This is a genomic window from Hydrogenophaga flava NBRC 102514 (genome assembly GCF_001571145.1).
Lineage (GTDB): Bacteria > Pseudomonadota > Gammaproteobacteria > Burkholderiales > Burkholderiaceae_C > Hydrogenophaga > Hydrogenophaga flava.
Window position 1 is genome coordinate 1 of sequence record NZ_BCTF01000015.1, and the last position, 110,699, is coordinate 110,699.

Consider the following 110,699-nt stretch of genomic DNA (forward strand, 5'->3'; position numbering starts at 1 on the left):
GGCGCCCGCGGCGGGCGGCCTGCTGCAGGCCGGGGTGTCGCTCACCGGCGGCATACGCAAGTCGGTGAGCTGGTGGGACCCCGACACGCTGCGCAGCTTCGATGGCCTGATGTGGGAGCTGGAGGCCGTCGAGGTGGTGGCGCGTCTGAAGCCTCCGATGCGCCAGGCCCCTCCGCTGGCCGCGCCCGAGCGGCAGATCTTCACCGAGGAAGCGGTGGACGAGGCGCAGCTGCGCAACTGGCTCAGGGCCAACGACCTGGCGCTGATCATCACCCGCAACCAGACCTCCCGGGACCGTGCCGATCAGCAGCAGCCCTACAACCTGCGCGTGCCCGGCGGCGTGAGCACCGTCGCCCCCGGTGGTGGACGGGTGTACGACATTGCGCACTTCCAGCTGTTCCAGGGCGACCTGGTGCGCGGATACCGCTTCGCCGGACGCCGCGTGCTGCCTGTGCCCATGCACGAGCCACGGGCCAGCATGCCGGCCAACGCGGGCGGGCCTGTCAGCAGCGTTCGCATCGCGCCCGACGGCTCGACGGCGGCCTTCGTGCCGGCGCGCCGGGCCCTGACCTGGCAAACCACGGACGGGGCGGGCAACCCGGTGGTGCGCGAGCGGGTCTGGGTCACCTTCCAGCCGGGCGAGGTGCGCCTGTGTGCTTCATGCCATGGCGTCAACACGCAGAGCCAGGCCGCCACCCTGGGCCCGACCAACCCCCCGGAGGCGCTGCGCACCCTGCTGCGCCACTGGAAGACCCTGCCTTGAGCCGCAGTGCAGGGCCTAGTTCAGGGCCATGCTGAGCTTGCGCCGGTACTGCGAGACCATCTGCGCCTGCGGGTCTTCCTGCACCGCCGCCTTGCCGGCCAGCTCGATGCCCCCGGCGCTCTTGCCTGCGGCGGCCGGGTCGGCCTTGGGCTTGGGCGGGGTCATGAGTTCGAGCAGGCCGACGTAGGTCTTGCGCGGAGCCTCGTCGTCCCACTTCTTGTCGCGCATGATGATCTCCAGCAGCTCGTCCAGCGCGGCGGGCCATTCGCCCATGGCGATCAGTACACGGCTCTTGGCGAAGCGGGTCTCGAAGTCGCGCCTGTTCTGGCCGATCCGCTCGTCGAACTTCTCCAGCGGCCACTGCCCGCGCGGGTCGGTACCGACGAACTCCAGTGCGTTGAGCCACTGGCTCAGCGCGTCGAAGCGCAGCGGCACCGGGATGCGGGCCATGGCCGGGGCCAGTGCCCCTGCGGCCTGCTCGAACAGTCCGTGGCCGATGCACTGGCGCACGAACTCGAAGCGCAGGTCGTCGTTGTCGGGTGCCTGTTCCAGGGCGTGGGCCAGCTTTTCCAGCGCCGACACCGGGTCGGCCTCTTCGCCTTCACCCCCCTGGGCCAGCATCTGCTGCGCTTCGTCGGCCTCTGCCAGCGCGGCCAGCTCGTCCTCGCTGGGCAGGTGCTTGTCCAGAAAGGCCTTGATCTGGCCCTCGGGCAGCGCGCCCATGAAGCCGTCCACCGGCTGGCCGCCGATCAGCAGCACGCAGGTCGGGATGCTGCGGATGCCGAAGGCCGCGGCCAGCTGCTGCTCCTGGTCGGAATCGATCTTGACCAGCTTGAAGCGGCCGCCGTACTCGGCCTCGACCTTCTCCAGGATGGGACCGATCACCTTGCAGGGGCCGCACCAGGTGGCCCAGAAATCGACCAGCACCGGGGTGTGCATGGAGGCCTCGATGACCTCGGCTTCGAAGTTGGCGACGGTGACGTTGATCATGGCGTGCAGCGGTGGTGTGGGGGCGGGACGTGGCGGCCGGCGTGGCGCGAAACGTAAAATCCGCACTTTACCGGAGCCGCCCGCCCGCGCGCTGCGGCCTCACCCGAGTCTCCTTCCAACAGCGCCCGCCCGGCGCGCACGAGAGCCCTCCCCATGAGCACACCCCTGGTAGGCGTCGTCATGGGTTCCAGCAGCGACTGGGACACCATGCAGCACGCCGTGCAGATCCTCAAAGACTTCGGTGTCGCACACGAGGCGCGCGTGGTCTCGGCCCACCGCATGCCCGACGACATGTTCGCCTACGCCGAAGCCGCCGCCGGCCGGGGGCTGAAGGCCATCATCGCCGGCGCCGGGGGCGCGGCCCACCTGCCGGGCATGATCGCCGCCAAGACGGTGGTGCCGGTGCTGGGCGTGCCCGTGATGTCCAAGGCGCTGTCGGGCGTGGATTCGCTGCATTCCATCGTGCAGATGCCCAAGGGCGTGCCGGTCGCGACCTTCGCCATCGGCCCGGCCGGGGCCGCCAACGCGGCGCTGTTCGCAGTGGCCCTGCTGGCCAACGAAGACCCGGCCCTGCGCCAGTGGCTGCTGGCTTTCCGTGCCGAGCAGACCGAGGCGGCGCGCAACATGACTTTGCCCGTCTGACCCCATGAGCCTCAAACCCTTGCTTCCCGGCGCCCTGTCCGACCGGGGCCAGCAGATGACCCTGGGCGTGATGGGCGGTGGCCAGCTCGGGCGCATGTTCGTGCAGGCCGCGCAGGCCATGGGCTACTTCACCGCGGTGCTCGATCCCGATCCGGCCAGCCCGGCCGGCCTGGTGGCGCACTGGCACATCGAGACCGCCTACGACGACGAGCAGGGCCTGGCCCAGCTCATGCAGCGCTGCGACGCCATCACCACCGAGTTCGAGAACGTGCCCGCGCCCGCGCTGATCACCCTGGGCGCGCACCGGCCGGTGGCGCCCTCGGCCAGCTGCGTGGCCGTGGCGCAGGACCGCATCCAGGAGAAGGCGCACTTCGTCACCACCGCGTCGGAAGGTGGCCCCCTCAGCGTCTACCCCGCGCCCTACGCCGCCATCGAGACGCCCGAGCTGCTGGCGGCGGTGCCGGCCGATCTGCTGCCCGGCATCCTCAAGACCGCGCGCCTGGGCTACGACGGCAAGGGCCAGATCCGTGTGAAGAACCGCGAAGAGCTGGCGGCGGCCTGGGACCAGCTGGGCCGGGTGCCCTGCGTGCTGGAAAAGCTGATGCCGCTGCAGAGCGAGTGCTCGGTCATCGTGGCGCGCGGCGCGAATGGCCAGGTGGTCGCCTTCCCGGTGCAGAAGAACACCCACCACGACGGCATCCTGGCCATCACCGAAGTGTTTGAAGGCGCGGTGCCGGCCGAGCTGGCGGCGCGCGCGCAGGCCAGCACGGTGGCGATTGCGAACCACCTGAACTACGTCGGCGTGCTCTGCGTCGAGTACTTCGTGGTCGACAACGGCCAGGGTGGTTCGGACCTGATCGTCAACGAGATGGCGCCGCGCCCGCACAACAGCGGCCACTACACGCAGAACGCCTGCGACATGTCGCAGTTCGAGGCGCAGGTCCGCGCGCTGGCCGGTCTGCCGCTGCCCACGCCGCGCCAGCACAGCCCGGCGCTCATGGTCAACCTGCTGGGCGACCTCTGGTTCAAGCCCAACGGCGTGCGCGCCCAGGCCAGCGAACAGCCGGTGGCGCCGCCCTGGGCGCAGGTGCTGGCGCTGCCGGGCACCCACCTGCACCTGTACGGCAAGCTCAGCGCCCGCCCGGGCCGCAAGATGGGCCACCTGAACATCACCGGCGACTCGGTGGCGCAGGTGCGCGAGACGGCTTCCAAAGTCCTCGCCTTGCTCGGCCTGCCCGCGCTGGACTGAGCCCGTGCCCCTGACCCTGAACGCCCGCGACCCTGCGGCCATCGAGCAGGCCGCCGCGCGCCTGGCCGCGGGCAGCCTGGTGGGCATGCCGACCGAGACGGTTTACGGCCTGGCCGCCGATGCCGGCAACGCCAGCGCGGTGAGTCGCATCTTCACGGCCAAGGGCCGACCCAGCGACCACCCGCTGATCGTGCACATCCCCCCGGCCGACGCCGGAGACTGGCGCGCGGCGGTGGCGCCGCTGGCGCACAGCGTGCCGGATTTCGCCTTGGCGCTGATGGCCGCCTTCTGGCCCGGCCCGCTGACGCTGATCCTGCCGCGCCGGCCCGAGGTGGCGGCGGTGGCCGCCGGCGGACAGGACTCGGTGGGCGTGCGCTGCCCGTCGCACCCGGTGGCGCAGGCGCTGCTGGTGGCCGCGCGGGCGCAGGGCGTGCTGGGCGTGGCCGCACCCAGCGCCAACCGCTTCGGTCGCGTCAGCCCCACCACGGCGGCGCACGTGGCCGAAGAATTCGCCGACCTGCCGGAAGACGAACTGCTGATCCTCGATGGCGGCGCCTGCCCGGTGGGCATCGAATCGACCATCGTCGACTGCTCGCGCGGGCACCCGGTGCTGCTGCGCCCGGGCATGCTCACGCCGGCGCAGATCGAGGCCGCTTGCAGCCAGCCGCTGCGCGAGCGCGACGAGGCCGCGCCACGCGCCTCGGGCACGCTGGAATCGCACTATGCGCCGCGCGCCAAGGTGCGGCTGATGTCGGGCGAGCAGATCCAGGCCGCGCTCGATGTGCTGGGCCCGGACGCGAAACACATCGCCGTGTACACCCGCACCACGCAGCGGGCCGCCCGCGCCGTGGTGCAGCGCCGCATGCCGGCCGACGCCGCCGCCTGCGCGCAGGAACTGTTTGCGGTGCTGCGCGCGCTGGACGCCACCGGCGTGAAGCTGATCTGGGTCGAGGCGCCGCCCGAGGGCAGCGAGTGGGACGGTGTGCGCGACCGGCTGCAGCGCGCTGCGGCCTGACGCGGGCGAATCTTTCCCTCAAGTTCGGCGGTGGCTGGCCGATACCCCATGCAGGATGTCCCTAAGGGCGTCTGTACCACCGTCCGCCGAACCACCTGCGAGCCTGCCGTGAACCGCAACCACTTCGCTTTCCAGAGCGTCAGCGACGACCGCCTGGCCATCAACGACGCCACGAGACACCAGTACTACAGCACCATGCAGGCCGAGACCTGCGACGACGACATGGTGCTGGCCGCGCTGAACCGCCGCAAGGCGCGCGCGCTGATCGCCCGCCGCGACCACCGCCGGCTGCTGGGCGCGGGGCTGGGGTTGCTGAGCGTGTGTGCGCTGGCCGCGCTGGCCTGGTCCCTGGGCTGAGCCGCCTGGCGCGGCTTCGCTGTCAGTCGGGCAGCGCCGCGGTCCACTCGACCAGGGTGTCGAGCGCCGGGCGCGCCGCCATGGCGTTCGGGTGGTTGATGAAGCCGACCACCACGTAGCGGCTGCCGTTGCCCGCGTTCACATAGCCGGCGATGCCGGTCACGTCGCGCAGCGTGCCGGTCTTGAGCCAGGCGTTGCCATAGGCCAGGCTGCCGGGTTCGCGGCCGACGCGGGCCGCCGTGCCCTTGACCCCTGCCACCGACAGCGACTGCACGAAGGTCGCGCCCCGCGGGTGGCGGGCCGCGTGCTGCAGCAGATCGCCCAGGGCCTCGGGCGTGATGCGCTCGATGCGCGAGAGGCCGGAGCCGTTTTCCATCACCGGCACGGTGTGGCGGATGCCGAAGGTGGTCCTCCACCAGCGCGCGACGATCTCGCGCGAGCGCTCCAGCCGGCCCTGGCGCTCGGGCGTGAGCCGACCGCGCGGCACGGTCATCGAATCCACCCGCGCGGGCGCCAGCTGCCCCAGCGTGAGGAACAGCTGCTGCGCCATCACGTTGTTGCTCCACTGGTTTACGTCGGCAATGATGTCCGACAGCGGCAGCGACTTCGCCTCGTGCAGCAGGCGGGCGCGGGCCGGGGTGGCGCCCATGACCACCTTGCCGGTGAGCGCGCCGCCGCTGTTGCGCCACAGCCCTTCAAGCGCGCGCGCCGCGTAGCTGGCCGGGTCCTGGTAGGCCACGGGCCACTCCTTGTCGCCACAGCCCGCCGGGTAGCGGCCGGTGAAGCGGATGGCGTTGACGTCGTCGAAGCGTGCACCGATGGCGCCGCGCCAGTCGCCGCAGCCGCCACCGCGCGCAAGCGGCAGCGTGGCGTCCACCGCCAGCCCCGCCATGGGCGGTTCGCTGAACACCCGCGCCACGCCGGCGGCCGGGTCGGGGAAGAACTTGAGCACCACCGACTTGAAGTTCACCAGCAGCGCATCCGGGCCTGCGTTGTAGGGCCGCAGCGCCTCGCCGTCGAAGGCGCCGGGGTCGCGCGGCGGCAGGTCGAAGGCGCTGTTGTCCAGCACCATGTCGCCCAGCACGACCACCACCCCCAGGTTCTGCAGCGCCTGGAAGGCGCCCTGGATGCGTTCGAGCACCAGCTTGGGGTCGCCGCCGCCCTTGATGTAGAGGTTGCCGCGCAGTGTGCCCCGGTCCACCACGCCGTCGGTGTAGAAGCGGGTCGACCAGGTGAAATCGGGGCCGAGCAGGTCCATCGCGGCGTAGGTGGTCACCAGCTTCATCACCGAGGCCGGGTTGACCGGCTGTTCGGTGTTGAACCGCACCCGGGCGGCGCCGGGGCCACCGACGGGCAGCACCAGGGCCGACATCGCCGTGGCCGGCACCTGGGCGCGCTGCAGCACCGCCAGCACCGAGGGCGGCAGGCCGGTCTGCACCGGGGGCAAGGGGGCTGTGGCGCGCGGCGGTGTGGAAGTTGCGGTGGCAGACGGTACGCCAGGCGCGTGCAGACCCGTTTCGGGGGTGAGGCGCAGCTCGCCGGCCGACAGCTCCTGTTCCTGCGCCTGTGCGAGCGCACCGCTGCTGACCAGGGTCAGCAGCAGGCCGGACAGCAGGGCTGCGTGCAGGGGGTGTCGCATGGAGACGCGATTATGGGTCCGCGCCCCTCACGGATAATCCCCCGAATGCCCGTTTCCGACCTGCGTTTTCTGGCGATCGACTCCAGCACCGACACCCTGTCGGTGGCCCTGGGCTCGGGTGCGCCCGGCGAGGCGCCGCTGGCATACACCGGCCCGGGCGCGGCCCAGGCCTCTGCCACGCTGCTGCCGGCCGTGCAGTCGCTGCTGGCGCAGGAGGGCTGGTCGCTCGCCTCGCTGGACGCGATCGTGTTCGGGCGCGGCCCGGGCTCGTTCACCGGCCTGCGCACCGCCTGTTCGGTGGCGCAGGGCCTGGCCTACGGCGCGGGTGGGCGGCCGGTGCTGCCGGTGGACACCCTGCTGGCGCTGGCCGAATCGGCCCGGCTGCAGCTGGTCGCCGACGGCCTGGCGGTGCCGGCCACCATCGCCGCGCTGCTGGATGCGCGCATGGACGAGATATACGTAGCCCTGTACGCCTGCGGCCCCGAAGGTCTGCGGACCGAGCCGCTGCAGGCACCGCGCCTGTGCGCCCCGCAGGACCTGGGCGGCTGGCTGCGTGGTGTGGCGCCAGACGAAGGGCGCGACGTGCTGCTGGCCGGGAACGTGTTCGAGGTGTACCGCGACCGGCTGGACCTGCCGGCGGCACCGCAGCAGCCGGCGCTGCCCACGGCCCAGGCCCTGCTGTCGCTGGCGCCGGCGCTGCTGGCGGCGGGCCACGCGGTGGACGCGCGCGACGCGCTGCCGCTGTACGTGCGCGACAAGGTCGCGCGCACCACGCTGGAACGGGAGGGACGGGCATGACGGCGCTCGCTTCGCCCTGGCCCGCGGCGGCCACCGACCCCCAGCGCGGACGCCGTGTGGCCTTCGAGCCCATGTCGGAGGCCGACCTGGATGCCGTCTGCGAGGTCGAGAAGACGGCCTATGCCCACCCTTGGTCGCGGCGCCATTTCGCCGATTCGCTGGCCAGCGGCTACCCCTCCGTGATGCTGCTGGCCGAGCCGCTGCCGGGCGAGGTGCCGCACCCGAAGCGCGGCGATGGCCGGGTGCTGATCGGTTACCTGGTGGCCATGCCCGGCGTGGACGAGGTGCACCTGCTCAACATCACGGTCGCGCCCGCGCAGCAGCGCCAGGGCTGGGCGCGCTTCCTGCTCGACGCCCTGGTGCTGTGGTCGCGCGGCCAGGGCGCGCAGTGGCTGTGGCTGGAGGTGCGCGCGGGCAACGAACCGGCCCGCACGCTCTACACCCGCTACGGCTTCCAGCAGGTCGGCCTGCGCCGCGGTTATTACCCGGCCGGAGGCCTGCAGCGCGAGGACGCGGTGGTGATGAGCCTGGACCTGGCGGTCCGCGGCCCGGGAGACGGTGCATGAGCGACCCCCACGACGACCCCACCTCCTTCGTGCCGCACCTGGATGCGCGCCAGCGCGCGATGCTGGCCGAGATGGGCGTGCGCGTCTGGGCGCCGCGCGCCGATGCGGCCGCGGTGGAGCCTGCGCCGGCTGAGGTGCCAGCGGTGTCCGCTCCGGTGGCGCCCCCGCCGGCCGAGACCCGCCCCTCGGCCCCTCCTGCACCCGCCGCCGCACCGGGGCCTGCGCCAGCCGCACCGGCCGTTGCACCCGTGGCCCAGTCCACCCCACCCGCGACCGCCGAACGCCTGCGCCCGGCCGGCGTGGCGCAGATGGACTGGCCGGCGCTGCAGGCGGCGGTGGCCGGCTGCGAGGCCTGCGGCCTGTGCAAGACGCGGCGCAACACGGTGTTTGGCGTTGGCGACACCGGGGCCGACTGGATGATCGTCGGTGAGGCGCCGGGCGAGAACGAGGACCTGCAGGGCGAGCCCTTCGTGGGCGCGGCCGGCCAGCTGCTGGACAACATGCTGCGCGCGGTCGGTCGCAGCCGCAGTGGCGAGGGCACGAAAGGCGCCTACATCGCCAACGTGCTCAAGTGCCGCCCGCCCGCCAACCGCAACCCCCAGCCGCAGGAGGTCGCGCAGTGCGAGCCCTTCCTGGCGCGGCAGGTGGCGCTGGTGAAGCCCAAGATCATCGTCGCGATGGGGCGTTTCGCGGTGCAGTCGCTGCTGCGCACCGAAGAGCCCATCGGGCGCCTGCGCGGCCGCGTGCACCGCTACGAGGGCGTGCCGGTGATCGTGACCTACCACCCGGCCTACCTGCTGCGCACACCGGCCGACAAGGCCAAGGCCTGGGAAGACCTGTGCCTTGCGATGGAGACGGCCGAGGGCCTCTGACGGTCCGGGGGCAGGGGTTCCCCCGGTAGGCGGCCCGCGCCCGCCGCGCGATCCTGCGGTCATCACCACCGACAGGAGACCTCCATGACCCAGCTCTTCGACGCTCCCCTCATCGGCACCGGCCCGCGCAAGGTGCTGTGCCTGCACGGCTGGTTCGGCCACGCGCGCGGCTGGGGCCCGCTGGTCCAGCACCTGGACAAGGACGCCTTCACCTACGCATTCCTAGACCAGCGCGGCTACGGCCACCGCAAGGACAGCGGTGGCCCCTACACCATGGCACAGATCGCGCAGGACGCACTGGCGCTGGCCGATTCGCTGGGCTGGGACCGGTTCGCGCTGGTCGGGCATTCGATGGGCGGGCTGGCGATCCAGCAGGTGCTGGCGGATGCGCCGCAGCGGGTGCAGGCCCTGGTGGGCGTGACGCCGGTGCCCGCCGGGGGTGTGCCCTTCGACGACGCCGGCTGGACCTTTTTCTCGGCCGCCGCGAAAGACGTGGACACGCGCCGCGCCATCATCGACCTCACCACCGGCAACCGGCTCTCGGGCGTGTGGCTCGACGGCATGGCCCGGCGCTCGCTGCAGCATTCCGACGAGACCGCGGTGGCCGACTACCTGGTGGCCTGGGCGAAAACCTCGGTGCTGGACCGGGTGCAGGGCCAGACCCTGCCGGTGCTGGTGATCGCGGGCGAACACGACCCCGCGCTCGGCGCCGAGACCTGCAAGGCCACCTGGCTGCAGCACTACCCGAACGCCACGCTGGAGGTGATGGTCAACGCCGGCCACTACCCGATGGACGAGACCCCCATCGCGCTGGCCACGGCCATCGAGCGCTTTCTGATGAAGGCGATGTGACTCAGGTGGCCGCGGTGGAGCGGGCGGGCCACAGCACCGTGGCGATCGAGAGCATCACCAGCGCCACGGCGGTCCAGTCCTGCCAGTGCAGCACCTCGCCCAGCCACCAGGCGCCGCTGAACACGCCCAGCACCGGGATGAACATCACCGACAGCGTGGAGGCGATGGGCGGCAGCTCGCGTGCCAGCACCAGCCAGGCCACCTGCGCGAAGGCGAACACGCCGACCGCGTTGTAGGCGATGGCCGCCCACTGCGCGGGGTTGGGGGCCAGCCACTGGCCGCGCTCGAACAGCAGCGCCAGCGTCGACATCCACAGCGTGGTCGCCACCGTCATCCAGAAGCTGATCGCCAGTGTGGGCGCGGCGATGCGGGTGCGGCGCATCTGCTGCGTGCCGATGGCCCAGGTGGCGGCCGCCACCAGCATCATCAACACCCCCAGCGGTTTGCCCGACAGGTTCGTGATCTCGTGCCACAGCAGCAGCACCACGCCCAGCGCGGCGGCGGCCACGCCGGCCCAGGCGCGCGTCGCCAGCCGCTGGCCGAACCACAGCGCCCCCATCACGGCCGAGAACACCGGCATGGTGTAGCCCAGGATGGCGGCGCGCCCGCTGGAGAGCGACTGGATCGCCAGGATCGCCAGCGTGTGCCAGAAGAACATGTTGAACACGGTGAGCACGGCCAGCTCGCGCCAGTGTTCGCGGGCGATGGTGAAGGGCACGCGGCGCAGCCACAGGAAGCCGCCCAGCAGCGGCAGCCCCAGCCACATGCACAGGGCGCGGAAGGTCAGCGGCGGAAAGCCGGTGACGCCGAACTTCATGATCGGCCAGTTGATGCCCCAGACCAGCGTGAGCAGGACGAGCAGGGTGAGTTGCTGGCGGGAAAGGCGCATCTCGCCGATGGTATCGGCTGGTGTGCGGGCGCGTCAGTCGGTGATGGCGATGTCCACGTCGTCGCTGTCGCCGGTGTTGCCGTCGGTGTCGACGGCGCGGGCGAAATAGGAGACGGAGTCCGTGGCCGTCGACGGGATGGTGGTGGTGAACTGGTATGGCGTGGCATTGAGCGTGCCCAGGAGCGTGCTGGCGCCGGAGTCGACGCGGTAGAAGCGCACGGCGCTGATGCCCAGGTCGGAGCTGGCCACGGCGATCAGGGTGACCGATTCGCCGGCGGAGGCGCTGGTGGCGGTGGTGGCCAGCGTGACGGTGGGTTCGTCGCCGGTGGTGCCGCCGCCGCAACCGGTCAGTGCAAGGGACAGCAGCGAGGCGGCCAGGCCCAGACGGAACAGGTGCCGTCGTGGGGCGGTGCGCGAAGGGTTCAGGGTGGCTTGGGAGGAGGCTGGCGTGGTGTTCATGGCCGGATGGTAGGAAGCCTGGTCCGGGCCTGGGTGCTGTCTTTGTTTCCGGCCTGTAAACCTTCCGATGCATGAGGGCCGCCCAGCGGCGCTTGCTGATTCTTAAAAAACTTTAATAAACTCGCCGGCTTTGCCCACCTCCGACGCCCCCGGTCGGTCGGGATCGTTGTCGCTCACCCCTCTCCCGCTGACCGGCCCATGGAAATCGTCTGGTATCTGGAATTCATCGCACGCTTCTCGCTCAACCTGGGCGCGGCCAGCGTGCTGATGTTCGGCCTCTACTACAGAAGGCACCACAACCGCGACACCGCGGTGTCCGCCCTGCTGCTCAACGTGTTCGTGTTCGCCGTGCTCACGGTGCTGGCCGATGTGCAGTTCTCGCTGGCGGCGGGTTTTGGCCTGTTCGCCATCCTGGCCCTGTTCACGCTGCGCTCCGAGCAGCTGTCCCGGGTGGACATTGCCTACTTCTTCGGCAGCGCCTCCATGGCGGTGCTGTTCGCCATCAACGCAATCGACCGCGGCCTGATGGTCATCATCATCCTGGCGATGCTGGCCTCGGTCTATGTGCTGGACCACCCCAGGCTCAGCCGCCCGCTGCGCAGCACGCGCATCAAGCTGGACATGGACCGCAGCTTCGACGTGGGCGACGAGGCCGCGGTGGTCGAGGCCGTGGGACGCCAGACCGGCCTGAAGGCGCAGCGCGTGCAGCTGGTCCGGGTGTGCGGCATCACCGAGACCGTGGAGCTGCAGGTTGAGTACTGATCGTCCGGGCGCTGTCCCCGCGTCCCGCCTGGCCGGCTTCGCCGCCATCGGCCTGGCCGAACTGAACGGGCAGGCCGCCCTGCTCAAGCGGCTCGAACGCAAGTACGTGCTGGACCCGGCGGCGCTGGACGGCCTGTTCGACGTGCTGCGCTTCAGCCACTCGGTGCTGGAAATCGACGGCCTGCGTTCGCACGGTTACCAGAGCCGCTACTACGACACGCCCGACCTGCTGTGTTTCCGGGCCCACAACCAGGGCCGGGCCAACCGCTTCAAGCTGCGCATCCGGCGCTACGAGGACAGCGGCCTGGCCTTCTGCGAGCTCAAGGAAAAGACCCGGGTGGCGGCGACCGCCAAGTCGCGTGTGCCGCTGAGCGACCCGTCGGCGCTCGGCGACGATTTCGGCGGCCTGCTCGACCGCATCCGGCAGATCGCCGGCGCCGCGGCCGACCGCCGCTTCCTGCCCACGCTGGACGTGCGCTACCGGCGCATTACCCTGTTCGACGCGCGCGACCAGACCCGGGTCACCATCGACACCGGCCTGTCGTTCGAGCACCCCACCGACCTGCGGGCGCACCAGGCCACGTCGAGTGTGATCGTCGAGGTCAAGTCGGCGCGGCCGATGTCGCTGACCGACCGCCTGCTGCGCGACGCCGGGCTGCGGCCGCAGGCGCAGATGTCCAAGTACTGCATCGGCCTGCTGGCCTGCGGGCTCTGGACCGGCGCCAGCCGATTCGGCGCCAACCACCGGCGGCTGGGCTGCCAGCCGGTGGCGGCTGCTGCCCTGGCAGCGGCCCCGGCGGGGGTGCCGGCATGAGGTTCCTGACCGGTCTGGGCCAGGCCCTGCGTGGCCTGGCGCTGCTGCTGGCCTGCGCGTGCTTGCCGGCGCAGGCGGCGGACATCATCAGCCCGCCGCAGTTCTCGCACGAGGCGGGGTTCCACCCCTACACCTTCAAGCTCAAGCTCTACCACCCCGACGCCGGGGTCTCGATCTTCTACACGCTGGACGGCTCGACGCCCTACGTGCAGTTCCCCTACGAGCGCAGCTTTGTCTACAAGACCGCCTACCGGCGCTCGCCGCGCAGCAAGGACGGCGTGCTGGAAAAAGGGCGGCTGGTGACGCTGCCCTACCGAGGACCGATCAAGCTCTCCCGTGTGATGAGCGGCGCTGGCCGCTACGCCCGCATCCCCACCAGCTACGGCGACCAGCCGGTGGCGCATCTGCCACCGGCGCCCCCCGGCGCGGACCCCTATGGGCTGCAACGGGTGTGGGACGAGTTCCTGGAGTACTCGCGCGACGGCATCGGCGCCTGGGCGGGCGCAGACCCGGCGCAGGCGCTGGTGCACCCCCGCGCCGGCGACGGCCAGGTGGACCGGGCCGTGGTCGTGCGGGCGGTGGCGGTCGGTCCGCGCGGCGAGCGCAGCCACGTCGTGACCCGCAGCTTCTTCTTCGGCAACCCAGCGCGTTTCAACCTGCCGGTGGTGGCGCTCACAGCCGACCCCGAGGACCTGTTCGGCTACGAGCAGGGCGTGCTGGTGGCCGGGCGGCGTTTCGACGCCTGGCGCGAGCGGCACCCGCACCACACCGCCACCGCGGGCACGGCCGACGCCAACTGGCGCGACGAGGGCGACAGCTCCGAGCGCGCCGTGCACGTCGAGTACCTGGGCACGGAGAACGGCCGGCTGCAGCAGCGACCCCAGGCGCAGTCGGCGGGCCTGCGGGTGCACGGCGCCTTCAGCCGGGCGGCGACCAACAAGTCGATGCGCCTGCACGCGCGCAAGCGCTATGGCCAGGACGACATGGACGTGTTCGGCCCCATGGACCGGCCCTTTCCGGCCAAGCAGGTCATCCTGCGCAACGCGGGCAACGACCGCACGGGGGCGCTGTTCCGGGACGCCGTGCTGCACCGGGTGTTGGACGGCCTGCACCTGGAGGTCTCGCGCAGCCGTCCGGTGTCGGTGTTCGTCAACGGCGAGTACTGGGGGCTGTTCAACCTGCGCGAGCGCCTGGGCGACGACCACTTCGCAGGCCTGGCGGGTGTCAAGGACTCGGACATCGAACTCAGCCGGAACTACGGGGTCTCGGAAGACCAGCCGGGCATGGCGCAAGACTGGCTGGACCTGATCGGGCGCATCGAAGCCGCCACGGCGGCGGGCCGTCCGGCGGGGCCGGTGGCCGAGGCCGAGATGGACCTGGCCAGCTACATCGACCTGCACATCGCGCAGATCTATGTCGGCAACATCGACTGGCCTTTCAACAACATGCAGGCCTGGCGGGTGCGTCCGTCGGTCTCGGTACCCCCGCGAGCCCAGGCGTACCGCAAATGGCACTGGCCGGCCAACGACATGGACGCCTCCTTCCACGTGCCGGGCACCCTCAAGCTGAGCGACACGCTGTCGGAGCAGGGGCCGCGCGGCCGGCCGGACCTGGCCTGGAGCACCCGCCTGTTCCGTGCGCTCATGAAGGACCCGGCGGTCCGGGCGCGGTTCCTGCAGCGTTATGTGGACCTGCTGAACACCCGTTTCGCACCGGAGCGCGTGCACCGCTTCGTCGACCAGTACCGCGGTGAGATTGCCGCCGAAGTGCCGCACCACATCAACCGCTGGCGCGTGCCGGCCGACGTGGCGGCCTGGGAGCGCTCGGTCCGCCACGTCAAGGGGTTTGCCAGCCAGCGGGTGGATGCCCAGCTGGCGGAGTTCCAGTCGCTGTTCGGGCTGGAGGCACCAGTGGCGATCCAGCTGGGGCCGCTGGTGCCGGGCGCTGTGCTGCAGGTCAACGGTCTGCGCCACGAGGGCGATCCGTCGCAGCCGGTGACCCTGCGGTACTTCAACGGCATGGCGCTGAAGATCGAGGTGCTCGAAGGCCCGTGCCGGCGCGTGCAGGGCTGGCAGGGGCAGGGCGTCCGTGCGGCGTCGCTGGACCTGGTCGTGGACCAGCCGCTGGTGCTGCGGCCCGTGCTGGGTCCGTCCTGCGAGCCTGCGAGCGCCACCGCCCGGCAGCAGGGTTCGTAAAATTCGGGGATGACCTTCCTCGACATGCTGGGCGCGGCAGAGCGCCAGAACCAGTCCCTGCTCTGCGTCGGCCTCGATCCCGACCCCGCGAAATTCCCGGCCGGCCTGAAAGGCGACGCCTCGAAGATCTACGACTTCTGCGCCGCCATCGTCGAGGCCACGGCCGATGCCGTGATCGCCTTCAAGCCGCAGATCGCCTATTTCGCCGCGCACCGCGCCGAAGACCAGCTCGAAAAACTCATGCGGCACATGAAGGCGGTGGCGCCGCAGGTGCCGGTGATCCTGGACGCCAAGCGCGGCGACATCGGCAGCACCGCCGAGCAGTACGCCATCGAGGCCTTCGAACGCTATGGCGCCGACGCCGTGACGCTCTCGCCCTTCATGGGCTTCGACTCGGTCCAGCCCTACCTGAAGTACCACGGCAAGGGCGCTTTCCTGCTCTGCCGCACCTCCAACCCCGGCGGCGACGACCTGCAGAACCAGCGCCTGGCCTCGGTGGAGGGCCAGCCCCTGCTGTACGAACACGTGGCCCGCCTCGCGCAAGGACCGTGGAACCTCAACGGCCAGCTCGGCCTGGTGGTCGGTGCCACCTACCCGGCCGAGATCGAGCGGGTGCGCGCGCTGGCGCCCACCCTCCCTCTGCTGATTCCCGGCGTGGGCGCGCAGGGCGGCGACGCGGTGGCCACGATCCGCGCCGGTTACCGCACGCTGGGCGGTGCGACCACCGGCCCGGTCATCGTCAACAGCTCGCGCGCCGTGCTCTACGCCTCGGGCGGTGCCGACTTCGCCGCCGCCGCGCGCGCCGAGGCCCTGCGCACGCGCGAGGTCCTGAACGCCGCCAAGGCTTGAGCGGAGGTCCGCCATGAAACTCTATGTGTCGCCGCGCGCCCCCAACCCGCGCAGGGTGCAGATGTTCCTGGCCGAGAAGGGCATCGACCTGACTGCGGCCGGCATCGAACTGGTGAACGTCGACCTCAACGCCCAGGAACACAAGAGCGCCGCCTTCCGTGCCAAGAGCCCACTGGCGCGCATCCCCGCGCTGGAGTTCGACGACGGCCGCGTGCTGACCGAAACCCGGGCCATCTGCACCTGGGTCGAAGGCCAGCACCCCGAGCCCAACCTGATGGGCGTGGACGCCACCGAGCGGGCCTTCATCGAGATGGCCGACCGGCGCGTGGAGTGGTATTTCCTGCTGCCCATCGCCAACTGCGTGCGCCACACCCACCCGGGCCTGGCGCCGCTGGAGCAGCCGCAGTTTCCCGACTTCGGCCGCTCGCAGGGCGAGAAGCTGCGCGAGACCGCGGCCTGGCTCGACGCCGAGCTGCAGCGCCAGCCCTGGATTGCGGGCGAGCGCTTCACCATTGCCGACATCACCGCGTTCTGCGCCATCGAATTCGCGAAGCTGATGCGCTTCAACGCCGGCGAGCAAGGGTTTTCCGCCTTGCAGAACTGGCGCGACCGGGTCGCGCAGCGCCCCGCCGCGCGGGCCTGATACCAATGCCGGACGCCCCGCTGGGGCATCCGCAGCAGCTTCATGTTGGGTGGCTATGATCTGCGCCCATGCTGTCCATCTGTCATCGCTGCGGCCTGGGTCTGGTTCTGGGTGCTTCCACCGTTGCCGCTTCCGCTGCCGACGGTGACTGGCTCACCATCGAAGGCGACTACCTGATCGGCGCCTCGGTCGTGTCCGGCAACGGCCACATCGGCGACGCGCCGGTGAGCTACGACTTCAAGCCCATGTGGGCCTTCCGATTGGGGCCGTTCCGGGTGTCGCGCTCGCGGGCCTCCAGTCTGTTGAAGGCGGGGCGGAATGAAGAACTGGAAACCGGCGTGAGCGCCGACTTCGGCATCTTCAACGACTGGCGCCTGGGCGCGTCCCTGCGCATGGACAACGGGCGCGACTTCGGTGGCGATCCCCGCTTCCGCGGGCTGCCCGACATCCCGTCCACCCTGCGCGCCCGCATTTCCACTGGGTCGTCACTGGGCGAGCGCTGGAGCTGGAGCACCAGCATCGACAAGGACCTGCTGGGACGTCGGGGCGGCTCGCGGCTGTCGGCCGGGCTCGGCTACCGCCATCCGCTGACGGAACACAGCTACTGGGACTTCGGGCTGGGCGCGACCTACGGCGACAAGACCTACCTGCAGACCCACTACGGCATCACGCCCGAAACGGCCCAGAGCGTCGGGCGCTCGCCCTACACGCTCAGCAGTGGCTGGGAGAACATGCGCGCCAGCCTGCAGTACACCCATGTGCTGAGCGAGCACTGGGTGCTGTTCGGTGGCCTGGACCTCTCGCGCATGCTGTCGTCGCCCTCGCGCAGCCCGCTGGTGGGCCGCAAGACGACGCACTCAATCAGCGCGGGTATCGCGTTCCGCGGCAAGCGGTAGCCGGCGCACTCTGGAGCGGCGGACATAATCCCCGCAGACCCTGGCCTGTGGCGTCGGGGCGCGCAGGGAATCCATGAGCCAGCTCCTCATCCACGAATACCTCGGTCAGCTCGACCTCATCAAGAAGGTCAGTGGCCACCAGCGCGAAACCATCGTCCGCGGAGCCTTCAAAGACCTGCTCAAGGCCTGGGGCTGCCAGCGCAAAGAAAAGAAACGCAAGGCCCCGCCCATCCGCGAAGAGTTCGACACCTATCGCCTCGCCGGCCACAAGGGAAAGGTGGTGGACCTGCTGCAGGATGTGACCACGGTGAGCATGCAGACGATGCAGGTCACCGAGGCGATGAAGGGGGTGGCGCGATGATCGATGTGACCGCTGCCGCGCGTCTGTTGGATGGGTTCAGGGCCTTGCCCGCGGAAACGGAGTTGCTGGACTTCAAGGAGGCCAAGAATTCTTTCGATATCGACGAGCTCGGCAAGTACGTGTCAGCGCTGGCGAACGAAGCCAATCTCCTGGAGCGGGACAGTGCGTGGCTGGTGCTGGGAGTCAAGGACAAGCGAGATGCTCAAACAGGGTTGCGGCCCGTGGTGGGCAGTACGTTCAGGAACGGAGCGGCTGCGCTGAATGACCTCAAACAGCTGGTGGCCTTGGGTACGTCGCCGTCACATGGGTTTGTACAGATCTTCGAGGTGCCGCATGCCGACTGCGCACCAAGTGCCCGCGTTCTGATGTTTCAGATCTCCCCCGCGCCTCGCGGGCAGCCGGTGGCGTGGAAGGGGCATTTCTATGGCCGTGCTGGCGAGTCGCTGGGAGCCCTGGGTTCCAAGTTTGAAGCCATCCGGATGCAGTCGGCCGCGCTGGACTGGACGGCCCATTGCGTATCGGACGACTTTGGGCTCCTGTCGCCCGACGCGTTAGAGCGAGGTCGAGCCCTGTATGCGAAGAAGCACCCACGACGGCTTGACGAAATGCAGCAATGGTCGGCGGAGCGATTCCTGGCAGAGCTTCGACTGTCGCGCCAGGGCGTTCTGACACGAGCGGCCTTGTTGTTGTTTGGTCGTCAGGACGCAGTGCCCACCTTGGGTGATGTGTCACCGCGCCTGACATGGCAGTTGTTGACTGATCAGGATGAGCCACTGGATTTCCAACATTTCTCACTGCCGTTCGTGGCGGCGGTGGACGATCTCGTGTCCAAGATCCGCATTCACACCGTTCGGATACTTCCGCCTGGTCAGCTGGCGCCGCTGGAGGTGCCGAACTATGACGACTGGGTCATCCGCGAGGCCTTGTTGAACTGCGTGGCCCACCAGGACTACGCACTCGGTGGTCGCGTGCAGGTCAAGGAATCGCCCGCGTCACTCTTGTTTTCAAACGCGGGCGGCTTTATACCGGGGACCATCGACAAGGTTCTGGATGCATCGCATGCCACGCATCTGTATCGCAACCCTTGCCTAGCAGACGCGATGGTGGAACTGGGGCTGATCGACACTATCGGCAGTGGCATCAAGCGGATGTACCGGACGCAACGTGACCGGCATTTCCCCTTGCCAGACTTCGATATCAGACAGGCGCCCCCTGCGGTGTCTGTCCGCATCTACGGTCGGGAGATTGATCCAGCCTTTACTCGCGCCTTGTTGCTCGCATCTCATCTTTCCCTGGCGGATGTCATCGCGCTGGACCACGTTCAGAAACGGCGACCGATTGATGCCAAGGTGTTGGCTGATCTGAGACGGCGCAAACTGCTGGAAGGGCGATCCCCCACAGTTCACATCGCGGCAGCAGTTGCCGACGCCACCAACCAGCGTGGACAGTACTCACGTCTGGCAGGGCTGCAGAAACCGGCACTCAAGCAATTGGTGCTTGGCTTGATCGATCGGTTTGGCAAGGCAACGCGTGAGGACATCGAGCAAGCTTTGCTGGAGGCGATGCCTGCGGGGCTGACGGCGCTTCAGAAAGCCAACCGGGTGAAGAACCTGCTGAGCGAAATGTCCAACAAGGACAAGGCCATTGTTGCCAATCGAAGGGGGGTCGGCGCAGTGTGGACTCGGTCTCCGCCATTGTCTAAAGACTGAAGTTTTCGAATCGAATTCAGACAATCTTTAGACAATCTTAGGAAAAAGTCTTTGTAAAACAAAGACTTGAATTGGATATCTGGTATCGGCGAACCGATATCGGATATCCAATCTGGGCTGTATCCGGACTCAGCGCCGCAGCAGCCGCGCCAGATACCGCCCGGTGTGGCTGGCCTCGCAGGCGGCCACGGTTTCCGGCGTGCCCTGCACCACCACCGTCCCGCCGCCCGAGCCGCCTTCGGGGCCCATGTCGATCAGCCAGTCGGCGGTCTTGATCACGTCCAGGTTGTGCTCGATCACGACGATGGTGTTGCCCGCGTCGCGCAGCTGGTGCAGCACCTTGAGCAGCAGCTCGATGTCGGCGAAGTGCAGGCCGGTGGTGGGTTCGTCGAGGATGTAAAGCGTGCGGCCGGTGTCGCGTTTGCTCAGCTCCTGCGCCAGCTTGACGCGCTGCGCCTCCCCGCCCGACAGCGTGGTCGCGCTCTGACCCAGTCGCACATAGCTCAGGCCCACGTCCAGCAGGGTCTGCAGCTTGCGGTGCAGCGTGGGCACGGCGCTGAAGAACTCGGCCGCTTTCTCCACCGTCATGTCCAGGATCTGCGCGATGTTGCGGCCCTTGTACTGGACCTCCAGCGTTTCGCGGTTGTAGCGCTGGCCGTGGCAGACCTCGCAGGGCACATACACGTCGGGCAGGAAGTGCATCTCGACCTTGACCACACCGTCGCCCTGGCAGGCCTCGCAGCGGCCACCGGCCACGTTGAAGGAAAAACGCCCCGGGCCGTAGCCGCGCTCGCGCGCCATCGGTACCTCGGCCATCAGTTCGCGGATGCCGGTGAACAGCCCCGTGTAGGTGGCGGGGTTGCTGCGTGGGGTGCGGCCAATCGGTGATTGGTCGACGTTGATGACCTTGTCGAAATGCTCGATGCCTTCGATCGCCTCGTGCTCGGCCGGTTCGTCGTGCGAGCGGTAGAGCGTGCGCGCCACCGCGGCGTACAGCGTGTCGTTGACCAGGGTCGATTTGCCCGAACCGGAGACGCCGGTCACACAGGTCAGCAGCCCGACCGGGAAGGCCACGCTCACATCTTTGAGGTTGTGCCCCTTGGCGCCGCGCACGCGGATTTCCTGCAGCTCGCCCAGCGTCGCCTCGTGCGCGGCCTGGCGTTCGGCACGGCGCTCGGCGGCGGGGCTCATGGGGAACTTCGACTTGACCGGGGCGGCTTTCACCTCGGGCTTGATGACCGGCAGCCAGGGCGTGCGCCGCGCGGGCACGGCGATTTCTTTCACGCCGCTGAGGTACTGGCCGGTCAGCGAATTCGGGTCGGCCATCACGACCGCTGGTGTGCCCTGCGACATCACCCGCCCGCCGTGCACACCGGCGCCGGGGCCGATGTCGATCACGTGGTCGGCGGTGCGGATCATGTCCTCGTCGTGCTCCACGACAAGGACGGTGTTGCCCAGGTCGCGCAGGTGCTGCAGCGTGCCGATCAGGCGGTCGTTGTCTCGCTGGTGCAGGCCGATGCTGGGCTCGTCGAGCACGTACATCACGCCCGACAGCCCGGAGCCGATCTGGCTGGCCAGGCGGATGCGCTGGGCCTCGCCGCCGCTCAGGGTGTCAGCGCTGCGATCCAGGCTGAGGTAGTTCAGGCCCACGTCGTTGAGGAACTTCAGGCGCTGTCGGATTTCGTTCACCACGCGCGCGGCGATGTCGGCCTTGGCTCCTTGCAGTTCGAGGCGGCGGAAGTAGTCCAGCGCCTCGCCCAGGGTGATGTGGCTGACCTTGTAGATCGGCTGGCGCTGCTCGCCGTCGCCCACGAACACGTGGCGCGCTTCCTTGCGAAGGCGCGTACCGCCACATTCGGGGCAGGGCTGGGTGCTGCGGTAACGCGCCAGTTCCTCGCGCACCGCGACCGAATCGGTCTCGCGGTAGCGGCGTTCGAAGTTGCGGATGATGCCTTCGAAGGGGTGCTTCTTCGTGATCTTCTTGCCCGCGCGTTCGCCCGATTCCAGCGCGTAGCTGAACTTGATCTCTTCCTCGCCCGAGCCGTAGAGCAGCACCTGCTGCACGTTCGCCGGCAGGCTTTCCCACGCCGCTTCGGCGTCGAAGCCGTAGTGCGCGGCGATGCTCTCGATCATCGCGAAGTAGTAGCCGTTGCGCCGGTCCCAGCCCTTGATGGCGCCGCTGGCCAGACTGAGTGTGGGGAAGGCCACCACGCGCTCGGGGTCGAACACCTCGGTGTGGCCGATGCCGTCGCAGGCCGGGCAGGCCCCCAGCGGCGAGTTGAAGGAGAACAGGCGCGGCTCCAGCTCGCCCACGGTGTGGGTGCAGGCCGGGCAGGCGAATTTGGCCGAAAACGCCAGCTCGGCGCCCGTGTCCATGTCCACCGTCAGTGCGCGGCCCTCGGCCAGCCGCAGCGCCGCTTCAAAGCTCTCGGCCAGGCGCTGCCGCTGCGGGTTGGTGCCTTCTTCTTCGGCCGAGCGCACCTTGATGCGGTCGATCACCACGTCGATGTTGTGCTTCTCGGTCTTCTTGAGCGCCGGCAGGGCCTCGGCCTCCACCACCTCGCCGTTGAGGCGAAAGCGCACATAACCCTGGGCCTGCATCTCGGCGAACAGGTCGGTGAACTCGCCCTTCTTCTCGCGCGCCACCGGCGCCAGGATCATCAGCTTCGTGCCCTCGGGCAGGGCCAGCACCGTGTCCACCATCTGCGCCACGCTTTGCGAGGCCAGCGGCAGGTCGTGGTCCGGGCAATACGGCGTGCCGGCGCGTGCGTAGAGCAGGCGCAGGTAGTCGTGGATCTCGGTCACCGTGCCCACGGTCGAGCGCGGGTTGTGGCTGGTGGCCTTCTGTTCGATGGCGATGGCCGGCGACAGGCCTTCGATCAGGTCCACGTCGGGCTTGTCCATCAGCTGCAGGAACTGGCGCGCGTAGGCGGAGAGGCTTTCCACATAGCGGCGCTGGCCCTCGGCGTACAGGGTGTCGAAGGCCAGGCTGGACTTGCCCGAACCCGACAGGCCGGTGATCACCACCAGCGACTGCTTGGGGATGTCCAGGTCGATGTTCTTGAGGTTGTGCGTGCGCGCGCCGCGCACCGACAAGGTGGTGGCGGTGGGGTGGGCGGCGGGGGCGGTGAGCTTGGAATCCACAGGGCGGGCGTGAGAAAAGCAACCTTGCATGATAAGCGGCGGCACCAGGCCGCGCCCGGTCCGGCCATGGCCGCGCGGCCTTTCGGACACAATACGCAGCTTCCGTCCCGTCCCGCCCGTGCCCTCTCTGAACACCGCCACACCGATGACCGCAGCCCCGGCGGCCGACGCCACCCGCATGACCTCCGGCGAGCGCCGGGCCAGCCTGTCGCTGGCCGCCATCTATGCGCTGCGCATGTTGGGGCTGTTCCTGGTGCTGCCGGTGTTCGCCATCGAGGCGCGGGACTACCCGGGCGGCGACGACCCCGGGCTGGTCGGCCTGGCCATGGGCGCCTACGGTCTGACCCAGGCCATGCTGCAGGTGCCGCTGGGCCTGGCCTCCGACCGCCTGGGCCGCAAGCCGGTGATCCTGTTCGGGCTGGCGCTGTTCGTGCTGGGCAGCCTGGTGGCGGCCTGGGCGCCGAGCCTGCCCTGGCTGGTGGCCGGGCGCGCGATCCAGGGCGCCGGCGCCATCTCGGCGGCCGTCACCGCCCTGCTGGCTGACCTCACGCGCGACCAGGTGCGCACCAAGTCGATGGCGCTGGTGGGCATCAGCATCGCGCTCATGTTTGCGCTGTCGCTGGTGCTGGCGCCGGTGCTGGTGCCCCACATCGGCCTGTCCGGCCTGTTCATGCTGACCGCCGGTCTGGCGCTGACCGGCATGGCGGTCGTGGCCTGGGTGGTGCCGCCCGAGCCGGTCGAGCACGTCGACGCCGGCCGCGGCGGGCTGCGACAGGTGCTGGCCCATGCCGAGCTGCTGCGGGTGGACGTGGGCGTGTTCGTGCTGCACGCGGTGCAGATCGCGATGTGGCTGTCGGTGCCCGCGCTGCTGCGCGAGGCCGGCGTGGACGGCCCGGCGCAGTGGAAGGTCTACCTGCCGGCGGTGCTGGGCTCGCTGCTGATCCTGGGCGGCTTCCTGTTCCGGCTGGAGCGCAAGGGCCACTTCAAGGCGGTGTACCTGGGCACCATCGCCCTGATCGCGCTGGTGCAGCTGGGCTTCCTGTGGGCTCTGCAGGGACCGTCGGTGTGGGCGGTGTCGGTGCTGCTGTGCCTGTACTTCGTGGGCTTCAACGCCCAGGAAGCCAGCCAGCCCAGCCTGGCCTCGCGCCTGGCCGAGCCGCGCCAGCGCGGTGCCGCGCTCGGCGTCTACAACACCCTGATGTCGCTGGGCATCTTTGCCGGCGGCAGCCTGGGCGGCCTGGTCGCCAAGACCTGGGGCAGCGCCGGCATCTTCCTGTTCAGCGCCGCCCTGATGCTGGGCTGGCTGGTGGTGGCCTGGCCGATGCGGCCACCGGCGCAGCCCGGCACCTGAGCCTCAGTTTGGCCGGCCGTCTGCGGCCGGTGCGGGCTCGCGCCAGGAGCGCATCATCAGTTCGGCCAGCGTGCCGTACAGCGGCCGGCTGATCATGCGCGAGATGCCGCTGGCCAGCAGCGCGCAGGTGATCAGGCTGAGCACCATGCTGTGGCCGTCGGTCATCTCCATCACGATGATCATGGCGGTGATGGGCGTCTGTGTGACGGCGGCCAGGAAGCCGCACATGCCCAGCGCGATCAGGGCCGCGGTGTGCGGCGAGTCGAACAGCCAGGCCACATCGGCGCCCAGCCCGGCGCCGATGGAGAGCGAGGGGCCGAACATGCCCGCCGGCACGCCGGCCCAGGACGAGATCCACGACGCCACGAACTTCAGGCCGGTGAACACGAAGGGCGTCTGCCCCTCGGTGCCGGCGGCCAGCAGGGCGTGGGTGTGCTGGTGACCGATGCCGGCTGTTTCGCCATTGGTGACCACCGCGATCACCGCCACCACGAAGCCGCAGGCCGCGGCGAAGGCCACCGGCCGCTTGCGCCGGTAGGCACAGAAGCGGTCGGGCAGGCCGGTGAAGGAGGCCAGCAGCAGGCGCGACATCAGCCCCCCCAGCAGGCCGGCCAGCAGGGACACCACCAGGGCGGGCCCGAGCAGCGTCCACCAGCTGAGGTTTTCAGCTTTCACCCGCCCGAAGTAGGAGAGGCTGCCGAAGGCAGAGACCGACACCAGGCCGCCGACCACGATGGCCGCCAGCATCAGTCCGCTGCTGCGCTCCTGCAGCTTGCGCGAGAGCTCCTCGATGGCGAACACGATGCCGCCCAGGGGGGTGTTGAACGCGGCGGCCAGACCGACCGCGCCGCCGGCCACCAGCAGCTCGCGGGCGCTGATGCCGCTGTTCGGGGACAGCCAGCGCCGCGCGGCCAGCATCACGCCGGCGCCGATCTGCACCGACGGCCCCTGGCGCCCCACCGACAGACCGGCCAGCAGGCTGGCCGACACGCCGGCGATCTTGAGCATGGACAGGCGCCAGGAGGCGTAGGCACCGCGCGAGGCCAGCGGTGTTTCCGGCGCCAGCGCCACCAGCACCTGGGGCACGCCCGATCCGGCAATGCCCGGCGCCCAGCGGCGCACGGCCCAGACGATCAGCGCCGTCATGGCCGGCGTCCACAGCAGCGGTGCCCACCACGCGGCCTCGCGGCCGGCCTTGTAGAGGCCGTAGGTCGCGTCCGCCAGCAAGGTGAAGCCCACGATGGACAGACCGGCCAGCACGGCGAACGCGATCACCACCACCCGGTCCCGCCATTGCCGGCCGTCGGCGACCTCGGTGCGCAGGTTCTGCAGGAAGTCCGGCTCTCGTCTCATCGCGACCGAGTGTAGAGGCCGTCCGCTGGTTCCCGCCAGCGCCGGGTGGCGGATTGGTCGGCCGATCCGATTGCGGCACAATGGTCGACCGACCAGCGGCCGGCCCTCCCGCGCCGCCCCCATTTCTCAGGGCATACCTCATGGCATCCGTCAACAAAGTCATCCTCGTCGGCAACTGCGGCCGCGACCCCGAAATCCGTTACCTGCCCTCGGGCCAGGCCGTGGCCAACGTGAGCGTGGCCACCTCCAGCCGCCGCAAGGACCGCAACAGCGGTGAAACCATCGAAGACACCCAGTGGCACCGCGTCACCTTCTACGACCGCCTGGCCGAGATCGCCGGCGAGTACGTCAAGAAGGGCCGCCCGATCTACGTCGAAGGCCGCCTGAAGTACGGCACCTATGTGGACAAGGCCACCGGCGTCGAGAAAAACACCGTGGACATCATCGCCACCGAACTGCAGCTGCTGGGCGGCCGCGAAGGCATGGGCGGTGGTGACGAAGGCGGTGGTGGCGGCGGCTACAGCCGTCCGGCCGCCGCGCCGCGCCAGGCGCCGGCCCCCCGTCCGGCGCCGGCACCCGCACCGGCCGCCGCCCGCCCGGCCAGCGGCTTCGACGATATGGACGACGACATCCCGTTCTGATCCGCCAGGGAAAGCGTCCATCGCTGGCCAGGCCCGCGCCCTCCCCGGGGCGTGGGCTTTTTTGTCGGTTCGGCGGGGTGTCCGGGGTCAAGTCCGGGTGCGAACTGCCGATGCAACAGGCTTCACTTGGGTCACCGCATGCATCAGGAACAGCACGTGCTTCGTCAGGGCCTGCTCGAGCTGGCCGGTGACACCTCGGTCGGCCTGCGCTGCTGCGAGAACATGGTGTCCCGGCTCGGGCGGCTGCTGGGCGTCCGGTATGTGTTCGTGGGCGTGATCGGCCCCGGGGAGGACCAGACGGTCCACGCCCTGGCCACCGCCATCGGCGGCGCGCTCTCGCCCAATTTCAGCTACGACCTGTCGGGCTCTCCCTGCGAGAGCATCGTCGGCAAGGGCATGTGCGTCTATTCCGGCGACGTCTGCGCCGAGTTCCCGGACGACGCGCTGCTCAGGGAAATGGGCGTCAGCAGCTACCTGGGGGCGCCCATCTTCGACACCCAGGGCCAGGGCATCGGGCTGCTGGTGCTGCTGGACGACCAGCTGCTGCCGGACTCCGCGGAGCTGCGGGCGCTGGTCCAGATGCACGCGGCGCGGGCCGGGGTCGAGATCGATCGCATGCGCTACGAGGAGAGGCTCGAATCCCTGTCGGCCTCGCTGACCCAGGAGGTCGCCCGGCAGACGGCCCACCTGGAAGAGGCCAACCGGCAACTGGCCTCGTTTGCGTACTCCATTTCCCACGACCTGCGCACACCTCTGCGGCACATGATGGGCTACTGCGAGCTGATGCTCGGACTGGACAGCGTGGGCCAGGACCCCGAAGCCCGGCGCTGCGCCGAGGCCGTGCTGCAGGCGGGGTCGAAGATGGCGGTCATGATGGAGGCGCTGCTCGACCATTCGAGCAACCGCCAGGCCGAGCCCCGTTGCGAGTGGGTCGATTTGCCACCGCTGCTCGCGGACATCGCCGCCCAGCTGGTGGTCGGTGCCGACCGGCCGCCGCGGCTGGACTGGCCCGAAGCGGCGCGGGTGTGGGCCGATCCGGCGCTCATCCGCATCGTGCTCCAGAACCTGCTGGGCAACGCGATCAAGTACAGCAGCAAGCACCCCAGCCCGCAGGTGTCGGTCACCTGCAGCGCGGGCATCGACATGGACGAGATTGCGGTCGAAGACAACGGCATCGGGTTCGACATGCAGCATGCCGACCGGCTGTTCGGCGTGTTCCAGCGGCTGCATGCCGAGAGCGACTACCCCGGACACGGCATCGGCCTGGCGAACGCCCTGGGCATCGTCCGGCGGCATGGCGGACAGATCGGCTTCCACTCCCGCCCCAACGAGGGCGCGCGGTTCGTGGTGTCGCTGCCCAGACCGTCACAGCCCCTGGGCTGAGCGGCCTGTACCGGGCCCGGTGACAGAGGGGTTTCGGCACAATCGCGCCATGGACACCGCCCACCCCCTGCTGCCGACCAACGACCCCCTGCGCGAGATGCTGCACAACGAGGTGCACGCCCGCCCGCCGGCGCGCATCCGGCTGCCGGCGCTGGTGGTGTTCATCGCCGTGACCAACGACGGCGTGGGCCGCGAGCAGGAGCTGGAGCACCTGCGCCGCCTGCCGGGCCAGCAGGACCTGCAGGCCGAGCAGCTCAGTGGCAGCTTCCTGCGCCTGCGGCTGCCGGGCTACACCCTCAAGTGGGAACGCCACACCGAGTTCACCCGCTATTCGCTGGTGCAGCCGCTGCCCGACGGCGCACGGCTGGGCGCCCGCGACCCCGAACTGCTCTCGCACATCGTGCTGCCGTCCGACTGGCTGGCCGGCATCCCCGGGCGCACGATCGCCGCCATCAAGCTGGTGATGCTGCACGGCGACCTGGCGGACCCGCACGAGGCCCTGGCGCAGGGCCGCACCTGGCTGGGCGAGCACACCGTGGTGGCCTCGCTCATGGGCAACCAGTCCCACTCCATGGTGATCACCGACCTGATGCTGCGCGAGTCCGGCTACGAACGCATCCTGGTGGTGGCGCCGCCCGACACCACCGAAACCCGGGCCGGCCGCATCTCGCAGCGCCTGCTGGAGATCGAGACCTACCGCCTGCTCGCCCTGCGGGGCCTGCCGGTGGCCAAGCAGCTCGGCCCATTCCTCTCGCAATGCGAGGCGCAACTGGCCGACATCACCGCCCACCTGGAGAGCAAGACCGCCACCGACCAGAGCCTGCTCGACACCCTGGTGTCGCTGGCCGCGGGGGTGGAGCGCGCCATCGCCGAACACGCCTACCGCTTCTCGGCCACGCGAGCTTACGACGGCCTGGTGGCGCAGCGCATCGCCGAACTGCGCGAGCAACCGGTGCCGGGCACCCAGACGATCGGCGAGTTCATGCAGCGCCGGCTGTCACCGGCCATGGCCACGGTGGAGTCCACCGGTCAGCGACTGACCTCGCTGTCCGAGCGCATCACCCGCACCAGCGCCCTGCTGCGCACGCGGGTGGACATCGCCACCGAGGTGCAGAACCAGCAGCTGCTGGCCAAGCTGACCCGGGGCCAGGAACTGCAGCTGCGCCTGCAGAGCACGGTGGAAGGCCTGTCGATCGCGGCCATCTCGTACTACGTGATCAGCCTGATCCTCTACCTGGGCAAGGCCGGCAAGGAGCTCGGCCTGCCCGTCAAGCCGGAGCTGCTGGCCGGCGCGGCGATTCCGCTGGTGCTGTGGGCGGTCTGGTGGACGACGAAGAAGATTCACGAGAAGCTGCACGCCGAGCACTGAGCCCCCCACGCTCCGCCGCTGGCGCGGGTCGCTGCCCCCCGAGGGGGCTGATTCGCCTTGGGGCGGCCCGGCGGCGAATCGTTCTCTCTCCGTCAACCTTTCACCTTGTCGGGCGCTCCGCTCTTGGTCTTCACGCCCGCCCCGCGCACCTCGATGCGCACGCGGTCCAGCACCTCACCACGGGTGTTGAGCAGTTCGATCTGGTGCCGGCCCGGCCAGGGCATCCACTGCAGCTCCTGGCCTCGGCCCAGCGACCGGCCGTCGATGCGCCAGCGCACGTTGCCGGCCTCGGCCCTGAGCGTCAGGCGCTGGTTGGCTGGCGGGATGTCCGGGTCGATGGCGAGGATGGTGCCGGTGACCGGGCTGAGGATGCGCGGGCGCAGTGCCGGCGCGCCGCTGTCGCTGTCCGTGCCCAGGGCGAACAGCGGCTGTTCGGTGCCGGCGATGAACCACTCGCGCCGCGCCGGTTCGAGCTGCTGGCCGAAGCGAACGGTCTGTGCCACCACGCCGGCCGGTGGCAACGGCGCGCGGCTGGGCAGGCGCTCGTGCAGCCAGCGCATCAGGCCGGCCCAGACCGGCGCCGCACCGGTGGTGCCGCTGACCTCGCCCATGGGCGCGCCGCTGGCGTTGCCGACCCAGACGCCCACCGTGTAGCGCTGCGACCAGCCCACGGCCCAGTTGTCGCGCATGTCCTTGCTGGTGCCGGTCTTCACCGCGGTCCAGACGCGGGTGGCCAGCAGGCTATCGGTGCCGAAGGTGGCGGCGCGGGCATTGGCGTCCGACAGGATGTCGCCCACGATGAAGGCCGATCCGGGGTCGAGCACTGCCTCGCTGCGCACCGCCTGGCGCGGGCCGGCCAGCAGCGGCGCGACCGGCGCGTGGCGGCCCTGGTTGGCCAGCGTGCGGTAGGCGTTGGCCAGCGAGAGCAGGCTGACCTCGGGGCTGCCCAGCGCCAGGCCGAGGCCGTAGTAGTCGCCGCCCTCGCGCAGCGGCAGGCCCAGGCGCAGCAGCTGTGCCGCGAAGTCTTCGGGCGAGACCATGGCCAGCGTGCGCACGGCCGGGATGTTGAGCGAGGAGGCCAGCGCGGTGCGCACCGAGACCCAGCCGCGGAAATCACGGTCGTAGTTCTGCGGGATGTACAGGCCGCCCGCGGTCGGGATGTGGGTCGGCGCGTCCTCGATCAGCGAGGCCGCGCTCAGGCGCTTCTCGGCGATGGCCTGCGCGTAGAGGAAGGGCTTGAGCGTGGAGCCGGGCTGGCGCAGCGCGGTCACGCCGTCGACCTCGGCCGCCTGGCTCAGCAGGCCCGACGAACCCACCCAGGCCAGCACCTCGCCGCTGGCGTTGTCGAGCACCACCACCGCGCCGTCCTCCACACGCCGCCCCAGCAGCGAGCGCAGCTGGCGCTGCAGCAGGGTCTGCGCCTCGCGCTGCAGTGGCGCCCAGAGCGTGGTGCGGACCTGCGCCGGCACCGCGCGCGTGCCGGCCTGCTGGCGCCACTCGTCCAGCGCACGCCGCGCCGCGTGCGGGGCGTCGCCCTCGCTGGCGGCCCAGCGGCGGTCGCGCAGCACGCTGCCGGCCAGCAGCCGCACCGACAGGCAGTCGGCCTTCGCGCCCTGGGCCCGCGCCATGGCCTGCTGCACCTCGCAGGCGCGCGCGGCCACTCGCTCGGGCGCGGCGTTGGGAGCGCGCACCAGGGCGGCGGTGATCGCGGCCTCGTCCGCGTTCAGCCCGTGCGGCGCCTTGGCGAACAGGCTGCGCGCGAGCGCGTCGACGCCCACGATCTCGCCGCGGAAGGGCACGCGGTTGAGGTAGGCCTCCAGGATCTGGTCCTTGCGCCATCGCGTCTCCAGCCACTGCGCCCAGACCGCCTGGCCGGCCTTCTGCGTCCAGCGGCGGCCGTTGGCGCCGGCCTGGAGGTCGCTGTCCAGCAGGCCGGCCAGCTGCATGGTGAGGGTGGAGGCGCCGCGCGTGCGCGTGTTCCACAGGTTGCCCCAGGCGGCGGCCGCGACGGCCTGCCAGTCGACCCCGCTGTGTTCGTAGAAGCGCCGGTCCTCGCTGTAGACCAGGGCGCCGCGCAGCGCGGGCGAGACCTCGGGCAGCGCGACCCAGGCGCCCTGGCGCACCGTGGGGTCGGTGCGCTGGCGTTGCAGCAGCTCGCCGTGGCGGTCGAGGAACCGGGTCTCGGAGGTTGGGTGCGCCGCCTTCACCTCGGCGAAGCTGGGCAGGGCCCAGGCGGGTAGTGCGCCGCCGCCGGCCAGCGCCGCCACCAGCACCCAGCCCGGCAGCGCCCGGTGTCTCACTTCGCCTCCACCTGCATCGGGGCGTTGGGCAGCTCGCCGAACACCTCGGGCGCGTACATCGCCTCGATGCGCGTCGGTGGCAGCGCGAACGTGCCCACGTTGTTGAGCCGCACCGTGTACTCGGTCTTGAAGCGCCCGGCCGGCAGGTGGTCGTAGTAGCTGCGGAAGGCCTCGAAGCTGCGCTCCTCGAACACCGGCCAGCCGCTGCCCGAGCGCTTCTCGCCCGCGGTCGCGATGGCTGAGTCGCGGCCCAGGCCGCTGCCCAGCAGGGTGGCGCCGCCCGGGATCGGGTCGCTGAGCACGACCCAGGTCATGTCGGTGCTGGCGTTGACTTCGATCGTGACGCGCAGCACGTCGCCCCGGCTGTAGCGGCCGGCCACGGCCTGCTCGACCGGGGTGATGGTCTTGGTCACCGTGTAGCCGGCCGAGACCGGCGCCTTCAGCGGCGTGGCCGCCAGCGCCTGCAGCGTGACCCAGGGCTTGCCGCTGCCCTGGTGCTGCACCACCAGCGACGCGGCGCCGTCCTTGGGCCAGGCGAGGGTGGCGGCGTTGTTGCGCCACGGGCCGGTGGGCGCGTTGGGGTCGGCCTTGGTGGTGCCGACGGTGGCGAAGCCCGCGGCCACCGGCGCCTTGGGATCGGCGCGCGAGACCTTGCTCCAGTCGACCGCGGCGCTGGCGGCGCCCAGCGTGGCGCGGGTGCTGCCGGTCACCGGCACGGACTCGAAACGGGCCAAGAACTTCTGCAGCGCCAGCCCGCCCCAGAGGTTGGCGGTGGTGGTCTGCCAGGCGCCGCGCTGCTGGCGGCCGATGAAGCCGCTGGCGATGCGGCCCATGTCGTCCTTCCAGGCCGGGTCGTCCATCACCGCCAGCAGCAGGCGCGCGGTATTGGTGTCGCCGTTGTGCATCAGCCACCACCACTGGTCGTCGGCCTCGGTGCTGAAGACCAGCTTGGTGCCCTGGTACGACAGCCGCGCGCGCAGGATGTTGTTCGCCTCGGCCAGCTTTTCGTCGCGTTTGGGGATGTCGCTCACGCGGCGCAGCACGTTGATCCAGTCGATCACCGCGTGCGTGGGCCACTGGTTGGGCGCGATCTCCACGCTCTGCAGCAGACGCGTGCTGGCCCGGCCGTGGCGCGAGAGCGCTTCCACCGCGGCGAGCTTGCGCAGGTTCAGGTCCTGGCGCGGGCTCCAGAAGCCGCGTTCGATCTTGCCGGTGACGAAGTTCTCCAGCCCGCGCAGCATGGCCGCGCGCGCTGTGTCGGGCAGGGTCCAGGCCGGGTCGAGCGACGCCGCCTCGTGCGTGGCCGACAGCAGGTAGGCGGTCAGGGTGTCGCTGCCGGAGGGACGGTCGCCATCGCGCGGCGGGAAGTAGTTCGCCAGGCCATCGCTGTCCAGGTAGGTCGGCAGCTGCGCCAGCACGGTCTGCCAGAGCTTGGCGTCGCGCAGGCCGATGGATTTGGAGGTCTTCTGTTCCAGGCAGGCAAACGGGTAGTTCACGAACCACTCGCGCACCGCCGGCAGGCCCTCGGCCAGCGTCGGCTGCAGGCTCATGCGGATGCCACCGCGCAGCGCGCCCTGGGCGTCGGTCAGTGCGTCCGCCGGGGTGGCCACAGGCACCGACAGCGGGCCGTCGAGCTGTGCCAGCGTGGCCTGCCGCACCGTCAGCGGCACGGCGGGCAGCACGCGCTGGCTGAACTTGGCGGCGTCGCGCGCCTTGCCGTTCTGGTCCTGAGCCGAGACTTCCCACAGCAGCGCCTCGAAGCGGCCTAGTCCCAGCGGCACCGGGGCCGTCACGTCCCAGGCCACCTCGCGGGTTTCACCGGCCGGGATCTCGACCGTCTGCGCGGGCGTCTCGACCAGCGTGGCGCGCGCCGAGACATTGACCTTCATCGGCTGCGCCGTGGTGTTGCGCAGGCTGAACTGCGCCATGAAACGGTCGCCCTCGCGCACCAGCGGCGGCAGGCCGCTGATGATCTGCAGGTCCTGGGTGGCGCGGAACTTGGCCTGGCCGGTGCCGAACAGGCCCGGGCCCGAATCGGCGATGGCCACCACCTGGAAGCTGCTGATCGAGTCGTTCAGCGGCACCTTCACCGTGGCGCGGCCCTGGGCATCGAGCACCACCGAGGGCTGCCACAGCAACAGGGTGTCGAACAGCTCGCGCGTGGGGCTGTGGCCGCCGCCGCCGCCGGCCGAGATCGCCTTGCGGCCGTAGTGGCGCCGGCCGATGATTTCCATCTGCGCGGTCGATGTCTCGACGGCCCAGTTCCGCCGCTGCCACAGGCCGGCCAGCAGGTCCCAGCTGTCGTTCGGTCCCAGCTCCAGCAGGGCCTGGTCGACCACCGCCAGCGCCACCTCGGCGTTGGCCGCGGGCTGGCCGTTGGGCAGCTTGGCCTGGATGGTGACCTGTGCGGTGCCGCGCACCGGGTAGGCCTCGCGGTCGGTGGAGACGCTGACCTGGATCTCGTGCGCCGCAATGCCCACCTTCAGTTCGGCCACGCCCAGCCGGTAGGCCGGCTTGCTCAGGTCGACCAGCGCGGTCGGCGCGACGTATTCCTTGCCCTCGTACCAGAAGGCGGTCCACCACTCGCGCGGCGCCTGGTAGCCCCAGGTGAAGAAGCTGTACCAGGGCACCTCGCGCAGCCGGCCGCGCAGCGCCATCACGCTCACGTAGACGTTCGGTCCCCAGCCGGGCTCGACCTTGAGGTCGATGGTCGGGTCTTCGCCGTTGAGCTGCACCACCTTCGTGTCGATGATGCCCTCGCGCTCGATGCTGACCAGGGCGGTCGCGAAGCGGAACGGCATGCGCACCTGCAGCCGCGCGGTCTCGCCCGGCTCGTAGCGCTTCTTCTCGGGCACCACGTCCATGCGGTCGTGGTCCTCGCCGCCGAACCACAGCTCGCCTTGGCGCGTGACGTAGACCGAGGCTGCGCTCTGGTGCGCGTGGCCCTCGCGGTCCTTGGCCACCACGGTCAGCTCGACCTCGCCCGCGTCGTCGAGTTCGGCCTCGCACAGCAGCAGGCCGCGCGCGTCGCTCTTGCCCGAGCAGACGCTGCCCAGGTCCTTGGAGGTGGTCTTGTTGTCGTAGGTGTAGAAGCCGCCGACCATGCGCTTGCGCGTGGTGGTCGTCGTCCGGACCGAGGCGCGCACCTCCAGCGGCACATCGGCCGCGGGCTTGCCGTCCAGCGTGAGCGCCAGCGCCTGGAAGCGCGCCTGCTGCCGGGTCGAGACCCAGCCTTCTGTCTTGATGCCCGCGACCACCGCGGCGGGCCACAGCGTGGTGACATGGCGCAGGGTCTGGGTCTCGCCGTTGGGGTCGGCGTAGCTGGCCTCGATCAACAGCTGCTGCGGCGAGGTGACGGCCGGCAGATCCTGGATCTCGGTGCGGCCGCGGCCGTTCTTGTCCAGCGTCAGCGGCAGCTTGTCGGCGACCAGCTTCTGCGCGGCATCGGCGCCGTCCTCGCCGTCGTCGCGGCCTTCCTGCGCGCGGCTGCCGGTGCGCGGCGGTTCGAAGCTGAAACCTTCGTAGCCGGGGAAGGACAAGGACTTGCGGCGCATCAGCGCCGAGACCTGGGTGGCGAGGTTGGACGCACCGCCGCCCGAGAGGTAGCTCACCTGCAGGTCGACCGGCGTGGCCGTTGCCGCCACCAGCGGCTTCTTGTCGTTGGCGCTGAGCTGGCCTTGCAGCACCGGCAGCCGGAACTCCTCGACCCGGAACTGCGCGCTGTCCAGGATCTCGGTGCCCTGGCGGCCAAGCGACTGCGAGAGCTGCACGGTGTAGACACCCAGCCGCGCCGAGGGCGGGATGGCGAACTCGCTGGTCGCGCTCAGGCCGCCCGTGGGCGTCTTGCGCCAGGCCACGGGCTGGCGGAACTCCTGGCCGCTGCCCTGGTGGGTGATGACCAGTTCACCGCTCTTGAGCTCGGGCACGTGCAGGCCCTTCATGTCCTCGGTGCGCAGGAAGTGCTTCATCGACAGCGTCTCGCCCGCGCGCAGCAGGGCGCGGTCCAGCACCGTGTGGGCGCGCTGCGTGGCGCTGGCGAGGTCGCCCGTGGGCAGGTCGAAGCGCCAGGTTTCGATGCCGCGGTTCCAGTCGCTCCAGGTGAAGGCCAGGTCGTACACGCCGTCGGTCGATTTCGCGCGCGCGCTGACGAACCAGGCGCCACCGTACTCGCCGTCTTCGGCCTCGCCGTCCTGGCACACCGGCGCGCGGCCGGGGAGGCCGTCGAGCTTCACCACACCCTGCGCGTCGGTCTGGCCCTTGGCCACCAGCTTGCCGCGGCAGTCGGACACCTGCACCGCGGCGCCCGCGACCGGCTTGCCCTTGTCCAGCGTGGTGACCCAGGCCAGCGCGTTCTCGCGCCCGAGCTTGAAGTGCACGCCCAGGTTGGTCACCAGCGCCGAACTGCGCACGTACATCGTGCGCCCCTCGCCGTGGCGCTCGTCCAGCAGCGAGCGGCCCAGCCGCGGCGAAGCAATCTCGACCACATGAAAGCCCGGCTGCAGCGGAATGCCCACCACCTCCATCGGGCGCGGGTCGCCCGCCGCCTGGGGCAGGTCCAGCGGCTTCACGCCCGGCAGGCCCTGCAGCAGGCCGAGCATGCGCGACTCGACCCAGTCCTGGTTGTCCTTGTCGATCACCTTGGGCAGCGGCGTCTTCGCCCACTGCGCGGCCAGCTTGCGTTCGACCGTGCCCCCGTGGAACGTGGCGACGCGCTGGTACCAGGCAATGATGTCGGCGTCGCTGGAGAGCTTGAGGTCGCTGACCTTGCTGCCAGGCACCGCCAGGCCCAGGGCCTTGAGCTCGGGCTCGACGTTGCGCACGGTGATGGGCAGCAGGGCGGTGCCGCCGGGTTCGGCCAGCCGCTCGACCACGCCGAAGGGCGCGGCCGCGAACTTCACCAGCGGCGGCATCAGGCCGGTCGCCACCTTCAGCGGGAACTGCCCGGCGTTGGCCGGCGCGCGGCCCGAGGCGTCCACCAGGCCCTTGGGCAGCTCCACGGTGTAGCTGGCTTTTTCGGTCAGCGTGGGCGCGAAGTCCACGCCGTCGACCGCGTCCTCACCCTGCGCGCCGTCTTCAAGTTTGGGCGTCAGTGCCTCGCCGCCGGCGGCGGGCCTGAGCCGGATTTCCATCGCCTGCTGGGCGGTGACCGGGGCGTTGAAGCGCAGCGACATGCCGCGCAGCGGCAGGCAGGGCGACTGCGCGTTCTCGCGCTCGCAGCTGAAGGTCACCTTGAAGGGTTCGCGCACTGTGAAGTTCAGGCGCTGGTCCTGCCGGGTGACCACGCCGTTCGGTGTCGCCACGCCCTTGCCCAGCACCAGTTTCACCTTGGCGGCGGGCGTGAGCTGGCGCTGGCAGGCCAGGGCCACCACCTGGTCGGCGGGCACGTCCTGGCGGTTCCAGCCGCGCGCCTGCACCAGCTGATCGCGCTCGGCGCCGGTGATCAGCTTGACCGCGATGCGCTCGCCCAGCCCGTCCATGCCGCACCAGGCGTTGGCCTGCACGCTCTCGGGCGCGACCGCGCCGTTGAAGCGCAGCAGGAAGTACTGGCCTTCTTCGATGGCCTGGCCGTCGGACGGGACGCTCTGGCGCAGCGCCGGTCCACCGGTCTCGAAAGCGAAGCGCTGCGGGCCGGTCAGGGGCTTGCCATCCAGCGCCACGAAGCCTGGCGCCACCTGCAGGCTGCACTTCACGCCCGGCGGCAGCATCTGCTGGAAGTCGTAGACCCAGCGGCGGTCGTTGAGCCAGCGGCCGCTGCCGGCCGAGGCCTGGGGCTCGTTGCAGCTCAGCTGCAGCGGCGGCGCCGCGTTCGGGCTGCCGAAGGCCACCGCGGGCGCGTCGAAATTCGCCACCACCTGCCGCACCTTGGCCACCTCGCCCTGCGGGCTCAGGCCGGTGATCTGCACCGCCCACGCACCGCCGGCCACCGCCAGCCCCAGACCCACCAGCGCACCGCGCAACCCGAACACCATGCCGCCACCCCACCCCTTGTTTGGATGGGTTGGAGACTAACGCAGATGCCCCTGCGTGGGCAGTCCCGGCGGACCGCCTCCGGTGCTCATTCGAGGGACTTGAGCTTGCGGTAGAGCGAGCGTTCGCTGATGCCCAGCTTGGCCGCCAGCGCGGCGCGGTTGCCCCGGTGCTCGGCGACGATGGCGCGCAGCGTCTCGCGGCCGGCGGCCCGCACCGTGTCGCCGGCCGTGGCCGGTGCCGATGGCCCGGTCGTAGCACGGCCCGGCCGCCGGCCGGTGGCGATGGCCTCCTCGACATGCGCCGCCTCGATCAGCTCGCCGTCGCACAGCAGGGCGGTGCGCTCCAGCAGGTTGCGCAGCTCGCGCACGTTGCCGGGGAAGGGTTGGGCCTCCAGCAGGTGCATGGCGGCGGGCGCGAGGCGCAGGCGGCGCGGGGCCGCCACCCGCTCCAGCAGCGCCTCGGCCAGCAGGGCCAGGTCGCCCGCGCGCTCGCGCAGCGGCGGCAGAGGAATCGGGAAGGTCGAGAGCCGGTAGTACAGGTCTTCTCGGAAGCGCCCCTCGGCCATCATTCGATCGAGGTCGCGGTGGGTGGCCGAGATCACGCGGATGTCGGCGTGCCGCGGCTCGGTGCTGCCCACGCGCCGGTACATGCCGGTCTCCAGCAGGCGCAGCAGCTTGACCTGCATGGCCAGCGGGATGTCGCCCACCTCGTCGAGGAACAGCGTGCCGCCGCTGGCCGCCTCGACCAGGCCGCCCTTGGCGGTGGCCGCGCCGGTGAAGGCGCCGCGCTCGTGACCGAACAGCTCGGATTCGAACAGCGTCTCGGGCAGGCTGGAGCAGTCCACCGGCACCAGCGGCTTGCTGGCGCGCGGGCTGGCCTCGTGGATGGCGCGCGCCACCAGTTCCTTGCCGGTGCCCGACTCGCCCAGCAGCAGCACGGTGGCCGGTGCCGGCGCCACCCGCGCCACCAGGCCGAGCATGCGCTGAAAGGCGGGCGAGCGGCCGATCAGGCCCTGCGCCGCCGGCTGGCCCTGGGCCACCCGCAGCGGCTCCATCTTCTCCACGTAGAAGGCCGGCTGCCCGTCCGCGCCCGGCAGGGGCGAGAGCTCGATGTTCACATACTCCTCGCCGCGGCGCGTGTGGTGCAGGTGCAGCACGCGTTCGCGCTGGCCCGAGATCCGGGATTGCGCCAGCGGGCAGGACTCGCCGGCCTGGTCGCAGGGCACGGCGAAATGGTGCGAGACCTCGTAGCAGTGCCGGCCGACCACGCTGCGCTCGGGGCTGAATTGGCGCCGGTAGGCGGCGTTGGCCGCCAGGATGCGGTACTGCGCGTCGAACAGGATGTGCGGCTCGGGCAGGCCTTCGAGGAAGGCGGTGAGTTCGGGCAGGGGTTTCATGGGGGTACCCGCTGGGGGCGGTCGTGTCCGACATTGTCTGCCAGATCTGGCAGTCAAAGCGGTGCCGGCGGCCCTCGCGGTGTCGTGCAAGTGCTTGTGGCCACAGGTTTTTGCCGGCCGGGCCAGGCTGGCATGGAACTTGGAAAGGTCCGTGCTCCGGACGACCCGACCCCCGATGACCTTGCGCATCCTCTACGACGAACACAGCGGCGCACTGAGCTACCTGCTGGCCGACGAAGCGGCGCACGAAGCCGCCCTGGTCGACCCGCGCAGCGGCGACTGGCCGGTGCTGATGGCCCTGCTGGACGAGGCCGGCCTGCGCCTGCGCTGGGTGTTGCGCACCCACGAGCACGACGGCCACGACGACCAGCCGCCCGGCGAATTCGGGCGCCTGCTGTGCCTGGGGGCACCTTTGGTGCAGGGTGCCCGGCGCGAGGGCGTGCGCAGCGTGGCCGACGGCGGGCGGTTGCCGCTGGGTGCGGGTTTCGTGCAGGTGCTGCACACGCCGGGACACACCGCCCACTGCCAGAGCTACCTCTGGCAGGACCGCGTGTTCTGCGGCGACCTGCTGACCGCCGACGCCTGCCCGTGGCAGCCCCGGCCGGCCCTGCCGGCGGCGCTGTGGGACAGCGTGCAGCAGCGCATCTTCACCCTGCCCGACGAGACCCTGCTGTTCGCAGGCCACGAGCGCCGGGCGCGGGCGGTGACCACGGTGCTGGAGCAGCGGCGCTGGAGCCCCCACTTCGCCGGTCTCACCCGCGACGGGTTTCTGGCGCACCTGGGTGCGCTCGCGTGGCCGCGCTGACGCCGGCCGGGGCGCCTGGGCTCAGATCTGCGCCGCGGGGTCCTGCGCCGGCTCGTCCAGCGCGCTGATGGCCTGGTGGTGGGTGAGGAACACCTGCCCCGAGAGCCGCTCCAGGAAGTCGCTGCGGTGCAGGCGGTCCATCACCGGCCCCTTCACCTCGCTCAGGTGCAGCTGCACGCCGGCGTCCTGCAGGTTGCGGTGGATGCTGCGCAGGCTCTCCAGCGCGCTGGCGTCGATGTCGTTCACCGCGGTGCACTGCAGCACCACGTGGCGCACGCCGGGGTGGGCGGCCAGCTCGGCGGTGATGCGGTCTTCCAGGTGGCGCGCGTTGGCAAAGAACAGGCTCTCGTCCACCCGCAGGCCCAGGATGTGCGGGCGCGTCACCACCTGGTGGCGCAGCACATTGCGGTAGTGCTCGGTGCCGGGCACGTTGCCCACCACGGCGATGTGCGGGCGGCTGCTGCGCCAGATGTGCAGCGCCAGCGAGGCGATCACGCCGACGGTCAGGCCGGTGACCAGGTCGACCAGCAGCGTGACGGAGAAGGTCAGGGCCTGGGCCGCGAAGTCGGCGCGCGCGTAGCGCCAGTTCAGCGGGAAGCTGCGGAAGTCGATCAGCGAGCCCAGCGAGATCAGGATGGTCGCGGCCAGTACGGCCATGGGCAGGTCGTGCAGCCAGGGCGTGAGGAACAGGGCCGTGAAGGCCAGCAGCACCGCGGTGATGATGCCGGCCGCGGGGGTGCGGCCACCGCTCTCGGCCACCACCGAGGTGCGCGAGAAGCTCGCACCGACCGCGAAGGCACCGGTCAGGCCGGCCGCCAGGTTGGCGCCACCCATGGCCCGCATCTCGGCGTTCACGTCGATGCGCTCGCGCCGTCTGGCGGCCATGCCCTGGGCGATGGAGATCTGTTCGATGAAGGTCATCACCGCGATCAGCAGGGCCGGCACCATCAGCGCCCGCACGGTGGCGGACGGCAGCTCCAGCAGTGGCGCCAGCACCAGGCTGGGCAGGCCCTGCGGAATGTCGCCCACCACCGCCAGCCCCTGCTGCGGCCAGCCCAGGGCGGTGGTCAGCGCGATGGACAGCAGGATCACCAGCAGCGGCGAGGCCTTGCCCGCCAGGTCCGCCGCCACCGCCGGCACGCCGACGCCGCGCAGCAGCGGCTTGAGCCAGCGCCGGGCCGCCCACAGCGCCGCCAGCGCGCCCAGGCCCACGGCCAGGGTGAGGCCATGGACCTCGCCGAAATGGGCGGCCAGGCTGCGGGCAAAGCTGGGCACATCGTCGCCGCTCAGGGGCATGCCCAGCACGTGCTTGATCTGACTCATGCCGATCAGCAGGCCCGAGGCGGTGATGAAGCCCGAGAGCACCGGCTGGCTCAGGAAGCTGGCCATGAAGCCCATGCGCAGCGCGCCCATCACCAGCAGCGCCACGCCCACCATCACCGCCAGCACCGCGCTCGCGGCGATGAAGTCGGCCCCGCCGGCGCTCACCACCGTGCCCACCGTCGCGAACGACATGATCGAGCGCAGCGCCGAGGGGCCGGGGCCGAGCACCGTGCTGCTGCCCATGAGCGCGTAGACGACCATGGGCACGATGCTGGCGTACAGCCCGGTGACCGGCGGCATGCCGGCCAGCATGGCGTAGGCCAGGCTCTGCGGGATCAGCAGCAGCGTGACGACGGCTGAGGCCGTCAGGTCGGCGGCCAGCAGCGGGCGGTCGTAGGTCCGGCCCCAGCGGAGGATGGGGAACCAGTCGGTCAGGGGCAGGCGCATGCGGGTGGGCGGGACGGGTGGTGGAGACGCCATTTTCAGGGACGACCGATAAACTGGCGGCCACCCCGAACCCCGCGCCGCCCCGGCGGGCGGACCACCACCACAGGCCACCCCATGGAACTGCGTCAGCTGCGCTACTTCGTGCGCATCGTCGAGCTGGGCTCGATGAGCCGCGCCGCGATCGAACTGGACGTGGTGCAGTCGGCCCTGAGCCAGCAGATCACGCGGCTGGAGAGCGAGCTTTCCACCCGTCTGCTCAACCGCACGCCGCGCGGTGTGGCGCCCACCGAGGCGGGCGTGGCTTTCTTCCGCGAGGCGCAGCTGACCCTGCGCCACGCCGAGCAGGCCACGCGGGCCGCGCAGCAGGCACGGCTCTCGGGCTCGGTCTCGGTGGGGCTGGCGCCCACCACCTCGGCGGTGCTGGGCCTGCCGCTCGTGCAGGCCATGCGCGAGCGCTACCCCGACGTGCGCCTGCACATGGTGGAGAGCATGTCGGGCCACCTCACGGCCATGCTGAATGCGCGCCAGCTCGATCTGGCCGTGCTGTTCGATACCCGGCTGCACCAGACGCGGCAGGACGGGGGCGGGCGCGGCTGGAGCGTGATGCCGCTGCTGGAGGAAGACCTGTTCCTGGTGCAGCGCGCGGGCACGCCGCACCTGCCGGCCGAGATCGCCATCGCCGACCTGGCCGAGGTGCCGCTGATCCTGCCCACCGGGCCGCACGGTCTGCGCAGCACACTGGACACGGCCTTTGCGGGCGCGGGCATTTCGCCGCGCGTGGTGCTGGAGGTGGATTCGCTGGCCATGGTGATGGCCGCGGTGGACGCCGGCCTGGGTGCCACGCTGCAGCCCTGGGCGGCACTGGGCCGCTACCCGGACGCGGCGCAGCGCTTCCAGTGCGCGCGCATCACCGACGCCCCGGCGCGCCGTGTGAACCTGCTGTGCAGCCTGTCGGACGACGAGCTGTCACCGGCCGCGCTGGCCGCGCGCGTGGTGCTCAAGGACTGCGTGCGCACGCTGCTGGGAGAAGGCCGCTGGTCCGGCGCCACGGCCTTGGCGGCATTGCCAGACACCCATCACATCCCGTGATACCCCCATGACGCGGGCCCGCTGCACAGCGGGCGGCTGTCTTCCTACATTCCCTCCTGCGCCGGATGCATTCCGGCGCCCCACGAGCGAACACGAAGGAGACCCATGTCAACGGACCCCGATGTCCTGGTGATCGGTGGCGGCAACGCCGCCCTGTGCGCCGCCCTGATGGCGCGCGAAGCCGGCGCCAGCGTGCTGCTGCTCGAAGCCGCGCCGCGCGAATGGCGCGGCGGCAATTCCGCCCACACCCGCAACCTGCGCTGCATGCACGACGCGCCGCAGGACGTGCTGGTCGACGCCTACCCCGAAGAGGAGTTCTGGCAGGACCTGCTCAAGGTCACCGGCGGCAAGACCAGCGAGGCCCTGGCCCGGCTGGTGATCCGCGCCTCGGCCACCTGCAGGCCCTGGATGGTGCGCCACGGCGTGCGCTTCCAGCCCTCGCTCTCGGGCGCGCTGCACACCGCGCGCACCAACGCCTTCTTCATGGGGGGTGGCAAGGCCCTGGTCAACGCCTACTTCCGCAGCGCCGAGCGCCTGGGCGTGCAGGTGCGCTACGAGGCACCGGTGGACCGCATCGAGATGGACGGCGACCGCTTCGTGGCCGCCTGGGTCAAGGGCGAGCGCATCACCGCGCGCAGCTGCGTGCTGGCGGCCGGCGGCTTCGAGTCGAACCGCGACTGGCTGCGCGAGGCCTGGGGCCAGAACGCCCGCGGCGAGTGGCCGTCGGACAACTTCCTGATCCGCGGCACGCGCTTCAACCAGGGTGTGTTGCTGCGCCACCTGCTCGACGACCACGGCGCCGACGGCATCGGCGACCCGACGCAGGCGCACATGGTCGCCATCGACGCGCGGGCGCCGCTGTACGACGGCGGCATCTGCACCCGCATCGACTGCGTGTCGCTGGGCGTGGTGGTGAACCGCGAGGCGCGCCGCTTCTACGACGAGGGCGAGGACTTCTGGCCCAAGCGCTACGCCATCTGGGGCCGCCTGGTGGCGCAGCAGCCCGGCCAGGTGGGTTTTTCCATCATCGACGCCAAGGCCATCGGCCGCTTCATGCCGCCGGTGTTCGACGGCGTGCAGGCCGACACCCTGCCCGAGCTGGCGCGCAAGCTCGGCCTCGACGAAACCACCTTCATGCAGACCCTGAACGACTACAACGCCGCCTGCCGCGTCGGCAGTTTCGACCACACCGCGCTGGACGACTGCCACACCGAGGGCGTGGCGCCCGCCAAGACGCACTGGGCCCGGCCCATCGACACCGCGCCCTTCTACGGCTACATGCTCAAGCCCGGCGTCACCTTCACCTACCTGGGCCTCAAGACCGACGCCACCGCGGCGGTGCACTTCGGCGGCCGTGCCAGCCCCAACCTGTTCGTGGCTGGCGAAATGATGGCCGGCAACGTGCTGGGGCAGGGCTACACCGCGGGCGTGGGCATGAGCATCGGCACCGCCTTCGGCCGCATCGCCGGCACCCAGGCCGCGCAGGCTGTGTTGAAGGGAGCGCGCCATGCACACGCTTGAAGCCCTGGCCCGCGACGCGAGCGCCCTGGCCCGGGGCGAGGTCGTGCTGTCCGCGCCCGAAACCGAGGTCGCGCGCCAGCTGCAGATCTGCAACGCCTGCCGCTACTGCGAAGGCTTCTGCGCCGTGTTCCCGGCCATGACGCGCCGGCTCGAATTCGGCAAGGCCGACATCCACTTCCTGGCCAACCTCTGTCACAACTGCGGCGCCTGCCTGCACGCCTGCCAGTACGCGCCGCCGCACGAGTTCGCGGTGAACGTGCCGCAGGCCATGGCGCAGGTGCGCGGCCAGACCTATGTGGACTACGCCTGGCCACCGGCGCTGGGCCGGCTCTACCAGCGCCAGGGCCTCACGCTGTCACTGGCGCTGGCCGCCGGGCTGGCGCTGTTCCTGGTGCTGGCCGTGGTGCTGCAGGGGCAGGGCCTGGGTGCGCTGTGGAGCGCGCCGGGCAGCGACTTCTATGGCCTGTTCCCGCACAACCTGCTGGTGGGCCTGTTCGCGCCGGTGTTTCTGTTCGCCACGCTGGCGCTGGGCCTGGGCGTGCGCCGCTTCTGGCGCGAGGTCACGCCCGCCACCAGCGGTGCGCCGCTGTCGGCCCCCGCCACGGCCGAGGCGACCGGTGCCGTGCTGCGCCTGAAGTACCTGGACGGCGGCCACGGCGACGGCTGCCACAACGAGGACGACGCCCACACGCTGGCGCGCCGCCGCTACCACCACCTCACCTTCTACGGCTTCCTGCTGTGCTTCGCCGCCACCAGCGTGGGCACGCTCTACCACTACCTGCTGGACCTGCCCGCGCCCTACGACCTGCCCAGCCTGCCCAAGCTGCTGGGCGCCGTGGGCGGCCTGAGCCTGGCCATCGGCACGGCGGGCCTGTGGCGGCTGAACCTGCGCCGCCACCCACTGCACGGCGATGCTGCGCAGAAGCCCATGGACCGCGGCTTCATCGCCCTGCTGTTCCTCACCGCCACCAGCGGCCTGGCCCTGTGGGCCGCGCGCGGCACCCCCGCCCTGGCGCTGACGCTGTGCCTGCACCTGGGCGCGGTGATGGCCCTGTTCGCCACCATGCCCTACGGCAAGTTCGGCCACGGCATCTTCCGCACCGCCGCGCTGCTGCGCCACGCGGTGGAAAAGCGCCTGCCCAGCCCCATCGGTCTCGGCGCTGACTGAACCGGCGCCGCGTTCCCTCGCTGCGGCGGGTCCGCAGCGGCCACCCCATCCCTTCCACCCACGAACCTCACCGAGGAGACCTTGCCATGCACAAACGAGCCTTCCTGCGCACCACCGCGCTCACCCTGTCCGGCCTGCTGCTGGGCGGCCTGGCCCAGGCCCAGGACTTCCCGCCGTCCAAGCCCGTCACCCTGGTGGTCGGCTTCGCGGCCGGCGGCGCCGCCGACTCGGCAGCGCGCCTGATCGCCAAGAAGTTGGGCGAGAACATCGGCCAGTCGGTGATCGTGGAGAACAAGGGCGGTGCGGGCGGCAACATCGCGCACCAGTACGTCGCCAAGGCCGCACCCGACGGCTCGGTGCTGCTGTTCGGCTCGGTCGGGCCGCTGACCATCGCTCCGCACCTGATGAAGCTGGCCTACGACCCCTTCACCGATCTGGCGCCCATCTCGGGCGGCGTCAACTTCCCCAACGTGCTCGTGGTGCACAAGGGCGTGGGCGTGAAGACGCTGGCCGAGTTCGTGCAGCTGGAAAAGAAGAAACCCGGCAGCGTGGACTACGCCTCCACCGGCCCCGGTTCGGCCTCGCACCTGGCGGGTGAGCTGTTCAACCAGCGCGCCGCCATCGACATGGTCCACGTGCCCTACAAGGGCGGCGCGCCCGCGCTGCAGGACCTGCTGGGTGGCCGCATCGCCGCCTACTTCTCGGCGCCGCCCACGGCCATGCCGCACATCGAGAGCGGCAAGCTGGTGCCGCTGGCCACCACCGGCCCCACGCGACCGGCCTACCTGCCCAACATCCCCACCGTGGCCGAGGCCGGCTACCCGGGTTTCGAGGCGCTGAACTGGTACGCCTTCGTGGCCCCGGGCAAAACCCCGGTGCCGCTGCTGGACCGCTGGAACCAGGAGATCGTGAAGGTGCTGAACGACCCGGGCGTGAAAGAGGCCCTGATGCACCACGGGCTGACGCCCCAGCCCACCACGCGCGCCGACTTCGCGGCCTTCATGAAGAAGGAATCCGCCCAGTGGGCCGCGACCATCCAGGCCCGCAAGATCACGGCGGACTGACGACGCCGCGGGCCGCCGCGCTCAGGGGGCGTTCGCGGCCTCAGTGTGGATCACGCCACCGCCCAGGCAGACCTCGCCGTCGTACAGCACGGCGCTCTGGCCCGGCGTCACCGCCCACTGCGGGTCGGCAAAGCGCAGCGTGAAGCCGGTGTCGTCCACGGCCAGCGAGCAGGGCGCGTCGCTCTGGCGGTAGCGCGTCTTGGCGGCGATCTGCGTGGTGATGGGCGCCTCGCCCGCCACCCAGCTCACATCCTCGGCGCGCAGGCTGGGCGCCAGCAGCCAGGGGTGGTCGTGGCCCTGCACCACCCAGAGGATGTTCTTTGCCACGTCCTTGCGCGCGACAAACCAGGGCTCGTGCTCGTTGCCGCCTTTCTGCGCACCCTTCTCGCGGATGCCGCCGATGCCCAGGCCCTGGCGCTGGCCCAGCGTGTAGAAACTCAGGCCCACATGCTGGCCGATGGTGCGGCCGCTCGGGTCCTTGATGGGGCCTGGCTCCTTGGCGATGTAGCGGTTGAGGAAGTCGCGGAACGGCCGCTCTCCGATGAAGCAGATGCCGGTGCTGTCCTTCTTCTTCGCATTGGGCAGGCCGATCTCGGCCGCGATGCGGCGCACCTCGGTCTTGGGCAGCTCGCCCACCGGGAACAGGGTCTTGGAGAGTTGCGCCTGGTTCAACCGGTGCAGGAAATAGCTCTGGTCCTTCAGCGGGTCCAGGCCCTTGAGCAGTTCGTGCTTTCCCGTCGATTCGTTGAGGCGCACGCTGGCGTAGTGGCCGGTGGCGATCTTCTCGGCGCCCAGGCGCATGGCGTGGTCCAGGAAGGCCTTGAACTTGATCTCGGCATTGCAGAGGATGTCGGGGTTGGGTGTGCGCCCGGCCTGGTACTCGCGCAGGAACTCGGCGAACACGCGGTCCTTGTACTCGGCCGCGAAGTTGACGTGTTCGATCTCGATGCCCAGCACGTCGGCCACCGAGGCCGCGTCCACGAAGTCGATGTTGGACGAACAGTATTCGCTGTTGTCGTCGTCCTCCCAGTTCTTCATGAAGATGCCGATGACTTCGTAACCCTGCTCCTTGAGCAGGTGCGCGCTCACCGCGGAGTCCACGCCCCCGCTCAACCCGACCACCACACGTTGCTTGTTCGCCATGGGGTGGATTATCCCAGCCGGTGTTGGCGCGGACCCCGGCTTCAAAAAATTGAAACGTGACCGGCGAGGGCATCGAACGATGGCGGCCATTCGCAGACCTACAGTGATCCCATGCCGGCGCACCGGCGCCGCCCACCAGGAATCCACCATGTCCACCCGCCTGCCCACGCTCTTCATCTCCCACGGTTCGCCCACCTTCGCCATCGAACCGGGCCAGGCCGGTCCGGCGCTGACCGCGCTGGGCCAGACCCTGCCGCGGCCCAGGGCCATCCTCATCGTCTCGCCGCACTGGATGACGCGCGAGCCGCGCGTGGCCACCACGCCGCGGCCGCAGACCATCCACGACTTCGGCGGCTTCCCGCCCGCGCTCTACCAGCTGAACTACCCCGCGCCCGGCGCACCCGACGTGGCGCAGCGCGCCATCGAGCTGCTGCGCGCCGCCGGTTATGCGGCCGAGGCCGACACGCAATGGGGCCTGGACCACGGCGCCTGGGTGCCGCTGATGCACCTGCTGCCCGATGCCGACGTGCCGGTGTTCCAGGCCTCGCTGCCCGCGCGGCTGGACGGCGAGCGCGCCTACGCCTACGGCCAGGCGCTGGCGCCGCTGGCCGAGGAAGGCGTGCTGGTGATCGGCTCCGGCAGCCTGACGCACAACCTCTACGAGGTGCGCTTCGACGCGCCCGATGCAAACGCCGAGACCTACGCGCTCGAGTTCGCGCACTGGATCAATGGCGTGGTGACCGGCCGCGACCACGCGCGCCTGCAGCAGACCATGGCCATCGCGCCGCACGCCCAGCGCGCCCACCCGACGGCCGAACACCTGTGGCCGCTGATGGTGGCCGCCGGTGCGGCGGGCGCCGAGGTGCCGGCCACGCGCATCGAAGGCGGCATCACGCACGGTGTGCTGTCGATGGACGCCTTCCAGTTTGGCGACATCCCAGTCGACACACCCGACGCGGTGGCGGCGTGAGCAGGGAGACCCACATGAACACCCGCACCGAAGCGCCCACGGGCGACCTTGTCCTGCACCGCCCCACGGCGCCCGCGCGCCAGCTGGTGCTGCTGTTCCACGGCGTGGGTGCGAGCCCCGAGGGCTTCGAGCCCCTGGGCCCCGCGCTGGCGCGCGACGACCGCTGGGTGGTCGCGGTGCGCTCGCCGTTCGAGTCCGGCTTCGGCGCCGGCTGGCAGTGGTTTTCGGTGCAGGTCGTGACGGAGGCCAACCGCGCCGAGCGCATCTCGGCGGTCATGCCGCGCTTTGCCGAGACCGTGCGGCGCTGGCAGGCGCACACCGGGCTGGGCGCCGCGCAGACCGTGCTCGCCGGCTTCTCGCAGGGCGCGATCATGTCGCTCGAATCGACGCAGGCGGGCGAGCCGCTGGCCGCGCGGGTGGTGGCGATGTCGGGGCGCTTCGCAGTGCCGCCGCAGACCGCACCGGCGGGCGTGGCTTTCCGTTTCATCCACGGCACACAGGACCCGGTGATCCCGGCGGCGTTCAGTTCGCAGGGCGCGCAGCAGCTGCAGGCTCTGGGCGCCGATGCCCGGGCCGACCTGCTGCCCGGGCTCGCACACGGCATCGACCCGCGCGCCCTGGCGCTGCTGGCCCGTGCGCTGGACGAGGCCGCGCCGTGAACACTGCCGACACCAGTCCGCGGCTCGCGCTGGACATCGGGGCGCACGAGACCATGATCACCGCCGCCGCCGGCACCACCTGGACCCTGCCCGTGGGCACGGCCTCGCTGTGGCCGTTGTCGGGGAACGGGCCCTCGGCGCTGGCGGTGGAGAACGCCATCCAGACCGTGGAGGACGCGATCGAGCGCATCGCGGCCCAGGTGCCGCGCGGCGCGCACATGGTGCTGAGCGGGCGCAGTTTGGCGCCGCTGCAACGCGGCGGTGCCATTGCCGCGCTGGCGCAGGGGTCCATTGGGCTGGACGGCATCGAGCGCGAGTACCAGTGGCTGGCCGCGCGCGCGGTGGGGGCGCCCTCGGCGCGTGGCACGGGTTTCGACGATGCCGCAGGGGACGCGGTGCTGCTGATCCTACGCGAACTGATGCACCACCTGGGGGTGCGGTCGCTGCACGGGCCGGACTGAATCCACGCACGCCGTGGCGCGCTGTCACGGGACTTTCACGTGCTTGACATACGCTGGGCTTTGCCGGATTCTGCGTTGCGCTGTTTCCGCCACGTCGGCCGCAATCCCGCGGCCGCGGTTCATGTTTTCGTCATCCACACTGAAAGCACACCCATGAAGAACAAGATCTCCCGCGTGGCCCTGGCCGCGCTGCTGCTGACCGTTGGCGCCGCCCATGCCCAGGACAAGACCCTCCGCCTGATCACCTGGGCCGACTACGTGCCCAAGGACGTGATGGAACAGTTCACCAAGGAGACCGGCATCAAGGTCGAGGTGACGCTCTCGAACAACGAGGAAATGATTTCCAAGCTGCGCGCCACCGCCGGTGCCGGCTTCGACCTGGCCCAGCCCAGCCAGGACCGCATCGCCGGCCCGCAGGCCGAGTTCGGCATCTACAAGCCGATGGACCTGTCCAAGATCAAGTCCGAGCAGTTCATTCCCTCGATGCTCGAAGCCACCCGCCTGAACACCACCGTGGGCGGCAAGGTCTACGCCGTGCCGCACATCTGGGGCACCGACGGTCTGGTGGTGAACACCAAGACCTCCAAGGCAGCCGACTACACCGACCTGTGTGCGGCCGAGAACGCCGGCAAGGTCAGCATGCGCCTGAAGCGCCCGACCCTGATCGCCTTTGCCTTCTCCATGGGCAAGAACCCGTTCGCGCTGTACAGCGACGCCAAGGCCTACGGCGCGCTGATGGACGACGTGGGCAAGGCACTGACCGAGTGCAAGAAGAACGTGAAGTTCTACTGGGACGGCAAGGACCAGCTGCTGGCCGGCATGCGCTCGGGCGAGCTGACCACGGCCATGATGTGGGACACCGGCGGCTGGGGCCTGAACAAGACCAACCCGGACATCAAGTTCGTCGCGCCCAAGTCCGGCGCGCTGGGCTGGGTCGACACCTTCGCCCTGCCGGCCAAGGGCAAGAACGACGAGGCCGCCTACGCCTGGATCAACTTCAACATGCGCCCCGAAATCGCCGCCAAGGTCGCCACGTCGGCCGGCAACTTCACCGCCGCCAAGGGTGGTGATGCCGGCATGGACCCGGTGCTCAAGAAGCAGTTCGCCGACAGCTTCCCCGAGGCCGCGCTGAAGAACATCAAGTGGTACCCGGCCGTGCCCGCCGGCATCGAGGACATCGAAGGCCGCGTGCTCGACCGCATCAAGGCCGCCAAGTAAGCCGATGACCATCGCCCCCGCCGTGACCGCTGCCAGCGCAGCGGACCGCGCGGGCGCCTACGACCTGCAGATCCAGACCGTCCGCAAGCGCTATGGCGCGTTTGCGGCGGTCGACGATCTGAGCTTCGGCGTCCGTTCTGGTTCCTTCTTCTCCATCCTCGGGCCTTCGGGCTGTGGCAAGACCACACTGCTGCGCATGATCGCGGGCTTCATCGCGCCCGATGCCGGCGACATCGTGATCAAGGGCCAGTCCATGAATGGTGTGCCGCCCAACCGGCGGCCGGTGAACATGGTGTTCCAGCATCTGGCGCTGTTCCCGATGATGACCGTGGGCGAGAACATCGCCTACGGACTGGAGCGGCGGGGTGTGAAGGGTTCGACGGCGAAGGCCAAGGTCACCGACATGCTGCGGCGCGTCGGCCTGCCGGGCAGCGAGGGCAAGCGCATCGACCAGCTCTCGGGCGGGCAGAAGCAGCGCGTGGCGATCGCGCGCTCGCTGGTGCTGGAGCCGGCGCTGCTGCTGCTGGACGAGCCGCTGGGCGCACTCGACCTGAAGCTGCGCGAGCACATGAAAGTCGAGTTGAAACAGCTGCAGGCCGAGGTGGGCACCACCTTCGTCTACATCACGCACGACCAGAGCGAAGCGCTGGTCATGTCCGACCAGGTCGCGGTGATGAACCACGGGCGCTTCGAGCAGCTCGGTTCGCCGCAAGACCTGTATTACCAGCCGCAGACCGCGTTCGTCGCCGGTTTTGTCGGCCACAACAACCGCATCGAAGGCCAGATCGAGACCCGCAACGGCGACCAGGTGCTGCTGCGCACCGGCGCGGGCCTGGGCCTGTGGGCGCAGCGCGTCGGCGCGGTGGACCAGGGCCAGACGGCCAGCCTGTTCATCCGGCCCGAGGCTATCGAGATCGGGCGCAACCCGCGCGAGCTGCCGGCGGGCGAACCCGCCTGGGGCGCGACCGTGCAGGCGGTGCTGTTCGACGGTGGCAACTCCACCGTGCAGGTGCAGGAAGCGCGCACCGGCGCGCCGCTGCAGATCGCGCTGCCGCTGACCGGCCGCCTGGCCGACCTGCGGGCCGGCGAGACGGTTCATTTCTCGTACCAGCCAGCGCAGGCCTGGTGCTTCGCGGCCTGAGCGGCATGGACGTCGCGACCCACCGCCGCTGGATGCTGCTTTTCCTGCTCGCGCCAGCGCTGCTGTGGCTGGGCGGGCTGGTGGTGCTGCCGCACGTCGAGCCGGCCCTGCTGTCGCTGCAGGCCCGCGTGGGGCCGGGCCAGTACGCGGCCAGCCTGGACCAGTACCGCACCTTCGTCGACGAGCCGCTGTACTGGAACACCTTCGTGCGCACGGCCGTGATGTCGGTGCTGGCGACGCTGTTCACGCTATTGCTCGCCTTTCCCGCCGCCTGGTACATCGCCAAGGTCGCCAAGGGGCGGCTGAAGATGGTGATGCTGGTGTTGTGCCTGCTGCCCTTCTGGGTCAGCGAGATGGTGCGCACCCTGGGCTGGCTGATCCTGCTGCGCGAGACCGGCGTGGTCTCGGGCCTGCTGCAGGCGACCGGCCTTGCGAACCAGCCGGTCGAGCTGCTGTACCACGACGCCACCATCCTGGTGGGCCTGGTCTACGCCTCGCTGCTGTTCATGGTGATCCCGCTGGTCAACAGTCTGGAGAGCCTGGACGACAGCCTGATCGAGGCGGCCTACGACCTCGGCGGCAGCATCGCCAACATCGTGCGCCGCATCGTCATCCCGCACGCCGCCCCGGGCATCGCCGCCGGCTCCATCGTGGTCTTCATGCTCTGCCTGGGCAACTACCTCACGCCCACGCTGCTGGGCGGCAAGGACTCGCTCTGGTTCACCGAGCAGATCTACACCCAGTTCATCACCCGCTTCAACTGGAACCAGGGCGCGGCCTTCGGCTTCCTGTTGCTGTTCCTCTCCAGCCTGCTGGTGTGGGCAGGACTCAAACTGACGGGGCAGCGTTTCGGCGCGGTCATGAAGGCGAGCTGACATGATTCCCAGCCTTCCAAGACCTGCTTCACAGCGCTACGGCCTCGCCGCTTTCGTCGGCGTGTTTTTTGTCTTCCTGTTCGTGCCGCTGGTGGTGGTGGCGGTGTTCGCGTTCAACAACGCCGACTACCCGACGCCGCCCTGGATGGGTTTCACGCTCGACTGGTTCTTCGCCGACAGCGACAGCCGCACCGGCCTGCTGCACGACGCCGAGCTGCTCAAGGCCATCGGCGTGAGCGCCTGGGTGGCGCTCTGGGTGACGGTCCTGTCGGTGGTGGTCGGCACCTGCAACGCCTTCCTGCTGGAACGCTTCGAGTTCCCGGGCAAGAGCGCGGTGGCGCTGCTGTCCATGGTGCCGCTGGTGATTCCGGGCGTGATCCTGGGCATCTCCATCCTCGCTTTCGCCAGCCGCATCGCCAACTTTGCCGACGCCACCTGGGGGCTCGAACTCGACTTCCTGCGTCCCGGCCTGCCGCTGGTGATCCTGGGCCAGTTCAGCTACATCGTCACTATCGCCACGCTGACCATCTCGGCCAGCCTGCGCCGCTTCGACCGCACGCTCGAAGAGGCTGCGCTCAACCTCGGCGCCAGCCGCGCGGCGGTGCTCTGGACCATCACGCTGCCCTACCTGCGGCCCAGCATGATCGGCGCCGCGGCCATGGCCTTCCTGATGTCGTTCGAGAACTTCAACACCACGCTGATGCTGGTGGGCTCGGACGCGCCGCTGACGGTGCTGATGTACGGCCGCATGCGCGAGGGCGCGACGCCGGTGCTCAACGCCGTCAGCCTGTTCCTGATGGTGGCCTCGGCGCTGCTGGCGGTGCTGCTGATGTGGCGCAGCGCCCGCGCTCCGCGCCCCGAATCCGCCTGAGGCGCGGCGGAGGCCGCACCCGAGAGCCGTCACACAGACGGTCACACAATCACACAGCCCATTTAAGGTCGAGCTAATCCGGCGCCGTTTCAATGCCCTCACCAGCACGTGCTGGGATGCTATTGAAAAGGATGTTTCCGATGAAATCGATTGCTGTCGCCGCCCTCATGGTCGCCGTCTCCGGTGTTGCTCTGGCCGGCCCCAAGTGCGAACAACCCAAGGAAAAGTGGATGCCCGAAGCCCAGTTCAAGAAGGGCCTGGAAGACAAGGGCTACCAGATCAAGACCTTCAAGGTCTCCAAGGGCGAGTGCTACGAGATCTATGGCTTTGACAAGGCCGGCAAGAAGGTCGAGATCTACTTCGACCCCGTGACCGCCGCCGTGCTCGAAACCAAGTAATTCCATTGACGCGATGAAGACCCCTGCGCTCTCCGAGCCCAGCCGCCCGGTCTGGGACCTGTTTGTCCGTGTCTTTCACTGGACCCTGGTCAGCACCGTGCTGCTCAATCAGTTCGTGCTCGAGGAGGGCGAAACGCCCCACGAGTGGGCCGGCTATCTGGCCGCTGCACTCGTGGTCGCGCGGATCGTCTGGGGCTTCATCGGTTCGCGCCATGCGCGTTTCTCCGACTTTTTCCCGACGCCGTCCCGGCTGCTGCGGCATGTCCAGGCGATGCGTGCGGGCCACCCCGAACACCACTGGGGCCACAACCCGCTGGGTGCCCTGATGATGTTCCTGCTCATGGGCCTCGTGATCGCGCTTGGCATCACGGGTTGGATGCAGGGCACCGACGCTTACTTCGGTGAAGAGTGGCTGCAGGAGCTGCACGAGGTGCTGGCCCACGCGCTGCTGATCTCGGCCGGCCTGCACGCCGCCTCCGCCATCGTGATGGGGCGCATCGAGCGCACCCGCCTGGTCAAGGCGATGGTCACGGGCGTCAAAGAGCGCTACTGAGCGTGGCACACTGCGCCGCACCATGCTGCGCATCGCTCCTTCCGAAGTGGAATTCACCGCCATCCGTGCCCAGGGTGCGGGCGGGCAGAACGTCAACAAGGTCTCCAACGCCGTGCACCTGCGCTTCGATGTGGCCGCGTCTTCGCTGCCCGAGGCGGTGAAAGCGCGGCTGCTCGCGCACGGCGACCAGCGCATCACCGAACAGGGCGTGATCGTCATCAAGGCCCAGACCAGCCGCAGCCTGGAACAGAACAAGGCCGACGCGCTGGCGCGGCTGCAGGCGCTGGTGAACGCCGCCGCCCACGTGCCCAAGGCGCGCAAGGCCACTCGGCCCACGCTGGCGTCGAAGCAGCGCCGCCTGGCCGGCAAGGCCAGCCGGGCGCAGATCAAGCAGGGGCGCGGTCGGGTGAGCGGTTCTGAGTGAATCGGCGCGCTTAAGGTCTTTTTAGGATGTTCTTAAGCGCTATTTAGCAGCGCGTCCGGGCACGGATTTTTAGACTTTCTTCCCATGGCAGGCAACGCATGGGGCGCTGTCGCCAGGCAGCAAAAGCGGACCCGGTCCGCACAAGGAAGTCATCATGAAATTCACCCAACAGGAAATGAAACAGCTGGCCGAAGCCAGCCAGGCCGCCGGTCGCGAGGACCTGTACGCCGGCATCCACAAGGCGCTGCGCGCCGTCATGGCCGAGTGCCTGCTGGCGGTCGGTCGCGCCGACCCGACCGACCCGCAGGACGTGACCGACGCCGGGGCCCGCGTCTGCGCGCTGATGGACCTGTGCGTGTCCCACGTGCACCACGAGAACAACTTCGTGCACCCCGCCATCGAGGCGCGCACGGCGGGCCTCAGCGCCGACGTGGCGCAGGAGCACCTGGACCACCTGCAGCACATCGCCCACCTGCGGGCAGCGGCGCAGCGCCTGGACACGCTGGACGCCGCGCAACGGTCAGGTGCCCTGCACACGCTGTACCTCGACCTCTCGCTGTTCGTGGCCGAGAACCTGCGGCACATGCATGTGGAAGAAACCGAACACAACGCAGCCCTGTGGTGCGCCTACACCGACGACGAGCTGCGCGCGATCCACGGCGCGCTGGTGGCGACCATCCCGCCGGGCGAGATGATGCAGGTGATGCGCTGGATGCTGCCGCAGATGAACGCGCCCGAGCGGCTGTCGGTGCTGGGCGGCATGCGCCAGGAAGCGCCGGAGCCGGTGTTCCGCGCGGTGCTCGATGTCGTGCAGCCGCACCTGTCGCCGCGCGACTGGGCCAAGCTGAGCGCCGGGCTGGGCCTGCCGGCGGTGCCGGGGCTGGTGGAAGCGGTGTGAGAGAGCGGTCGACCTTCAGGCCTGCACGGTCTGGAGGTGGACCGCGGCCCCCACCTGCAGGCGGAAGCGCCCGCGGCCGGTCTTCTCGATGCGCAGCGCCGGGCACTGCTCCTGCAGGCGGCGCGCGAGCAGCAGCAGCCGCGCTTCCAGGTTGTCCGCCACGTCGGGCAGGCCCAGCTCGGGGTCGAGCCGCAGTTCGCGGTTGCAGAACTCCTGGCGGCCGTCGCGGCGGTGCACCTGCAGCAGCTTCCAGAGGATGGCGCCGGCCACGCCCTTGATGAGGTACGCGTTGTTGATGAAGACGCTGTGGTTGGCCGGGTAGTAGCGCACCTGCAGGTCCGGTCCCCGCGGCGGCGCCACGGCCGGCTCGGGGGCGACACCCTCGGTGTGTTCGCCCGCCTCCGGCATTTCCTGCAGCCGGTCGATGGCCGCGGCCAGCTGGCCCGCCAGCGTGACCAGCAGGTCCTCGTCCTCGAAGTTGAAGCGCAGGTCCTGCGGGCTTTCGACGAACAACACACCCAGCACCCGGTCGCCCGAGCGCAGCGGCACCGCCAGCTGGCTGTGCGGCTCGGGCAGCCCGGGGTAGGGGATCTCGGTCATGTCCTCCGGCGCCAGGCCCCGGTCTTGGAGGCCGCTGCGCACCGCCTGGCTGTAGAGGTAGGCGCTGGTCATGTGCGTGATGCGCACCGGCGTGCCTTCACGGGCGGCCACGCCGATGACGCCATCGCCCAGCGCGATCTCCGATCCCACGCCCGAGGTGGCGTAGCCGCGGCTGGCCACGGTGTAGAGGCGCAGCGTGGCGGGGTCGGCGATCAGCACCATCGCGTGGGCGATGTCCATGTCGTGTTCGAGCGTCCGCAGCGTGGCCTCCAGCGCATCGTCTAGCGTGGTGGCGCGGGCCAGCCGCTCGCTGCCGCGGCGCAGCGCGCCCAGCAGGCTGCAGCGCGGCGCGTCGCCAGGCAGCGGCTCGCCGGCCACCCGCTCGATGTCGAGCACCTCGTAGATGTCGGAGCCGCGCAGCACGAAGACGCTGGCCATGCCGCTGTGCGAGGCGATGCCCGCCAGCTGCGCCTTCATGCTCTCGAACACCGGGCCACCGGTTTCGGTGCGCAGGTAGCGCAGGTGCAGCCGGTAGAACTGCGCCGTCACCGGGTGCAGCAGCAGCACGGTGGCGCGCGGGTGCTCCAGGATGTTGCGGCGCGTCTTGTTGAAGAACTGGAACGACAGCGCCACATGCCGCTCGTCCACATGGAACACCTGCGAGATGTAGGCCACGTTGGGCGTGCCGTCGGCCGCCGTGGTGGCCATGATGGCCGGGATGGCCCCTTCGAAACAGGGCCGCACCTCGCCCAGCGTGACCGTACCGTTCATGCCGGCCCTCCCAGCGGCTGGCCCGCCCGGGGACCGGGGGTCTGGTCGAAGGCCTGCTCGTGCGCGAAGGTGACGGCGCTCAGGTCGTCCAGCCGGTAAGCCAGCATGGCGGCGGCGAAGTCGGGGGCGAAGCCGATGCGGCCCAGCTCGCCCTGCATGGCCAGCAGATAGCGCTGCAGCGCGGGCACATCGTCGGGCGTGACCTCGCGCAGGCGCGCACTGTTCGATTTGAGCTGCACCGTGCGGTGGCTGTGGGGCTCGCTGAACACCACCGCGACGCGGCCGGTGCGCGCCACATCGCGCAGCAGCTGCGCCGACTGCGCGCGGTTGAGGAACACCGTGACCTGTTCGCCCTGCGGCCCCACCTGGCTGCCCACCGCGCGCATCAGGCTGGGTGTCAGGTCCGGACCGCAGGAACTCACGATGACCGACACGCCGCGCGCCATCATGGCCAGCAGTTCCAGTGGCAGCAGCGGGGGAGTGCCTGGGGTTTCCAAGTGGGCAGCGCCTGTGTCGGGAAAACCGTGGGTAGGAGCCGCTGATGATAGTGAGCCGCCCGTGCGCGGCCAAGTCCGGGCCGTGTTCAGCGCGCCTGGAACACGGACAGGTCGGTGTGCACCGTCTCCAGGGCGAAGCGCTGCCCCGCCAGGTGGTCCTCGATGCAGCGCAGCACCAGCGGGCTGCGGTGGCGGTCCGTGCTGGCGCGCACCTCGTCGGGCGTCATCCACAGGGTGCGCACGATGCCGGTGTCGAGCGTGCGGTGGGCATCGAAGTCGCCCAGCTCGCCGCAGTAGGCGAAGCGCAGGTAGGTGATGTCCTCACCCGTGCGCTCGCGCTGGAAGCGCGAGAGATAGATGCCCACCAGCGCGGTCGGCCGGAAGGCGAAGGCCGTCTCTTCCAATGCCTCGCGCGCCACGCCCTGTTCGGGGCTCTCGCCCGGGTCCAGGTGCCCGGCCGGGTTGTTCAGGCGCAGACCCTCGGGCGTCTCTTCCTCCACCAGCAGGTAGCGGCCCTCGCGCTCGATGATCGCGGCCACGGTGACACTGGGTTTCCATCGGGTATTCATGGCGCCATTATCCCGACCGACCGTTCGGGTGTTCCTTTGAACGGGACCTTCTGCCGCATCATGAAATTCCGCCGGAATGCGATGGGCCTCGGCACACCCGATGCTTGGTACAAACCCTTGTGCGACAAGGGCTTGCAGGTGGTGAAGGCCCGAAGGGCGTCGGTTAAGCTGGCGCGCTGCCAGGAGTGCCCGTGGACGGGTGCTGGCGCCGACCAGGGACGGCGCCGGCTGGCGACACGAACAACACCGGGCGGAGGGCCCGGCACGCACGATGGGAACCAACAAGATGTCCAGAGGAATGTGGAAGGCCGCGGTCTGCGGATGGATGCTGTGGGGGGCGGTGACCGGCCACGCGGCCGAGTTCTCGGTCGGGCGGGTGGACATCCGGTTTGCCGACGAGGGCTGGAAGGAAGTGCCGTTGCCGGATGCGACGCAGGCCTACGGGGGAGAAAAATCGGGCGCGCTGGAGGTGCAGGCCAAGTTGTTTGTCCGCGCCGAGTCCGTCCGCGAAGCGCCCGTGCTGGTCCTGGTGAGCACCAACTCGGCTGGGATGGGCGGTGGACGGGGCGGCTACATGTCCTACTCGCCCAATTGCAAGTCCGATGACCGCAACTACCGCGAAGGCAACGAGGGTTTCAAGGCCAGCTTCGCGCAGTGCCTCACCGTGATGCCGCGGTACAACGGCGCCAGTGTGATCAAGGCGCTGGCGCCCCAGCTGGAAGGCGAGCTGTTGGCCGAAGGCGCCAAGCTGCCACCGTTCTACACCGTGTGGAGCCGGCATGCGATCTCCACGGGGTCGTTCGTGGATGTGCGCGTCTTCACGTTGTTTCCGATCAGTGCCGACGGCACGGCCGCCGCGGACGCACTGCCCAAGGACGTGCCGCCTGCCCATGTGGCCTGGGGGCGCCAGCTCAAGGATGCAGTCAAGAGCAGCGTCTATTCGCTCTCTGGCCGCTTGGACATGCCACCCCTTCAGGTGGTCGCGCCACCGTCGCCGCAGCAGCCCGCCGTGGCAGACGGCGGCTGACCGGCCCTATTCTGTTTCTTGAACTTCCTGCATTGAGGACCTGCCCATGACTTCTGGCGCCCCGACCGACACCGCCGCTGCCACCCCGCAGCGCATCGGCATCCCCCGTGAAATCTTCCCTGGAGAAAAGCGCGTGGCCACCGTGCCCGACGTGGTCACCAAGCTCGCCAAGCTGGGCTTCGGCGTGGTGGTGGAGACCGGTGCCGGCGAACTGGCCGACCTGTCCGACGACGCCTACCGCGAAGCGGGCGCGTCCATCGCCGGCTCGACCGCCGAGCTGTGGAACAGCGCCGACATCGTCTTCAAGGTGCGCCCGCCGACTGCCGACGAAGTGGCGCTGATGCACGCGGGTCAGACCCTGATCGGTTTCGTCTGGCCGGCCCAGAACCCCGACCTGATGCAGCAGCTGGCGGCGAAGAAGGTCACGGTGCTGGCCATCGACTGCCTGCCGCGCACGCTCAGCCGCGCGCAGAAGATGGACGCGCTGACCTCGATGGCCGGCGTCAGCGGCTACCGCGCCGTGGTCGAGGCGGCCAACGCCTTCGGCCGCTTCTTCAACGGCCAGATCACGGCCGCGGGCAAGGTGCCACCGGCCAAGGTGTTCATCGCCGGTGCAGGGGTGGCGGGTCTCGCCGCCATCGGTGCGGCCGCCAGCCTGGGCGCTATCGTGCGCGCCAACGACACGCGCGCCGAGGTGGCCGACCAGGTGGTCTCCCTCGGTGGCGAGTTCGTGAAGGTCGACTACGAAGAAGAAGGCTCGGGCGGCGGCGGCTACGCCAAGGTCATGAGCGAAGGCTTCCAGGCGGCGCAGCGCGAGATGTACGCCAAGCAGGCGCGCGAGGTGGACATCATCATCACCACCGCGCTGATCCCGGGCAAGCCGGCGCCCAAGCTGATCACCGCCGAGATGGTGCGCAGCATGAAGCCCGGCAGCGTGATCGTCGACATGGCGGCCGAGCAGGGCGGCAACTGCGAACTCACCGAGCCCGGCAAGGCCGTGGTGAAGCACGGTGTGACCATCGTCGGCTACACCGACCTGGCCTCGCGCATGGCGCGCCAGTCGTCCACGCTCTACGGCACCAACCTGTTCCGCCTGACCGAAGAGCTGTGCAAGACCAAGGACGGCGTGATCAACGTCAACATGGCCGACGACGCGATCCGCGGCCTGACCGTGATCAAGGACGGCGAGGTCACCTGGCCCGCACCGCCCATCGCGGCTGCACCCAAGCCGCCGGCCAAACCCGCCGCGGCCATGCCCAAAGCACCCGCCCATGGACATGGCCCTGGCGAGCCGATGTCGGCCAAGTCCCTGGCCATCGTGTTCGGTGTCGGCGCGCTGCTGTTCGCGCTGGTGGGCATGTACGCGCCGGCCTCCTTCCTGTCGCACTTCACGGTGTTCGTGCTGGCCTGCTTCGTGGGCTACATGGTGGTGTGGAACGTCACGCCCAGCCTGCACACGCCGCTGATGAGCGTGACCAACGCTATCAGCTCGATCATCGCCATCGGCGCGCTGATTCAGGTCGCGCCGCCGCTGGATGCGGCCGGTGCCGCCGACCGGCCCAACACCCTGATCCTGGGCTGCGCGGTGGTGGCGCTGGTGCTCACGGCAATCAATATGTTCGGCGGCTTTGCCGTCACGCGCCGCATGCTGGCGATGTTCCGCAAATAACAAGAAAGAGGACGAATCCCATGACCTCCAGTCTGGCCACCATGGCCTACATCGGCGCCACCATCCTGTTCATCCTCAGCCTGGGCGGCCTCTCCAACCCCGAAACCGCCCGCCGCGGCAACCTGTTCGGCATGGTCGGCATGACCATCGCCGTGCTGGCCACCGTGCTCGGTCCGCGAGTCACTGCGGCCGGCATTCCGTACATCGTCGGCGCGCTGGTCGTCGGTGGCGCCATCGGCCTGATCGCTGCCAAGAAGGTGCAGATGACGCAGATGCCCGAGCTGGTGGCGCTCATGCACAGCCTGGTGGGCCTGGCGGCCTGCCTGGTGGGCTTCGCCAGCTACGTGGACACCTCCACCGTCTTCGCCACGCCGGCCGAAAAAGCCATCCACGAGATGGAGATCTACATCGGCATCCTGATCGGCGCGGTCACCTTCTCGGGCTCGCTCATCGCGTTCGGCAAGTTGTCCGGCCGCATCGGCGGCAAGCCGCTGCTGCTGCCCGGCCGCCATTTCCTGAACCTGGCTGGCCTGCTGGTCGTCATCTGGTTCGGCCGCGCCTTTTTGAACGCGCACGACATCCAGGCCGGCATGACGCCGCTGATCGTGATGACGGTGATCGCGCTGCTGTTCGGCATCCACATGGTGATGGCCATCGGCGGCGCCGACATGCCCGTCGTGGTCTCGATGCTCAACAGCTACTCCGGCTGGGCGGCTGCGGCCACCGGCTTCATGCTCAGCAACGACCTGCTGATCGTGGTCGGTGCGCTGGTGGGCTCCTCGGGCGCCATCCTCAGCTACATCATGTGCCGCGCGATGAACCGCAACTTCATCAGCGTGATCGCCGGCGGTTTCGGCGGCGGTGCGCCCGCACCCAAGGCGGCCGCGGGTGCTGCGGCCGAGCCGCAGGGCGAGGTGACGCCGGTCAGCGCCACGGAAACCGCCGAGATGCTGCGCGAAGCCAAAAACGTGATCATCGTGCCCGGTTACGGCATGGCCGTGGCGCAGGCCCAGCACACGGTGTTCGAGATCACCAAGCTGCTGCGCGAGAAGGGCGTGAACGTGCGCTTCGGCATCCACCCGGTGGCCGGCCGCATGCCCGGCCACATGAACGTGCTGCTGGCCGAGGCCAAGGTGCCCTACGACATCGTGCTGGAGATGGACGAGATCAACGAGGACTTCCCGGACACCGACGTGACCATGGTGATCGGCGCCAACGACATCGTGAACCCGGCCGCGCAGGACGACCCCACCAGCCCGATCGCCGGCATGCCGGTGCTCGAAGTCTGGAAGGCGCGCACCAGCATCGTCATGAAGCGCTCCATGGCCAGCGGCTACGCCGGCGTGGACAACCCGCTCTTCTACAAGGACAACAACCGCATGCTGTTCGGCGACGCCAAGAAGATGCTTGACGAAGTGCTCGCCGCGCTGCGCGGCTGAGGCCGCTGGTCATCCTGCCAAGGCCCGGTGAGTCCGGGCCTTGTTCTTTGGGGCGCTGGCTGGCCGAGCTCTCACTTTTGATAGCGTGAGAGGTTCAAGAATTGCCGCCCGTGGACCATGCGTCAGAATCGCGTCAGGGAAAACACGCGCTCGGGGTTCCGGGCCTGAACGGGAAAATGCATGCTGAACGACAACATCGACCCTGGAGACCCTTTCATGACTGAACCGACGCAGGCGTCCGCCGCCCGCCCCTGGCTGGGCGCGTATCCGGACGGTGTGCCGGCCGACATCGACGTCGAGCAATATCCTTCGCTGGTGCACCTGCTGGAAGAGAGCTTCCAGAAGCACGCCGCCAGCACCGCCTACAGCTTCATGGGCAAGGACGTGGGCTATGCGCAGGTCGACAGCCTGTCGCAGGCGTTCGCGGCCTATCTGCAGGGTCTCGGGCTGGTCAAGGGCGATCGCGTCGCGATCATGATGCCCAACGTGCCGCAGTACCCGGTGGCTGTGGCCGGCATCCTGCGCGCCGGCTTCGTGGTGGTGAACGTCAACCCGCTCTACACCGCGCGCGAACTGGAGCACCAGCTCAAGGACTCGGGCGCGAAGGCCATCGTCATCATCGAGAACTTCGCTGCGACGCTGGAACAGTGCATCTCGGCGACGCCGGTCAAGCACGTGGTGCTGGCCGCCATGGGCGACCTGCTGGGCCTGATCAAGGGTGGCATCGTCAACTACGTCGTGCGCAACGTGAAGAAGATGGTGCCGGCCTTCGACCTGCCGCAGGCGGTGCGCTTCAACGAGGCCATTGCGCGCGGCACGCGCGGCACGCTCAAGCGCCCGGACATCCGGCCCGACGATGTGGCGGTGCTGCAGTACACCGGCGGCACCACTGGCGTCAGCAAGGGCGCGGTGCTGCTGCACCGCAACGTGCTGGTCAACGTGCTGCAGTCCGAGGCCTGGAACGCGCCGGTCATGAGCAAGGTGCCGGTCGGCGAGCAACCCACCAGCGTCTGCGCCCTGCCGCTGTACCACATCTTCGCCTTCACGGTGAACATGATGCTGGGCATGCGCACCGGCGGCAAAGTGATCCTGATTCCCAATCCGCGCGACCTGCCGGCGGTGCTCAAGGAACTGAGCAAACACACCTTCCACAGCTTCCCGGCGGTCAACACGCTGTTCAACGGCCTGGCCAACCACCCCGAGTTCAACACCGTGAACTGGCGCAACCTCAAGGTGTCCGTGGGCGGCGGCATGGCGGTGCAGGGCGCGGTCGCCAAGCTGTGGCTGGAGAAGACGGGCTGCCCGATCTGCGAGGGCTACGGCCTGTCGGAGACCAGTCCCTCGGCCACCTGCAACCCGGTGACCAACACCGAGTTCACCGGCACCATCGGCGTGCCCCTGCCCAACACCTGGCTCAAGTGCCTGGACGACGAGGGCAACGAGGTGCCGCAGGGCCAGCCCGGCGAGATCGCCATCAAGGGCCCGCAGGTGATGGCCGGCTACTGGCAACGCCCCGACGAGACCGCCAAGGTCATGACCGCCGACGGGTTCTTCAAGACCGGCGACGTGGGCATCATGGACACGCGCGGCTACTTCAAGATCGTGGACCGCAAGAAGGACATGGTGCTGGTCAGCGGCTTCAACGTCTATCCCAACGAGGTCGAGGACGTGGTGGCCCAGCTGCCGGGCGTGATGGAATGTGCCGTGGTGGGTGTGCCCGACGAGAAGTCGGGCGAGGCGGTCAAGCTGGTGATCGTCAAGAAGGACCCCGCGCTGACCGAGGCGCAGGTGCGCGAGTTCTGCAAGGCCAATCTCACAGGCTACAAGCAGCCCAAGGTGGTCGAGTTCCGCACGGAGATGCCCAAGACGCCGGTGGGCAAGATTCTCCGCAGGGAGCTGCGCGACAAGAAGTGACGCGGCGCCTGCGACACAATGACAGGGCGGCTTCGGCCGCCTTTGTCATTTCCGGAGCCACTGCATGACCCGAACCGCCATCGTCGCCGCCCTGCACGACGAACTCGCCAGCGTGCTGGCGCTGATGCCCGACGAGCAGAAGGAGGTGGTGGGTGGGCGCGAGTTCTGGGTCGGGCACCTGCACGGGCAGGACGTGGTTGCGGTGTTGTCGGGCATTGGCAAGGTGTCGGCCGCCACGACCGCGGCCCTGCTGATCGACCGCTTCAAGGTGCAGCGCATCGTGTTCACCGGTGTGGCCGGCGGACTGGGCCCGGGCGTGAAGGTGGGCGACGTGGTGCTGGCGCGCTCGTTCCTGCAGCACGACATGGACGCCTCCCCGCTGTTTCCGCGCCACGAGGTGCCGCTCTACGGCCGTGCCCGCTTCGAGGCCGACGCGGCCCTGGCTGACGCGCTGGAGCTGGCCTGCGAGCGCATGCTGCACAGCCTGCCGCAGCAGCTGGGCGCCTCGACGGTGGACGCCTTTGGCCTGCAGGCGCCGCGCCTGCACCAGGGCCTGCTGATCAGCGGCGACCGCTTCGTCGCCACCACCGCCGAGAGCGCGGCGTTGCAGCGCGAGCTGCCTGACGCCCTGGCGGTGGAGATGGAGGGCGCGGCCTTCGCCCAGGTCTGCCACGACTTCGGCGTGCCGCTGGCGGTGGTGCGCACCATCTCCGACCGCGCCGACGACGCGGCGCACGTGGACTTCCCGCGTTTCCTGCGCGAGGTGGCCAGCCGCTACAGTGGCGCGCTGATCGACACCCTGCTGCGCGCATGAACCACCCCTCCATCCTGATCGCCGGCTCCGGCAAGCTGGCGCGCGAACTGCTCACGGGCCTGGCGCCCGACGCCAAGCCATGGAGTGACCGGACGGACGCAGACGGGGTGCGGGCCGTGGTGCATGCCGGCTCCGGGCGCGAACTGCCGGACATCCTGCGCTTCTGCCGCGAGCGCACATTGCCGCTGATCGAACTGTCCACCGGCACCGGGGTTGCGGACCTGGCCGACGGCGTGCCGGTGGTGGTCTGCGCCAACGCCAACCTGCTGATGCTCAAGTTCATGGCCATGCTCGCGCGCAGCGGGCCGTGGTTCCATGGTGAATCCGTGCACCTGACCGAGTCGCACCAGGCCGGCAAGACCTCGGTGCCGGGCACGGCGGTGGCCCTGGCGGCGTCGCTGGGCCTGTCGCCAGAGGCCATCGTCTCGGTGCGCGATCCGGCGCTGCAGTCGACCGATCTGGGCATTCCCCCGGACCACCTGGGTCGCCACGCCTTCCATCGGATCGAGATCGGCGAGGGCGACTGCCGCCTGCGGCTCGAGACGCTGGTGACGGGCGGCTCGCCTTATGCCGAGGGTGCGCGGCGCATCGTCGATGCGGCGCTGGCCCACCCGCTGGAGCCGCGCTGCCACGACGTGGTCGAGTTCATCGACAAAGGCTGGCTCTGACCCCGTTGCGGCTTTACTTGAGCCAGCCGCGCTTGCGGAAGTACAGCATCGGCACCACGGCCGACAGCACCATCAGGCCGAGTGCAAACGGGTAGCCCCACTTCTGGCTCAGCTCGGGCATGTACTGGAAGTTCATGCCATAGAGGCTGGCGATCAGCGTCGGCGGCAGCAGCGCCACGCTGGCCACCGAGAAGATCTTGATGATCTTGTTCTGGTTGATGTTGATGAAACCGACCGTCGCGTCCATCAGGAAGTTGATCTTGTCGAACAGGAAGGCGGTGTGGCCGTCCAGCGAGTCGAGGTCGCGCAGGATCTGACGCGCGTCCTCGAACTGCTCGGCATTCAGCATGCGGCTGCGCATCAGGAAGCTGACCGCGCGGCGCGTGTCCATCACGTTGCGGCGGATGCGGCCGCTCATGTCCTCGTGGCGCGCAATGGCGGCCAGCACCTCGCCGGCCTTGTTGTCCGTCACGTCGCCCGCGAGCACCTGGCGGCTGACCTGTTCCAGGTCGTCGTAGATGTCTTCGAGCGTGTCGGCGCAGTATTCGGCGTCGGCGTCGAACAGCATCAGCAGCACGTCCTTGGCGTTCTCGATCAGGCCGGGCATGCGCCGCGCGCGCATGCGCAGCAGGCGGAACACCGGCACGTCCTCGTCGTGGATCGAGAACAGCACGCCCTGGCTCTTGAGCTCGGCGTTGTGCTGGTTCAGGATGAAAGCGACGCGAATCGCGCGCGGGTTTTCGTCGTCGTCGATCAGGAAGTCCGAGCGGATGTGCAGCTCGCCGTTGTCTTCCTCGAAGAAACGGGCCGATTCTTCGATGTCCTCGTCCATCGCGTCTTCGGGGATGGACAGGCCGAAGTGCTGTTTGACCCAGCGCCGCTCTTCGGGCGTGGGGTTTTCGAGGTCCACCCAGATGGGTTTGAAGCGGGTCAGCTCTTCGAGCGACTCGATTTCTTCCTGGAACAGGCGGCCGTTGGCCAGGGTGAAGACGTTGAGCATGGGGGCTCCCGGGCAAATGGTCTGGCGGAACCGGGCGCAGGTGCGCGCCGGTGGGCGGTTCGGACGGCGCTTTCAGCCGGCCGCCCGCCTTTGCATCAGACGGTCGCGGGGAGGGCTGAAAGCACACGACTGGGCGGTGTGCTTTCCATGAGGAGCTTTCAGAATCGGGAAGCCCGAATTATGGCATCGCCCCGTTGCGCAGCGGGGTGTCGGAATGCGCGAAAAAGGCCTTGATCTCGGCCTGCTTGCGCCAGGCGTCGTGCTCGCCCAGCTCCATCAGGGCGTTGACGAACGGGGGTTCGAACATCAGGTAGCTGGCCAGCGAGGCCGCACTGCCGGCCGCGCCGCGTCCGGTGTCCAGCGCCCCGAGTCCGATCAGCGTGTTGCGGGTTGTTGCCGGCAGGCTGTCGATGTGCTTGTGGGTCAGCTCATCCAGCGAGAAGCTGGGCTGCAGGGCCAGCACCCGCACCGGGTGGTAGGGCAGGGCCGCGGCGAGCCCGTGGGGCAGCTGGGCCAGGGTCTGGCTCACGCGCTGGGCCTGCTCGACGTCGGCCTGCAGGGTGTCGTGGAACACGCTGGCCATCGCATGACCGGCGATGGTGCCTGCCGTGGGTTCGTCGGCCACCCGGGCCGCCAGTCCCGAGCGCTGGGGCTGGCCGGCGCCGATGGCCAGGATGCGACGGGCGCCGAACTGGATCGCGGGCGACAGCGGTGAGAGCTGCCGCATCGAGCCGTCGCCGAAGTGTTCCCGGTGACCGTCGACCCAGAGTGGCACGGCTGGAAACAGGAAGGGGATGGCGCTGGAGGCCATCAGGTGCTCGACCGTGATGGGCTGGAAGTCGGCGCGCCGCCCGGGCCGGTGCCAGGGCTTCAGCGGATGCCCGGGCCGGATCTGGCAGAAGGTCCAGTGCTCGCCGGTGGAGTAGCTGGACGCGGTCACACCCAGGGCCTCCAGGTGCCCGTCGGCCAGACCGAGTTCCAGGCTGCGCAGATCAATGGCCCGGTGGAGGGTGTCCACCAGCGGGAGGGTGTCGAGCAAGGCGCGGTGGCGACGCACCTGGCGTGCGAGCGTGAGCCCGGCGACGATGCGGTTGGCGCGAACCCAGTTGGGCGCATCCAGGCGGTAGACCCGTTCCGAGCGCAGGGCGCTCCAGAACGCGGACAGTTCGTGGAAGGCCTGCAAGCCCTGCGCGGCGTGGCTGGCCAGGAAGGCGGCGTTGAGCGCACCGGCCGAGGTGCCAAACAACCAGCGGAACGGGAAGCCACTGCCGGGCATCGAGCCGGCGCTGCGCCAGTGGCTGTGCATCACGGCGATCGCCTTGAGCACCCCGGCCTGGTAGGCGGTGCGGGCACCGCCCCCCATCAGGACCAGCGCGCAGGCGCCGTCGTCCGTCGGCGCAGGAGCGGGGCTCAGCAGGTTGTAGGTGATCAGCGTATCGAGGGACACAGAAAGGGTCAGCGCTTACATTGGCAGGCTGATTTGAAAATCATGACACAACATTCCCTTGCTCCCATCCGCGAGCGGTGGCTGCTGCTGACCATTGCCGGCATCCAGTTCACGCACATCCTCGATTTCATGATCATGATGCCGCTGGGGCCGCAGTTCACGCAGCTGTTTGGCATTAGCGACGCCCAGTTCGGCCTGCTGGTCTCGGCCTACACCTTCTCGGCAGGTGTTTCAGGGCTGGCGGCGGCGACCTATGTCGACCGCTTCGATCGCAAGCGGCTGCTGCTGGTCCTGTATGTGCTGTTTGCTCTCGCCACGCTGGCGTGCGGCCTGGCGCCTGGCTATGGATTCCTGATGGCCGCGCGCATCGCAGCCGGCCTGTTCGGCGGAGTGCTGTCCGCGCTGTCGCAGACCATCGTGGCCGACGTGGTGCCGTTCGAGCGGCGCGGGCGGGCGATGGGGGTGGTGATGTCCTCGTTCTCGTTCTCCACCGTGGCGGGCGTGCCGATCGGCCTGTTCCTGGCATCCCGCTGGGGCTGGCAGCTGCCCTTCCTGGCGATCGCCGGTCTCAGCGGACTGCTCGCGGTGGCGGCTGCGCTTACGCTGCCACCGCTGCGCGGCCATCTGCGGGCGCACGGTCACCCCTCGGCCTGGCGAGGCATCGGGCGTGTGGTGGTCAATCCGAACCACCTGCGTGCGTTCGGCTTCTCGGCGCTGCTGGTGTTTGCGGGCTTCTGTGTCATTCCCTTCATCACGATCTACCTGCAGTCCAACGCTGGCGTGCTTCCCGAGCAGGTGCCCTACGTCTACCTGGTGGGGGGCGTGGCAACCCTGGTCACGGCGCGCTGGATCGGGCGCCTCACGGACCGCAAGGGCAAGGTGCAGGTGTTCGGTGTCCTGGCGATCACCGTGACGGTGCCGATCCTGGCCATGACGCTGCTGCCACCCTGGCCGCTGCCCGTCATTCTGGTGGGCACCACCGCGTTGTTCGTGTTCCTCAGCGGTCGCATGATCCCCGGCATGGCCCTCATCACCGGGGCCGCCGATCCGGCCCTGCGCGGCACCTTCATGGCGCTCAACGGGGCGGTGCAGTCGGCTTCGATGGGGTTCGCTTCGTTCCTGTCCGGCCTGATCATTGGTCGCGATGCCGCAGGGCAGGTGCAGAACTATTGGGTGGCAGGTGTGATTGGCGTCGGTGCCAGCCTGGCGTCCATCGCGCTGGCGCGCCGCCTGGTCATTCATTCGGCCGCACCCGCGCACCGGGCATGAATGCCAAGGTTTTCTTTGATGCCCTTTGTTGCAGTGCAGGCTTGCGCCCCGGCGCAATCGTGGGCATAGTGGGTTTGAGACATCCCCGAGGCCGCAGGGGGGTCCGCCCACCGGCGGCTTGTGTCAACCCGGAGCATTAGGAGGCTCTTGTATGAACCTGACGATCAGCGGTCACCACCTCGAAGTCACCCCCGCCCTGCGCGGTTACGTCACTTCCAAATTGGAACGCATCTCCCGACACTTCGACCAAGTGGTCGATATGAAGGTGCTGCTGACGGTAGACAACCTCAAGGAAAAAGACCAGCGGCAAAAGGCCGAATGCAACATCCATGTCAAGGGGAAAGACCTGTTCGCGGAATCGGCTCATGCCGATCTGTACGCCGCCGTCGATGAACTGGCCGACAAGCTGGACCGCCAGGTGCTGCGCTACAAGGACAAGGCGCAGGATCACCACCACGATTCGGCCAAACGCCTGATGTGAGTCCCCGCTGCTGCCGGCGGCCTTGGCGCCGCGTGTGCTGCAATGCAACAAGCCGCTTGGAAAGTCAAGCGGCTTTTTTGTGCCTGCTGTCTAGGCAAGCATTCTCAACTCGGCATAATTTGCGCTCCGAAGAGGCCCAAATGAACCGTCTATCCGTGATTCTGCCTGCCACCCAAGTGCTCGTTGGTGTGGACGCAACCAGCAAGAAGCGTGCTTTCGAAGAGGCGGGCCTTCTGTTTGAAACCCTGCATGGTCTCAACCGTGCATTGATCACTGACAGCCTGTTTGCCCGCGAGCGTCTGGGTTCCACCGGGCTGGGCCATGGTGTGGCCATTCCCCATGGTCGCATCAAGGGACTCAAGCAGCCGCTGGCCGCGGTGTTCCAGCTGGGCAACCCGATCGGTTTTGACGCGCCCGACGAGCAACCGGTGCAACTGATGATCTTCCTGCTGGTGCCGGAAGCGGCCACGCAGAAGCATCTGGAAATCCTTTCCGAGATCGCCGAACTGCTCAGCGACAGCCCGCTGCGTGAGCAGATGAAGAGCTCGACCGACGCGGCTGCCCTGCACGCGCTCATCACCGGTTGGCAGTCGGCCCACGCGGCCGCATAAGACTTGCCCGCCCCCACGCTCCAGCGCTGCGCGGGTCGCTGCCCCCCGAGGGGTCTGGTTTTGCTTTGCGGCGGCCCGGCCGCAAGCCCTTCCACCGTCGTTTCATGAAGCCCACCGTTGTCAGCGCCGACGTTCTTTTCGAAGACCACCGTGATGCGCTGAAGTGGCAATGGGTCGCCGGACTCGGGGCGTCCGAGCGCCGGTTTGACGAGGTTGCGGTGCGCGAAGCCCGTTCGGGCGCCGACCTGGTCGGCTACCTCAACTACATCCACCCGTACCGTGTCCAGGTGTTCGGGGAGCGGGAGATGGCCTACCTCACCAGCCCCAGCGACGATGACAACCGGCGCCGCATCGCGCGCATCGTGACCCTGGAGCCGCCTGTGCTGATCGTGGCCGATGCCCAGGCGGTGCCCGATCCGCTGATGGCCATGGCCGAGCGCGCTCAGATCCCGATGTTCGCGACGCCCGAGCCGGCCGCGTTCGTGATCGATGTGTTGCGTGCCTACCTATCGCGGCACTTCGCCGACCGGTCTTCCATGCACGGCGTGTTCATGGACATCCTGGGCATGGGTGTCATGATCACCGGCGAGTCGGGCCTGGGCAAGAGCGAGCTGGGGCTGGAGCTCATCTCTCGCGGTCACGGCCTGGTGGCAGACGACGCGGTGGACCTATACCGCATCAACCAGACCAGCGTGGAGGGCCGCTGTCCCGAGTTGTTGCAGAACCTGCTGGAAGTGCGCGGCATCGGCCTGCTGGACATCAAGGCGATCTTTGGCGAAACCGCGGTGCGCCGCAAGATGCGCCTGCAACTCATCGTGCATCTGGTGCGCAAAGAAACCATGGAACGGGACTACGACCGGATGCCGCACGAGCCCCTTTATCAGGATGTGCTGGGTGTCCCGGTGAGAAAGGCCGTGATCCAGGTGGTGGCCGGCCGGAACATCGCCGTGCTGGTGGAAGCGGCGGTGCGCAACACCATCCTGCAGTTCCGCGGCATCGACACCTACCAGGAGTTCGTCTCGCGTCACCGCGCGGCCATGATGCGCAGCGAATGAACTAGCGGATCGCGGCAGGTCAGCGCTGATCTGCGGGGGCGGTGCGGTGAGGGCAGTCTGCTTTGCTGCAGGTGGCGTACAGCGAGAGCGCGTGCTCCTGCAGAACGAACCCTCGGGTCTTCGCAATCATTTGCTGGCGCTTCTCGATTTCCGGGTCGAAGAACTCCTCGACCCGGCCGCAATCGAGGCACACGAGGTGGTCGTGGTGCTGGCCCTCGTTGAGTTCGTAGACGGCCTTGCCGGACTCGAAGTTGCTGCGCGACAGCAAGCCCGCCTGTTCGAACTGCATCAGCACGCGGTAGACCGTGGCGAGACCAATGTCTGAGTGCTCTTCCAGCAGGATGCGGTAGACGTCCTCGGCCGTCATGTGACGGCGCTTGGCGTTTTGAAAGACTTCGAGAATCTTCAGCCGCGGCAGGGTGGCCTTCAGGCCCGTGCTCTTGAGTTCATCGATGTTGGACATGGCGGCAGAAGCGGGTGGCAATTGGGTGGCCGCCGGATCCCGTCTGGACCCCGGGGCTACAATGGCCGGATCATATCGTCAGCGCGCGGCGGTGGTGCCAATGACCCGGGATTCCCGCGGTCGAGCGCTTTATCTGAGAGTCGCACATGCGCCTGTCTATCTTGAATTCCCTGATGCAGCCGCAGGCCCTTGTTCGCGGTGGCGCATGGCCACGTCCTGCGCTGGTACTGGCTGCATGTGTGGCACTCGGAGCCTGCTCCAGCGTGGGTGAGAAGATGCCTTCTGCGTCCAGCGTGGCGGGTTTCGTGACCCCTTACAAGGTCGATGTTCTCCAGGGCAACGTGGTGACCCGCGAGCAGGCCCAGGCGCTGCAGCCGGGCATGGCGCGCGACCAGGTGCGTGGCGTGCTGGGTTCTCCACTGCTGGCCAGTGTCTTCCATGCCGACCGCTGGGACTACGTGTTCACTCTCAAGCGCCAGGGGCAGCCGCCGCAGCAGCGTAGGGTGACCGTGTTCTTCAAGGGCGATGTCATGGACCGCATCGAGTCGGACGAGCTGCCCAGCGAAACCGAGTTCGTGTCCTCCCTGGATGCCCGTCGCAAGGCCGAGAAGGTGCCGCCGCTGGAGGCCACCGAAGAGCAGCTCAAGGCCTTCCAGGGCCGCAATGCGGGGCCTGCGGCTGCACCGGCCGCACCCACCACCGCTTACCCGCCGCTGGAAACCACAGGGGCACCACGATGAGCCCGGCGACCGATCATCTGCACCGGGTGTGCATCGCCGGTGCCAGCGGCCGCATGGGTCAGATGCTCGTCGAGGCGGTGCGCGGCAGTGGTGACTGCACGCTGAACGGCGCGCTGGACGTGGCGACGAGCACCGCCATCGGCCTCGATGCTGGCGCGTTCTCCGGCAAGTCCACCGGGGTGGCGATCACCGCCGACCTCGCTGCCGGACTGGCGGGCAGCCGGGTGCTGATCGACTTCACCCGTCCCGAGGGCACGATGGCGCACCTCCAGGCCTGCGTGGCGCACAAAGTCAACCTGGTGATCGGCACCACCGGCTTCAGCGATGAGCAGAAGGCGCAGATCGCGGAGGCCGCGAAGTCGATCGCCATTGTCATGGCGCCAAACATGAGCGTGGGCGTGAACGTCACGCTCAAGCTGTTGGAGATGGCGGCCAAAGCCTTGTCGACCGGGTACGACATCGAGATCATCGAAGCCCACCACCGCCACAAGGTCGATGCCCCCAGCGGCACCGCCCTGAAGATGGGAGAGGTGATCGCCGACGCGCTGGGCCGCAATCTCAAGGACTGTGCGGTCTATGGCCGAGAGGGGGTGACGGGTGAGCGCGATCCGTCGACCATCGGTTTTGCCACCGTGCGCGGCGGCGACATCGTGGGCGACCACACCGTGCTGTTCGCCGGCACCGGCGAGCGCATCGAGATTACCCACAAGTCCAGCAGCCGTGCCACCTACGCCCAGGGCAGCCTGCGCGCGGTGCGGTTCCTGGCTGGCCGGTCATCCGGCCTGTACGACATGTTTGACGTGCTCGGCCTGCGCTGAGCGAGGCGGGACAAGGGAGAACGATCCATGGGTAGCGTCTGGCAAACCATCTGGCAGGGCGATGCGGTCAGCCGCGGTGTGGCCCTGCTGCTGTTGGCCATGTCGGTCGCGAGCTGGGTGGTGATCCTCTGGAAGGGCTGGCTGCTGCGCCGGGCTGTGCGCGACGTGCACACCTCGACCGCTGCCTTCTGGCAAGCCGGGTATCTGGACGAGGCACAGCAGCGCCTCAAGGCCTTTGATCCCCGCCGTCTGGTGCTGCCCCTGCTGGAGGCCGCCCGTACCATCGAACAGGCCGCCCCGCAGACGCTGGCCGCCGCTGGCGACCGCTCGCAGCAGCTCACGCGCGTGCTGCGCGATGCGCTGCACCGGGTGCTGCACCGTCTGCAGTTCGGTCAGGTGCTGCTGGCCACAGTGGGCTCCACGGCACCCTTTGTCGGCCTGCTGGGCACGGTGTGGGGCATCTATCACGCGCTTACCGAGATCGGCATCGATGGCAAGTTCCGCATCGAGCAGGTGTCGGGTCCGGTCGGCGAGGCGCTGGTCATGACGGCGGCCGGCCTGGCCGTGGCGATCCCCGCCGTGCTGGCCTACAACGTGCTGGGTCGTCAGATCGCCCGCATCGAGGCGGACCTTGAGGGCTTCGCGCGTGACCTGCGTGAACTGCTGGTGCACCACCAGGAGTGCGCGCAGTGAGCTTCGGGCGACTGGAAAAACCGGGCGGCAACCAGCCGATCAGCGACATCAACGTCACGCCACTGGTGGACGTGATGCTGGTGCTGCTGGTGATCTTCATCATCACCGCGCCGCTGATGTCCAGCCGGCTGGAGCTGGAGCTCCCCAAGGCCGAAGACAAGGCCGCGCAGGTCGAGGAACCCGAGGCCTTCGTGTCGATCAGCGTCGATGCACAAGGTCAGGTCTTCTGGGACGAGCAGCCGGTGGATGCGGCCGCGCTTCAGCAGCGCTTGGAAGAGATCGCCAAGCGGGACCCCGAAACCGAGCTGCAGCTGCGCGCCGACACAGCGGTGCCTTACGGGCGCATGGTGCAGCTGATCGGTATGGCGCAGGCCGTCGGGCTCTCGCGCATCGGTTTTGTGGCCGATCCTGCTACGGGCGCCCCCACCGCTCCGGTGCCAGGCCGCTGAACCGCAAGCCCTAAAATCAGGGGCGACGCAGTCCGCTGCCCCTTCCGAACGCCGGCCCAGCCCGGCCCCAGCCCCATGCAAGACAAATACGCCCACCAGGACGTCGAGCGCGCAGCGCACGCCCACTGGACCGCCACCGACGCCTACCGCGTCACCGAAGACCAGAGCAAGAAGAAGTTCTACGCCTGCTCCATGCTGCCCTACCCCAGCGGCAAGCTGCACATGGGCCATGTGCGCAACTACACCATCAACGACATGCTCACGCGCTACCTGCGCATGAACGGTCACAACGTGCTGATGCCCATGGGCTGGGACGCCTTCGGTCTGCCGGCCGAAAACGCGGCGCTCAAGAACGGCGTGCCACCGGCGAAGTGGACCTACGAAAACATCGCCTACATGAAGAAGCAGATGCAGGCGATGGGGCTGGCCATCGACTGGTCGCGCGAGGTCGCCACCTGCTCGCCCGAGTACTACAAGTGGAACCAGTGGCTGTTCCTGAAGATGCTGGACAAGGGCATCGCCTACCGCAAGACCCAGGTCGTCAACTGGGACCCGGTGGACCAGACCGTGCTGGCCAACGAGCAGGTGATCGACGGCCGCGGCTGGCGCACCGGCGCGCTGGTGGAAAAACGCGAGATCCCGGGCTACTACCTGAACATCACGTCGTATGCCGACGAGCTGCTCAACCATGTGCAGATCGGCAACGACAAGGCCACGCTCAACGGCTGGCCCGACAAGGTCCGCCTGATGCAGGAGAACTGGATCGGCAAGAGCGAAGGTGTGCGCTTCGCCTTCACGCATGAGATCAAGTCCGCCGACAGCAGCCTGATCGGCGATGGCCGCATGTACGTGTTCACCACGCGCGCCGACACCATCATGGGTGTGACCTTCTGCGCCGTGGCGCCCGAACACCCTCTGGCCCAGCACGCCGCGGCGACCAACGACAAGCTGGCCGTCTTCATCGAAGACTGCAAGAAGGGCGGCACCACCGAGGCCGAACTGGCAACACAGGAAAAGCTGGGCATGCCCACCGGCCTGTTCGTCACCCACCCGCTGACCGGCGAGCAGGTCGAGGTCTGGGTCGGCAACTACGTGCTTATGAGCTATGGCGACGGCGCCGTGATGGGCGTGCCGGCGCATGACGAACGCGACTTCGCGTTTGCGCTCAAGTACCAGCTGCCGATCAAACAGGTGGTGGCAGTCGAAGGCGAAACCTTCTCCACCGACGCCTGGGCCGAGTGGTACGGCGACAAACAGAAGTGTGTCTGTGTGAATTCGGGCGTGCTCGACGGGCTGAATCAGAAGGCCGCTGTGAACAAGGTCGCCGAGCTGCTGGCCGACAAAGGCCTGGGCGAGAAGAAGACCACCTTCCGCCTGCGCGACTGGGGCATCAGCCGCCAGCGCTACTGGGGCACGCCGATCCCGATCATCCACTGCGAATCCTGCGGCCCGGTGCCGGTGCCCGAGAAGGACCTGCCGGTGCGCCTGCCCGAGGATCTGGTGCCGGACGGCAGCGGCAACCCGCTGAACAAGTGCGAAGCCTTCCTGAAGGTGGACTGCCCCTGCTGCGGCAAGCCCGCGCGGCGTGAGACCGACACCATGGACACCTTCGTGGATTCGTCCTGGTACTTCATGCGCTATTGCGACCCCACCAACAGCGAGAAGATGGTCGCGGAAGGCGCCGACTACTGGATGCCGATGGACCAGTACATCGGCGGCATCGAACACGCCATCCTGCACCTGCTATACGCGCGTTTCTGGACCAAGGTGATGCGCGACCTGGGCCTCGTGAAAGTGGACGAGCCCTTCACCAAGCTGCTGACTCAGGGCATGGTGCTCAACCACATCTACTCGCGCCGCACCGAGAAGGGCGGCAAGGAGTATTTCTGGCCGCAGGACGTGGAGCATGTGTTGGACGAAGGTGGCAAGGTCATCGGCGCCAAGCTGATCAAGGCGGTGGGCGACCTGCCCACGGGCACGGCCATCGACTACGAGGGCGTGGGCACCATGTCCAAGTCCAAGAACAACGGCGTCGACCCGCAGGACCTGATCGAGAAGTACGGTGCCGACACCGCGCGCCTGTACACCATGTTCACCGCGCCGCCCGAGGCCACGCTGGAGTGGAACGACGCGGCGGTGGAGGGCAGCTACCGCTTCCTGCGCCGGGTCTGGGGCTTCGGCCACAAGCTCGGCGCCATCGATGGCCTGGGGGGGCTGGCGGCCGGCGTGTCGGGCCAGGGCCTGTCCAAGGCGGCCAAGGCGCTGCGGCTGGAGGTCCACACCGTGCTCAAGCAGGTGGACTACGACTACCAGCGCATGCAGTACAACACCGTGGTCTCGGGCGCGATGAAGATGCTCAACGCGCTGGAAGACTTCAAGGGCGACGGCGGCGAGGGTGACAACGCCGCGCTGGCAGAGGGCTTTGGCATCCTGCTGCGCGCGCTGTATCCCGCCACGCCGCACATCGCCCAGACCCTGTGGAGCGAACTGGGCTACGCAGCCGTGTCGGGCGACCTGCTGGACGCGCCCTGGCCCAAGGCCGACGAATCGGCCCTGCAACGCGACGAGATCGAGCTGGTGCTGCAGGTCAATGGCAAGCTGCGCGGCAGCGTGACCGTGCCGGCCAGCGCCGACAAGGCCGCCATCGAGGCCGCCGCCCTGGCCAGCGAAGCCTTCCAGAAAGCCGCCAACGGTGCCGCGCCCAAGAAGGTCGTGGTGGTGCCCGGCCGTCTGGTGAACGTGGTGGTATAAAACTTTGATTCCCGTCGCATGTCCTCTTTCAACCGAGCGAGACCCCAAGCCATGGCCCCTGCTGTCCTGAAATCACCGGCCCGACGGGCCGCCCTGTGTGGTCTGGCGGCGGCCGGTTCGGCAGGCCTTCTGGCAGGTCTGACGGGCTGCGGGTTTGCGCTGCGCCAGGCGCCCAAGTTCGCGTTCGAGTCGGTGCGGGTGGCGGGCTTCGAAAACACCTCGGTGTCCCGGTCGCTGCAGCTGGCGCTGGTGTCTTCGGGGCTGCGCGTGGTGAACTCGTCCGCGGGCGCCCAGGCGCCGGCGGACCCTGCGCAGGCCGCGGTGCCGCCGCAGGTGGTGCTCTTCGTCACACTGGACCGCCACGAGCGCGTGGTGTCCGGCCAGACCGACACTGGCCAGGTGCGGGAACTGACTCTGCGCGCCCGGTTCCGCTTCCGGCTGACGACCCCGACGGGAAAGATCCTGATCGAAGAGACCGAGCTGCTGCTGGAGCGCGACATCAGCTTCAGCGAAACGGTGGCCCTGGCCAAGGCCGCGGAAGAGAGCCTCATGTTCCGCGACATGGACGGCGACATCGTGCAGCAGGTGCTGCGCCGGCTGGCCGCTGTGAAGACCCTCTGATCCCATGCAGCTTGCCGCCCCGCAGCTGGCCGGGCATCTGCAAAAGGCACTGCGCTCCCTCTACACGCTGCACGGTGATGAGCCTCTGCTGATCCAGGAGGCGGCGGATGCCATCCGCGCCACCGCGCGCGCCCAGGGCTACACCGAGCGCACCGTGCACACCGTGGCCGGTGCCCACTACGACTGGAGCGAGGTGCTCGCCAGCGGCGGTTCGATGAGCCTGTTTGCCGACCGGCAGCTGATCGAGATCCAGATCCCGTCAGGCAAACCGGGCAAGGACGGCTCGCAGGTGCTGCAGCAAGTGGCCGAGGCTGCGCGGGACAACGACTCGACCCTCACGCTGGTGCTGCTGCCGCGGCTGGACATGGCCACGCAGAAGGGTGCCTGGTTTGGTGCTCTGGACAGTTTTGGGGTCACGGTCAAGGTGGACCCGGTCGAGCGGCAGGCGCTGCCCGCCTGGATCGCCCAGCGCCTTCAGGCCCAGGGGCAGCGGGTGTCGGCCGGAGAGCAAGGGCAGCGCACGCTGCAGTTTTTTGCCGACCGGGTCGAAGGCAACCTGCTGGCGGCGCACCAGGAGATCCAGAAGCTGGGTCTGCTGTATCCGGCCGGCGAACTGAGCTTTGAACAGATCGAGAACGTGGTGCTGAACGTGGCCCGTTACACGCCGTTCAAGCTGGCCGAGGCGGTACTGGGCGGCCAGGTGCTGCGGGTGCAGCGCATGCTCGATGGCCTGCAGGCCGAGGGGGAGGCGGCGGTGCTGGTGCACTTCGCGCTGTCCGAGGGCATCCGCACGCTGCACCGGGTGCGGGCCGCGATGGACGCCGGCCGGCCGCTGCCCATGGCGCTGCGCGAGAACCGGGTCTGGGGCGTCAAGGAAAAGCTGATGGAGCGCGCGCTGCCGTTGATCCGGCCCGCACAGCTGGCTCAGTGGCTGCAGGACGCACACACGGTGGACGGCATCGTCAAGGGGCTCAAGCAGCCCGACTGGCCGGCCGATCCGTGGGACGCCCTGCACCGCATGGCACTGCGTGTGGCCAATGCCTGTGCGCTGAAGTAGGCACTCTGCGAAAATCGCGTGATGAACGCGATTTCCACCTCCGAACTGATGAACACCCTGGGCAGCCAGGCCAAGGCCGCCTCGGCGCTGATGGCCAAGGCCGGCGCCGCGACCAAGATCAAGGCGCTGCGCGAGCTGGCCCGCCTGCTGCGTGAGAACGTCGCGCCGCTGCAGGTGGAAAACGCCAAGGACCTGGAGCGCGCCCGTGCCGCCGGTCTGGCCGAACCCATGGTGGACCGGCTCAAGCTCACGCCCAAGGTGCTGGAGACCTGCGCCGAGGGCTGTGAGCAGCTGGCCGCGATGGCGGACATCATCGGCGAGATCTCGGGCATGAAGCAGATGCCCAGCGGCATTCGCGTGGGCCAGATGCGTGTGCCCATCGGCGTGTTCGGCATGATCTACGAGAGCCGTCCGAACGTCACCATCGAGGCCGCCAGCCTGTCGATCAAGAGCGGCAATGCCTGCATCCTTCGCGGCGGCTCCGAGGCCATCGATTCCAACCGCGCCCTCGCCGCGCTGGTGCAGCAGGCTCTGGTCGCCGCCGGTCTGCCGGCCGACGCGGTGCAACTGGTGCCCACGACCGACCGCGCCGCCGTCGGCCAGCTGATTGCCATGCCGCAGTACGTGGACGTGATCATCCCGCGCGGTGGCAAGGGCCTGATCGAGCGCATCAGCGCCGAGGCCAAGGTGCCGGTCATCAAGCACCTGGACGGCAACTGCCACACCTATGTGGACGACCCCTGCGACATCGCCATGGCGGTCAAGGTGGCCGACAACGCCAAGACGCAGAAGTACAGCCCCTGCAACGCGACCGAGAGCCTGCTGGTGGCTCGCGGTGTGGCGGCCGACTTCCTGCCGAAAATCGGCGCCGTCTACGCCGCCAAGGGCGTGGAGATGCGCGGCTGCACCGAGGCACTGGCCATCCTGGCCGCCGTCCCCGGGGCGAGCACCCGGCCTGCGACCGAACAGGACTGGTGCGAGGAATACCTCGCGCCCGTCGTCAGTGTGAAGATCGTGGACGGCGTGGACGAGGCCATCGCCCACATCAACCGCTACTCCAGCCACCACACCGACGCCATCCTCACCACCGACCACGTGCACGCCCAGCGTTTTCTGCGTGAGGTCGATTCCGCCAGCGTCATAGTGAATGCGAGCACCCGCTTCGCAGACGGCTTCGAGTACGGGCTGGGCGCCGAAATCGGCATCAGCACCGACAAGTTCCACGCCCGCGGGCCGGTGGGGGTCGAGGGCCTGACCTCGCTGAAGTACGTGGTGCTGGGCGAGGGTGAAATCCGCACCTGAGCGGGGCTTGCAAGCCGGGCCGCCGCCCCCATTTCCAACCTTTGGCTGTCATGACCGGTCCCTACAATGGGACGGTCCTCTTATTCTTCGCGCAAAGGTTGTCCCATGGTTCCGCACCTCGTCACGGCATTGACCGGTCCGATCAACGAGCTGGAGCAGCGGATCCTCGAATCCACGCCGGTGATCGAGCGCTGGTTCCGTCTGGAATGGATGGAGCACACGCCGCCGTTCTACACCTCGGTGGACGTGCGCAACGCCGGCTTCAAGCTGGCACCGGTGGACACCAACCTCTACCCCGGCGCCTGGAACCACCTGACGCCCGAGATGATGCCGCTGGCGGTGCAGGCGGCGATGGCGGCGATCGAGAAGATCTGCCCTGAGGCCAAGAACCTGCTGCTGGTGCCGGAGAACCGCACCGATATCTTCTACCTGGCCAACCTGGCCCAGCTGCAGCGCATCTTCTACCAGGCCGGCCTGAACGTGCGTCTGGGCTCGTTGTCCAACGACATCAAGGCGCCGACGACCTTCGACCTGCCCGGTGGCGAGACGGTCACGCTCGAACCGCTGATCCGCAGCAAGCGCCGCCTGGGGCTCAAGCACTTCGACCCCTGCACCATCCTGCTCAACAACGACCTCGCCGCCGGCGCGCCGGGCATTCTGGAAGACCTGCACGAGCAGTACCTGCTGCCGCCGCTGCACGCCGGCTGGGGCATCCGCCGCAAGAGCAACCACTTCAAGGCCTATGAAGAGGTGGCCAAGCGCTTTGGCAAGCTGCTGGGCATGGACCCCTGGCTGATCACGCCCATGTTCAACCAGTGCGGCGCGGTGAACTTCGCCGAGCAGAGCGGGCTGGAGTGCCTGCGCAGCAACACCGACGCGCTGCTGGCGCGCGTGCGGCGCAAGTACAAGGAATACGGCATCAACGAGAAGCCGTTTGTCGTCATCAAGGCCGACAACAGCCACGCGGCGCTGGGCCAGCTGACGGTGCGCGACGCCAAGGAGCTGGACGACGCCTGGTTCCAGGCGCGCGCCAAGGCCACCGCGGGGCACGCGATCGGCGAGGTAATCATCCAGGAAGGCGTGCTCACCAACGAGCGCATCAACGCCGCCGTGGCCGAGCCGGTGGTCTACATGATGGACCGCTACGTGGTGGGCGGTTTCTACCGCGTGCACGCCGACCGCAGCACCGACGAGAGCCTGGCCGCACCGGGCGCGAGCTTCGTGCCCCTGGCGTTCGAGCAGAGCGCCCAGCTGCCGCAACCCGGGATGAAGCCCGGGGCCAGCGTGCCCAACCGCTTCTACATGTACGGGGTGATCGGCCGCCTGGCCATGCTCTCGGCCGCCTACGAGCTCGAAGCCACCGACCCGGACGCCGAAACCTACGACTGACGCCGGACGGTTGTTGCGCCGCAACATCCGGTGCCCGGCCGTCTGTTCGGGGGCATCTCCCGGCTGACAGCCGGGTGGGCGCGGGCGCAGAATCGCGGTCTTCCAGACAACGGGTCTGGCCCGCCCGGGCCGGACGGTTTTGTGTCCTCGAACAAGTCGTCGCTTGCTGCGCTCACCCTGGGCGCCATCGGTGTGGTCTACGGCGATATCGGCACCTCGGTGCTGTACGCCATCAAGGAAATTTTCGGGTCGGGCCATGTGCCCTTCACCCACGCCAACGTCTACGGCGTGCTGTCCATCGTCTTCTGGACGCTGACGGTCATCGTCTCCCTCAAGTACGTCACCCTGGTGCTGCGCGCCGACAACGGCGGCGAAGGCGGCCTGATCGCCATGCTGGCACTGGCCTCGCAGGCTGTGAAGGACAAGCCCGAACTGCGCAAGTGGCTGCTGGCCATCGGCATCTTCGGCACCTCGCTGTTCTACGGCGATGGCGTCATCACCCCGGCCATCTCGGTGCTGTCCGCGGTGGAGGGTCTGGAGGTGGTGTCGCCCCACTTCAGGAAATACGTGGTGCCCATCACGCTGGTGGTGCTGTTTGCACTGTTCTTCGTGCAAAAGCGTGGCACGGGCGGCATCGGCAAATTCTTCGGCCCCATCACGGTGCTGTGGTTCGTGTCCATCGCCCTGCTGGCGGTGCCTCACATCGTCGGCCACCCCGAGATCCTGGGGGCGCTCAGTCCGCACCACGCGCTGCGCTTCATGTGGGAGCAGCCGGGCACGACCTTCATCATCCTGGGCGCCGTGGTGCTGTGCGTGACCGGCGGCGAGGCGCTGTACGCCGACATGGGCCACTTCGGCAAGAAGCCGATCCGGCTGGCGTGGTTCTCCATCGTCATGCCCTGCCTCACCATCAACTACTTCGGCCAGGGCGCGCTGCTGCTGGAAGACCCGGAGGCGGTGAAGAACCCGTTCTTCAACATGGCGCCCGACTGGGCCCTGCTGCCCCTGGTGGGCCTGGCGACCATGGCCACGGTGATCGCCTCGCAGGCGCTGATCTCCGGTGCCTTCAGCGTGACCAAGCAGGCCATCCAGCTGGGCTACCTGCCGCGCCTGAACATCCGCCACACCAGCGTCAGCGACACCGGACAGATCTACATTCCCTTCGTCAACTGGGGCCTGTTCACCGCCATCGTGCTGGCGGTGGTGATGTTCAAGTCCTCCTCCAACCTGGCCGCGGCCTACGGCATTGCTGTCACGCTGGACATGCTCATCACCACGGTGCTGACCTTCTTCGTCATCCGCTACGGCTGGAAGTACCCGCTGGCCCTGTGCGTGGCCGCCACCGGCTGGTTCTTCATCGTCGACCTGGCCTTCTTCAGTTCCAACCTGCTCAAGCTGTTCGCGGGCGGCTGGTTCCCGCTGCTGATCGGTGGCGTGGTGTTCACGCTGATGATGACCTGGAAGCAGGGCCGGGCCCTGATGGCCAAGGCCCAGCAGGCCGAGGCGATCGAGCTGGACAGCTTCCTGGAAGCTGTGTTCATGGACCCGCCCACGCGGGTGGCCGGCACGGCCGTGTTCCTGACGGCGGATACCGGCACCGTGCCCAACGCGCTGCTGCACAACCTCAAGCACAACAAGGTGCTGCACGAGCAGAACCTGTTCGTCACCGTGCGCAGCCACGAGCGCCCCTGGATCGGCCTGGACAAGCGGCTGGAGGTCAACGCCCTGGGGCACGACTGCTGGGAAGTGGTGATCCACTACGGTTTCAAGAACGATCCGGACGTGCCCAAGGCGCTGGCCCTGATGCGCGGTCGTGGCTGCGAACTGGAGCCGATGCTCACCAGCTACTTCCTCTCGCGCGACCTGGTGGTGCCCACGCTGGGCGAGGGCATGGCGCTGTGGCGCGAGAAGCTGTTCGCCCAGATGCACCACAACGCCGGTGCGGCGGCGGAGTTCCTGAACCTGCCGGCCAATGCGGTGATCGAGCTCGGCTCCAAACTCGAGATCTGATGCCCGGCACAATCGCCGGATGTCTTTTTTCCGTGACCTGAACCTCTCGGCCGCCACGGCCGGCTTCGTGGCGGTGCTGGTGGGCTTCACCAGCTCGGTCGCCATCGTCTTCCAGGCCGCGCAGGCCTTCGGCGCCACGCCCGAGCTCATCACGTCGTGGATGTGGGCTCTGGGCCTGGGCATGGGCCTGTGTTCGGTCATTCCCTCGCTGATCCTGAAGAAGCCCGTCATGGTGGCCTGGAGCACGCCGGGCGCCGCGGTGCTGGCCACGGCTGGCATCGCCGGCGGCTTCACGATGGCTCAGGCGGTGGGCGCCTTCATGGCCTGCGCGGTGCTGATCATCCTCTCGGGTGCGACCGGTCTGTTCGAGCGGGTGATGAACCGCATCCCCATGGCCATTGCCTCGGCCCTGCTGGCTGGCGTGCTGGCGCGCTTCGGCTTGCAGGCCTTTGCCGCCGCGCAGACCGCGCTGCCGCTGGTGGTGCTGATGCTGCTGGCCTACCTGCTGGGGCGGCGCTTCCTGCCGCGCTATGCCGTGCCGCTGACGCTGCTGGTGGCGGTGGTGACCGTGGTGGCCAACGGGCAGTTCAACGCCGGTGCACTCACGCTGCAGTGGGCGGTGCCGGTGTTCACCGCACCCGAGTTCACGTTCGGCGCTTTCGTCAGCCTGGCGCTGCCGCTGTTCATCGTCACCATGGCCTCGCAGAACCTGCCGGGCGTGGCCGCGATCCGCGCCGCGGGCTACCAGATGCCGATCTCCAGGATCATCACCATGACCGGGGTCGCCACCCTGGTGCTCGCGCCCTTCGGCGGCTACGCGCTCAACCTCAGCGCCATCACCGCGGCCATCTGCATGGGCGAGGAGGCGCACGCCGACAAGGACAAGCGCTACACCGCGGCCGTGGCCTGCGGGCTGATCTACATCGCCATCGGTCTGGTGGGCGCGGCGGTCACCGGCCTGCTGCTGGCCTTCCCCAAGGAACTGGTGCTGGCGATCGCGGGGCTGGCGCTGCTGGGCAGCATCGGTGGCGGCCTGCACGCCGCGCTCAAGGACGACACCCACCGCGAAGCCGCGCTCATCACCTTTCTGGTCACGCTCAGCGGGGTGGTGATTGCCGGCATCGGCTCGGCGTTTTGGGGTGTGGTCGCCGGCGCGCTCGCGCTGTTTGTGCAACAGTACGGAGCCCGAAAGCACACACCATGAACATCCTCTTCGTTGCCGACCCGCTGGAGTCCTTCAAGACCTACAAGGACACCACCTTTTCCATGATGCGCGAGCTGCAGAAGCGCGGCCACGCCATCGCCGCCACCGAACCGCGCCACATCGGCTGGCGCAGCGGTGGCACCGTCAATGCCACCGTGCGCCGCATCCGCCTGACTGGCGATCCACACGACTGGTTCGCCGTCACCGGTGAGGCGGTCGAAGCGCTGAAAGACTTTGACGCCGTGGTCATGCGCAAGGACCCGCCGTTCGACAGCGAGTTCTTCTACTGCACCCACCTGCTGGAGCAGGCGCAGCGCGAAGGTGCGCGCGTGTTCAACCGCCCCTCGGCCCTGCGCGAGCACCCCGAAAAACTCGCGCTGATGGAGTTCGCCGAGTTCGCGCCACCCACGCTGGTGACGCGCTCGCCCGAGGCCATCCGCGCCTTCCACGCGGAACACAAGGACATCATCCTCAAGCCGCTGGACGGCATGGGCGGCATGGGCATCTTCCGCGTCGGCGCCGACGGCATGAACCTCGGTTCCATCATCGAGACGCTCAACCAGGGCGGCGCCACCAGCGTGATGGTGCAGCGCTACCTGCCCGAGATCGTGGACGGCGACAAGCGCCTGCTGCTCATTGGCGGAAAGGTCGCGCCCTATGTGCTCGCGCGCATCCCGCAGGGCAACGAGGTGCGCGGCAACCTGGCGGCCGGCGGCAAGGGCGTGGCCCAGCCGCTGAGCGACGAGAATCGCGCCGTGGCCGAGGCCATTGCGCCGGTGCTGGCCGCGCGCGGTCTGCTGCTGGTGGGGCTGGACATGATCGGCAACAAGGTCACCGAGATCAACGTCACCAGCCCGACCTGCTTCCAGGAGATCCACGACCAGACCGGTTTCGATGTGCCGGCGATGTTCGTGGATGCGCTGGAAGCGGCGTTGAAAGTGCCCGCGTGAGCGAAGAGCAGCAACTCGACGATCCGGCGCCGGGCCGCCCCAAGCCGGATCAGCCCCCTCGGGGGGCAGCGACCCGCGAAGCGGCGGAGCGTGGGGGCACCCATGTTCAGCCGAGGAACCCGCTGCACGGGATGACGCTGGAGGCGATCCTCAACGCCCTGGTGGACCACTACGGCTGGGACGGCCTGGGCGAGCGCATTCCGGTGCGCAGCTTCAACATCGACCCCAGCATCCCCTCCAGCCTGCGCTTCCTGCGCAAGACGCCCTGGGCGCGCGAGAAGGTCGAGGGCCTGTACCTCTACATGCTGCGCGAGCAGCAGCGCCGAGCCCGGCGCTGAGGCCTACACCACCACGCCGTCGACGAAGACCTTCAGTTCGCCGGGTTCGAACGCCGTCCACTGCTCGTCGCTGGTCAGTGGCGTTGTGACGATCACGGCCGCGCGGTCACCGGGCTGGTTGACCTCGGCGAAGTTCACCGTCCAGTCGTGGTCCATCAGCGTGGCCTTGGAGAACGGGTACTGGCGCACCAGGTAGTGCAGCTTCGTGCTGCAGTGCGCCCACATGGCCTCGCCGTTGGACAGCAGGAAGTTGAAGGTGCCGAAGGACGTGACCTGCGGTATCAGCTCGCGCAGGGTGTGCGTCAGCTCCTCGACGCTGGGCAGGCTGGCGTGCGATTTGGCCAGCTCCTGCATCAGCCAGCAGAAGGCGCGCTCGCTGTCGGTGGTGCCGACCGGGCGGAACGCACTGTGCAGCTTGGGGAAATAGTCCTTGAGGTCGCCGTTGTGGGCGAACACCCAGTGCCGGCCCCAGAGCTCGCGCGTGAACGGGTGGGCGTTTTCCAGGGCCACCTCGCCGATGGTGGCCTTGCGCACGTGGGCGACGATGTTCCTGCTCTTGAGCGGGTAGCTGCGCAGGAACTCGGCCATGCGCGAGTTGGCGGCGCTCTCGTGGTCGATGAACAGCCGCAGGCCCCGGCCCTCGAAGAATGCGATGCCCCAGCCGTCCGCGTGGTGGTCGGTGGCACCACCGCGCCGGCAGAAGCCGGTGAAGCTGAAGGATGCGTCGGTCGGGGTGGCGCAGTTGAGGGCGAGCAGCTGGCACATCCGGCTATTGTCCGGCAGCCTTCCCGGTTTTTTCGCGCATTTTCACGGCGGCCCCAATGGCCAGCGCACAAATGGCCGCGACCATGAAAAACGTCTCGTTGAACGGCGCCAGGTGGCCGGGCGCGGTGTTGCCCGGAACCAGCTTGAGGCCGTGCGCCGCGGTTCGCCACTCCAGCACGATGCCGCACAGGCTCACCCCCGCGGCGCCGCCGAGCATGCGCAGGAAGTTGATGGCGCTGGCGCCCTGCGGGATCTGGGCCCGGTCCAGACCGCGCATGGCGCCGACGTTCAGCGAGGGCAGGATGAAGCCCAGGCCCAGCCGGCCCAGGATGGCCCAGGCCACCAGCAGGGTGAGGGTCTGGGCACGGTGCTCGGTGTCTATGGTCGGCATCAGCGCGAACGAGGTCGCCAGCAGCAGCAGACCGATGCTCACCAGCCGGTGGGCAGGCTGGCGGTCCGATATCCGGCCCACGACGGCGATGGTCACGGCCAGCACCAGGCCGGCGGGCAGCAGGATGGTGCCGACGAAGGAGGCCGACAGGCCCAGGCCCATCTGCATGTAGACCGGCAGCAGGTAGGTGGAGCCGAACAGCGCGACGCCGTAGATGAAGGCCACGATGCTGCCCATGGCGAAGCGCCGGTCGCGGAACAGCGAGAGGTTCAGCAGCGGGTCTGTGCCCTGGTCGGGGTGGCGCGCGCGCGCCAGCAGCATGCGCCGCTGCAGCGCCACGAAGACCACCAGCGCCAGCGCAGCGGCGCCCAGCAGACCGGCCGCCGTGAGGGCCGTGCCTCCTTTGAGCTCCACCAGGCCGTTGAGCAGGCACAGCGTACCGGCCGTGGCCAGCAGCAGGCCGCGCCAGTCGAGTGCGGCGCCCTGCGGGTTGGCGGCGGCGCCGCCGGGTGCGGTGGTCGGGACGAAGCGCCGCGCCAGCCACAGCGAGGCCAGGCAGAAGGGCACGACCATAAAGAAGATGGAGCGCCAGCCGAAGGCGTCGACCAGCAGGCCGCCGATGGACGGGCCGAGGGCCGGCGCCAGCACCACGCCCATGCCGAAGATGCCGCTGGCGCGGCCCTGTTCCTGGGAGTCGAAGGCGCGCAGGATGATGATGGCGGGGATCGGCTGCACGACGCCCGCGGCCAGTCCTTCGGCCACCCGCGCGGCCAGCACCAGCGGGTAGTGCTGGGCGAAGCCACCCACCAGGCCGCCGACCAGCAGCAGCCACATGCAGCCGGTGTAGGTGCGGCGGTAGCCGTAGCGCGCCAGCAGCCAGGGCGTGGTCAGCATGGACACCGTCATCGCGGCCATGAAGCCGGAGGTGGCCCACTGCGCGCGCTCCTGGCCGAGCGCGAAGTGGTGGCTCATGTCGGGGATGGCCACGTTGACGATGGTCGAGGACATCACCGAGGCCATGGTGCCGACCATCACCGAGAGCAGCAGCAGCCAGCGGTAGCGCGGCCCGTGGCGTGCGCGCAGGGCGGTGATGGAGTGGGGATCGGCTGGTGTGTTCATGCGGGCGGGTCCAGGCGGCAGCTTATCGGGTTTGCCGCTGCCGGGCGTGGCCGGGGACATGCCGCGTAACATTGCCGGCACCCGCGCGCGGCACTCAGGCCGCCGCGGACTGCAATGCGCCTTTTGCTGGTGGAAGACGACTCGATGATCGGCGAATCGGTGCTCGACCTGTTGCGCGCCGAGCTGTACGCCGTGGACTGGGTGCGCGACGGCGACGCCGCCGACACGGCCCTGCGCACCCAGGACTACGACCTGGTGCTGCTCGACCTCGGCCTGCCGCGGCAGGACGGCCTGTCGGTGCTGCGCCGGCTGCGCGCGCGCCGCTCCCGCGTGCCGGTGCTGATCGCCACCGCGCGCGACGCGCTGGCGCAGCGGGTCGAGGGCCTGGACGCCGGGGCCGACGACTACGTGGTCAAACCCTACGAGATGGACGAGCTGCTGGCGCGCATCCGTGCCCTGCTGCGCCGCGCCTCGGGCCGCGCCGAACCGGTCTACGAGCACCAGGGCGTGTCCATCAACCCGGCCACGCGCGAGGTCACGGTGAACGGCGAACCGGTGGTGCTCTCCGGGCGCGAATGGGCGGTGCTGGAGCCGCTGCTGGCGCGGCCCGGGATGGTGCTCTCGCGCGCGCAGCTGGAAGAAAAGCTCTACGACTGGAAGCACGAGATCAGCTCCAACGCGGTCGAGGTGTACATCCACGGTCTGCGCAAGAAGCTGGGCGCCGACCTGATCCAGAACGTGCGCGGCGTCGGCTACCTGGTGCCCAGGGCATGAGGCTGCGCTGGCCCACCTCCCTGCGCGCGCGCCTGCTGGTGTTCGTGCTGCTGGCCATCCTGGCGACCGCGCTGCTGCAGGCCGCCCTGGCCTGGCGCGCGGCGCGGGCCGAGGCCGATGCGCTGTTCGACTACCAGATGCGCCAGACCGCCCAGACCCTGCGCGCCGGCCTGCCCGAGGGGCTGGCCACCGGCGTGCTGCCGGTGCCGCCAGAGCAGCAGGACTTCGACTTCGTACTGCAGATCTGGTCGGTCGACGGCTCGCTGCTGCTGCGCTCGGCCGACCGGCCCGAGCTGCCGGCGCGTGCGGTGCTGGGTTTTGCCGACGTGGTGGCGCACGGCACCACCTACCGCGTCTATTCGGTGATCACCGGCGGCCTGGTGATCCAGGTTGCGCAGGACATGGCGGTGCGCCAGCGCATGGCCGGCGACCTGGCGCTGCGCACGGCCGCGCCGGTGCTGTGGCTGGCGCCGGTGCTGATGCTGGCCGTGGGCTGGCTGGTGCGCCGCACTCTGGCCCCGGTGGCGCGGGTGCGCGAGCAGGTGGCCACGCGCAGCGCCGATGACCTGGCGCCGCTGGCCGGGCAGGCCCTGCCCGACGAGATCCGCCCGCTGGTGCAGGAGTTCAACGGCCTGCTGCAGCGCCTGGGCCAGGCCTTCGAGGTGCAGCAGCGCTTCGTGGCCGACGCGGCCCACGAGCTGCGCTCGCCGCTGGCGGCGCTCAAGCTGCAGGTGCAGGGCCTGCGCCGCGCCGACGACGCCGAGCACCGCGAGCGCGCACTGCAGCGGCTGGATACCGGCATCGACCGCGCCACCCGCCTGGTGGGCCAGCTGATGGAACTGGCGCGCCAGCAGGCGCGGCAGGCCGAGGGCGCGCCCGCGGCGCCGCTGGACCTGGCGGCGCTGGCGCGCACGGTGATCGCCGAGGCGGTGGCCGATGCCCAGGCCCGCTCGCAGGAGCTGGGCCTGTCGGGCCTGGAGACGGCGATGGTGACCGGCCACGCCGACGCGCTGCGCCTGCTGCTGCGCAACCTGGTTGAAAACGCCATCAAGTACACACCGGCCGGTGGCCGCATCGAGGTCGGTGTGGTGGCCGGCGAGGCGCCCGGGCGGCTGGCGCTGGTGGTGGAGGACAGCGGCCCGGGCATTCCCGAGGCCGAGCGCACGCGCGTGCTCGACCGCTTCTACCGCCTGCCCGATGCGCCTTCCACCGGCAGCGGCCTGGGGCTGGCGATCGCGCAGTCGGTGGCCCAGATGCACGGCGGCGCGCTGCGGCTGGACGCCTCGCCCACGCTGGGCGGCCTGCGCGTGCGGCTGGAGCTGCCGGCGGCCTGATCAGCCCAGCGCGCTGGCCAGCACGTTCACCGCCAGCGCCAGCACGGTGAGGTTGAAGGCGAACGACAGCAGGCCATGCCAGGTGGCGAGCCGGCGCAGCGAGCGTTCGGTGATGGCCACGTCCGAGACCTGCGAGGTCATGCCGATCACCGCGCTGAAATAGAAGAAGTCCAGGTAGTCCGGCGCCTCACCGCCCGGAAACGCCAGGCCACCCACATGCGGGCGGTCGTGCCCGTCCGGGCGGTAGTAGCGCCGCGCGTAGTGCAGCGCGAACACGCTCTGGATCAGCAGCCAGGCGCCCATCAGCGACAGCACCATCAGCGCCAGGTGGGCCATGCGCGGGGCGCCGCGCAGGTGGGCGCCAGCGTCGGCGGCCATGGCCACGGCCACCAGGCAGGCCAGCCCCGCCAGCGTGACCAGCACGAACAGCATGGCGGCGCCGGGGTCTTCCCACTGGGCGCGGCGCCGGGTGTCGGCGGCGTTGAGGCGGTGGGCCAGGTGGGCCATCAGCCCGAGGTAGGTGGTGCAGTACGCGACCCAGCCGCAGAGCAGGGCGGTACCGGCCGGCGCCGCCACCAGCCGCGCCACCGCCAGACCGGTCAGCACCCCGGGCAGCAGCGCCAGCGCCTGGCGTTCCAGGGCGCTGAAGCGGGCCGACCAGTGCAGGCCGTGCAGCGGGTGCGATTTCATGCGGGCAGTGTGCCACCGCGGGCCGATTAAGCCCCGTCTAAGTGAAGACGCCCACATTCGTCACCAGTCCCACCCTTTTCACAGGAGCGATCATGCAACTCAACACCCTCACCCCCACCCGTCTGGTGCTGGCCCTGGCGGCCGCCGGTGCGATCGGCGGTGCCGGCGCCACCTGGCTGCACGGTTCGCAGGCCAGCGCCGCCGCGCCTGCGCCGGCCGCCGTGGTCGCGCCCGCGCCCGCCATGAGCGCTGGTCAGGCCGACTTCGCCAGCATCGCCGAGCGCCACGGCGCGGCGGTGGTCAACATCAGCGTCAGCGGCATGAAGAAGGTGTCCGACGAGGAGCGGGCCGGCGTGCCCGGGCTCGACCCTCGGGACCCGCTCAACGACTTCTTCCGCAACTTCCCGGGCTTCGCCGGGCCGCGCGGTGGCGCCACGGAACAGCCGGTGCGCGGCCAGGGCTCGGGCTTCATCGTCAGCAGCGACGGCCTGATCCTGACCAACGCCCACGTGGTGCAGGACGCCAGCGAGGTCACGGTCAAGCTCACCGACCGGCGCGAGTTCCAGGCCAAGGTGCTGGGGGCCGACCCGCGCACCGACGTGGCGGTGCTGCGCATCGACGCGAAGAACCTGCCCGTGGTGCCGCTGGGCAGCTCCCGCTCGATGCGGCCCGGCGAATGGGTGCTGGCCATCGGCTCGCCCTACGGTTTCGAGAACAGCGTGACCGTCGGGGTGGTCAGCGCCAAGGGGCGCTCGCTGCCCGACGACAGCCTGGTGCCCTTCATCCAGACCGACGTGGCCATCAACCCCGGCAACTCGGGCGGGCCGCTGTTCAACGCGCGCGGCGAGGTGGTGGGCATCAACTCGCAGATCTACAGCCGCTCGGGCGGGTATCAGGGCCTGTCCTTCGCCATCCCGATCGAGGTCGCGAGCAAGGTGCGGGACCAGATCGTCGCCACCGGCAAGGCCAGCCACGCGCGGCTGGGCGTGACGGTGCAGGAGGTGAACCAGGCGCTGGCCGACTCCTTCCGCCTCGACAAGCCCGAGGGCGCCCTGGTCTCGGGCGTCGAGCCGGGCGGCCCGGCGGCCAAGGCCGGGCTGAAGTCTGGCGACGTGATCCTGAGCGTCAACGGCCAGCCCATCGTGTCCTCGGCCGACCTGCCGGCCTACATCGGCCAGGCCAGCCCGGGTGAGAAGGTCACGCTCGAACTCGCGAGCCAGGGCCAGCGCGAAACACTCAGCGCACAGCTGGGCGACGCGGGTGCCAAGAAGGCCGAGGTGGCCCAGGCCGACAAGGCCGCGAGCCAGGGCCGTCTGGGGCTGGCGCTGCGGCCACTGCAGCCGCAGGAAAAGCGCGAGGCGGGCGTGGACGGCGGCCTGGTGATCGAGGATGTGGCCGGTGCCTCGGCCCGCGCCGGCGTGCAGCCGGGCGACCTGCTGGTGGCGGTCAACGGTACGCCGGTGACCAGCATCGACCAGGTGCGCGCGGCGGTGGCCAAGGCCCAGAAGTCGGTGGCGCTGCTGATCCAGCGCGACGGCGACCGCATCTTCGTGCCGGTCAAGCTGGGCTGATGGCGTCCGACACCAGCGGCGCACGTCAGGGGGCGGGCCTGTCGGCCCACATCCTGCCGACCTCGGCCACCATGATCGGGGTCTGCCTGACCGCGCTCTACATCAGCCTGCTCGGGCCCTCCAGCGAGAGTCGGATGCTGGTGGACAAGCTGCTCGCGGTGGACGGGCTGGTGTTCCTGGGCAGCGCGCTGCTGTCCTTTGTGTCGATGCGGGTGGCGCGCGAGGCCGGGCGCTGGGAGCGCCTGGCCGAGAGTGTGTTCGTCGGTGGGCTCGGCCTGCTCGCGCTGGGCGGCGTCGCGCTGGCCTTCGTGGTCAACTGAGCGGCTGGCCGGCGAAGCGCGCCACGCAGGCGGCGCAGATGCATGCCTTGCCTTCGGCCTCCTGAGGCAGCCGGGCCAGCAGGTCGGGCGGGAATGCGGCATCGACGCACCAGCAGGGCGGCTGGGGCTGGCCGGTCGCGCGTTCGAGCTCCATCGCGCAGCGGTTGTCGCCACCGCAGAGCGGGCAGCGGGTGGGGTCGTTCGGCGTGTCGGACATGGGGTGCATGGTATGGTCAAACGCTCCCGGCGCGGCCGGGACTTTGTTGTCGCCCCATGTCTCTGCGCACCCTGTTTCTTGTCGCCGCCCTGGGCCTGCCGTGGGTGGTCCGCGCCCAGGCGCCCGCCGTTCCGCCGCCCCACATGGACCAGCGCGTCCAGGCCTGCACCCTCTGCCACGGCAAGGAAGGCCGCGCGACGCCCGGTGGCTTCTTCCCGCGCATCGCTGGCAAGCCGGCCGACTACCTCTACCACCAGCTGCTGAACTTCCGCGACGGCCGTCGCAACAACGACGGCATGCGCTACCTGCTGGACCACCTGGGCGACGACTACCTGCGCCTGATCGCGCAGCACTTTGCATCGCTGGACCTGCCGTACCCGCCGCCGCTGCCGCCGCAGGGCGACGCCGCCACGCTGGCCCTCGGTGAGGCGCTGGTGCGCCGCGGCGACCCGGCGCGCGATCTGCCGGCCTGCACCGCCTGCCACGGCGCGGCAATGACCGGCGTGCGGCCCGCCGTGCCCGGCTTGCTGGGCCTGCCGCGCGACTACCTGATCGGCCAGCTCGGCGCCTGGCAGACCGGCCTGCGCAAGGCCTTCGCGCCCGACTGCATGGCCCACGTGGCGCAGCGCCTCTCGCCCACCGATGTCGCGGCCGTGGCCAGCTGGCTCGCCGCCCAGCCGCTGCCGGGAGACCCGCACCCGGCCGCGCCCACCACCGAGCCGCTGCCGCTGCGCTGCGGTCTGACGCCGCCCGCGCCGGGAGCCACGAGATGAGGCACCCGTTGCGCTGGATCGCCGCCGTCTTCGTCGCGGGCCTGGCCCTGCTCGGTGCCGTGGTCGGTGTGGAAATGCAGGCGCCTGCACTGCCGCCCTCGACCGAAGCCGCGCCCACCGACCCCACGCTGCTCGCACGCGGCGCCGAACTGGCGCGCGCCGGCAACTGCATGGCCTGCCACACCGTGCGTGGTGGTGCGCCTTATGCGGGCGGTCGCCGCATCGGCACGCCGTTTGGTGACCTCTACGCCGGCAACCTCACGCCCGACGCCGAGACCGGCCTGGGCGCCTGGTCGCAAGACGCTTTCCGGCGCGCGCTGCACGAAGGCCGCTCGCGCGACGGCCGGCTGCTCTACCCGGCTTTTCCCTACGCGCACTTCACGCGCCTGGGCGACGAGGACGTGGCCGCGCTCTGGGCGCACCTGCGCAGCCTGCCGCCGGTGCGCCAGCCCAACACGCCGCACGCGCTGGGCTTCCCCTACGGCACCCAGCCCGCGCTTGCGGTCTGGCGCGTGCTGTTCTTCGAACCCGGGCGCTTCCAGCCCGACACCGCGCAGAGCGCCGAGTGGAACCGCGGCGCCTACCTCGTCAACGGCGTCGCGCATTGCGCCGCCTGCCACGGCACACGCAACGCCTGGGGCGCGACCACCGAGGCCTTCGGCGGCGAGCGCCTGCCCGATGGCCGCTGGTACGCGCCCTCGCTGCTCGACCCGCGCCAGGCGGGCGTGCAGGACTGGCCGGTGGAGCGTGTGGCGGCACTGCTGAAGAACGGCAGCGTCGAGGGCGCGAGCGTGGCCGGGCCCATGGCCGAGGTGGTGTTCCACGGCACCCAGCACCTGCCCGAGGCCGATGTGAACGCCATGGCCAGCTATCTGAAAAGCCTGCCCGTGAAAGCCAGTGAGCCGCCGGCCTTCAAGCGCGCCGACGGCTCTGTGCTGGAAGCCGGCGGGCGCCTGTACCGGCAGCACTGCGCCGACTGCCACGGCGAGCAGGGCGAGGGCCGCCCGGACATGTACCCGCCGCTGGCGGGCAACCGCGTGGTCGCCATGGACGACCCCACCAACGCGCTGCAGGCCATCGTCGGCGGCGGCTTCGCGCCGTCCACGCCGGGCCACCCGCACCCCTACGGCATGCCGCCGTTTCGCACCCTGCTGCAGGACGACGAGATCGCCGTGGTGGCGAGCTTCCTGCGCCAGAGCTGGGGCCACCACGCCAATCCGGTGAACCCGCTGGAGGTGCAGCGCGTGCGCTGAGGCGGTTTGACGCCTGGGTGACGGACGGGCGCTGATGGCGCTGCCACCATGCGTGCATGAGCCCCACCACCGACACCACCACCCCCGCCGAAGGCCGCATCACCTCGCTGGCCCGCGGCCCGCTGTTGCTGATCGGCATCGACCGGCCCGCCAAACGCAACGGCTTCACGCCGGCCATGATGCGGGCGCTGGCCGAGGCCTACACGCGGCTGGACGACGACCCGGCGCTGCGCGTGGGCGTGCTGCACGCGCACGGTGACCACTTCACCGCCGGCCTGGACCTGCCCAGCTTCGCGCCGCTGATGCAGCGCGGCGAATCACCGGTGCCCTTCGGCGCGGTCGACCCGCTCAACCTGGGCGATCCGGGCTGGCGCCGCCGCACCAAGCCGATGGTGGTGGCGGTCAAGGGCATCACCTTCACGCTGGGCATTGAGCTGATGCTGGCGGCCGACATCGTGGTCGCGGCCGACGACTGCCGCTTCTCGCAGCTCGAAGTGGCGCGCGGCATCATGGCCACTGGCGGCGCGACGCTGCGCATGGCCGAGCGCGCCGGCCTGGGCAACGCCCTGCTGCACCTGCTGACCGGCGACGAGTTCGACAGCGCCGAGGCGCTGCGCCTGCACTTCGTGCAGCGCGTGGTGCCGGCAGGCCAGGAGCTGGACGAGGCCCTGCGCATCGCGGACCAGATCGCGAAGCAGGCGCCACTGGCGGTGATCGCGTCGCGGCTGAACGCGCTCAAGGCGGTTGAGCAGGGGCCGATGGTGGCGATGGCCGAGTTCGACGCCACGCAGCAGCGGCTGGCGCTCAGCGAGGACGCGGCCGAGGGCGTGGCGGCGTTCCGGGAGAAGCGCCCGCCGGTGTTCAAGGGGCGCTGAGCACCGGGCGCTGAGGCGCCTCAGCCGCCCAGGTCGGCCAGCAGCGCCTCGCCCCAGTCCCAGGGCCCGGTCAGCGTGAGCCGGACCTCGGTCCAGTCGCCATCCTCGTGCACCTGGGTGTCGGCGTCCCAGGCGCCGCCCTCGTCCAGCGGGCCGCGCGGCCCTGGCGCCTCGCGCTGCGCGCGCGCCAGCACCGCCTCCACCTCGGCCATCACCGCCGGCAGGTCGACGCGGCGCACGCTGGCCACGGCCTCCCAGCTGCCGGTGCCTTCGCCATCGTCGGCGGCGTCGAAGATCAGGTAGTTCAGGGACATGGGTGGTTCCGGGTTCAGCGCATGGCGTCGAGCGTGCGCGCGATCTCGCCGCCGCAGGCCGTGCGGTTGCGCGCGTACTCCTCGGGCGTGTCGATCTCGCGGTGGCGCTGCAGCGTGTGCTTCATCTGCGCGTCGACCCAGGGCAGCCACTGCTCGCGGATGTGGCGGGTCAGGCGCTCCTGCAGCTCGGCGGCCTCGCCGTAATAGATCTTGTTGCCGAAAGACTGCCGCATGCCCTCGCGCATGCGTTCGGCCGCCGCCGACAGCGTGAGCTGGTTGACCTGCACGTGGCGCATCTCGTGCGCCAGGATGTGGCGGTGCGCGCAGCTGCCCTCTTCGAACTCGCTGGCCACCGACACCACGTGCGGGTCCAGGCTGAGCGTGACGGTGATGGCCGGGCGCATGCACACCAGGCGCTCGCGCGGGTGGCTCAGTGTCGGGCTGCGAAAGGCGATGCGCGTGCCCAGCTGCAGCTCGGTCAGGCCCAGGGTGAAGGCGTTCTCCTGCGGCAGGCGCTGGACCTGCATCAGGTCGGCGATGCTGCGGTCGCGCCGGTGGCGCACGGGCGCCGGCTCGGCGGTCACCTCGATCACCGTTGGCGGCAGCTGCGCCTCGCACAGGGCCTGCCACCGGTCCGACGGTTGCTCGGCCAGCGCCAGCGCGGGCAACAGGGTCAGGCTCAAGGCGAGGGTCAGCGGCAGGGCGAAGGGCAGGCGCATGGCGTGATCACCCCGCGGAAGCCGCGAGATTCGGCGTGCGGTCACTGGCGATCCAGCCGGCCCAGAAGTCGATGCAGGCGCGGATCTTGGGCAGCCGCTGGCGCGCGCTGGCGGTCACCGCGTACAGCGGCACCGGCTGTGGGTCGACAAAGTCCGCCAGCACCGGCACCAGCAGGCCCTGTTGCACCAGCGGTGCGGCGGCCACGGTGGCCAGCCGGCCGATGCCCAGGCCCTGCACCAGCATGTTGGCGGCCAGGCCGGTGTCGTTGGTGCGCCAGTAGCCCTCGATGGTCCGGCGGCACGGCGTGCCGTCGACCACGAAGGGCCAGCGGTTGAGGTGCGGCGCCGCGGTGTTGCTGATCAGCCGATGGCGGTGCAGCTCGTCGGGGTGTTGCGGCAGGCCGGCGCGGGCCGCGTAGGCGGGCGACGCGTAGAGCGCGCGGCCCAGCTGGCCCAGCGCCCGCGCCACCTGGGTCTCGGGCAGGTCGGTGCTGGTGCGGATGGCGATGTCGATGCCCTCGCGCGCCATGTCCGCCAGCCGGTCGCTCACCTCCAGCTCCACGCGCAGCTGCGGATGCTGCTGGTTGAGCGCGTTCAGGCTGGGCAGCAGCAGGTACTGCGCGATCACGGTGCTGGCGGCCACGCGCACCAGGCCGCGCGCCTCTCCCGACTGCTGCGCGAAGTCGGCCTGCAGCCCGTCGAGCGCGCCGGTGATGCGCTGGCAGTGTTCGAGAAAGGTTTCGCCTTCAGGGCTGAGCGAGAGTCCGTGCGTGGAGCGGTGCACCAGGCGGGCGCCGCAGGTTTTCTCGATCCGGCTCAGCGCGCGCGAGACCTGGCTTACCGGCACGTCGCGCTCGCGCGCCGCCGCCGACAGGCTGCCCAGCGCGGCCACGCGGGCGAACAGCTTGAGGTCGTCGAAGGCGAGCGCGTCCATGCGGCGATGGTAGTGCGCGCCGGTGCAGGGGGCCTTGCGCGGAATGCAAAACCGTTTTGAACCGCCCGCCGTTTCCCGCTGAAGGGGGTTTGCCTAGAGTCGCTGCACCCCTTCATTCATCGCCCCCAGGAGCCCGCCATGCGCACCGAACACCTGCACCAGACCCTTTCACCCCAGGCCCACGCGGCCCTGTTCGACGCCTTGCGGCACCAGGCCGAGCGCGAGCGCCGGTCTGCGGTGCAGCGCTTTGGCCAGGGCTGGGCCATGCGGTTGGGCGCACGGGTCCGCCGCCTCGCCGCGCATCGCGGACATGGCGCTCACGCGGTTCGGCTGATGGAGGGTTGAACATGCCCACGCTGCTGCTCAAGATCACCCCGCTGCAGAACCCCGAGCGCTACCAGGCGCTGGCCGCGGCGCTCACCACCCTCACCGCCGAGCTCCTGCACAAGCGGCCCGAGGTGACTGCGGTGGTGATCGACGACCTGCCGCGGGCGCGCTGGTGCGTCGGCGGGCGCACGGTGGAGGGCACCGCGGCGCTGCTGGAGATCGGCATCACCGCCGGCACCAACACCGAGGACGAGAAGGCCCGCTTCATCGCCGCCGCGTTCAACGAACTGCAGCGCCAGCTGGCCCCCGACGGTGGCTTCGAGGTGGCGAGCTACGTCACGGTGCGCGAGTTGCCGGCGACGGACTGGGGCTACGGAGGCCGGACGCAGCGGGCGCGGCAGTTGGTGCGCGCCGCTGCAAGACCAGCCGGATCGGCTGCGCCGATTTGAGCGTCACGTGCAGCAGCGGTGTGGGCGGCTCGGCGCCGGGCGGCACCGCCAGCCGGTAGCGCTGCAGCAGCATGGCCGCGAGCAGAGCCATCTCCAGCTGCGCGAAGTGCTGGCCGATGCAGACGCGCGGGCCGGCGCCGAAGGGCATCCAGGCGCCTTTGGGGATCGGCGGCGCACCGGCCATGAAGCGCTCGGGCAGGAAGCGCTCGGCCTGCGGGAACAGCTGCTCGTCACGGTGCAGCACCCACGGCGTGAGGCGCAGCATCGATCCCTTGGGTATCGACCAGCCTCCTAGCGCGATGGGGGCCGTGGTGCGCCGGCTCATCAGCGCGGGCGCAGGCGGGTACAGGCGCAGCGCCTCCTTCAGCGTGGCCTGCAGCCAGGGCAGGCGCGCGGCGTCCTCGGCCGTGGGCATGGCGCCGCCGAGCACTGCGTCCACCTCGTCGGTGGCGCGCTGCGCCGCCTCCGGGTGCGAGGCCATCAGCCAGCTCCACCACAGCAGGCCGCTGGTGGTGGTGTCGTGCCCGGCCTGGAAGGTGACCATGCACTGGTCGAACACCTCCTCGGGCGTGAGCGCCGCACCGCTGTCTTCGTCGCGCAGCGACAGCAGCATGCCCAGCAGGTCCTGCGCCTCTCCTTGCGCGGTGTCGCCTGTCGGCCGCGCGTCGATGTGGCGCTGGATCAGCCCGCGCAGGGTGCACAGAGCCTGGCGCTTGGCGCGCTTGCCCGGCAGCGGCAGCCAGTCGGGCAGGGTCATGGGCATGAACATCTCGCGGTAGCCGGTCTCGCCCAGGGTGCGGTTGGCCTCGGCGGCGCGCCGCGCGTCGCCCTCGGCCGGGTGCGAAAACAGCACCTGCAGGATCACGTCCATGGTCGCTTCGCTCCACAGATCGTCCATGGCGACCGTGCCCTGAGACTGGTTGAGGAGCAGCGCACGGTCCAGCACCCGCTGCGCGGCCTGGGCCATCAGCGTGGCGTAGCCGGCGACGCGGCGTGGGGTGAAGGCGGGCATCAGCATGCGGCGCTGGCGCTGCCAGGTCTCGCCCTCGCTGACCAGCACGCTCTGGCCCAGCACCTGCGAGAACACCTCGATGCCGCGCTCCCAGCGGATCAGCTGCGCGTGCTGCCCCACCAGGGCCTCGCGCACCAGTTCGGGGGACATCAGGTTCCAGGCCCGTTCGTAACCGAGCCGCAGCACGCAGATCTCGCCGTGCTCGCGGCGCATGCGTGCCTCGAACGCCAGATAGTCGTCCCGCATCTCGCGCAGCAGCGGAAGCCCCCACCAGCGATCGGGTGGACCGGGGGGCTTGTGGGGCGGTTGGCGGGCGGGGAGGGGGGAGGTGTGGGTGTGCGACATGGGCGTGATCCTGTCGGGTCGGCTGGCATTTGTCTTGAACGGTTCCGACATGCCAGGGCTTGACGGCCGGGGGGTGCAAGCCTCCTACACTGCCGCTCCATGGCCACCCTCAAACCCTCCGCGCTCGACTTCGACCCCGCGCTGATCCCGAGCGGCACGCTCTGGCTGCCGCGCGCCTCGCTGTCGGCATGCGTGCGCGGAGCCATGGTGCGCAGCACCGTGGGGTTCACGCTCAGCGACGCCCAGCGCCTCAACCACTTTCCGGCCTCGCCGCTGTGCAACTTGTGCTGGTGGTTCGTCGGCAGCAGCCAGCTGCTGGAGCCCTCGCGCCCAGGGCAGATGGCACAGCCCTCCGATCCGCGCCGGCCGCTCGCCGGGCGCTGGGTGTTCGGCGGCCCCTCCACCCGGCCGATGACGAGCTGGTGCCCGGGTCCGGCGCACGGGATGATGGTGATGTTCATGCCCGACGCGCTGCACGCGATGATCGGGTTGGAACCGGCCCACTACACCGATCAACTGGTCGACGCGGCCACCGTGCTGCCGCCGGACTGGCTCGCCATGTGCGAGCAGGTGCAGCACGCGCCGGACGACGCGCGGCGCATGGAACTGCTGGAGGACTTCCTGGAGCCGCGCTGGCAGGCCTGCCGGCCCGAGCGGCCCTTGCAGGCCCATCGGTATGCCGACTGGGTGACCCACCTGGCGCAGCGCGCGGCCGTTTCCGGACCGGGCCGCAGCCTGCGCCAGCTGGAGCGCCGTGTGAAGCGCTGGGCCGGCCTGCCGCTGCGCGAGCTGCGCGGCATGGCGCGCAGCGAACAGGCTTTCTTCGATGCCGTGACCGCGCAGGCCGAGACCGGCGGCATCCGCTGGGCCGACGTCGCCGCCGACAACGGCTACGCCGACCAGTCCCACCTGTGCCGCACGACCCGCCGCATCACCGGCTTCAGCCCCGAGGCCCTGCGCGAAGGCATCGAGAAGGACGAGGCGTTCTGGGCTTATCGGGTGTGGATGTGAGTCCGCAGACGCCTTGTAGCTGCGGCTATAGTGGCGCGAATTGTTACGGGAGGTACGAACATGGCATTGAAAAGGCCATTGACGATTCGGCGTGGGATGGCGGGCTTCGTCCTGGTGGAGCTGATGCTGGTGGTGGGCATCATCGGCATCCTGGCCGCCATGGCCCTTCCCGCATACAGCGAGTACACCACGCGCGCCCGGGTCGCCGAAGCGCTTGACCTCGGGCAGGCCGCCCAGAAACCCGTCGTCGAGTTCTACGCCCGTTGGGGCGTGATGCCTGCGAACAATGCCCAGGCCGGGCTGCCGGAGGCGCGCCGCTTGCAAGGCCGCTTCGTGGACGGCATCGAGGTGTTGCCGGGCGGGGTGCTGGTGATCAGCTTGAATGCTCGCGCGATGGCGGGCAAGTCCGGGGCTGACAAGGCGCCCTTCCACCTGGTTCTGCGCCCTGCCACCAAGCCCGGCGATGCGCTGGCGCCGCTGGCCTGGGTCTGTCAGTTCGGCGATGGGCTGGAGGGCCTGCAGGTGGCGGACATGCCCGCTGCTGCGACGAACCCGATGGCCGGTCGCTACCTTCCGGCAGCGTGCCGCAAGGCGGCCTGATCATGGCTCCTGACCCTGGCTCCAAGGGCTTGCCGCCCTTGCAACTGTTCCCCCCGAGCCGGTGGAGCCGCAAGGCCTTGCCTCTGGCGCTGCTGCTGCTGGTGGTGAGCGCAGGCAACGCGCTGCTGCTGCACTTTGAGATCGACTTTGTTGACCGCGTCCGCGCCGCCGAGGCATTGGCCATGATGGGGCACGCGCGCAAGGAAATCGTGCTGGAGCGCGCTCAGCGACCTGCTGCGCGCTCGGCGGGCCCGGGGGATCCGGTCGCCCTGTCGACACTGGGCGAGCCCGCTGCGAAGCACGGGGTGGTGATCCGGTACGCACGCGACGGGGACCGGGTGGTCGCTCGCTTCAACAAGGCAAGCCAGCCCGATGAACAAGGGGTGTGGGTGCTGTCACCGGTGGAGGCGCCGGAGAACAGCGACTGGGTCTCCAACTGGCGCTGCACTTCGCAATCCACAGGCGCATGGCAGCGCATCGCCCAAAGCACTTGCCCCGAGGACGGCGCATCACGATGAAACAAGAACAGACGCTTTCTGAAACCGCGCTTTTGCTCGAACACCTCGCGGCCGCAACGCGCCAGCGGTTGCCGTTGCCGGCGTTGGTGTCCCGCCTTGCCGAAGGCGCCCAAGGGCAGCGCCATGCACCGGCGTTGGCCGCCCTGGCCGACGCCCTTTCCCGCGGTCAACCGCTGGGCGAGGCGTTGCAGGCCTGGCCGCGCCTAGGCCGCAACACCCTGGGTGCCTGGTTGCGCGCAGCCGAGGACGGTGGCAAGTTGCCCGAAGCGTTGGCTGTGCTGTCGGGCGATGTCCAGCTGCAGGAGCGCAGCAACCACAAGGCCCGCATCGCCTGGAGTTGGCCGTCGATGGTGCTGCTGGTGACGCTGATCGTGGCGATCGTCCTGAGCGTGTACGTGATGCCCCAGATGCGAGAGGCCTATGACTCGCTGGGAATGAGCATGCCCTTGCCGACCTGGGCTTACTTCTACGCGTTTTCATTTCCGCTGGGCCTGCCCGTGCCCCTCACCTTGCTGGCCCTGGTCACCGTCGTCTGGCTGAGATTCGATCGCACTGCCCGGAGCGATCGGTGGATGCACAGATTGCGACTGGACCGCGACCGCTGGGATGTGCAGGCCCAGTTGCGCCTGCTGCCCATGGTCGCTGCGGACCCGCCCCATGCCGCGGCGCCGGAGTTCTTGCGCTACCTGGTGGACACCACGCCGATTGCGTCTGTTCGCAAACGCCTTGAGCAGGCACGCGCCCGGATGGACCAGGGCGCCGCGCTTGCGGTCGCGTTGGAGCAGGAGCGCCTGTTGCCTGCGGCTGCGCTGGCGCATCTTGACGTGGCGGCGCGCACCCACAACCTGCCCGCGATGACCTCGCTGCTGACGCAGCAGTTGCATGATCGATGGACGCTTGCCTCGGTTCGCTTTGAACGCAACCTCAATCTGGTCGTTTACCTGGTGACGGCCTGGCTGGCGCTGACCTTGCTCGTCGCCGTCTACCTGCCCATCTTCAAACTGGGGCAAGTCATATGAAAACACGTCCAAACCGCCACGACGGCTTCACCCTGATCGAACTGATGGTGGTTGTGGCCATCATCGGCATCATGGCCACCCTCGCGGTTCCGTCCTACCAGGACCGGATCATCCGCGCCCAGGTGAAGGAGGCGCTGGGTCTGGCGAGCTTTGCCCAGGAGGGCGTCCAGACCTTCCAGCGCACGCACCGCCAACTGCCCGCCAGCAACGCCGAGGCAGGACTGCCGCCGGCCGACAAGATCGTGGGCAACTATGTGGTCGGTGTGCGGGTGGAGGCGGGCGCTACGCATCTGACCTTCGGCAACAACGCCAACCGGAACCTTGCCGGCAAGACGCTCACGCTGCGCCCGGCCATCGTCAAGGACCATCCGCAGGTGCCGATCGCTTGGGTGTGCGGTCAGGCCGGGGTGCCTGCGCAGATGCAGGCCATGGGTGAGAACCGCACCGATCTGCCAATGGAGTTTCTTCCCATCGACTGCCGGCCCGGTCCCACCGGCGCTTCCCCGTCCTGAAAAGAAAACGGCGCCCCGAAGGGCGCCGTTTTTGTCTCCTCGGCTCTACGTGATGGTCAGACCGCGGCCTTCACCTTCAGGCGCCAGGCGTGCAGCAGCGGCTCGGTGTAGCCACTCGGCTGTTCCTTGCCCTTGAACACCAGGTCCAGTGCGGCCTGGTAGGCCTTGCTGGTCTTCACGTTGCCGGCCATCGGCTGGTACAGCTTGTCGCCCGCGTTCTGCTTGTCCACCTTGGCGGCCATGCGCTCATACGTGTCGCGCACCTGCTGCTCGGTCACCACGCCGTGGTGCAGCCAGTTGGCCACGTGCTGGCTGGAGATGCGCAGCGTGGCGCGGTCTTCCATCAGGCCGATGTCGTTGATGTCCGGCACCTTGGAGCAGCCCACGCCCTGGTCGACCCAGCGCACCACGTAACCCAGGATGCCCTGGATGTTGTTGTCCAGTTCTGCCTGCTTCTCGGCCTCGGTCCAGACCGGGTTGGCGCTCACCGGCACGGTCAGCAGACCGGTCAGCAGATCGTCGCGCAGCTTGTCGGCCTTGATCTTCTCCAGTTCCTTCTGCACGTCGGACACCAGCACCTGGTGGTAGTGCAGGGCGTGCAGCGTGGCGCCGGTGGGCGAGGGCACCCAGGCGGTGTTGGCGCCGGCCTTGGGGTGGGCGATCTTCTGCTCCAGCATGGCCTTCATCAGGTCGGGCATGGCCCACATGCCCTTGCCGATCTGCGCCTTGCCGCGCAGGCCGCAGGACAGGCCGACCAGCACGTTGTTGCGTTCGTAGCTCTGGATCCAGGCGCTGGTCTTCATGTCGCCCTTGCGCACCATCGGGCCGGCCAGCATGGCGGTGTGCATCTCGTCGCCGGTGCGGTCCAGGAAGCCGGTGTTGATGAACGCGACGCGGCTGCCGGCGGCTTCAATACAGGCTTTCAGGTTGACCGAGGTGCGGCGCTCTTCGTCCATGATGCCCAGCTTCACGGTCGAGTCCGACAGGCCCAGCACCTTCTCGACGCGGCTGAACAGCTCGCAGGCAAAGGCCACTTCGCGCGGGCCGTGCATCTTGGGCTTGACGATGTAGACCGAGCCCTTGCGCGAGTTGCGGATCGCGTCCTTCTTGCTCTTCTTCAGGTCGTGGATGGCGATGGTGGTGGTGACCATCGCGTCCAGGATGCCTTCGGGAATTTCCTTGCCCTCGGCGCCCCACAGGATGGCGGGGTTGGTCATCAGGTGGCCCACGTTTCGCACGAACATGAGCGAGCGGCCGTGCAGGCGCACCTTCTTGCCGTTGCTGCCGGTGTACTCGCGGTCGGCGTTCAGGCCGCGCGTCAGGGTCTTGCCACCCTTTTCGAAGGACTCGACCAGCGTGCCCTGCAGGATGCCCAGCCAGTTGCGGTAGGCCAGCACCTTGTCCTCGGCGTCCACCGCGGCCACGGAGTCTTCCAGGTCCAGGATGGTGGACAGCGCGGCTTCGACCACCAGGTCGCTCACGCCCGCGGCGTCGGTCTTGCCGATGGCGGTGGCGCGGTTGATCTGGACCTCCAGGTGCAGGCCGTTGTGCTTGAGCAGCACGGCGGTCGGTGCCTTGGCCTCGCCCTGGAAGCCGATGAACTGGCTCTTGTCGGCCAGCTTGGAGGTGCCGCCTTCGGCCAGACCCACGACCAGTTCACCGTCCTTGTTGACCTTGTAGCCGGTGGAGCCGACGTGCGAGCCCTTCTTCAGCGGGGCGCAGCGGTCGAGCACGTAGCGCGCGTATTCGATGACCTTGGCACCGCGCTTGGGGTTGTAGCCGCCCTTCTTGCCGACCTTCTCGCAGCCCTTGTCTTCGCTGATCACGTCGGTGCCGTACAGCGCGTCGTACAGGCTGCCCCAGCGGGCGTTGGCGGCGTTCAGCGCGTAGCGGGCGTTCAGGATCGGCACCACCAGCTGCGGGCCAGCCTGGGTGGCCAGCTCGTCGTCCACGTTCTTCGTGGTGGCCTTGACCTTCTTGGGCTCGGGCACGAGGTAGCCGATGGTTTCCAGGAACTTGCGGTAGGCCACCATGTTGGTGATCGGGCCGGGGTTGGCGCTGTGCCAGGTGTCCAGCTCGGCCTGCAGGCGGTCTCGCTCGGCCAGCAGGGCGGCGTTCTTGGGCGCCAGGTCGGCCACGATGCCGTCGAAGCCCTTCCAGAAGGTCTCGACGCTCACGCCGGTGCCGGGCAGGACCTGCTCGTTGATGAACTGGTACAGGTCGGTGGAAACCTGCAGACCGTGGATGCTGGTGCGTTGCGTCATGGAAGGACTCCGTCGGTTCAAAAGGAAAAAGGAAATCAGTCGAAGAAGGCGAGGACCTCGCGCAGGTTCGTGGCCGTGCGCGTGGGCGGGGTGCCCAGTTCCTCGAAGGGCTGGTTCTGGCGGTTCACCCACAGCGTGCGGTAGCCGAACCAGGTCGCGCCCAGCGCGTCCCAGGCGTTGCTGCTGACGAACACGATCTGCTGGCGCGAGAGGCCGGTCACCTTCTCGCCCTGCGCGTATGCGTCGGGGTGGGTCTTGTACTTGCGCACGCCGTCCACGCTGATCACGTGGTCCAGCAGGCCTTCCAGCCCGGCGCTGCGCACGGCGATGCCCAGCATCTGCGGCTCGCCGTTGCTCAGAATGCCGGTGACGACGCCGCGGCTCTTCAGCGCCTGCAGCACCTCGCGGTTCTCGGGGAAAGCGCTGAGGCTGCGGTACTGGTTCATCAGCTGCGTGGCCTTGGCCTCGTAGGCGGCCCAGTCGCTGCGCGCAGCGGGCTCGATCAGCTTGATGGCGTAGGCCAGCGCGGCCTGGGTCAGTTCCCAGAACGGGCGGTAGTGGGGCTGATGGGGCGCGCCCTGGTCGCTGGTGGTCACCAGGCGGGTGTATTCGATCTGCTTGTCGCGCCAGACCGTGGCCAGCCGCGCGCCCTGGCCCGGGAACAGCTGCTGGGCAAGCAGGCCCACGCTGTACACGTCGAACAGCGTGCCGCAGGCGTCGAACAGGACCGCGCGGGGTTTTTCCATCCCGCCACTGTATTCGAGACTTGTCGCCTGATTAATTGCCTGAACTTTGACTTATCTGTGACAAAAAAGAGGGTAATCAGCTTTCCTCGGCGGCCAGGCGCACCAGGTGGTCCCGCAGCAGGCGGGCGGCCGGGCCGAGGTCGGATTCGTCCCGGCAGCAGATCGCGAAGCGGCGTTCGGCCCAGTCCTCGTCCAGCGGCACCACGGCCAGACCCAGGGTGTCGGCCCGGGGCTGGGCCACCGCCACCGGCATCACGCCCACCGCCAGCCGGGTGGCCACCACGCGCAGGGCGGCTTCGAAGTCGGTCACGATCATGCGGTAGCGCAGGGTCTGGCCCAGCTCGGCCGCGGCGCGTTGCATCAGCGCCTGCACCGCGCTGTCCACCGGCAGGCCGACGAAGGGGTGGTCTAGCGCCTGTGCCAGCCGCACCCGCGCCAGCCCGGCCAGCGCATGGCCCCGGGGCAGCACCAGCCCCAGTCGGTCGCTGCGGTAGGGCGCGTGCGCCAGGCCGCGCAGGTCGGCGCCGTGCGGGCTGCTCCAGCAGATACCCAGCGAGGCCATGCCGTCGCGGATGCCCTGCACCACCTGCGCGCCAGAGCGCGACGCGAGTTCCACCTGGATGCCGTCGTGGCCCGGCTGGGCCAGGAAGCCGGCCACGTCGCCCGGCAGCGACGCCGCCATCACCGACGCGGTGGCCAGCAGGCGCACCTGGCCGCGCACGCCGGCCGCGAAGGCCGCCATGTCGCGTTCGATGCGCTGGGCGCCCAGCAGCAGCTCGCGCGCGTGTTCGCGCAGGCTCTCGCCGGCGGGCGTGGGCTCGACCCCGTGGCGGCGCCGGGTCAGCAGCGGCGTGCCGATCTGCGCCTCCAGCTGGGCCAGGCGCTTGCTGACCGCGCTGGCCGTCAGGTGGGCTTCGGCGGCGGCGCGGACAATATTGCGGTGGTCGCAGACGGCCACGAACAGCCGCAAGTTGGTGAGGTCCAGATCGCGCATGGGTCAAGAAGTTCCATTTTGGAAAACCATGATGGCAAAAATACCGCTTTGCGCTGTTTTGGTAAAGCCTAAACTGCCATCAACCGGCGCAACACCGATGCCCCGGAACGGAGACATTGCATGAACCAGACCCCCGGGGCCGCCGCGGCCCCCACCCGCTCGCTGCCATTGGCCGGCCTGCGCGTTGTTGAATTCACCCACATGGTCATGGGCCCCACCTGCGGCATGGTGCTGGCCGACATGGGGGCCGAGACTATCAAGGTCGAACCCATCGAGGGCGACCGCACCCGCCACCTGCTGGGCTCGGGCGCGGGCTTCTTCCCACTGTTCAACCGCAACAAGAAGAGCATCGCCATCGACCTGCGCCAGGCCGAGGGCGCCGAGGTGGCGCGCCGGCTGGCCGCCAGCGCCGACGTGGTGGCCGAGAACTTCAAGCCCGGCACCATGGGCAAGTACGGGCTGGACTACGCCAGCCTGTCGCAGGTCAACCCGCGCTGCATCTACATCAGCCTCAAGGGCTTTTTACCCGGCCCCTACGACCACCGCACCGCGCTGGACGAGGTGGTGCAGATGATGGGCGGCCTGGCCTACATGACCGGGCGGCCGGGCGACCCTCTGCGCGCCGGCACCAGCGTCAACGACATCATGGGTGGCATGTTCGGCGCCATCGGAGCCCTGGGCGCGCTGATCCAGCGCGGCATCACCGGCAGGGGCCAGGAAGTGCAGAGCGCCCTCTATGAGAACAACGTGTTCCTCGTCGGCCAGCACATGCTGCAGTACGCCATCACCGGCAAACCCGCAGCGCCCATGCCCGAGCGCATCTCTGCCTGGGCGGTGTACGACGTGTTCACCGTGAAGGACGGCGAGCAGATCTTCCTGGCGGCGGTGAGCGATCCGCAGTGGGTGACCTTCTGCGACGCGCTGGGTTACGCCGACCTCAAGGCCGACCCGCAGTACCCCGACAACAACGCCCGCGTGAAGCTGCGCCCGCAGCTGCTGCCGATCCTGCGCGAGCGGCTGGCCGGCTGGCGCGCGGCCGACCTCGCAGCGCTGTTCGAGAAGGTGGGCCTGCCCTTCGCCCCCATCCGCAAGCCCGAAGAGCTGTACGACGACGAGCACCTGCTGGCCACCGGCGGCCTGGCCGACATCACACTGCCCGACGGCGAGCGCGCCGGTCAGACCGTCAAGACCACGCTGTTCCCGTTCACGCTGCATGGACAGCGGCCCGGCGTGCGGCTGGACCCGCCGACCATGGGCGCGCACACCACCGAGCTGCTGCACGGCCTGGGCTACGCGGCGTCCGACATCGAACGCCTGCGCCAGCAGGCGGCGGTCGCGTGAGGACGCCATGAAGACGCCGGATGTCCACATCAGCGAGGTCGGCCCGCGCGACGGCCTGCAGTCCGTCAAGGCCACCATGCCCACGGCGGACAAGTTCCGCTGGATCGACGCACTCGCGGCGGCCGGCCTGCGCGAGATTGAAGTGGGCTCCTTCGTGCCCGCCAAGCTGCTGCCGCAGATGGCCGACGTGGCCGAGGTGGTGCGCCATGCGCTCGCCCTGACCGCCCAGCACCCCGACCTGACCGTGATGGCCCTGGTGCCCAACCGGCGTGGCGCCGAGGCCGCGCTGGCCGCCGGCGTGCGCAAGGTCACGCTGCCGGTCTCGGCCAGCGAGGCGCATTCGCTGGCCAATGTGCGCAAGACGCGCGGGCAGATGGTGGCCGAGCTGCGCGAGGTGGCGGCGCTGCGCAATGAACGCGCGCCGGGCGTGGTGGTGGAGGTGGGCCTGTCCACCGCCTTCGGCTGCACGCTGCAGGGTCAGGTGCCGGAAGACGAGGTGATCGCGCTGGCGGTGGCCTGCGTCGACGCCGGTGTGGACGAGGTCGGTCTGTCCGACACCACCGGCATGGCCAACCCTGCGCAGGTGCGGCGCCTGTTCACCCGCCTGCGCGCCGAGCTGGGCGACAAGGCCGGCGCGGCCCACATGCACAACACGCGCGGCCTGGGCCTGGCCAACTGCCTGGCGGCGTACGACGTGGGCGTGCGCGCCTTCGACAGCTCGCTCGGCGGGCTGGGCGGCTGCCCCTACGCGCCCGGTGCCAGCGGCAACGTGGTGACGGAAGACCTGGTGTTCATGTTCGAGGCCATGGGCGTGTCCACGGGCGTGGACATCCACAAGCTCATCGCTGCGCGCGAACCGCTGACAGCGGGCCTGCCCGGGGAGCCGGTGTACGGCATGACGCCCGAGGCGGGACTGCCCAAGGGGTGGCTCCTCTGATTCGTGCGCAGAGTGGCGATCTGGATCAAGACGCGGAGCGCTGGCTGTCTTAGACTGTTTGTGATGGGCGCATCGGGTGCCCATGCGTATTCATTTTCCTGAGGAGGAAACCCATGAAGAAGTTGTGGACCTGGGGTGCGGCCCTGATTGCCGCGGTGACGCTGGCGGCCTGTGGTGGTGGCGGCGACAGCAATGGCTACGGCTCCATCGCTGTCAGTGAGTCGACCAACCGGGTGGGCATTGCATCCGAAGCCTTGACCCAGTCGATCGCCAACGACGCGGCGCGCGACGAGTGCGACGCCGGCGATTGCCAGGTGGTGTTGCAGTTCGAGGAGTGCGGTGCCATCGCCCAAGGACAGACGGCATCCGGTGCCTGGGTATGGGGTGTGGGCGCAGGCGGATCGGCCTTCGATGCGCAGACCGCAGCGAACAACTCCTGTGTGGCCAAGGGTGCCCAAAGCTGCACAGAGATTCCCAACCTGCCGGCCCAGTGCAACTGACCTCTTCGGCATAGCGGTCAGGTAAAAAATCTCTCCAGAAGTCCCGTTGATTGCCTCCTTTTGATGGGGTAATCTGCGGGTCCATGGACAAGCTCAAGCAGCTCGAAACCTTCGTCTCGGTGGCCACACGCGGCAGCCTGACGGCTGCTGCGAAGGCCGAGGGCGTGGCGCCGGCCATCATCGGCCGGCGGCTGGATGCGCTGG

General features: G+C 69.4%; 106 protein-coding genes (1 of these 106 running past the window's edge). 78 read left to right on the forward strand and 28 right to left on the reverse strand.

What is annotated here, in order from left to right:
* The coding region (locus HFL01S_RS25420; RefSeq protein WP_218008632.1) for an HzsA-related protein at positions 1-763 on the forward strand (763 nt) is incomplete at its 5' end.
* A gap of 15 nt (positions 764-778) precedes the next feature.
* Here HFL01S_RS25420 and trxA read toward each other — a convergent pair.
* Complete coding sequence (gene trxA / locus HFL01S_RS13780) at positions 779-1,753, reverse strand: thioredoxin (RefSeq protein WP_066259435.1); 975 nt, start codon at positions 1,751-1,753, stop codon at positions 779-781.
* 153 nt (positions 1,754-1,906) lie between these two features.
* Between trxA and purE the strand changes: the two genes are divergently transcribed.
* The 4 genes from purE to HFL01S_RS13800 all read left to right on the forward strand — a co-directional run bounded on the left by purE (position 1,907) and on the right by HFL01S_RS13800 (position 5,016).
* Positions 1,907-2,395 carry a 5-(carboxyamino)imidazole ribonucleotide mutase gene (purE, locus tag HFL01S_RS13785; RefSeq protein ID WP_066259437.1) on the forward strand — a complete coding sequence of 163 codons (489 nt, stop codon included), beginning with the start codon at positions 1,907-1,909 and terminating at the stop codon, positions 2,393-2,395.
* 4 nt (positions 2,396-2,399) lie between these two features.
* A complete protein-coding gene (locus tag HFL01S_RS13790) occupies positions 2,400-3,644 on the forward strand; it encodes a 5-(carboxyamino)imidazole ribonucleotide synthase (protein WP_066259440.1) in 1,245 nt (414 codons plus the stop codon).
* Between the two features lie 10 nt (positions 3,645-3,654).
* Complete coding sequence (locus HFL01S_RS13795) at positions 3,655-4,659, forward strand: L-threonylcarbamoyladenylate synthase (protein ID WP_066259756.1); 1,005 nt, start codon at positions 3,655-3,657, stop codon at positions 4,657-4,659.
* Positions 4,660-4,767: 108 nt separating this feature from the next.
* A complete protein-coding gene (locus tag HFL01S_RS13800; RefSeq protein ID WP_066259444.1) occupies positions 4,768-5,016 on the forward strand; it encodes a hypothetical protein in 249 nt (82 codons plus the stop codon).
* A 22-nt stretch (positions 5,017-5,038) separates the two neighbouring features.
* On the opposite strand, the gene dacB is transcribed toward HFL01S_RS13800, so the two are convergent.
* A complete protein-coding gene (gene dacB / locus HFL01S_RS13805; protein WP_066259447.1) occupies positions 5,039-6,655 on the reverse strand; it encodes a D-alanyl-D-alanine carboxypeptidase/D-alanyl-D-alanine endopeptidase in 1,617 nt (538 codons plus the stop codon).
* Positions 6,656-6,700: 45 nt separating this feature from the next.
* Between dacB and tsaB the strand changes: the two genes are divergently transcribed.
* From tsaB to HFL01S_RS13825, 4 genes are all read left to right on the forward strand, one after another.
* Positions 6,701-7,453 carry a tRNA (adenosine(37)-N6)-threonylcarbamoyltransferase complex dimerization subunit type 1 TsaB gene (gene tsaB / locus HFL01S_RS13810; protein WP_066259448.1) on the forward strand — a complete coding sequence of 251 codons (753 nt, stop codon included), beginning with the start codon at positions 6,701-6,703 and terminating at the stop codon, positions 7,451-7,453.
* Positions 7,450-8,019 carry a ribosomal protein S18-alanine N-acetyltransferase gene (gene rimI, locus HFL01S_RS13815; protein ID WP_084383304.1) on the forward strand — a complete coding sequence of 190 codons (570 nt, stop codon included), beginning with the start codon at positions 7,450-7,452 and terminating at the stop codon, positions 8,017-8,019. Before tsaB ends, rimI begins: the two co-directional genes overlap by 4 nt.
* A complete protein-coding gene (locus HFL01S_RS13820) occupies positions 8,016-8,891 on the forward strand; it encodes a uracil-DNA glycosylase (protein ID WP_066259449.1) in 876 nt (291 codons plus the stop codon). Before rimI ends, HFL01S_RS13820 begins: the two co-directional genes overlap by 4 nt.
* Positions 8,892-8,975: 84 nt before the next feature.
* Positions 8,976-9,743 (forward strand): alpha/beta fold hydrolase, encoded by a 768-nt coding sequence (locus HFL01S_RS13825; RefSeq protein ID WP_066259454.1) that lies wholly within the window; start codon positions 8,976-8,978, stop codon positions 9,741-9,743.
* A gap of 1 nt (position 9,744) precedes the next feature.
* On the opposite strand, the gene HFL01S_RS13830 is transcribed toward HFL01S_RS13825, so the two are convergent.
* Both HFL01S_RS13830 and HFL01S_RS13835 read right to left on the reverse strand, forming a co-directional pair.
* The gene (locus tag HFL01S_RS13830; RefSeq protein ID WP_066259455.1) at positions 9,745-10,632 is read right to left on the reverse strand and encodes a DMT family transporter; all 888 of its coding nucleotides are present in this window, start codon (positions 10,630-10,632) and stop codon (positions 9,745-9,747) included.
* A gap of 33 nt (positions 10,633-10,665) precedes the next feature.
* Complete coding sequence (locus HFL01S_RS13835) at positions 10,666-11,091, reverse strand: Ig-like domain-containing protein (protein WP_066259456.1); 426 nt, start codon at positions 11,089-11,091, stop codon at positions 10,666-10,668.
* Between the two features lie 198 nt (positions 11,092-11,289).
* Between HFL01S_RS13835 and HFL01S_RS13840 the strand changes: the two genes are divergently transcribed.
* The 8 genes from HFL01S_RS13840 to HFL01S_RS13875 all read left to right on the forward strand — a co-directional run bounded on the left by HFL01S_RS13840 (position 11,290) and on the right by HFL01S_RS13875 (position 19,320).
* Positions 11,290-11,853: a DUF4956 domain-containing protein gene (locus tag HFL01S_RS13840; protein ID WP_066259458.1), complete on the forward strand. Its 564-nt coding sequence runs from the start codon at positions 11,290-11,292 to the stop codon at positions 11,851-11,853.
* Positions 11,843-12,667 carry a polyphosphate polymerase domain-containing protein gene (locus HFL01S_RS13845; RefSeq protein ID WP_066259460.1) on the forward strand — a complete coding sequence of 275 codons (825 nt, stop codon included), beginning with the start codon at positions 11,843-11,845 and terminating at the stop codon, positions 12,665-12,667. The genes HFL01S_RS13840 and HFL01S_RS13845 overlap by 11 nt, the downstream gene beginning before the upstream one ends.
* Entirely contained in the window at positions 12,664-14,862 is a 2,199-nt protein-coding gene (locus HFL01S_RS13850) for a CotH kinase family protein (RefSeq protein WP_066259462.1), read from the forward strand. Before HFL01S_RS13845 ends, HFL01S_RS13850 begins: the two co-directional genes overlap by 4 nt.
* Positions 14,863-14,871: 9 nt before the next feature.
* A complete protein-coding gene (gene pyrF / locus HFL01S_RS13855) occupies positions 14,872-15,711 on the forward strand; it encodes an orotidine-5'-phosphate decarboxylase (protein ID WP_174525241.1) in 840 nt (279 codons plus the stop codon).
* A gap of 13 nt (positions 15,712-15,724) precedes the next feature.
* Positions 15,725-16,354: a glutathione S-transferase family protein gene (locus HFL01S_RS13860; protein ID WP_066259465.1), complete on the forward strand. Its 630-nt coding sequence runs from the start codon at positions 15,725-15,727 to the stop codon at positions 16,352-16,354.
* Between the two features lie 68 nt (positions 16,355-16,422).
* Entirely contained in the window at positions 16,423-17,250 is an 828-nt protein-coding gene (locus tag HFL01S_RS13865; protein ID WP_066259471.1) for a MipA/OmpV family protein, read from the forward strand.
* A 73-nt stretch (positions 17,251-17,323) separates the two neighbouring features.
* Positions 17,324-17,611 carry a hypothetical protein gene (locus tag HFL01S_RS13870; protein WP_066259472.1) on the forward strand — a complete coding sequence of 96 codons (288 nt, stop codon included), beginning with the start codon at positions 17,324-17,326 and terminating at the stop codon, positions 17,609-17,611.
* The gene (locus HFL01S_RS13875) at positions 17,608-19,320 is read left to right on the forward strand and encodes an RNA-binding domain-containing protein (RefSeq protein WP_066259475.1); all 1,713 of its coding nucleotides are present in this window, start codon (positions 17,608-17,610) and stop codon (positions 19,318-19,320) included. Before HFL01S_RS13870 ends, HFL01S_RS13875 begins: the two co-directional genes overlap by 4 nt.
* Before the next feature lie 129 nt (positions 19,321-19,449).
* Here the strand turns inward: HFL01S_RS13875 and uvrA are convergent, their stop codons facing one another.
* Positions 19,450-22,494: an excinuclease ABC subunit UvrA gene (uvrA, locus tag HFL01S_RS13880; protein WP_084383305.1), complete on the reverse strand. Its 3,045-nt coding sequence runs from the start codon at positions 22,492-22,494 to the stop codon at positions 19,450-19,452.
* Between the two features lie 115 nt (positions 22,495-22,609).
* Between uvrA and HFL01S_RS13885 the strand changes: the two genes are divergently transcribed.
* The gene (locus HFL01S_RS13885; RefSeq protein ID WP_439648603.1) at positions 22,610-23,815 is read left to right on the forward strand and encodes an MFS transporter; all 1,206 of its coding nucleotides are present in this window, start codon (positions 22,610-22,612) and stop codon (positions 23,813-23,815) included.
* A gap of 3 nt (positions 23,816-23,818) precedes the next feature.
* Here the strand turns inward: HFL01S_RS13885 and HFL01S_RS13890 are convergent, their stop codons facing one another.
* A complete protein-coding gene (locus HFL01S_RS13890) occupies positions 23,819-25,168 on the reverse strand; it encodes a chloride channel protein (protein WP_066259482.1) in 1,350 nt (449 codons plus the stop codon).
* Between the two features lie 140 nt (positions 25,169-25,308).
* Here HFL01S_RS13890 and ssb point away from each other — a divergent pair, with 140 nt between their 5' ends.
* The 3 genes from ssb (at position 25,309) to HFL01S_RS13905 (ending at position 28,561) form a co-directional block, all read left to right on the forward strand.
* A complete protein-coding gene (gene ssb, locus HFL01S_RS13895) occupies positions 25,309-25,809 on the forward strand; it encodes a single-stranded DNA-binding protein (RefSeq protein WP_066156964.1) in 501 nt (166 codons plus the stop codon).
* A gap of 138 nt (positions 25,810-25,947) precedes the next feature.
* Positions 25,948-27,192: a sensor histidine kinase gene (locus tag HFL01S_RS13900; RefSeq protein ID WP_066259486.1), complete on the forward strand. Its 1,245-nt coding sequence runs from the start codon at positions 25,948-25,950 to the stop codon at positions 27,190-27,192.
* A 49-nt stretch (positions 27,193-27,241) separates the two neighbouring features.
* Positions 27,242-28,561: a DUF3422 family protein gene (locus HFL01S_RS13905; protein WP_066259488.1), complete on the forward strand. Its 1,320-nt coding sequence runs from the start codon at positions 27,242-27,244 to the stop codon at positions 28,559-28,561.
* A 92-nt stretch (positions 28,562-28,653) separates the two neighbouring features.
* Here the strand turns inward: HFL01S_RS13905 and pbpC are convergent, their stop codons facing one another.
* From pbpC to HFL01S_RS13920, 3 genes are all read right to left on the reverse strand, one after another.
* On the reverse strand, positions 28,654-30,861 hold the full coding sequence (gene pbpC, locus HFL01S_RS13910) for a penicillin-binding protein 1C (protein WP_066259490.1): 2,208 nt from the start codon (positions 30,859-30,861) through the stop codon (positions 28,654-28,656).
* Positions 30,858-36,830: an alpha-2-macroglobulin family protein gene (locus HFL01S_RS13915; protein ID WP_066259491.1), complete on the reverse strand. Its 5,973-nt coding sequence runs from the start codon at positions 36,828-36,830 to the stop codon at positions 30,858-30,860. The genes pbpC and HFL01S_RS13915 overlap by 4 nt, the downstream gene beginning before the upstream one ends.
* Positions 36,831-36,916: 86 nt before the next feature.
* A complete protein-coding gene (locus tag HFL01S_RS13920) occupies positions 36,917-38,227 on the reverse strand; it encodes a sigma-54 interaction domain-containing protein (protein ID WP_066259493.1) in 1,311 nt (436 codons plus the stop codon).
* Positions 38,228-38,402: 175 nt separating this feature from the next.
* Here HFL01S_RS13920 and HFL01S_RS13925 point away from each other — a divergent pair, with 175 nt between their 5' ends.
* Positions 38,403-39,032 carry an MBL fold metallo-hydrolase gene (locus HFL01S_RS13925; protein ID WP_066259494.1) on the forward strand — a complete coding sequence of 210 codons (630 nt, stop codon included), beginning with the start codon at positions 38,403-38,405 and terminating at the stop codon, positions 39,030-39,032.
* A 21-nt stretch (positions 39,033-39,053) separates the two neighbouring features.
* Here HFL01S_RS13925 and HFL01S_RS13930 read toward each other — a convergent pair whose 3' ends face one another.
* Positions 39,054-40,802, reverse strand: a complete 1,749-nt coding sequence (locus HFL01S_RS13930; RefSeq protein ID WP_066259495.1) for a SulP family inorganic anion transporter — start codon at positions 40,800-40,802, stop codon at positions 39,054-39,056.
* Between the two features lie 114 nt (positions 40,803-40,916).
* Between HFL01S_RS13930 and HFL01S_RS13935 the strand changes: the two genes are divergently transcribed.
* The 4 genes from HFL01S_RS13935 to HFL01S_RS13950 all read left to right on the forward strand — a co-directional run bounded on the left by HFL01S_RS13935 (position 40,917) and on the right by HFL01S_RS13950 (position 45,644).
* Entirely contained in the window at positions 40,917-41,891 is a 975-nt protein-coding gene (locus HFL01S_RS13935; protein ID WP_066259497.1) for a LysR family transcriptional regulator, read from the forward strand.
* 105 nt (positions 41,892-41,996) lie between these two features.
* A complete protein-coding gene (gene tcuA / locus HFL01S_RS13940) occupies positions 41,997-43,412 on the forward strand; it encodes an FAD-dependent tricarballylate dehydrogenase TcuA (RefSeq protein ID WP_066259498.1) in 1,416 nt (471 codons plus the stop codon).
* Positions 43,399-44,580 carry a tricarballylate utilization 4Fe-4S protein TcuB gene (tcuB, locus tag HFL01S_RS13945; RefSeq protein ID WP_066259500.1) on the forward strand — a complete coding sequence of 394 codons (1,182 nt, stop codon included), beginning with the start codon at positions 43,399-43,401 and terminating at the stop codon, positions 44,578-44,580. The genes tcuA and tcuB overlap by 14 nt, the downstream gene beginning before the upstream one ends.
* Positions 44,581-44,666: 86 nt before the next feature.
* On the forward strand, positions 44,667-45,644 hold the full coding sequence (locus tag HFL01S_RS13950) for a Bug family tripartite tricarboxylate transporter substrate binding protein (protein WP_066259511.1): 978 nt from the start codon (positions 44,667-44,669) through the stop codon (positions 45,642-45,644).
* A 21-nt stretch (positions 45,645-45,665) separates the two neighbouring features.
* Here the strand turns inward: HFL01S_RS13950 and mnmA are convergent, their stop codons facing one another.
* On the reverse strand, positions 45,666-46,787 hold the full coding sequence (mnmA, locus tag HFL01S_RS13955) for a tRNA 2-thiouridine(34) synthase MnmA (protein WP_066259516.1): 1,122 nt from the start codon (positions 46,785-46,787) through the stop codon (positions 45,666-45,668).
* 148 nt (positions 46,788-46,935) lie between these two features.
* Between mnmA and HFL01S_RS13960 the strand changes: the two genes are divergently transcribed.
* From HFL01S_RS13960 to HFL01S_RS14010, 11 genes are all read left to right on the forward strand, one after another.
* Positions 46,936-47,757, forward strand: a complete 822-nt coding sequence (locus HFL01S_RS13960) for a dioxygenase family protein (protein WP_066259517.1) — start codon at positions 46,936-46,938, stop codon at positions 47,755-47,757.
* A gap of 14 nt (positions 47,758-47,771) precedes the next feature.
* On the forward strand, positions 47,772-48,416 hold the full coding sequence (gene ypfH, locus HFL01S_RS13965; RefSeq protein WP_066259524.1) for an esterase: 645 nt from the start codon (positions 47,772-47,774) through the stop codon (positions 48,414-48,416).
* Positions 48,413-48,877 (forward strand): hypothetical protein, encoded by a 465-nt coding sequence (locus HFL01S_RS13970; protein ID WP_066259528.1) that lies wholly within the window; start codon positions 48,413-48,415, stop codon positions 48,875-48,877. The genes ypfH and HFL01S_RS13970 overlap by 4 nt, the downstream gene beginning before the upstream one ends.
* 153 nt (positions 48,878-49,030) lie before the next feature.
* A complete protein-coding gene (locus HFL01S_RS13975) occupies positions 49,031-50,095 on the forward strand; it encodes an extracellular solute-binding protein (protein WP_066259533.1) in 1,065 nt (354 codons plus the stop codon).
* Between the two features lie 4 nt (positions 50,096-50,099).
* A complete protein-coding gene (locus HFL01S_RS13980; protein WP_066259534.1) occupies positions 50,100-51,236 on the forward strand; it encodes an ABC transporter ATP-binding protein in 1,137 nt (378 codons plus the stop codon).
* A 5-nt stretch (positions 51,237-51,241) separates the two neighbouring features.
* Positions 51,242-52,111, forward strand: a complete 870-nt coding sequence (locus HFL01S_RS13985) for an ABC transporter permease (RefSeq protein ID WP_066259536.1) — start codon at positions 51,242-51,244, stop codon at positions 52,109-52,111.
* Position 52,112: 1 nt separating this feature from the next.
* Positions 52,113-52,982 carry an ABC transporter permease gene (locus tag HFL01S_RS13990; RefSeq protein WP_066259538.1) on the forward strand — a complete coding sequence of 290 codons (870 nt, stop codon included), beginning with the start codon at positions 52,113-52,115 and terminating at the stop codon, positions 52,980-52,982.
* Between the two features lie 140 nt (positions 52,983-53,122).
* Positions 53,123-53,380 (forward strand): PepSY domain-containing protein, encoded by a 258-nt coding sequence (locus HFL01S_RS13995; protein WP_066157162.1) that lies wholly within the window; start codon positions 53,123-53,125, stop codon positions 53,378-53,380.
* A gap of 13 nt (positions 53,381-53,393) precedes the next feature.
* The gene (locus HFL01S_RS14000; protein WP_066259541.1) at positions 53,394-53,933 is read left to right on the forward strand and encodes a cytochrome b/b6 domain-containing protein; all 540 of its coding nucleotides are present in this window, start codon (positions 53,394-53,396) and stop codon (positions 53,931-53,933) included.
* Between the two features lie 22 nt (positions 53,934-53,955).
* Complete coding sequence (gene arfB / locus HFL01S_RS14005) at positions 53,956-54,357, forward strand: alternative ribosome rescue aminoacyl-tRNA hydrolase ArfB (RefSeq protein ID WP_066259547.1); 402 nt, start codon at positions 53,956-53,958, stop codon at positions 54,355-54,357.
* Between the two features lie 154 nt (positions 54,358-54,511).
* On the forward strand, positions 54,512-55,255 hold the full coding sequence (locus tag HFL01S_RS14010) for a hemerythrin domain-containing protein (protein ID WP_066259549.1): 744 nt from the start codon (positions 54,512-54,514) through the stop codon (positions 55,253-55,255).
* A 15-nt stretch (positions 55,256-55,270) separates the two neighbouring features.
* On the opposite strand, the gene HFL01S_RS14015 is transcribed toward HFL01S_RS14010, so the two are convergent.
* From HFL01S_RS14015 to HFL01S_RS14025, 3 genes are all read right to left on the reverse strand, one after another.
* Positions 55,271-56,626, reverse strand: a complete 1,356-nt coding sequence (locus tag HFL01S_RS14015; protein WP_066259550.1) for a GAF domain-containing protein — start codon at positions 56,624-56,626, stop codon at positions 55,271-55,273.
* Positions 56,623-57,123 (reverse strand): hypothetical protein, encoded by a 501-nt coding sequence (locus tag HFL01S_RS14020; protein ID WP_245644815.1) that lies wholly within the window; start codon positions 57,121-57,123, stop codon positions 56,623-56,625. The genes HFL01S_RS14015 and HFL01S_RS14020 overlap by 4 nt, the downstream gene beginning before the upstream one ends.
* Before the next feature lie 86 nt (positions 57,124-57,209).
* Positions 57,210-57,692 carry an NUDIX hydrolase gene (locus tag HFL01S_RS14025; RefSeq protein WP_066259553.1) on the reverse strand — a complete coding sequence of 161 codons (483 nt, stop codon included), beginning with the start codon at positions 57,690-57,692 and terminating at the stop codon, positions 57,210-57,212.
* A 286-nt stretch (positions 57,693-57,978) separates the two neighbouring features.
* Here HFL01S_RS14025 and HFL01S_RS14030 point away from each other — a divergent pair, with 286 nt between their 5' ends.
* The 6 genes from HFL01S_RS14030 to HFL01S_RS14055 all read left to right on the forward strand — a co-directional run bounded on the left by HFL01S_RS14030 (position 57,979) and on the right by HFL01S_RS14055 (position 65,223).
* Positions 57,979-58,719 (forward strand): hypothetical protein, encoded by a 741-nt coding sequence (locus HFL01S_RS14030; RefSeq protein ID WP_157538875.1) that lies wholly within the window; start codon positions 57,979-57,981, stop codon positions 58,717-58,719.
* A gap of 46 nt (positions 58,720-58,765) precedes the next feature.
* Entirely contained in the window at positions 58,766-60,388 is a 1,623-nt protein-coding gene (locus tag HFL01S_RS14035) for a Re/Si-specific NAD(P)(+) transhydrogenase subunit alpha (protein WP_066259557.1), read from the forward strand.
* Between the two features lie 20 nt (positions 60,389-60,408).
* Positions 60,409-61,827 carry a Re/Si-specific NAD(P)(+) transhydrogenase subunit beta gene (gene pntB / locus HFL01S_RS14040; protein WP_066259560.1) on the forward strand — a complete coding sequence of 473 codons (1,419 nt, stop codon included), beginning with the start codon at positions 60,409-60,411 and terminating at the stop codon, positions 61,825-61,827.
* A gap of 216 nt (positions 61,828-62,043) precedes the next feature.
* On the forward strand, positions 62,044-63,741 hold the full coding sequence (locus tag HFL01S_RS14045) for a long-chain-fatty-acid--CoA ligase (RefSeq protein ID WP_066259767.1): 1,698 nt from the start codon (positions 62,044-62,046) through the stop codon (positions 63,739-63,741).
* Between the two features lie 64 nt (positions 63,742-63,805).
* The gene (locus HFL01S_RS14050) at positions 63,806-64,555 is read left to right on the forward strand and encodes a 5'-methylthioadenosine/adenosylhomocysteine nucleosidase (protein WP_066259561.1); all 750 of its coding nucleotides are present in this window, start codon (positions 63,806-63,808) and stop codon (positions 64,553-64,555) included.
* The gene (locus tag HFL01S_RS14055; protein WP_066259563.1) at positions 64,552-65,223 is read left to right on the forward strand and encodes a dihydrodipicolinate reductase; all 672 of its coding nucleotides are present in this window, start codon (positions 64,552-64,554) and stop codon (positions 65,221-65,223) included. The genes HFL01S_RS14050 and HFL01S_RS14055 overlap by 4 nt, the downstream gene beginning before the upstream one ends.
* A gap of 13 nt (positions 65,224-65,236) precedes the next feature.
* On the opposite strand, the gene corA is transcribed toward HFL01S_RS14055, so the two are convergent.
* On the reverse strand, positions 65,237-66,223 hold the full coding sequence (gene corA, locus HFL01S_RS14060; protein ID WP_066259567.1) for a magnesium/cobalt transporter CorA: 987 nt from the start codon (positions 66,221-66,223) through the stop codon (positions 65,237-65,239).
* A 178-nt stretch (positions 66,224-66,401) separates the two neighbouring features.
* The gene (locus HFL01S_RS14065; RefSeq protein ID WP_066259568.1) at positions 66,402-67,670 is read right to left on the reverse strand and encodes a patatin-like phospholipase family protein; all 1,269 of its coding nucleotides are present in this window, start codon (positions 67,668-67,670) and stop codon (positions 66,402-66,404) included.
* Between the two features lie 42 nt (positions 67,671-67,712).
* Here HFL01S_RS14065 and HFL01S_RS14070 point away from each other — a divergent pair, with 42 nt between their 5' ends.
* From HFL01S_RS14070 to hprK, 4 genes are all read left to right on the forward strand, one after another.
* Positions 67,713-68,939: an MFS transporter gene (locus HFL01S_RS14070; RefSeq protein ID WP_066259572.1), complete on the forward strand. Its 1,227-nt coding sequence runs from the start codon at positions 67,713-67,715 to the stop codon at positions 68,937-68,939.
* 151 nt (positions 68,940-69,090) lie between these two features.
* Complete coding sequence (gene hpf, locus HFL01S_RS14075) at positions 69,091-69,420, forward strand: ribosome hibernation-promoting factor, HPF/YfiA family (RefSeq protein ID WP_066259574.1); 330 nt, start codon at positions 69,091-69,093, stop codon at positions 69,418-69,420.
* Positions 69,421-69,560: 140 nt separating this feature from the next.
* Complete coding sequence (locus tag HFL01S_RS14080; RefSeq protein ID WP_066259576.1) at positions 69,561-70,031, forward strand: PTS sugar transporter subunit IIA; 471 nt, start codon at positions 69,561-69,563, stop codon at positions 70,029-70,031.
* A 104-nt stretch (positions 70,032-70,135) separates the two neighbouring features.
* Positions 70,136-71,086, forward strand: coding sequence for an HPr(Ser) kinase/phosphatase (gene hprK / locus HFL01S_RS14085; protein WP_066259578.1), 951 nt, complete (start codon positions 70,136-70,138; stop codon positions 71,084-71,086).
* A gap of 19 nt (positions 71,087-71,105) precedes the next feature.
* Here hprK and fur read toward each other — a convergent pair whose 3' ends face one another.
* Entirely contained in the window at positions 71,106-71,549 is a 444-nt protein-coding gene (gene fur, locus HFL01S_RS14090; RefSeq protein ID WP_066259580.1) for a ferric iron uptake transcriptional regulator, read from the reverse strand.
* A 275-nt stretch (positions 71,550-71,824) separates the two neighbouring features.
* Between fur and HFL01S_RS14095 the strand changes: the two genes are divergently transcribed.
* From HFL01S_RS14095 to HFL01S_RS25725, 13 genes are all read left to right on the forward strand, one after another.
* Positions 71,825-72,289, forward strand: coding sequence for an outer membrane protein assembly factor BamE (locus tag HFL01S_RS14095; RefSeq protein ID WP_245644816.1), 465 nt, complete (start codon positions 71,825-71,827; stop codon positions 72,287-72,289).
* Positions 72,286-73,107: a 4-hydroxy-tetrahydrodipicolinate reductase gene (gene dapB / locus HFL01S_RS14100; RefSeq protein WP_066259588.1), complete on the forward strand. Its 822-nt coding sequence runs from the start codon at positions 72,286-72,288 to the stop codon at positions 73,105-73,107. Before HFL01S_RS14095 ends, dapB begins: the two co-directional genes overlap by 4 nt.
* Before the next feature lie 27 nt (positions 73,108-73,134).
* A complete protein-coding gene (locus HFL01S_RS14105; protein WP_066259589.1) occupies positions 73,135-73,800 on the forward strand; it encodes a MotA/TolQ/ExbB proton channel family protein in 666 nt (221 codons plus the stop codon).
* Positions 73,797-74,249: an ExbD/TolR family protein gene (locus HFL01S_RS14110; RefSeq protein WP_066259592.1), complete on the forward strand. Its 453-nt coding sequence runs from the start codon at positions 73,797-73,799 to the stop codon at positions 74,247-74,249. The genes HFL01S_RS14105 and HFL01S_RS14110 overlap by 4 nt, the downstream gene beginning before the upstream one ends.
* A gap of 75 nt (positions 74,250-74,324) precedes the next feature.
* Complete coding sequence (gene leuS / locus HFL01S_RS14115) at positions 74,325-77,000, forward strand: leucine--tRNA ligase (RefSeq protein ID WP_066259594.1); 2,676 nt, start codon at positions 74,325-74,327, stop codon at positions 76,998-77,000.
* Between the two features lie 51 nt (positions 77,001-77,051).
* Positions 77,052-77,621, forward strand: coding sequence for an LPS-assembly lipoprotein LptE (locus HFL01S_RS14120; RefSeq protein ID WP_066259596.1), 570 nt, complete (start codon positions 77,052-77,054; stop codon positions 77,619-77,621).
* A 4-nt stretch (positions 77,622-77,625) separates the two neighbouring features.
* Positions 77,626-78,678 carry a DNA polymerase III subunit delta gene (gene holA, locus HFL01S_RS14125; protein WP_066259597.1) on the forward strand — a complete coding sequence of 351 codons (1,053 nt, stop codon included), beginning with the start codon at positions 77,626-77,628 and terminating at the stop codon, positions 78,676-78,678.
* 21 nt (positions 78,679-78,699) lie between these two features.
* Positions 78,700-79,980: a glutamate-5-semialdehyde dehydrogenase gene (locus tag HFL01S_RS14130; RefSeq protein ID WP_066259598.1), complete on the forward strand. Its 1,281-nt coding sequence runs from the start codon at positions 78,700-78,702 to the stop codon at positions 79,978-79,980.
* Between the two features lie 105 nt (positions 79,981-80,085).
* Positions 80,086-81,369: a glutamate--cysteine ligase gene (gshA, locus tag HFL01S_RS14135; RefSeq protein ID WP_066259602.1), complete on the forward strand. Its 1,284-nt coding sequence runs from the start codon at positions 80,086-80,088 to the stop codon at positions 81,367-81,369.
* A gap of 141 nt (positions 81,370-81,510) precedes the next feature.
* Positions 81,511-83,379, forward strand: coding sequence for a potassium transporter Kup (locus HFL01S_RS14140; RefSeq protein ID WP_066259604.1), 1,869 nt, complete (start codon positions 81,511-81,513; stop codon positions 83,377-83,379).
* Positions 83,380-83,398: 19 nt separating this feature from the next.
* Positions 83,399-84,583 (forward strand): benzoate/H(+) symporter BenE family transporter, encoded by a 1,185-nt coding sequence (locus tag HFL01S_RS14145; protein ID WP_066259605.1) that lies wholly within the window; start codon positions 83,399-83,401, stop codon positions 84,581-84,583.
* Positions 84,580-85,533 (forward strand): glutathione synthase, encoded by a 954-nt coding sequence (gene gshB, locus HFL01S_RS14150; protein ID WP_066259606.1) that lies wholly within the window; start codon positions 84,580-84,582, stop codon positions 85,531-85,533. The genes HFL01S_RS14145 and gshB overlap by 4 nt, the downstream gene beginning before the upstream one ends.
* Entirely contained in the window at positions 85,530-85,871 is a 342-nt protein-coding gene (locus HFL01S_RS25725) for a VF530 family protein (RefSeq protein ID WP_084383306.1), read from the forward strand. The genes gshB and HFL01S_RS25725 overlap by 4 nt, the downstream gene beginning before the upstream one ends.
* Positions 85,872-85,874: 3 nt before the next feature.
* Here HFL01S_RS25725 and HFL01S_RS14160 read toward each other — a convergent pair whose 3' ends face one another.
* Both HFL01S_RS14160 and HFL01S_RS14165 read right to left on the reverse strand, forming a co-directional pair.
* A complete protein-coding gene (locus HFL01S_RS14160; protein WP_066259611.1) occupies positions 85,875-86,636 on the reverse strand; it encodes a class II glutamine amidotransferase in 762 nt (253 codons plus the stop codon).
* A gap of 4 nt (positions 86,637-86,640) precedes the next feature.
* Complete coding sequence (locus HFL01S_RS14165) at positions 86,641-88,146, reverse strand: MFS transporter (protein WP_066259613.1); 1,506 nt, start codon at positions 88,144-88,146, stop codon at positions 86,641-86,643.
* 114 nt (positions 88,147-88,260) lie between these two features.
* On the opposite strand from HFL01S_RS14165, the gene HFL01S_RS14170 reads away from it, so the two are divergent.
* Entirely contained in the window at positions 88,261-88,920 is a 660-nt protein-coding gene (locus HFL01S_RS14170; protein WP_066259616.1) for a response regulator, read from the forward strand.
* Entirely contained in the window at positions 88,917-90,254 is a 1,338-nt protein-coding gene (locus tag HFL01S_RS14175) for an ATP-binding protein (RefSeq protein WP_066259618.1), read from the forward strand. The genes HFL01S_RS14170 and HFL01S_RS14175 overlap by 4 nt, the downstream gene beginning before the upstream one ends.
* Here the strand turns inward: HFL01S_RS14175 and HFL01S_RS14180 are convergent, their stop codons facing one another.
* On the reverse strand, positions 90,255-90,944 hold the full coding sequence (locus tag HFL01S_RS14180; RefSeq protein WP_066259620.1) for a DUF1345 domain-containing protein: 690 nt from the start codon (positions 90,942-90,944) through the stop codon (positions 90,255-90,257).
* 92 nt (positions 90,945-91,036) lie between these two features.
* Between HFL01S_RS14180 and HFL01S_RS14185 the strand changes: the two genes are divergently transcribed.
* Positions 91,037-92,515, forward strand: a complete 1,479-nt coding sequence (locus HFL01S_RS14185; RefSeq protein WP_066259622.1) for a Do family serine endopeptidase — start codon at positions 91,037-91,039, stop codon at positions 92,513-92,515.
* The gene (locus tag HFL01S_RS14190; protein ID WP_066259628.1) at positions 92,515-92,835 is read left to right on the forward strand and encodes a hypothetical protein; all 321 of its coding nucleotides are present in this window, start codon (positions 92,515-92,517) and stop codon (positions 92,833-92,835) included. Before HFL01S_RS14185 ends, HFL01S_RS14190 begins: the two co-directional genes overlap by 1 nt.
* On the opposite strand, the gene HFL01S_RS14195 is transcribed toward HFL01S_RS14190, so the two are convergent.
* Entirely contained in the window at positions 92,828-93,061 is a 234-nt protein-coding gene (locus HFL01S_RS14195; RefSeq protein ID WP_084383307.1) for a cysteine-rich CWC family protein, read from the reverse strand. The two genes, HFL01S_RS14190 and HFL01S_RS14195, sit on opposite strands and share 8 nt — an antisense overlap.
* A 47-nt stretch (positions 93,062-93,108) precedes the next feature.
* Between HFL01S_RS14195 and HFL01S_RS14200 the strand changes: the two genes are divergently transcribed.
* Genes HFL01S_RS14200 through HFL01S_RS14210 form a run of 3 tightly spaced genes read left to right on the forward strand, consistent with a single transcriptional unit; the run spans position 93,109 to position 95,953 of the window.
* A complete protein-coding gene (locus HFL01S_RS14200; protein ID WP_066259630.1) occupies positions 93,109-93,825 on the forward strand; it encodes a c-type cytochrome in 717 nt (238 codons plus the stop codon).
* Positions 93,822-95,078 (forward strand): cytochrome c, encoded by a 1,257-nt coding sequence (locus tag HFL01S_RS14205; protein WP_066259632.1) that lies wholly within the window; start codon positions 93,822-93,824, stop codon positions 95,076-95,078. The genes HFL01S_RS14200 and HFL01S_RS14205 overlap by 4 nt, the downstream gene beginning before the upstream one ends.
* 56 nt (positions 95,079-95,134) lie before the next feature.
* Positions 95,135-95,953 carry a crotonase/enoyl-CoA hydratase family protein gene (locus HFL01S_RS14210; protein ID WP_066259634.1) on the forward strand — a complete coding sequence of 273 codons (819 nt, stop codon included), beginning with the start codon at positions 95,135-95,137 and terminating at the stop codon, positions 95,951-95,953.
* Positions 95,954-95,973: 20 nt separating this feature from the next.
* Here the strand turns inward: HFL01S_RS14210 and HFL01S_RS14215 are convergent, their stop codons facing one another.
* From HFL01S_RS14215 to HFL01S_RS14225, 3 genes are read right to left on the reverse strand one after another with little or no spacing between them, the layout of a single operon-like run.
* Entirely contained in the window at positions 95,974-96,267 is a 294-nt protein-coding gene (locus tag HFL01S_RS14215; RefSeq protein WP_066259636.1) for a hypothetical protein, read from the reverse strand.
* A 14-nt stretch (positions 96,268-96,281) separates the two neighbouring features.
* Positions 96,282-96,986, reverse strand: a complete 705-nt coding sequence (locus HFL01S_RS14220; protein ID WP_066259638.1) for a hypothetical protein — start codon at positions 96,984-96,986, stop codon at positions 96,282-96,284.
* Between the two features lie 7 nt (positions 96,987-96,993).
* Positions 96,994-97,920: a LysR family transcriptional regulator gene (locus HFL01S_RS14225; RefSeq protein WP_066259640.1), complete on the reverse strand. Its 927-nt coding sequence runs from the start codon at positions 97,918-97,920 to the stop codon at positions 96,994-96,996.
* A 138-nt stretch (positions 97,921-98,058) separates the two neighbouring features.
* Between HFL01S_RS14225 and HFL01S_RS14230 the strand changes: the two genes are divergently transcribed.
* Both HFL01S_RS14230 and HFL01S_RS14235 read left to right on the forward strand, forming a co-directional pair.
* On the forward strand, positions 98,059-98,265 hold the full coding sequence (locus HFL01S_RS14230; protein ID WP_066259642.1) for a hypothetical protein: 207 nt from the start codon (positions 98,059-98,061) through the stop codon (positions 98,263-98,265).
* Positions 98,266-98,267: 2 nt separating this feature from the next.
* Positions 98,268-98,696 (forward strand): tautomerase family protein, encoded by a 429-nt coding sequence (locus tag HFL01S_RS14235; protein ID WP_066259645.1) that lies wholly within the window; start codon positions 98,268-98,270, stop codon positions 98,694-98,696.
* Here the strand turns inward: HFL01S_RS14235 and HFL01S_RS14240 are convergent.
* Positions 98,584-100,053, reverse strand: a complete 1,470-nt coding sequence (locus HFL01S_RS14240) for a cytochrome P450 (protein WP_084383320.1) — start codon at positions 100,051-100,053, stop codon at positions 98,584-98,586. The two genes, HFL01S_RS14235 and HFL01S_RS14240, sit on opposite strands and share 113 nt — an antisense overlap.
* A 99-nt stretch (positions 100,054-100,152) precedes the next feature.
* Here HFL01S_RS14240 and HFL01S_RS14245 point away from each other — a divergent pair, with 99 nt between their 5' ends.
* The 5 genes from HFL01S_RS14245 to HFL01S_RS14265 all read left to right on the forward strand — a co-directional run bounded on the left by HFL01S_RS14245 (position 100,153) and on the right by HFL01S_RS14265 (position 103,713).
* Complete coding sequence (locus HFL01S_RS14245; protein WP_066259646.1) at positions 100,153-101,064, forward strand: AraC family transcriptional regulator; 912 nt, start codon at positions 100,153-100,155, stop codon at positions 101,062-101,064.
* 96 nt (positions 101,065-101,160) lie between these two features.
* Positions 101,161-101,664 (forward strand): pilin, encoded by a 504-nt coding sequence (locus tag HFL01S_RS14250; RefSeq protein ID WP_066259650.1) that lies wholly within the window; start codon positions 101,161-101,163, stop codon positions 101,662-101,664.
* Between the two features lie 2 nt (positions 101,665-101,666).
* Positions 101,667-102,182 (forward strand): hypothetical protein, encoded by a 516-nt coding sequence (locus HFL01S_RS14255; RefSeq protein WP_157538878.1) that lies wholly within the window; start codon positions 101,667-101,669, stop codon positions 102,180-102,182.
* Complete coding sequence (locus HFL01S_RS14260) at positions 102,179-103,201, forward strand: type II secretion system F family protein (protein WP_066259658.1); 1,023 nt, start codon at positions 102,179-102,181, stop codon at positions 103,199-103,201. The genes HFL01S_RS14255 and HFL01S_RS14260 overlap by 4 nt, the downstream gene beginning before the upstream one ends.
* Entirely contained in the window at positions 103,198-103,713 is a 516-nt protein-coding gene (locus tag HFL01S_RS14265; RefSeq protein WP_084383309.1) for a pilin, read from the forward strand. The genes HFL01S_RS14260 and HFL01S_RS14265 overlap by 4 nt, the downstream gene beginning before the upstream one ends.
* A gap of 56 nt (positions 103,714-103,769) precedes the next feature.
* Here the strand turns inward: HFL01S_RS14265 and HFL01S_RS14270 are convergent, their stop codons facing one another.
* From HFL01S_RS14270 to HFL01S_RS14280, 3 genes are all read right to left on the reverse strand, one after another.
* Complete coding sequence (locus tag HFL01S_RS14270; RefSeq protein WP_066259660.1) at positions 103,770-105,977, reverse strand: malate synthase G; 2,208 nt, start codon at positions 105,975-105,977, stop codon at positions 103,770-103,772.
* A gap of 35 nt (positions 105,978-106,012) precedes the next feature.
* Positions 106,013-106,723, reverse strand: a complete 711-nt coding sequence (locus HFL01S_RS14275; protein ID WP_066259663.1) for a haloacid dehalogenase type II — start codon at positions 106,721-106,723, stop codon at positions 106,013-106,015.
* Between the two features lie 76 nt (positions 106,724-106,799).
* On the reverse strand, positions 106,800-107,717 hold the full coding sequence (locus HFL01S_RS14280) for a LysR family transcriptional regulator (RefSeq protein WP_066259665.1): 918 nt from the start codon (positions 107,715-107,717) through the stop codon (positions 106,800-106,802).
* A 120-nt stretch (positions 107,718-107,837) separates the two neighbouring features.
* On the opposite strand from HFL01S_RS14280, the gene HFL01S_RS14285 reads away from it, so the two are divergent.
* The 4 genes from HFL01S_RS14285 to HFL01S_RS14300 all read left to right on the forward strand — a co-directional run.
* Positions 107,838-109,058 carry a CaiB/BaiF CoA transferase family protein gene (locus tag HFL01S_RS14285; protein WP_066259667.1) on the forward strand — a complete coding sequence of 407 codons (1,221 nt, stop codon included), beginning with the start codon at positions 107,838-107,840 and terminating at the stop codon, positions 109,056-109,058.
* A 7-nt stretch (positions 109,059-109,065) separates the two neighbouring features.
* Positions 109,066-109,995 carry a hydroxymethylglutaryl-CoA lyase gene (locus HFL01S_RS14290; RefSeq protein ID WP_066259670.1) on the forward strand — a complete coding sequence of 310 codons (930 nt, stop codon included), beginning with the start codon at positions 109,066-109,068 and terminating at the stop codon, positions 109,993-109,995.
* Between the two features lie 113 nt (positions 109,996-110,108).
* Complete coding sequence (locus tag HFL01S_RS14295; RefSeq protein WP_066259672.1) at positions 110,109-110,495, forward strand: DUF4189 domain-containing protein; 387 nt, start codon at positions 110,109-110,111, stop codon at positions 110,493-110,495.
* 83 nt (positions 110,496-110,578) lie between these two features.
* A protein-coding gene (locus HFL01S_RS14300; RefSeq protein ID WP_084383311.1) for a LysR family transcriptional regulator crosses the window boundary here: on the forward strand, positions 110,579-110,699 show its 5' end (the start). 881 nt of this gene lie beyond the right edge of the window; 121 of the gene's 1,002 nt are visible here — the first part of the coding sequence; its start codon is at positions 110,579-110,581; its stop codon lies beyond the right edge, outside the window.

Excerpts from the sequence above, each read along its gene's own strand:
- trxA (WP_066259435.1), bottom strand. The coding sequence starts at position 1,753 with ATGATCAACGTCACCGTCGCCAACTTCGAAGCCGAGGTCATCGAGGCC.
- purE (WP_066259437.1), top strand. The coding sequence starts at position 1,907 with ATGAGCACACCCCTGGTAGGCGTCGTCATGGGTTCCAGCAGCGACTGG.
- HFL01S_RS13790 (WP_066259440.1), top strand. The coding sequence starts at position 2,400 with ATGAGCCTCAAACCCTTGCTTCCCGGCGCCCTGTCCGACCGGGGCCAG.
- dacB (WP_066259447.1), bottom strand. The coding sequence starts at position 6,655 with ATGCGACACCCCCTGCACGCAGCCCTGCTGTCCGGCCTGCTGCTGACC.
- tsaB (WP_066259448.1), top strand. The coding sequence starts at position 6,701 with ATGCCCGTTTCCGACCTGCGTTTTCTGGCGATCGACTCCAGCACCGAC.
- rimI (WP_084383304.1), top strand. The coding sequence starts at position 7,450 with ATGACGGCGCTCGCTTCGCCCTGGCCCGCGGCGGCCACCGACCCCCAG.
- HFL01S_RS13820 (WP_066259449.1), top strand. The coding sequence starts at position 8,016 with ATGAGCGACCCCCACGACGACCCCACCTCCTTCGTGCCGCACCTGGAT.
- HFL01S_RS13825 (WP_066259454.1), top strand. The coding sequence starts at position 8,976 with ATGACCCAGCTCTTCGACGCTCCCCTCATCGGCACCGGCCCGCGCAAG.
- HFL01S_RS13830 (WP_066259455.1), bottom strand. The coding sequence starts at position 10,632 with ATGCGCCTTTCCCGCCAGCAACTCACCCTGCTCGTCCTGCTCACGCTG.
- HFL01S_RS13835 (WP_066259456.1), bottom strand. The coding sequence starts at position 11,091 with ATGAACACCACGCCAGCCTCCTCCCAAGCCACCCTGAACCCTTCGCGC.
- HFL01S_RS13840 (WP_066259458.1), top strand. The coding sequence starts at position 11,290 with ATGGAAATCGTCTGGTATCTGGAATTCATCGCACGCTTCTCGCTCAAC.
- HFL01S_RS13850 (WP_066259462.1), top strand. The coding sequence starts at position 12,664 with ATGAGGTTCCTGACCGGTCTGGGCCAGGCCCTGCGTGGCCTGGCGCTG.
- pyrF (WP_174525241.1), top strand. The coding sequence starts at position 14,872 with ATGACCTTCCTCGACATGCTGGGCGCGGCAGAGCGCCAGAACCAGTCC.
- HFL01S_RS13860 (WP_066259465.1), top strand. The coding sequence starts at position 15,725 with ATGAAACTCTATGTGTCGCCGCGCGCCCCCAACCCGCGCAGGGTGCAG.
- HFL01S_RS13865 (WP_066259471.1), top strand. The coding sequence starts at position 16,423 with ATGCTGTCCATCTGTCATCGCTGCGGCCTGGGTCTGGTTCTGGGTGCT.
- HFL01S_RS13870 (WP_066259472.1), top strand. The coding sequence starts at position 17,324 with ATGAGCCAGCTCCTCATCCACGAATACCTCGGTCAGCTCGACCTCATC.
- HFL01S_RS13875 (WP_066259475.1), top strand. The coding sequence starts at position 17,608 with ATGATCGATGTGACCGCTGCCGCGCGTCTGTTGGATGGGTTCAGGGCC.
- uvrA (WP_084383305.1), bottom strand. The coding sequence starts at position 22,494 with ATGCAAGGTTGCTTTTCTCACGCCCGCCCTGTGGATTCCAAGCTCACC.
- HFL01S_RS13885 (WP_439648603.1), top strand. The coding sequence starts at position 22,610 with ATGACCGCAGCCCCGGCGGCCGACGCCACCCGCATGACCTCCGGCGAG.
- HFL01S_RS13890 (WP_066259482.1), bottom strand. The coding sequence starts at position 25,168 with ATGAGACGAGAGCCGGACTTCCTGCAGAACCTGCGCACCGAGGTCGCC.
- ssb (WP_066156964.1), top strand. The coding sequence starts at position 25,309 with ATGGCATCCGTCAACAAAGTCATCCTCGTCGGCAACTGCGGCCGCGAC.
- HFL01S_RS13900 (WP_066259486.1), top strand. The coding sequence starts at position 25,948 with ATGCATCAGGAACAGCACGTGCTTCGTCAGGGCCTGCTCGAGCTGGCC.
- HFL01S_RS13905 (WP_066259488.1), top strand. The coding sequence starts at position 27,242 with ATGGACACCGCCCACCCCCTGCTGCCGACCAACGACCCCCTGCGCGAG.
- HFL01S_RS13915 (WP_066259491.1), bottom strand. The coding sequence starts at position 36,830 with ATGGTGTTCGGGTTGCGCGGTGCGCTGGTGGGTCTGGGGCTGGCGGTG.
- HFL01S_RS13920 (WP_066259493.1), bottom strand. The coding sequence starts at position 38,227 with ATGAAACCCCTGCCCGAACTCACCGCCTTCCTCGAAGGCCTGCCCGAG.
- HFL01S_RS13925 (WP_066259494.1), top strand. The coding sequence starts at position 38,403 with ATGACCTTGCGCATCCTCTACGACGAACACAGCGGCGCACTGAGCTAC.
- HFL01S_RS13930 (WP_066259495.1), bottom strand. The coding sequence starts at position 40,802 with ATGCGCCTGCCCCTGACCGACTGGTTCCCCATCCTCCGCTGGGGCCGG.
- HFL01S_RS13935 (WP_066259497.1), top strand. The coding sequence starts at position 40,917 with ATGGAACTGCGTCAGCTGCGCTACTTCGTGCGCATCGTCGAGCTGGGC.
- tcuA (WP_066259498.1), top strand. The coding sequence starts at position 41,997 with ATGTCAACGGACCCCGATGTCCTGGTGATCGGTGGCGGCAACGCCGCC.
- tcuB (WP_066259500.1), top strand. The coding sequence starts at position 43,399 with ATGCACACGCTTGAAGCCCTGGCCCGCGACGCGAGCGCCCTGGCCCGG.
- HFL01S_RS13950 (WP_066259511.1), top strand. The coding sequence starts at position 44,667 with ATGCACAAACGAGCCTTCCTGCGCACCACCGCGCTCACCCTGTCCGGC.
- mnmA (WP_066259516.1), bottom strand. The coding sequence starts at position 46,787 with ATGGCGAACAAGCAACGTGTGGTGGTCGGGTTGAGCGGGGGCGTGGAC.
- HFL01S_RS13960 (WP_066259517.1), top strand. The coding sequence starts at position 46,936 with ATGTCCACCCGCCTGCCCACGCTCTTCATCTCCCACGGTTCGCCCACC.
- ypfH (WP_066259524.1), top strand. The coding sequence starts at position 47,772 with ATGAACACCCGCACCGAAGCGCCCACGGGCGACCTTGTCCTGCACCGC.
- HFL01S_RS13975 (WP_066259533.1), top strand. The coding sequence starts at position 49,031 with ATGAAGAACAAGATCTCCCGCGTGGCCCTGGCCGCGCTGCTGCTGACC.
- HFL01S_RS13980 (WP_066259534.1), top strand. The coding sequence starts at position 50,100 with ATGACCATCGCCCCCGCCGTGACCGCTGCCAGCGCAGCGGACCGCGCG.
- HFL01S_RS13985 (WP_066259536.1), top strand. The coding sequence starts at position 51,242 with ATGGACGTCGCGACCCACCGCCGCTGGATGCTGCTTTTCCTGCTCGCG.
- HFL01S_RS13990 (WP_066259538.1), top strand. The coding sequence starts at position 52,113 with ATGATTCCCAGCCTTCCAAGACCTGCTTCACAGCGCTACGGCCTCGCC.
- HFL01S_RS13995 (WP_066157162.1), top strand. The coding sequence starts at position 53,123 with ATGAAATCGATTGCTGTCGCCGCCCTCATGGTCGCCGTCTCCGGTGTT.
- HFL01S_RS14000 (WP_066259541.1), top strand. The coding sequence starts at position 53,394 with ATGAAGACCCCTGCGCTCTCCGAGCCCAGCCGCCCGGTCTGGGACCTG.
- arfB (WP_066259547.1), top strand. The coding sequence starts at position 53,956 with ATGCTGCGCATCGCTCCTTCCGAAGTGGAATTCACCGCCATCCGTGCC.
- HFL01S_RS14010 (WP_066259549.1), top strand. The coding sequence starts at position 54,512 with ATGAAATTCACCCAACAGGAAATGAAACAGCTGGCCGAAGCCAGCCAG.
- HFL01S_RS14015 (WP_066259550.1), bottom strand. The coding sequence starts at position 56,626 with ATGAACGGTACGGTCACGCTGGGCGAGGTGCGGCCCTGTTTCGAAGGG.
- HFL01S_RS14025 (WP_066259553.1), bottom strand. The coding sequence starts at position 57,692 with ATGAATACCCGATGGAAACCCAGTGTCACCGTGGCCGCGATCATCGAG.
- HFL01S_RS14030 (WP_157538875.1), top strand. The coding sequence starts at position 57,979 with ATGTCCAGAGGAATGTGGAAGGCCGCGGTCTGCGGATGGATGCTGTGG.
- HFL01S_RS14035 (WP_066259557.1), top strand. The coding sequence starts at position 58,766 with ATGACTTCTGGCGCCCCGACCGACACCGCCGCTGCCACCCCGCAGCGC.
- pntB (WP_066259560.1), top strand. The coding sequence starts at position 60,409 with ATGACCTCCAGTCTGGCCACCATGGCCTACATCGGCGCCACCATCCTG.
- HFL01S_RS14045 (WP_066259767.1), top strand. The coding sequence starts at position 62,044 with ATGACTGAACCGACGCAGGCGTCCGCCGCCCGCCCCTGGCTGGGCGCG.
- HFL01S_RS14050 (WP_066259561.1), top strand. The coding sequence starts at position 63,806 with ATGACCCGAACCGCCATCGTCGCCGCCCTGCACGACGAACTCGCCAGC.
- HFL01S_RS14055 (WP_066259563.1), top strand. The coding sequence starts at position 64,552 with ATGAACCACCCCTCCATCCTGATCGCCGGCTCCGGCAAGCTGGCGCGC.
- corA (WP_066259567.1), bottom strand. The coding sequence starts at position 66,223 with ATGCTCAACGTCTTCACCCTGGCCAACGGCCGCCTGTTCCAGGAAGAA.
- HFL01S_RS14070 (WP_066259572.1), top strand. The coding sequence starts at position 67,713 with ATGACACAACATTCCCTTGCTCCCATCCGCGAGCGGTGGCTGCTGCTG.
- hpf (WP_066259574.1), top strand. The coding sequence starts at position 69,091 with ATGAACCTGACGATCAGCGGTCACCACCTCGAAGTCACCCCCGCCCTG.
- HFL01S_RS14080 (WP_066259576.1), top strand. The coding sequence starts at position 69,561 with ATGAACCGTCTATCCGTGATTCTGCCTGCCACCCAAGTGCTCGTTGGT.
- hprK (WP_066259578.1), top strand. The coding sequence starts at position 70,136 with ATGAAGCCCACCGTTGTCAGCGCCGACGTTCTTTTCGAAGACCACCGT.
- fur (WP_066259580.1), bottom strand. The coding sequence starts at position 71,549 with ATGTCCAACATCGATGAACTCAAGAGCACGGGCCTGAAGGCCACCCTG.
- HFL01S_RS14095 (WP_245644816.1), top strand. The coding sequence starts at position 71,825 with ATGCCTTCTGCGTCCAGCGTGGCGGGTTTCGTGACCCCTTACAAGGTC.
- dapB (WP_066259588.1), top strand. The coding sequence starts at position 72,286 with ATGAGCCCGGCGACCGATCATCTGCACCGGGTGTGCATCGCCGGTGCC.
- HFL01S_RS14105 (WP_066259589.1), top strand. The coding sequence starts at position 73,135 with ATGGGTAGCGTCTGGCAAACCATCTGGCAGGGCGATGCGGTCAGCCGC.
- leuS (WP_066259594.1), top strand. The coding sequence starts at position 74,325 with ATGCAAGACAAATACGCCCACCAGGACGTCGAGCGCGCAGCGCACGCC.
- HFL01S_RS14120 (WP_066259596.1), top strand. The coding sequence starts at position 77,052 with ATGGCCCCTGCTGTCCTGAAATCACCGGCCCGACGGGCCGCCCTGTGT.
- holA (WP_066259597.1), top strand. The coding sequence starts at position 77,626 with ATGCAGCTTGCCGCCCCGCAGCTGGCCGGGCATCTGCAAAAGGCACTG.
- HFL01S_RS14130 (WP_066259598.1), top strand. The coding sequence starts at position 78,700 with ATGAACGCGATTTCCACCTCCGAACTGATGAACACCCTGGGCAGCCAG.
- gshA (WP_066259602.1), top strand. The coding sequence starts at position 80,086 with ATGGTTCCGCACCTCGTCACGGCATTGACCGGTCCGATCAACGAGCTG.
- HFL01S_RS14145 (WP_066259605.1), top strand. The coding sequence starts at position 83,399 with ATGTCTTTTTTCCGTGACCTGAACCTCTCGGCCGCCACGGCCGGCTTC.
- gshB (WP_066259606.1), top strand. The coding sequence starts at position 84,580 with ATGAACATCCTCTTCGTTGCCGACCCGCTGGAGTCCTTCAAGACCTAC.
- HFL01S_RS14160 (WP_066259611.1), bottom strand. The coding sequence starts at position 86,636 with ATGTGCCAGCTGCTCGCCCTCAACTGCGCCACCCCGACCGACGCATCC.
- HFL01S_RS14165 (WP_066259613.1), bottom strand. The coding sequence starts at position 88,146 with ATGAACACACCAGCCGATCCCCACTCCATCACCGCCCTGCGCGCACGC.
- HFL01S_RS14170 (WP_066259616.1), top strand. The coding sequence starts at position 88,261 with ATGCGCCTTTTGCTGGTGGAAGACGACTCGATGATCGGCGAATCGGTG.
- HFL01S_RS14175 (WP_066259618.1), top strand. The coding sequence starts at position 88,917 with ATGAGGCTGCGCTGGCCCACCTCCCTGCGCGCGCGCCTGCTGGTGTTC.
- HFL01S_RS14180 (WP_066259620.1), bottom strand. The coding sequence starts at position 90,944 with ATGAAATCGCACCCGCTGCACGGCCTGCACTGGTCGGCCCGCTTCAGC.
- HFL01S_RS14185 (WP_066259622.1), top strand. The coding sequence starts at position 91,037 with ATGCAACTCAACACCCTCACCCCCACCCGTCTGGTGCTGGCCCTGGCG.
- HFL01S_RS14190 (WP_066259628.1), top strand. The coding sequence starts at position 92,515 with ATGGCGTCCGACACCAGCGGCGCACGTCAGGGGGCGGGCCTGTCGGCC.
- HFL01S_RS14195 (WP_084383307.1), bottom strand. The coding sequence starts at position 93,061 with ATGCACCCCATGTCCGACACGCCGAACGACCCCACCCGCTGCCCGCTC.
- HFL01S_RS14200 (WP_066259630.1), top strand. The coding sequence starts at position 93,109 with ATGTCTCTGCGCACCCTGTTTCTTGTCGCCGCCCTGGGCCTGCCGTGG.
- HFL01S_RS14205 (WP_066259632.1), top strand. The coding sequence starts at position 93,822 with ATGAGGCACCCGTTGCGCTGGATCGCCGCCGTCTTCGTCGCGGGCCTG.
- HFL01S_RS14210 (WP_066259634.1), top strand. The coding sequence starts at position 95,135 with ATGAGCCCCACCACCGACACCACCACCCCCGCCGAAGGCCGCATCACC.
- HFL01S_RS14215 (WP_066259636.1), bottom strand. The coding sequence starts at position 96,267 with ATGTCCCTGAACTACCTGATCTTCGACGCCGCCGACGATGGCGAAGGC.
- HFL01S_RS14220 (WP_066259638.1), bottom strand. The coding sequence starts at position 96,986 with ATGCGCCTGCCCTTCGCCCTGCCGCTGACCCTCGCCTTGAGCCTGACC.
- HFL01S_RS14225 (WP_066259640.1), bottom strand. The coding sequence starts at position 97,920 with ATGGACGCGCTCGCCTTCGACGACCTCAAGCTGTTCGCCCGCGTGGCC.
- HFL01S_RS14230 (WP_066259642.1), top strand. The coding sequence starts at position 98,059 with ATGCGCACCGAACACCTGCACCAGACCCTTTCACCCCAGGCCCACGCG.
- HFL01S_RS14235 (WP_066259645.1), top strand. The coding sequence starts at position 98,268 with ATGCCCACGCTGCTGCTCAAGATCACCCCGCTGCAGAACCCCGAGCGC.
- HFL01S_RS14240 (WP_084383320.1), bottom strand. The coding sequence starts at position 100,053 with ATGTCGCACACCCACACCTCCCCCCTCCCCGCCCGCCAACCGCCCCAC.
- HFL01S_RS14245 (WP_066259646.1), top strand. The coding sequence starts at position 100,153 with ATGGCCACCCTCAAACCCTCCGCGCTCGACTTCGACCCCGCGCTGATC.
- HFL01S_RS14250 (WP_066259650.1), top strand. The coding sequence starts at position 101,161 with ATGGCGGGCTTCGTCCTGGTGGAGCTGATGCTGGTGGTGGGCATCATC.
- HFL01S_RS14255 (WP_157538878.1), top strand. The coding sequence starts at position 101,667 with ATGGCTCCTGACCCTGGCTCCAAGGGCTTGCCGCCCTTGCAACTGTTC.
- HFL01S_RS14260 (WP_066259658.1), top strand. The coding sequence starts at position 102,179 with ATGAAACAAGAACAGACGCTTTCTGAAACCGCGCTTTTGCTCGAACAC.
- HFL01S_RS14265 (WP_084383309.1), top strand. The coding sequence starts at position 103,198 with ATGAAAACACGTCCAAACCGCCACGACGGCTTCACCCTGATCGAACTG.
- HFL01S_RS14270 (WP_066259660.1), bottom strand. The coding sequence starts at position 105,977 with ATGACGCAACGCACCAGCATCCACGGTCTGCAGGTTTCCACCGACCTG.
- HFL01S_RS14275 (WP_066259663.1), bottom strand. The coding sequence starts at position 106,723 with ATGGAAAAACCCCGCGCGGTCCTGTTCGACGCCTGCGGCACGCTGTTC.
- HFL01S_RS14280 (WP_066259665.1), bottom strand. The coding sequence starts at position 107,717 with ATGCGCGATCTGGACCTCACCAACTTGCGGCTGTTCGTGGCCGTCTGC.
- HFL01S_RS14285 (WP_066259667.1), top strand. The coding sequence starts at position 107,838 with ATGAACCAGACCCCCGGGGCCGCCGCGGCCCCCACCCGCTCGCTGCCA.
- HFL01S_RS14290 (WP_066259670.1), top strand. The coding sequence starts at position 109,066 with ATGAAGACGCCGGATGTCCACATCAGCGAGGTCGGCCCGCGCGACGGC.
- HFL01S_RS14295 (WP_066259672.1), top strand. The coding sequence starts at position 110,109 with ATGAAGAAGTTGTGGACCTGGGGTGCGGCCCTGATTGCCGCGGTGACG.